This is a genomic window from Adlercreutzia sp. ZJ176, assembly GCF_011038975.1.
Classification (GTDB): domain Bacteria; phylum Actinomycetota; class Coriobacteriia; order Coriobacteriales; family Eggerthellaceae; genus CAAEEV01.
Window position 1 is genome coordinate 1 of sequence record NZ_JAAKEC010000001.1, and the last position, 115,083, is coordinate 115,083.

The window sequence follows — 115,083 nt, forward strand, 5'->3', positions numbered from 1 at the left end:
CACAGGCACAGCAGGGCCGTGCACCCGTATATTATGGCGACCGCCGCCCTCTGCCCGTAGCCCCTGCCGAGGAGCCGGTGGTGGATGTGGCCCTTGTCGGGCGTCCCGATGCTCACGCCCACGCGCGTGCGCCGCACGATCGCGGCGAGCGTGTCGAGTATGGGGACGCCGACCATGACCATGGGGACCAGAAGCGATGTGATGCTGGTGATATGCGTGGTTCCCATGAGCGCCGCCAGGCCGAGGCAGAAGCCTGCCGTCAGCGAGCCTGAGTCGCCCAGGAAGATCTTAGCCGGGTTGAAGTTCCAGCGCAGGAAGCCGAGCGCGGCGCCGACGAGGGCCGCCGCGAGGGCCGCCGCGTCCAGGCGCCCCGCCATGAGGGAGACCGCGAGAAGCGTGGCGCCGACCATGGCCGCTACGCCCGAGGCCAGGCCGTCGATGCCGTCGATGAGGTTGATGATGTTGGCGAACGAGACGAGGTACGCGACCGTCACCGGGTACGCGACCCAGCCGAGATCCAGGAGGCTGTCGTCGATGGGACTGATCAGATCGCCGATGAGAACTCCGCTTGCTACCGCAATGCAGGCCGCAACCGCTTGCCAAAAGAACTTGTTCATCGGCGTGAGATGGCAGACGTCGTCGATCGCGCCGGTCAGGAACATGACGAGGACGGAGAGGGCGACGCCGAGGTAGCTGACGCCGCTCTCGGGAGGGAAGACGTCGGCAGGCTCCCACCCGAGGGGCCCGGAGAGGGCCAGCGCGCCGGCGAAGGCGGCGATCAGCCCGAGCATGACCGCGATTCCGCCCATTCGCGGCGTCGGCCTGGTGTTGACCCTGCGGCCGCTCGGATAGTCAACCGCGCCGAGCCTCCACGCGACCTTGCCCGCGGCCGGCGTCGCGGCCAGCGTCACGACCAGGGCGACTGCGAACAGCGCGAGGTATGCGCAGCTAGCGGAGCCATCGACCGTCACGCGACCGTCCTCCCTGCGCGGGCAGCGAGGACGCGGGCGGCCCATACGCGGGCGCTCCAAGCCCCCGCATCCCGCCAGACGCGCCGAGCCTGCTGGGTCAATTGACCCAGCAGGGCGCAGGGGAGCGCACCCGAGCCGATCGCTCGGCGAGCGCGCACCCCAAAACCAGCAGGGACCCTCAGGCCGCCTGCTTGCTTTCCCGTTATTCCCTTATGGCTTTCGTCTGACAATGTTTAAGCCTGCTTTTGTCGTTATCGTTCGCCCGAACATCTGGATCTCCAGGTAGGCGAGGCGCTTTCGCTTGTTGATGCGCTTGATCCAGCCGGTGTGGTTCATCAGCGGGCCCTTCAGGATGGTGATCTCGTCGCCTTCCTGAACTCCCTCCGACATCCCCACCACGCGCCTTCCCTCTTGCGTGAAGGCGCTGATCCAGTCGATTTCCCTCGCGTCGAGGGGGATGAATCCTTCGTCGTTGCCGAGGAGCCGCGTGAACGCGGCCACCTTCCTGAGCGCTTGGTCGAGCTTGTCCACGTTCGCCGTCACCACGATCAGGTAGCCGGGGAACAGCGCCCTGGTGCGGCTCACCCACTCGCCGCGGAAGTTGATCATGGTCTCGTACTTCGGCACGAAGCACTCGCGCACCTCGCCCTCAGTTGCCACCTGCCCGATGAGCGTCCGGGCGGTCTCCTCGCAACCCGTGTACACCTGGACCACATACCACTTTTGGCCCTGACCCACCGGTACCTCCTGCCGCTTCCTTCGGCGCAGAGGCGCCGAAAAAGAGCAAAGCCTCCCCTTCCCCGGCGAAGCAGGGAAAAAGAGAGCCTCTTGAACGAGCAGCGGCATAGCTTCGCCCTTGCTCCAAGAAGCATCCTTTGCAACAACGATATTCCCCTGGCAAAACGTGCACGCGGCATCGATTTCGCCTATGTGCGCCCGTCAAGACCTTGCTCGCAAAACAGCTCGTCAACGGCACTCAACGAAACAGCAGCGCTTAGTTTACCATAACAAAACGCCCCTCTTCGTAAACATCACGTGAGGCGCGACCCCGCTCCCCGCCGCGCGCTCAAAGCAGCCACGAAGCAGCTATGAAGCATTGCTTTTTCGCAACGAAAGCGCCACGCCGAGCAAAAAGGCGCCCCTCGAGCGCCATTCGCCGGCGAAACCAGCCTATGAGTTTTGGTGGAAATGTGAAGGGAGGTGCACCTTGACGCCGGCTGACCAGCCAGTCAGCCAATCTGCACGCCCGCTGGCTTCGCGCCTGCTGCGCGCCCTGCCTTGCTAGAGGGCGGCGTGCTTTCCTCGGGTTCGGTAGGTGCTCCTCGCCTCGGCGAAGAGCTGGTAGTGCTCGACGTTGTGCGCGTCGCTGGCAATGTAGGTGTAGAGGTTCTCCTCGAACAGGCGCTTGGCGGGCTTCTTCTCGCGTCCGAGGCGCCCGCCCGCCACGAAGTCGGCCGACGCCTGCAGCTTGCAGCCCATCTTCACCAGGTCACGCGCGATCTCGATGTCGTCCTGGATGGCGCGGTAGCGCTCGGGGTGTGCGATGATCACCTGGTACCCGCGGCTCTGCAGCTCGAAGATGGTGCGCTCGTACTCCTGGAAGTGATGCTTCTGGCAGCGGCTCGAAAGCTCAAGCAGGAACTCCTTGCCCCCTTCGAAGCACAGGTAGTCGGCCCACTCCATGCCCAGTTCCATGAGCTTGGAGTGGTTGACTTCCCACCCCATCTGGATGGGAAAGCCGTTCGCATGCGCGCACAGCAGGTCATACGCATCCCACATGGCGTCGTAGTCGAAGTACGGGTCGCGCACGTGCGGCGTGCACACGATGGACGTGATGCCCGCCGCCTTCGCCGCCTCGAGCATGGCGAGGGACTCCTGCAGGTTGCGCGCGCCGTCATCGACCCCCGGCAATATGTGGCAGTGCATGTCGCGCATGCGCGCTACTTGTTCTTACGCGGGTTGTTCTTCCCCCCCGCGTGGTTGACGCGTCCGTACTGGGCCTCACGCTGCTCGCGCTGCTCGCGAGACTCACGATGCTCGCTCGCGCTCGGGACAGCATGTCCGCCGGACCGACGCGAAGCAGCAGGCAGCGGCGCCGACTCGACCTCCGCCTTCTTGTCGCTCTTCACGCGCTTGCCGTCTTCGGTGTAGTACGCATAATAATACTCGCTGCCCGTGCCCTCGACGAACGTCGCGCAGGCGCCGATGATGCGGGCGTCGGCCTTCTGCAGCTGCTCATAGGCGTGCAGGAGCTCGTCGCGCTTGGTGGAGTTCGGCTTCACCACCAAGATGGTGCCGTCGACCAGCGTGGAGAGGATGGCGGCGTCGACGAACGTCCCCACCGGCGGCGTGTCGAATATCACGTAGTCGTAGCTCTCCTCCAGCATGCCCACCAGCTTGTGGAAGCGCTTCGAGGAGATGATGTCGGCGGGGTTCGGGATGTTGGGCTCGACGTCGAGGAAGAACAGGTTCGGCGTCGACGTCGGCACGATGGCCTGGGAGAGGGACACCTGGTCGGTGAGGACCGCGTACGAACCCGCCCGCCCGCGGACGTTCATCATGCTCGACAGGGAGCGGCGGCGCATGTCGGCCTCGACCAGCAGGCACGTGTTGCCCGACGTGGCGATGGCCTTCGCCAGCTCGATCGACGTGGTGGACTTGCCCTCGTTGGGCACCGAACTCGTCAGGGCGATGGTGCGGATGGGCTCGTCAGGCGACATGAAGCGGATGTTCGCGAACAGCGTCTTCGCAGCGTTCTGCACCTCAAGCGCGTTAGAGGATGACTTCTTGCTTTTCGACATGGTGAACCTCCCCTTAGCCCTTGATCACCGGGATGCGTCCCACCACGGGAACGCCCAGCAGCTCTTCGATTTCCTCGGCGTTGCGGACGCGCGTGTTCAGCATGTCCAGCAGCACGATGATGGCCACCGCGAGGAACAAGCCCGCGAGGAACGCCACCGCCGTGTACATGACGCGCGGAGGGCCGGAGGGCGAGGTGGGCTCGGTCGCCTCGTCGATCACGCTCACGCTCTCGAGGTTCATGGCCTCCTGGGCTACGCTGTCAGTGGTCTTGGCAAGCTGGTTCGCCACCACGGCCACCGACTGGGGGGACTTGCCTGTCACCGAGATGGAGAGGACGCGCGAGGTGGTGGAGCTCGTCACGTCGATCTCGTATCCGGAGAGGCTGTCCATGTTGAGCTCGGAAGCCGCGTCTGCCATCACGCGGTCGCTCTTGATGAGCGTGGCCACGTCGTTGGTGAGCATCTGGCTGGCGGACAGGTCACTGTTGGTGATGGTGTTCCCGTTGTCAGACGCCTTCGTGAGAACGTACATCGACACGCTCGCCGTGTACGTGTTCGGCAGCACCAGCCAGCTTACCGCCGCTGTCGCCAAGGCGCACACGATGGGCAGCACGATGACAAGCTTGAGGTGCTTGCGCATCAGCTTCAATAGCTCAAGTAAGGTCATACCCGATTCCTTTTTGATGAAGTATCACTTGTATTCGCAGATGAGAATAGTGTTCTACACCCGCCGATCCACGCAGAATCGACTCTGCATTGTATCAAAGATAAGCGAGCTTCTCATGACTATGTCTCCCGCCCCGTAATAACAGCAGAAAAGAACGTCACGAATGACAGGAGGAGAGAGGAGGGAGATGTGGGAAAGAGGGAGGCGCTTGCGGCTCGCAGGCGCGAGCAGCCGGCGCTTCCGCCGGGCGCGGGAAACCACCCACCGACCCTCGGCCGATGGGCGTAAGCCGCCTGCGAGCGCTTTCGCCGGACGCGGCCTTACAGCGTGGCGCCGCAGTTCCAGCAGACCTCCGCGTCAGCCGGGCACGTGCTCGCGCACTTCGGGCACGTCACATGCGCCCGCGGCACGCTGTCGCCCGATTCGGGCGCGCCCTTGAACGTCACGCCCGGCCAGTCGCTGCGCGTGGTCGACTCGATCACGTCGAGACCCGATATGTGCAGCGCGCCGTCCTCATCAAACGCGCCGTTGTCTGCCTTGATCTTCGATGCGGTCATCATCGCCTCGCTTTCCTGCGCTTCCTCGCGCGTATCGTGCCGTGCCCTTGCAGTTCTTCACGCTTCGCGTGTTGCGCTCATTAAAGCATGCTCGCACTCCTGCTCCACGATACTCCCGCAAATCTGCAGACCCCCTGGCCGTGACATTGGTTTTCCCATCGGTTACCATAAGCAGGCCGTCTCGAAACCGCAGGTAAGGAACGCCCATGAACTTCCACGTCGCCAGCTTCAAAGCCGCCTACGGGACCTCCGCCCAGCTGCCCGCCTCGGCGCGGCCCGAGGTGTCGTTCGCGGGGCGCTCGAACGTGGGCAAGTCGTCGCTGCTCAACAAGCTGATGTACCGCAAGAGCCTGGCGAAGGTGTCGCAGACGCCCGGCAAGACGGTCACCATCAACTTCTACGACGTGAACGGCTACGACTTCGTGGACCTGCCCGGATACGGCTACGCGAAGGTGGCGAAGTCCGAGCTCCACCGCTGGTCGGAGCTGATCGAGGGCTACTTCAACCAGGACCGCGCCTTCGCGCTCGTGGCCTCGCTCATCGACATCCGCCATGACCCCAGCGCGCTCGACCGCAACATGGTGGATTTCCTGAAGGACGCCGAGCTGCCGTTCGCCGTGGTACTCACCAAGGCCGACAAGCTCTCCCGCCAACAGCAGATGAGGCAGCGCGCCGCCATCAAGAAGGCGCTCGACCTGCCGAAGGACACGCCGCTGGTGGTGACGTCGTCGGAGAAGGGCGACGGCATCGACGAGCTGCGCACGCTCATCACGCGCTCCATCGAGGACTGCGAAAAGACGTGCTTCTGAGACGCGAAGCACGTAGGCGCCTGACGGCAATCAGCGCTTGATAGCGCTTCCCTTAGCAAAGCACATGGTCAACCGCGCGTCTGCGCCCTTGTCAGGCGCTGAGCGCGCAGAGCAGGAAAGGAACAACCCGTGACTACCCCCGTAACCGACTCCGCGGCTGCCGCAGACACCGCAACCGCCCCCGCGGCCTCCACCACCGCCGCAACCGACTTCGACTTCGAGAGCCTCATCGTCAGCATCCCCGACTACCCCGAGCCGGGCGTCGTGTTCAAGGACATCACGCCGCTTCTGGCCGACGCGGAGGGGTTCGCTGCCGTCGTCGACGCGATCTCCGGCCACTTCGCCAACCGCGGCATCACCAAGGTGGTGTGCGCCGAGGCGCGCGGCTTCATGGTGGGCGCGCCCGTGGCCCGCGCGCTGGGAGCCGGGTTCGTGCCCGCGCGCAAGCCGGGCAAGCTGCCGCGCGAATCGATCTGCGAGTCGTTCGAGCTGGAGTACGGCACCGACGAGCTGCACATCCACACCGACGCGCTGACCGCCGATGACGTGGTGCTCATCGTGGACGACCTCGTGGCCACGGGCGGCACCGCCAACGCGCAGGTGCGCCTCATCGAGCGCTGCGGCGCCAAGCTCGCGGGCATGGGCTTTCTGATGGAGCTCGCGTTCCTCAACCCGCGCGCGACCATCGCCACCGCCACCGACGTCGAGGTGTTCTCCCTCGTCCAAGTGAAGTAGGCTGCGCAGCGCTCCTCTGCGCAGCGCTCCCTTCGCGACGCGCTCCTTTCGCGACGCGCTCCTTTCGCGACGCGCCCCACGCACCCCGCGCACCCCCTCCTCCCCTCTTCGTCGTGTTTTGCGAAACGCGTTTCGCAAAACAGCACCGAGCGAGAGCGAAAACGCAAGAAGCGCGGAAGCGCAAGAAGGCCCGCCACCGTTATGCAGGTGGCGGGCCTTCTTCAAACCCTCGGGCAAAAGCCCCGCGGCGGGGCTTTTGCTTCTTCCCCTTGCAGGCGAGTCGCTATCTAGCGGATGGAGACGTTGCTCGCGTAGGTGTTCTTGTCCTTCAGCACCACGTCGTGCGCGCCGCCCTCGACGATGGAGGTGGAGGACACCACGGTGAGCTTGGCTTTCTCCTGCAGCTCGGGGATGGTGAGCGCGCCGCAGTTGCACATGGTCGCGCGCACCTTGTACAGCGTGAGCGCCACGTTGTCCTTCAGCGAGCCGGCGTAGGGCACGTACGAGTCGACGCCCTCCTCGAAGGCGAGCGTCTTCTTGCCGCCCAGGTCGTAGCGGCCCCAGTTGCGGGCGCGCGCCGAGCCCTCGCCCCAGTACTCCTTCATGTAGGTGCCGTTGATCATAACCTTGTTCGACGGGCTCTCGTCGAAGCGGGCGAAGTAGCGGCCGAGCATCACGAAGTCGGAGCCCATGGCCAGCGCCAGCGAGATGTGGTGGTCGTACACGATGCCGCCGTCGGAGCAGATGGGCACGTAGACGCCCGTCTCCTTGAAGTACTCGTCGCGGGCCTTCGCCACCTCGATGACCGCCGTGGCCTGGCCGCGGCCGATGCCCTTCGTCTCGCGCGTGATGCAGATGGAGCCGCCGCCGATGCCGATCTTGATGAAGTCGGCGCCCGCCTCGGCGAGGAAGCGGAAGCCCTCGGCGTCGACCACGTTGCCCGCGCCGATCTTGAGGTCGTCGCCGTAGTGCTCGCGCACCCACTCGATGGTCATCTTCTGCCAGTCGGAGTAGCCCTCGGAGCTGTCGATGCACACCACGTCGACGCCGGCATCCACGAGCGCCGGGATGCGCTCGGCGTAGTCGCGCGAGTTGATGCCCGCGCCCACCATGTAGCGCTTGTGGGAGTCGAGCATCTCGTTGGGGTTGGACTTGTGGGAGTCGTAGTCCTTGCGGAACACGAGCGCCACCAGGTGGTCGTCGTCGTCCACGATGGGCAGGGAGTTCAGCTTGTGGTCCCAGATGATGTCGTTGGCGACCTTCAGCGTGGTGTCAACCGGCGCCACGATGAGCTTCTCGCGCGGGGTCATGAAGTCGACCACCTTCTCGTCGAGGCTCATGCGGGTCAGGCGGTAGTCGCGCTCGGTCACGATGCCGAGGAGCTTGCCGTGCGCCGTGCCGTCGTCGGTCACGGGCATGGTGGAGTGGCCGTAGAGGTCGCGCAGCTCGACCACCTCGGCGAGCGTCATGTCGGGCGAGAGGTTCGCGTCGGAGGTGACGAAGCCGGCCTTGTAGTCCTTCACGCGCTTGACCATGGCCGCCTCGTCCTCGATGGACTGGTTGCCGTAGATGAACGACAGGCCGCCCTCGGTTGCCAGCGCCACGGCCATATGGTCATCAGACACCGCCGCCATGATGGCCGACACCATGGGGATGTTGAGCGACATGGGGCATTCCTCTTCGCCCTTGCGGTACTTCACCAGGGGCGTTTTGAGGCTGACGGCAGTCGGCACGCAGCTGGAGGGCGTGTGCCCGGGGACCAGCAGATACTCGTTGAACGTGCGCGATGGCTCATCGTAGTAGTAGGCCATGTCTGTGTGCTCCTTCTCTCATTCAGACGCGTTGACTCTCTCCCCCTTCGCGCGCGATGCGGCACGTCCCGCAGCGCCGGTGCGCCAGCGCGTACGGCGCGTGCGCTGGCTTTGCGTGCGCGTGCGTTGGCTCGCTGGCTCGCAAGCGCGCTGGCCCGCTGGCGCGTTGGCACTGGCTCACCTGCGCCGACGCGCCGATGCGCGCGAATCAGAATGATTGCCCATTATAAAAGCCTGACCAGCGCAATTCCACCGAGAATAGCGAAGTTTTCGAGAGCATCCGCAAACGGCACACGGCACGCGCAGCACCCCACGCGCGGCCGGCTACTTGCGGTCGAAGAAGGGGCTCTTCGACGAGATGCTCACGACGATGCCGTACACCTGGCGCACGCCCTCGCCGAGCATCCCCAGGCGCTGCGCGGCGAGGCCCGCCGAGAACATGACGCGCGTGTCGACGCGATGGTCCGTCGCCGTCGCGCAGGCGGACCCCAGCGCGATGCCCACGTCCACGCTGTTGATGGCGCATGGCACGCCCTGCGAGCGCCCCGCACAGGTGGCGAAGCCGCAATGCCCGCAGTTGAGCCCGTGCGCCTTCTCGCGCGTGCCGACGAGCACCACGCACTCGCTCGCGCGCACGTTGTTCGCGTCGCGCAGGAAGAACTTGAAGCCCGTCTCCTCCGACACGCGCTCCATCTCCTGCGCGAGGCGCTCGGCGTCATCACCGTCAACCACGGCGCACTCCACGATGTCGACGCCCTTGCCCTTCGGGGCCGTGCGCGCCGCCACCATCATCTTCTGCGCGATGTCGACCGCCTGCGCGTGCCGCAGATCGCGTTCGTTCATGATCATAAGGTTCTCCTCGCCTCTTCTCGTCTCTTCTCGTCTTGTCTTGTCTCGTCTCGTCTTGTCTCGTCTCGTCTTGCAGCTCAATGCCGCGTTTGCTTCGCCGCGCGCCCGCGAAAGGGCGCCCCGGTGCTTTCACCGCTCCCCCCTCTCCTTCTCCCTCTCCTTCTCCCTCTCCTTCTCCCTCTCCTTCTCCCTCTCCTTCTCCCTCTCCTTCTCCCTCTCCTCCTGCTGCTTTCTTCCGGCGTGTTTTTCTTCCGGCGTGTTTTGCGAAACGCGTTTCGAAAAACCGCCCGATTGTTTCACGTGAAACAATCGGGGGCGGTCGCGCGCGAGCTCACACACGAAGGTTGCGCGAAGTGCGCGAATCAACGCACGGAACCGCGCGTGAGGGGAAGCGGGATCACGCGCACGAGAGTTCGTATTACGAGCTCAACAGGATCGCACGGAGGTTCACATTACGCGTTCAACAAGATCGCGCAGGGGTGGGGGTACGTTACGCGTTCAGTAGGAACGCCTCGTAGCCGCGGCGCGCCTCGTAGATATCGGCCTTGCTGGTGACCTCCCACGGCGCGTGCATCGAGAGCACCGGCACGCCCGAGTCGATGACGTCCATGCCGAAGCGCGCGGGGATGTACGCGATGGTGCCGCCGCCGCCCGCATCGACTTTGCCCAGCTCGGCGGTCTGGAAGCTCACCTGCGCGTCGTCCATCACGCGGCGGACGCGCGCCACGTACTCGGCGCTCGCGTCGTTCGAGCCGCTCTTGCCGCGCGCGCCCGTGTACTTGTTGAACACGAGGCCGCGGCCGAGGAACGCGGCGTTCTTCGCCTCGAACACGCTCGCGTAGGCCGGGTCGAAACCCGCGCTCACGTCGGACGAGAGCATGCGCGAGTTCGCCAGCGCGCGGCGCAGCGGCAGCGTGCCGCCCTCGCCGACGAGCTCCATGACCTCGGCGATGGCGTTCTCGAAGAGCGCCGACTCCATGCCGGTGGCGCCCACGCTGCCGATCTCCTCCTTGTCGACCAGGACGGTCACGGCCGTACGACGCGGGACGGGCGCGCCCTCGGCGGCCAGCGCCAGCTGCGCCACGAGCGACGTGTAGGCGCACACGCGGTCGTCCTGCCCGTAGCCGATGACCATGCTGCGGTCGAAGCCCAGCTCGCGCGCGCGGCCGGCGGGGACCACCTCGAGCTCGGCGGAGAGGAAGTCCTCCTCGGCGATGCCGTACTTTTCCTCGAGCAGCTTGAGCGCGAGCGCCCTCACCGGTTCCTTCACCTGGTCCTTGGGAGAAGAGCCCCCTCCCTGGTCGTTCGTAACGCCAGCGAGGGTTTCCGTGGCGCCCGAGATTGACGGGCTGGCGGGGGCGAAGCCTCCTTCGGTAGGCGAGCCTCCGTCAGCCCGGCAAGACTGGGTGCCACGGGAAGCCGCAGCGTTTGCAACGTCAGCAGCCGCAGCGCTCACATCGTTCGCAACGCCGTCGAGCGCAGCAGCTGTGTCGCTCGCGTCGTTCGCGTCGTTTGCGCCGTCAGGACGAGCGGAACAGCAAAGCGGCCTGTTCCCCACGAGCAGGTCGAGGTCCTCCCCCTCCACGATCTTGTTCCCGCTCTTCTCCATCTGCGCGCGGCCGAGGTGCGGCAGCAGGTCGGTCACGCAGAACACCGGGTCGCCCTCGTCCTCTCCGATCACCACGTCGACCACCGTGCCGTCGGTCTTCGCCACCACGCCGTGCAGCGCGAGCGGCAGCGCCACCCACTGGTAGTTCTTGATGCCGCCGTAGTAGTGCGTGTCGAGCAGGGCGAATCCGTCCTTCTCGTACAGCGGGTTCTGCTTGAGGTCGAGCCGCGGCGAGTCGATGTGCGCGCCCAGGATGTTCATGCCGTCCTGCAGGGGCTCGGCGCCCACGTGCACGAGCACGATCGCCTTGCCGTGCGCGTGCGTCCACACCTTGTCGCCCGGCTTGAGCGCAAGCCCGTTCTCCACGCACGCGTCGAGGCTGCGGTACCCCGCCTTCCCCGCCAGCTTCATCATCTCCTGAGCGCACTCGCGCTCGGTCTTGCACTTCGAGATGAAGTCGATGTAGTCGGCCGCCAGCGCGTCAACCTCGGCCAGCGCCGCCTCATCGTACTTCTTCCACGCCACCTCACGTTCCATGGTTCCACGTTCCTTCCCGAAGGCGCGCCCGCCTCGCGCGGGTGCGGCCCTCGCAGCTGGCTTTCGCAGCTGGTCAGTTACCCGTCATGTCTCGTCGCCCATTATACGGCGTACGGCGGCTTCGCGCGAGCAAGTCACCGTACGGATGTTTCACGTGAAACATTTTCACGCCGCGGCTGGTTGGCCGGACGGCCGCTCCCCCCCCCGCCGGGCGCGGCGCGCTTCGCCAGCTTCCGCCAGCCGCCGAGCGCTCGCCAGCCGCACCAAAACGCTTGCCACGCGCCTGACGAAAGTTTCCCTTGGCTTACGCTCGTTTCTTGTCGGAAATATCGCCGCGCACGCTGGCACCCTGAGCGCGGCGCTTCTATAATGTGCGAGATCCATCAATGGAGCATCCCCAGGAGACGAGGAAAAGGAGCTTTACATGAAGGTTCGCGCGAACATCCCCACCGCCGGCAACTCCACCAACTTCAACATCGTGGCTGACAGCACCACCACCGTGGGCACCACGCTCGAGAACCTGAAGGCCGCCGTGTGCGGCGAGACGGGCGCCTCCGCGAAGTACGCCGCCTGCGCCGTCGCCGCGCGCGAGCAGGGCTATGACCAGATCGCCCGCCTGTTCGAGGCCACTTCCGCCGCCGAGCAGGTGCACATCGGCCTCGAGGCCGCCGTCATCAAGGGCATGGAGCCCGACTACGAGCGCCCCGCCGCTCCGGCCGCCGAGGGCGCTGCCACCGACCTCAACCTGATCGCAGGCGCCATGGGCGAGATCTACGAGACCTCCGACATGTACCCGGCGTTCATCGCGAAGGCCGTCGAGGAGGGTGAGAAGAAGGCCGTGCAGGTGTTCACCCGCGCCAAGCTCGCCGAGTCCGTGCACGCCGAGCTGTACCTGCAGGCGTACAACGACATCGACGCCGCCGATGACGACGCGTACTACCTGTGCCCCGTGTGCGGCTACATCCACAAGGGCGACGACTTCGACAAGTGCCCCATCTGCCTCTGCCCGAAGGACAAGTTCAAGGCTTTCTAGCATTGCGTTCCGTCGTCGCTGACGCAACGACGGAACGGCCCGACGCTGCGAAGCGCAGAGGCACCCGCCCTTGTCGCTCCAAGCGAGGCTCGCGTACGAAATACGCTTCGCCTCGCTTTCGCGCCAGTTGCGAACACCTCCGCGCTTCTCGCTGACGTTGACTCATAGCGTGAGATAGGAGAAGGACCGCTGCGGTCCTTCTCTTTTTGTCTATCCCCAGGTAAAGATGGGCTTTCCGCCAAGGGACTCCACGCGGGCCTCGAGGATGCGCCCCTCGCTCACCTGCACCTTCGCTATGCTGCGGGAGAAGCCCCCGCGCGGGAGGGAGGCCGAGCCGGGGCAGATGAGCAGGCTGGCGGGACGCGCCTCGGGGCCCGTCTCGAGTTTCGGCACGTGCGTGTGGCCGTGCACGAGCACCTGCGGGATGGAGTCGCCCGGCGCCAGCGCGCTCGACCCCGCGTACGTGATGCGCACATCCTGCGGGTAGTGCGCCACCAAGAAGCGCACGCCGCCGACCACGGGGCGCGCGAAGCGCGTGACCGCGCTGCCGTACTCGGGGAAGTCGTTGTTGCCGAGGACGGCGGTCACCGGCGCGATGCACGCGAGCTCGCGCAGGATCGCCGGCCCGCAGATGTCGCCCGCGTGGATGATGTGGTCGCAGTCGGACAGCGCCGCGAAGGCGCGCGCGTCAAGCGTGCCGTGCGTGTCGGATATGATGCCCACCCATGTCATGGCGTCCATGATAGCATGCGCCGCACAGCGGAAAGGGCGCGTGGCGAAATGCAGGGAGCCAGGTGCCGCACCATAAAAAGAGCGCGCAGCGCCTTCGCGCAACGCCCCGCCCAACAGACGTCAACAGCTGGGTAACCGTGCGGCGTTTCTGCGCTCGCGGGGCGCGCGAGCTGGCATACTTCTCATTGCGGAACGGAAACGAAGCAAGAAACGCCTTGCTTTCCCATCCTTTCCTTCTTCTCTCTCCTTAGGCGCTGGCCTCATCCACCAGCGCCGCCCGAGAGCCGCCCTCCCCGGCGACCTCGGGCCGATGCCGCCGCCAACGGCATCACTCCTCCTTTAAGGGAAGGCGGCCCACCCCCTGGCCGCCTTCCCGCACGCTTGCAGAAAAACATCGGCATTTTGGCAGAAATCTTCAGATATTTGTCGATCAGTTACCCGCTGAGGGCAACATCCGCACTTGCGGTAGTGCTCTATCATACAAAATACCTGTTCGCAGTTGCGCTATTATTTTGCAATGCGCAGAGCGGCAACTTCAAATGGGCTTCATGCCACAGAAATCGACAAATATCTGAAGATTTCTGCCAAAAACACCTTGAAAATCTGCACGGCACGCCAGGGCTCGCCGGCGCAGCGATACGCCGACGCCCCGCTCCGCCTACAGCTCGATGCCGTCCTCGGCGAGCAGCTCCGCGATCTGCGCGCGGGCCTTCCCCATCTCCTCGTCAACGTCGACGCCCTCGGCGTCGAGCCCGTCGGCCACCACGTAGCGCACCTCGGGGATGCCGAACATCTCGGCGAGGGCGCAGATGTAGTCGTAGCCGAGGTTGCGCGTCAGGCGGCTGCCCGCCGTGGTGAGGTAGGTGATGCGGCGCGCCTGGCACAGGCCCTCGTAGCGCGCGTCGGGCGTGAAGTGGAACGTGACGTTGTCCACGCTCACGTGCTCGATGTAGGTCTTGAGCGCGGCGGGAAAGGCGAGGTCCCAGTACGGCGCGCCGATGACGATGTCATCGGCCTCGGCGAACTGATGGGCCAGGTCGAACACGTCATCGTCATACACGCCGCGGCGCTGCAGCTGCGAGCGGAACGCCACCTTCTGCGCCGACAGCGACGTCAGGTGCAGCTGCTCCAGGTTGACCTCGCGCACCGCCGCGCCCGCGCGCTTGACCGCACCCAGATACGCGCGGCACAGCTGCAGCGTGCGCGACTGCTCGCCGCGAATGCAGGCGTTCACAAACAGAACCATCTCGAGCTCCCCCTCATCCCTTCGCTTGCGCGTCGCCGCGCCGCCTCGCCCCAAGCCGCCTCGCAGGCAAATGGGGTGAGCGCCCATGGTACGCCCCTGCGCGGGGAAAGGGAGGATGCGCTGCCGCGCCTCGTGCCAGCGGGCGCTTCGGCTTCGCCAGCGGCGGCCTGGTCGGGTTCTAGGTAGGCCTCACGGCTTCTCCAGCGGTATCCCGTTCGAGCCCCGCTCGGCCCTCGCGACGGTGGCGGCGCCCTGCTCAGCCCTTGCGGCGCTGCCGGCGGCGCCCCGCCCGGGTCCTACTCGGCGCGCGCGAGCACCTCGAGCGCCGCCGCGTACCCGCCGGTGCCGTAGCTCAGGCACTTCGAGACGCGAGCGATGGTGGTGGCGGAGGCGCCCGTGGCCTCCTCGATGGCCGCGTACGACTTGCCCGCCGACAGCAAGCGCGCCACGGCCAGGCGCTGGGACGTCTCGCGGATCTCGCGGATGGTGAACAAGTCCTCGAGCAGCGCGAAGATGGTGTCCTCGTCGTCAAGCGCGGACAGCACGCGCAGCAGGTCGTCCACTTCCCTCGTTCTGATCTCGCTCATTCGCCTCTCGCCTTCTTCGCCTTCATCTGTTTATAGCAAATCCCATGCCGCATAAAGTCAGCGAGGGTTCTTGCGGTGCCTGGAATAGCCCCGCCTTGGGGCCAAGTTGGCTTCGCCAACGCCGCGCCCCAAACAGTAAACAGTCCTGTGGACTGTTTAGAGCTATCTATGCGCCCGAGAGGGCGTGTCCTGAGCAGCTCATCTGAACAGGACCCAGGTACCACAAGAAGCCGCAGCGTCGACCCTGCGTCTTTGCGTCAGCAAAGACGCAACAGCCCGTATTCGATGGACTCGACCAGCGCGTTCCATGACGCCTCGATCACGTTCTCCGACACGCCTACGGTTCCGTAGCTCCCGCGGCCGTCGGCTGTTGTGATGGTAACACGAGTGATGGCGCCCGTGCCTTGGCTTTCGTCGAGCAGGCGCACCTTGTAGTCCACGAGCTCCATGTTGCTCACCTCAGGGTAGCACTCGCTGATGGCCATGCGCAGCGCGTTGTCGAGCGCGCCGACCGGGCCGACGCCCTCGCCCGTGGCCACGATGCGCTTGTCCCCCACGTGGATCTTCACGGTGGCCTCCGAGGTGGCGTCCTTCGCGAGCGCGCCGGTGTCCTCGCGGTCGTCGATGATCACGCGGAGGCTCTCGAGCGCGAACGCCGGCTGGTACGTGCCCAGGTGCCGGCGCAGCAGGAGCGCGAGCGAGCCGTCGGCCACCTCGTAGGTGTAGCCGCGCGCCTCGCGCTCCTTGATGTCGTCGAGGATGGCCTGCACGTCGACGCCCGCGTCGATCAGGTCGATGCCGAGCATGACCGCCTTCTGCACGAGCGACGCCTTGCCCGCCAGCTCGCTCACGAGCATGCGCGCGCCGTTGCCCACGGCCTCGGGGCGCTCGTGCTCGTACGCCTCGGGGAAGCGCGCGATGGCGCTGGCGTGCAGGCCGCCCTTGTGGGCGAACGCCGACGTGCCCGTGTAGGGGTGGTGCGCGGGCACCGACACGTTGCACAGCTCGGCCACGTACTGCGCCAGGCTCGTGAGGTTGCGCAGGTTGCCCGCGCCCACGCAGGTGACGCCGCACTTGAGCTCGAGGTTCGCGATCACCGTGAGCAGGTCGGTGTTGCCCACGCGCTCGCCGATGCCGTTCACGGTGCCCTGCACCGTTGACGCGCCGGCGCGCACGGCCGCGAGCGTGTTGGCCACCGCGCAGCCCGAGTCGTTGTGGCAGTGGATGCCGAACGCCTGGCCGGGGAAGGCGGCGACCACCTCGGAGACGACGCGCTCGACGTCGAAGGGAAGCGCGCCGCCGTTCGTCTCGCACAGGTCGATCGAGTCGGCGCCGGCCTCGTGTGCCGCGCGCAGGCACGCCAACGCGTAGTCAGCGTTGGCCGCGTAGCCGTCGAAGAAGTGCTCGGCGTCGAACACCACGCGCCGGCCCGCCGCCTTCAGATGCGCCACCGAGTCGGCGATCATGCGCAGGTTCTCCTCGAGCGTGGTCTGCAGCGCGCGCGTGACCTGGGCATCCCACGTCTTGCCCACGATGGTGACCACCGGGGCGCCACACGCCAGCAGGTCGGCCAGCCCCTGGTCCTCGACGGCGGGCACGCCCTTCTTGCACGTGCTGCCGAACGCCGCGATCTTCGCGTGCGCAAGCGGCATGGTGCGCACGGCCTCGAAGAAAGCGATGTCCTTGGGGTTGGAGGCGGGGAAGCCGCCTTCGACGTAGTCGATGCCGAACGCGTCGAGCCGGCGCACGATGCGCAGCTTGTCCTCGAGCGACAGCGTGATGCCCTCGCACTGCTCGCCGTCGCGCAGCGTGGAATCGTAAGTGTAGACGCGCTTGTCCACGGTACCTCCCCTTCGCGTCGGGGGCGCGTTGCGCACGAGCCTGCTTGAGCCCGCGTGCGCGCGCAAGCCGCGTTGCACGCGCGGGCCGTGCTGCACGCGAGTGCGCGATGAGTTGCGCTCGCGAATGCACGCCACGTTGCGCACGAACCTGCGAGCCGCGCCCCGTTTTGGATCAGATCATCTTACCGCAAACGGGACGGAGCGGCGGGAGGATCGAAAAGAGGGCGGCGAAGAGAAGGGAGTGGGACGACGGGGCGCAGGGCGGAGCGGACAGGACGGGGTGGGCGGGGCACGGGCAGGTGGGCGGGGCGGGGTCGGAACGGGCGGGCGTCACACACTTGGGACCAGATCCTTCGGCTACGCGCTTCGCGCTTCGCTCAGGATGACACGGGATGAGACGGCACGCTTGCCAGGTTGGCCGAGGGCGCGACACCTGCCGCGCTAGCCGAGGGCATGAGGCTTCCGCGACGGCCGAGGGCATGACGCCCTCCGTGCTGGCTGGCGTCCTGCGCTTAGGACCGAATCCTCCAGCTACGCGCCCTGCGGGCGCTTCGCTCAGGATGACACAAGGCAGTCGCTGACACGAGGTGGTCGCGAGATGGCCCCGTCGGCCAGGGACGTGGCAAAAGGGCTTTCGCCGACGCGCCAGTTGTGCCACAATCATGCTCTAAAGCATCATGCCGCACGCCACGCCCGGTCAGCAGGAACAAGACGCCCCACCGACAGGGGCGCCGCTCCCGGCCGACGAGGACGCGACGCGCGGAACCCAAGCACGCAAGGAGCGTTCCCATGCTCAACTTCTTCCGCAAGAAAGACTCTCGCAACTCCGGAAACGGACCCGCGTCCGACGCTGCCTCCGGAGGCGCTGCCACCTCCGGAGGCGCCTCTGCATCCGACGCCTCTGGCGGCACCGCCACGCCCTACGATGCCCCCGCGCCCTACGCCGCCGGCAGCACCGCCACGTCTGGCGCCAGCGTGCCCGGCAACAACTCCCCCATTCCCTACGGCACCTCCGGCGGCTCCTCCACGCCCCACAACGCCGCCGCGCCTTACGCCAACTCCGGCAACACCTCCGCGCCCGCTGGCAGCGCCTTCGAGCCCGACGACACCGCCCCCGTGCCTGAAGCGCGGCGGACCCCTCAGGAAGTACTCGCCACGTTCAAGGAAGCCCCTTTGCCCGACGCCATCGACGGGCTGCTGTTCCGCGTGTCGATGGCCGCGCCGGGCGAAGTCGACGTCACCTCGTTCGAGCGCTACGCCGCGCGCCTGCTCACCGAGGCCGGCGCGGCCAACCTGCGCGCCATCGCCGTCGAGCACCCGCTTGAGCTGCGACACCTCTCGCTCACGGGACTCTACTGGATCAGCTTCGACGCCAGCTCCATGGAGCCTGAGCAGCGCGCCTGCGTGCTGCGGGTGGAGTCGGCCCTGAACCGCCTCATCCTCGTCAGGCAGACCATGCGGGCGGAGGCCCGCACGCCTTACCATCCCGAGGAGGTCTACGCGCAATGGGACTGGCAGAACATCCGCTCCATCACGCGCTACGCCGAGAGGCGCCTGGAGGGGGCCGAGAAGGAGAACGAGCTGCTCACCATAAGCGGCGCGACGGGCGTGCGCGGCGGCAACTGGGACGTGTGCACGCGCTTCGCCCACGCCTGTGAGACGCTCATACTGCCCTACCGTCTCGAGTACCGCTTCGACGTCGACGTGGCATCGGGCACGGTGGTGGCCGACGTCACGCTCCCCTGCCCTGACCAGATGCCGCGCTCGCAGTGGGTGGAGGACGCGTTCGCGTGGCAGGACCGCACGAGCCAGCAGCCCGCCGCCGCGGCCGCCTACGCGCTGCGCCTGGCGGCGCTCATCGCCGCGGCCGCCTTCGGCTCGAGCGTGGGCATCACGCGCGCGCTCGTCAACGGGCACGAGGGAAGCCTGGACAGCGAGACGGTCCTCTCGCTCGAGTTCGACCGCATGACCTTCGTGATGGGCGTCATGCCTTCCATCAAGGAGGGCGCCACGGCCGCAGCCGGCACCGAGTACGACCCTGCCACGCTGTTCGGCCTGCTCAAGCCCACAAGGTTCGCCGTATCGCCCGACGCGTCCGGGCACAACCTCCCCGTTGAGCCCCTTGCCGCGAACCTCCCCGAGCGCCACATCCCCCTCGCCGAGGACACGCGCGTGCTGCCGCCTGAGCTGGCCGAGCTGCTGCACGCCGACCGCGCGTGCGACCTCGACGTGATGAGCGAGCAGGACCTCGCCATGCGCGAGCGCTTCGAGGCCGCCATGGACGACCGCGACGACTCCCCGCTTCTGGCCACCGCGCAGCTCGAGGACATCGCGCAGAAGGGCGACGAACTCACTGAGGCGAACCTCGCCGCCCTGCGCGAGGCGAACCCCGAGGCCGCCGCAGCCGGCAAGGTGGCGCCGCTGTACTGCGAGGGCCTGTTCGCGCGCTACCTCGTGGGACTCGACGCCGAACCGGGCATGCGCTACGCCCGCGCCTCCGACATGGCGCACGCGGCCCGCGCGGCGCTCTCGCACCTCTACACCGGCATGGGCGACACGGACGGCGGCATCGCGCAGGCGAAGGCGTGCCTCGAGATGGCGCCGTCGGGCCCGTCGGCCTACCAGGACCTCATCACCGCCTACGTGGAGGCCGACCGCTACGACCTCGTGATCGACGTGGCAAAGCAGGCGCTGCGCTACGCCGTGATCGACGACGGCATATTCTACCTGTACTACCGGCTGGCCTACGCGTTCTGGCAGACGGGCCGGCGCGAGGAGGCCGCGGCGTGCTACAGCCGCGTGCCGCGCGCGTCGAGCATGGGCGAGCCCGCCGCGCGCGAGCTGTCCGACCTGCTGGGCGAGATGGGCGACCGTGACCCGGTGGACGGCTCCGAGGCGGCATCCGTCCTGCGCGCCGCGGGCGTCCCGCTCGCGCCGACCGACGAGGCCGTCGAGCTGATGGCGAAGGCCATGGTGGGCCTGTGCGACGCCGGCCTGCCGCTCGCCGCCTCCCCCATGGCGAGGGTCATCGGGCACATCAAGCGCAACGACATCATTAGCTCCGTGGCCTCGTCCCTGAAGGAAGGGGCATAGGGGCACGGGAAAGCAGCGCAGCCGGCGCGGCGAGAGGCTTCCCTTCGCCGCGCCGCTGCGGACACCGATCGGACACCGACAACGGCCCTTTTGCATCCACCTCCTCGGGAAAGGTGGATGAAACAAAGCCGTTGTCGGTGGTTTGCACAAGCGAAATCGCCGACAACGCAGCTTTTGCATCCACTTTTGCCCAAAAACAACCGATAACGGCGCCTTTTCATCCAGAATTCCCCTGAGGTGGATGGAAAAGGGCCGTTATCGGTGTCTACCCAAATCGGCAGCTCCTGCGAACGCCTACCTGGATCGGCGGCTCCCGCAGGCGTCTGCCTGATTCAGGCGACTCGAAGAAACCCGCCTGGTTTGAGCAACCTGCAAGCACCCGTCCGAACCGCCGGCTCCTACGCGTAGAACAGGATCTCGTTGTAGGTGGGCACGGGCCAGAACTCGCGCTCCACGATGATCTCCATGTTGTCCACGGCGGCGCGCAGGTCGTCCATCACGGGGATGATCTCGTGCGCGTTCATGTTCGCGCGCTCCTGCTGGTCGGCGACCTCGAGCGACGCGTAGTGCAGCTCGTGCAGCTTGTTGAGGTGCCTGCTGATCTCGGCCGAGCCCTCGACGAGCGCGCGCAGCTTCGCCTCCTGGCTCGACAGGTCGGCGTCGGGCATCGCCGCGCGCACCTCGGTGATGTGGCGCGCCACCTCGGCGGCGAACTTGTTGACGGCCGGCAGGTAGTCGCGGCGGGTCAGGCGCTTCATCGTGCGGATCTCGATGTTCATCACCTTGTTGTACTTCTCGAGCTTCACCTCGTAGCGGCTGCGCACCTCGGTCTCGGAGAGGATGCCGAACTCGCCGAACAGGTCGATCGACTTCTGGCTCACGAGGCACGGCAGCGCGTCGGCCGTGGTGCGGTTGTTCGCCAAGCCGCGGCGCTCTGCTTCGATCGGCCACTCCTCGGAGTAGCCGTCGCCGTTGAAGATGATGCGCTGGTGGTCGCGCAGCGTCTGCTTGATGTAGTCGATGGCGGCCGCCTCGAGCTCGTCGCCCGACTTGCCCTCCATGACGTCGGCAAACTCCTTGAGCGACTTCGCCATGGCGGCGTTCAGCACCATGTTGCAGTCGGAGAGGTTCTGCGTCGAGCCGGGCATGCGGAACTCGAACTTGTTGCCCGTGAAGGCGAAGGGGCTCGTGCGGTTGCGGTCGGTGTTGTCCTTGAGGAAGTTCGGCAGCACGTCGACGCCGAGGTCCATGGCCACGCGCTCGGCCGAGGTGTAGTCGTGCTCGTCGATGAGCGCGTCCACCACGGCGCCCAGCTCGTCGCCGAGGAACATGGACACGATGGCCGGCGGCGCCTCGTTCGCGCCGAGGCGGTGGTCGTTGCCCGCGCTCGCGGCCGACATGCGCAGAAGCTCCTGGTACTCGTCGACGGCCTGGATGACGCAGGTCAGAAAGACCAGGAAGCGCAGGTTCTCGATGGGGTTCTCACCCGGGTCGAGCAGGTTCTTCTTGCCTGCCGAGATGGACCAGTTGTTGTGCTTGCCGGACCCGTTGATGTTCTCGAACGGCTTCTCGTGCTGCAGGCACACCAGGCCGTAGTGGCTGGCCAGAAGGCGCATCTTCTCCATGGTGAGCAGGTTCTCGTCAATGGCGCGGTTCGTGTTGGCGAAGATGGGCGCCAGCTCGTGCTGCGCGGGGGCCACCTCGTTGTGCTTCGTCTTCGCCGGCACGCCGAGCTTCCACAGCTCGTCGTCAAGCTCCTTCATGAACTCGTTGACCGTGGGGCGGATGGCGCCGAAGTAGTGCTCCTCGAGCTCCTGGCCCTTGCACGGCGGGTAGCCGAAGAGCGTGCGGCCGGTGAGCACCAGATCGAGGCGGTTCTCGTAGTCCTTCTCGGAGATCAGGAAGTACTCCTGCTCGGCGCCGAGCGTGGTGGTCACGCGCGCCGGATGCTCGCCGAACAGCGCCAGCACGCGCTTGGCCTGCTCCTCGAGGGCCTTCATGGAGCGCAAAAGCGGCGTCTTCTTGTCGAGCGCCTCGCCGGTGTAGGAGCAGAACGCCGTGGGGATGCAGAGCACCTCGTCCTTGATGAACGCGTAGGACGTGGGGTCCCACGCCGTGTAGCCGCGGGCCTCGAAGGTGGCACGCAGGCCGCCCGAGGGGAACGAGGACGCGTCGGGCTCGCCCTGGATGAGCTCCTTGCCCGAGAAGCTCATGATGGCGCGGCCGTCTCCGCAGGGGTCGATGAAGCCGTCGTGCTTCTCGGACGTGATGCCCGTCAGCGGCTGGAACCAATGCGTGTAATGCGTGGCGCCCTTCTCGATGGCCCATTCTTTCATGGCGTGGGCGACGACGTTCGCGACCTCGATGTCAAGCGGCGCGCCGTCTCTGATCGTCCTCATGAGCTGCTTGTAGGTGGCCGATGGGAGGCGCTCCTGCATCGTGTGCTCGTTGAAGACCATTGAGCCGTAGATCTCTGATACCCTTGCCATAAAAGTGTCGCTCCTCACTTGCATTCAAGCGGATGTCTCATGCACGGCGCCGACCTCGAAAAACATCGACGACGCATGGAGATACGATACCATGCCCGCGCCGAAAAACCCTCGGTAACTTACCCTCATCAAACTACTGGCCGAATGTTTCGGGAAGTTTTCGGTCGGGAGAACCGTATGTAACGAAAAGCGGGGGCGGGGGCGGGGGCGGGGGCGGGGTGCGGAGCGAGAGGTGCGGGCGGGCGGGCGAGGTGCGGGCGGGCGAGGTGCGGGCGGGCGTGAGCAGGACACGGGCGGAAGACGAGAGCGCGAAAGTGGAGTGCAGGCAGGCTGGCAAGCGAGAGCAGGCTGGCACGCGAATAGAGATCGAAGGGTCACCTCTGGCGAAGCCGAAGCAGGCTCCCTATACTGTATTACATGTAATACCATCCTGCTGGAGGAGGCATTATGGAGTCAGTGCTCACCGTTCGCCTCGACGCGGAGACGAAGGAGCGCGGCGCGCGCGTCATAAGGCGCTACGGCCTCACCCCCTCGCAGTCGGTCAGGGAGCTCTTCGCGTACGCCGTCCGAAACGACGCCCTCCCCTTCGAGAGCGCGCAGAAGCCCTCGCGCGAGGAAGTCGCCCGGCGCATCGCCGCATTCGACGCATGCCACACGAAAGAGCCGCTTGCCCTTTCCGACGAGGAACTTCGCAACCTGCGGCTGAGGGAGCGCTATGGACTTGATGGTTGACGTCAACGTCGTCCTCGACCACATCGGGAGGCGCGAACCGTTCTACGAGCTCTCGCGCCGCGTATGCCTACTCGGCATAACGGGCGAGGCGAGGACGGACATCTCGGCCAACATGGCAACCGACATCTACTACCTGCTGCGCAAGGACTACGGCAGCACCGAGGCGCAGCGCATGATCGAGGAGGACCTGTCGTTCCTGCAGATCGTGGGAATCACGTCCGAAGACGTGAAGGAGGCTCTCGCGCAGAAGTGGAGCAACTTCGAAGACTGCCTCGTCGCGCGCTGCGCCAGCAAGGTCGGCGCCGACTACATCGTCACGCGCAACGTGAAGGACTTCGCCCGCTCCTCCATAAGGGCCCTCACGCCTGAGCAGCTCTTCGCCGAGCTTGAGGCCCGCGGAATCATATACGAGGAAGTCCCCTGGTAGCAAGCGCGCGTTGGCGCGCAGGAACGCATGTGCTCCTACGCAAAAGAAACGGCCCGCCCAGCATGCTGGACGGGCCTCTCGAAGGGGTCTCTTTGCTTTTCGGCGCAGATCCTAGCGGCTTGCGCGCTCCTTGCGACGAGCAACCGAGACGACGCCAAGGGCGGCAACGCCCGCGAGGGCAGCCGCGCTCGCAAAGCCGAAGACGCCGTCACCCGTCTGGGCCAAGGCAGCTTCCGCCTTGTCTTCAGCCGCAGCGTGCTTCGCGGCGATGACCTTCTGGTTCGCCTCCGCCTCGGCGGCAAGCGCCGCCTCGTACTTCGCCTTTGCGTCCTCGTAGGCGGCGACAGCGTCCTTGTAAGCGCTCTCGACCTCGCGATACTCCGCGGAGACCACGGCATGGTCCTTGGCGACCTGGTCAAAGGCGGCCTTAGCGGCATCGAGCTCAACCTGCTTGGCCTGGGCGTCCTTGAAGAGCGCATCGATGTCCGCGAAGCGCGGGTCGGCGACGCCGTTCTTGAGGGCATCCTTGGGATCGATGGCCCGGTAGTCGGCAGCAAGGGCTTCGGCCTGCGCCTTGTTCGCCTCAGCTGCCGCAACGGCCTTGCCAGCGGCGACGACGGCCTCCTGGGCTGCCTTCACGTCAGATTCCGCCTTGACGACCGCCTTTTCGGCGGCCTTCTTGTCAGCTGCGGCCTGATCCTTGGCGGCGAGCAGGGCGTTCAGCTGGCCAAGCCCCTCCTGGGCCTTGCCCGCGCTGGCAGCAGCCGCATCGCGAAGCTGCTGCTTTTCGGTCTGGTCAGATCGGGCGGCATCGAGCGACGCCTTCTCAGCCGCTTCCTTCTGAGCGGCCGCCGTGCTCTTCTCGTTAGCCGCGTTTGCCGCCGACTGAGCATCAGCCAGAACATCGGCAGCGGCAGCGTAGTCCGCCTCTGCCTTTTTGAGGTTGTTGCTCGCGGCCTCAAGGCCGGCAACAAGACCGTTCAGCTTGGATTCGGCATCATCGTAGGCCTGCTGTTTCTCGGACTGGTTTTGCTTGGCAGCATCGAGGGCCGACTCGGCAGCCTCGACCGCCTGGTTCTTCTTATTAAGCTCCTGGTTAAGCGTCGCGAGGTTCGCGTCGGCGCTGGTCACAGCTTCCTTTGCTTTGGCCAGGTTCCCATTCGCAGCGGCAGCTGCCTTGTCAGCAGTGTCCTTGGCAGCCTGACGGCTCATGACTTCCTTGTCACCCTTGTCAACGGCGGCCTGCGCAGCGGCGACACGCTCATTCGCCGCCGTGACCTTATTCGCCGCGCTGGCGGCCGCATCCTGAGCCCTCGTCAGCTGATCCGCAAGCTTACTCTGCTCGGCCTCCGCTGCGTCAAGCTCAGCTTGCGCCTTCGCCGCTGCCTTGTCGGGATCAACCTTTTCGAGGTACGCGTTGAGAAGCTTCTCGAATTCTCCAACTGTGTATATACCTGCAGTAGGTGTACCGTATGAGTAACCAAACGTTTGCCCATAAAAGCAATCCCAGCCACCGTACTGGTTTACTGCGAAACCAGTCGAGATATAGCTGGAATCAACTATATTGAGATAATGCCCAACCCCAGACTGAGCCGAACCCGAAGTTTCTTCATAGAGCTTCTTTTCTTCAGTGTACCATGAAGTAAAAGGATCATAGGGTTTATCAGGAGGATATCCCCATGACCATGCAATATTCTCTCCAACATTATAGGCACCAGAATGTTTCGGCCCATTTACGACCGACCAATTGGACTGAACCTCAGCAATAGCCATGAGATAAAGGCTCACATCTAGCTCTTTGAGGGTGTTGCCCTCCCCTCCCAGAGGATCAGTACCCTCTTTCACTCGAAGCTCATTGCATTTTTTGATCCACTCAACGGTTGCCTTGAGGTTCTCGATGCTCGTCGCATCCCCCTCTGCCCCGATGTGCGTCGCATCAGCAACTTCGCTTGGAGAAGCAGCGCCAAAAAAACTACTAAGCTTAGATGCATCAGCGCTCAAGGGTTTGCCCCTTAGGATGGCCTCCAGGTCATCGGCCAGCTGCTTGTTATCCCCGGCAACTTCCTTGAAGAAACCGAGCGAACCCGTGGCGCGAAGATCGGTCGCCTTCTGCTCGGCAGCAGCCTTCTGAGCCTTTGCATCCTCCACAGCCTGGTCAGCAGCGGCCTTGTCCCTTTCGGCCTCCACGACCTTCTGGTCAGCGGACTGCTTTTCGCTCTCAGCCTGCTTGAGGGCGGCCTTGGCGGCCTCAAGCTCGCTCGCATAGTCCGAAGCGGCAGCCTGAGCCGCCTTGAGGGCGGTATCGGCTGCAACAGCGTCCTGATTCGCGACGTTCGCCTTCTCCTGAGCGGCAGCTTCCGCAGCCTTCGCCTCATTGAGATCGCCTTTAGCCTGAGCAACGTTCTGAGAAGCAGTAGCCTGCTCAGCCTGGGCCTTAGCCAGATCCTGATTGGCCGTTGCCGTCGAGGCCTTCGCCTCGTTCAGTGCGCCTTCCGCAGCCGTCACGGCAGCTTGAGCCTCGGCCCGCTTCTCGTCAGACGCGCTGGCGAGCAGATCGTTGTAATTAGCCTGCGCCTCATCGCGCGTCGCCTTCGCCGCCGCTTCTTGCGCCTGAGCGGACGCGAGCGCACCCTGTGCCTTCGCAGCGGCTGCGTCGGCCTCGTCGCTCGCCTGCTTGGCCGCGTCGTAGGCCGCCTGGGCCTGGGAGGCGGCAGCGGAGGCCTTCTCGAGATCGCCCTCGGCTGCCGCGAGCGCCTTCTGAGTTTCGTCAACCGCCTTCTGGGCCTCGGCAACGGCCTCGGGCGTTGCCACCTCGGCCGCCTTCTGAGCCTCAGCCAGCTTCGCGGTAGCCGCTTCGGCGCTCTTCACGGCATTCTCGTAGGCCTGCTCCTTGGCGGCCTGGTCAGCAACAGCCGCCTCCTCTGCCGCCTCGGCCTCCTCGAGGGCCTTCACGGTGGCCTCCGCCTCGGCTACCGCCTTGTCGGTCTGCGCCTTCAGCTCACCGAGGGCAGCCGCCTCCGCGGCATCATAAGCCTGCTGCGCAGCATCGTAATCAGCCTGGGACTCATCATACCGCTGCTGGGACTCCTCGTAGCCAGGGGTCGCCTCGTCGAGCGCCGCCTTGGCGCCGTCGGCCTCTGTCTTCGCCTCGTCCATGGTGGTCTTCAGCTTGGCGATTTCCGATTGAACGCCCTCGTTGACTTCAGCTGCAATCCGATCGTTAATCTTGTCAACCTGATTGTCAGCAGCAGAAGCCTCGGCTGCAAACGCAAGCGGCGCAGGAGAAACTGCCAGAGATGCCGCCAGCGTTGTCGCCACTATTGACGTGATGAGGGGATTACCCCCCCCCTGAGCCTTTTTCGCATGCTTCGCGTTCTTGACCATATGAACTTCTCCTGTCATCTGAGCAGCAGTTAAGTTAGCTGGAGCTTCTTCTTTTGAGCGTCTGGCAGGCCCTGTGCGAGCAGCACAGGGCCTGCCAGACGCTTTATAATCCCTTGAATTCTGCATCTTCGCTTCAGCTTTTTCAACGATATGGAAACGAACGGGTATTTTGATGTAACCAATAATGGTTTGGCTCCTCCTTAGGCAAGAGACGTCGCCCTATCTGCCCGCTGTGCAAATGCACGCGATCATGCAACGAATGAACAGGTCTTTCAGACGCAAAGAGGCCCGCCCAGCATGCTGGACGGGCCTCTTCTTGGCAAAGCGTATGCCGCTGCGGAACTAGCGCTTGCTGAACTGCGGGCGCTTGCGAGCCTTCTTGAGGCCCGGCTTCTTGCGCTCGACCACGCGGGCGTCACGCGTCAGGAAACCAGCCTTCTTCAGCTCGGCGCGGTAGTCGCCGGCCTCGAGCAGCGCGCGGGAGATGCCGTGGCGCAGCGCGCCGGCCTGGCCCGAGATGCCGCCGCCGTTGATGCGGGCGATCACGTCGAAGTGGCCCTGGGTGTCAGTCACCTTGAAGGGGGTCTTCGCGTAGTTGAGCAGAGCCTCACGACCGAAGTACTCGTCGCCCGAGCGACCGTTGATCGTCACCTTGCCGGTGCCGGGAACGAGACGCACGCGAGCGACTGCGTTCTTACGACGGCCCGTGCCGTAGTACAGAGCTTCATTCGCCATGATTAACCCTCCATCTCAATCTTGCGGGGCTGCTGCGCGGCATGGGGATGCTCCGCACCAGCGTAAACCTTCAGCTTCTTGCCCATGGCACGACCCAGCGTGTTCTTCGGCAGCATGCCCTTGACGGCATGCTCGATCACGCGCTCGGGGTGCTTCGCCATGGCCTCCGCGAAGGTCTCGGACTTGAGCCCGCCGGGATAACCGCTGTGACGATAGTAGGTCTTCTGCGCAGCCTTGGTGCCCGTCAGGCGGATCTTGTCCGCGTTGACGATGATCACGAAGTCGCCCGTGTCAACATGGGGGGTGTACTGCGGCTTGTGCTTGCCCTTCAGGATGTGAGCGGCCTTGGCAGCCACGCGACCGAGAACCTGGTCCTCAGCGTCGATGACGACCCACTCGCGCTCAACCTCACCGGGCTTCGCATAATACGTCTTCACTTAAGTTCCTCCAATAAATGCTTGTCCTACGTGGCGTTTCACCGCCATTGCTTGCGCTGGCGCGCCTTGCAGGATGTGTTTGTTTTCAAAAGTGCAGGTTGCCTTGGCGCTGGTTTCCTACGCCAGCACGCGGGGTGTGGGCCTGGACTCCCTCTTTCCGCGCTCCGCAGCACGTTCTGCGTTTACGGGGCTTTTGAAAGCGAACTTTTGCATTGTATATACGCGCGCGCGAAAAAGTCAACGAGAATTGCGGAAAAGTCGCGAGAATACCCGATGGGAGCTGGGGTGGTGGGAGTTGGCGGGGCTGCGGGATGCGGAGGGTGGCGGGAGGGTGGGGCTGACGGAGGCCAGGTTGGCGAAGGTTGCGTGGCGCTGGGCTGGCGATGGGTTGACGAGATCTGACCCTGGGATCGATAAAGAGTTAGTCATGGCTAACGCTTATGCTGTTTCCAAATTCGGAATCGCTCAGTGGCTTTTTTCCCTATCATAGTGAGCCGTACGAAACTTTTGGGAGGATTACGCCTCGCGCGGCATGCGTGAGAGCGCGCGGCGCGGACGGGCGCGACGGGGGCGGACGCGCCCGCGAAGGACGCGCACGTTTCTGCGCGGCGCAGGCGGGCGGCACCGCGACCGCGCAAGCGGCGCAGGCGGGCGGTGCCGCGGCCGCGCAGGCGACACGGGCAGACGACGCCACAACCGCGCAGACGGCACCGCGGCACGCAGCGCACGAGGCGAGGAGGAGCTTTCGCAATGGAGATGATGGACCCGTTCTGGTTCGTGACGCTGGTCACGCTGCTGTCGGGCGCAGGCGGAACCGGCGTCGGGGGCGTGGTCGGCGCGCTGTGCAAGAGCGACTCAAACCGCACCATCAGCCTGCTTCTGGCGTTCGCGGGCGGCGTGATGACCGCCATGGTGTGCTTCGACCTGCTCGCCGAGTCAGTTGAGGCCGCGGACAAGGTGCTCGACTCGGGCGTGCTGCTGGTGATCGCCTCCGTGGTGGCGGGCGTGGGCGTGGTGTACGGGCTCAACTACGTGATCGACCGGCGGACGCACGACGAGGTGCCCCACGTGGCCGCCGCCGAGCACCCCAAGACGCACGACGACATCGACGAGCTCATCCACGCCGACCACTGGGCCGAACACAAGCGCAACAACGACTCGCGTGCGAGCCTCATGGTAGCGGGCGTGGTGATGGCCTGCGCCATCGCGCTGCACAACGTGCCCGAGGGCATGACCATCGGCGCGAGCTTCGCCATCTCGGACAGCCTGATGCTCGGCACGGGCATGATCATGGCCGTACTCATCGGCCTGCACAACATCCCCGAGGGCATGGCCGTGAGCGTGCCTCTGATCTCGGGCGGCATGGGCCGCGCGCGCGCCGTGGCACTCACGGCGGCATGCGGCCTGCCCACGCTCCTGGGCGCGTGGCTGGGCCTGTGGCTCGGCGACGTGGGGCCCTTCGGGCTGGCGGCCAGCCTCGGGTTCGCCTCGGGCGCCATGCTCTACGTGGTATTCGGCGAGATCATCCCCCAGTCGGTGCTGATGTACCGCAGCAAGGCCCCGGCGTTCGCCGTCATCGTGGGCCTCATGCTGGGCCTGCTCATCATCTTCGCCTAGCGCGCCTCAACGGCAGCGGCTCAACGGCAGCGCTCACGCGCAACGGGGCCTGACGCGGGGGGTGGGGCGCGCCTGCCTGCGTGCGCGCCCCACCCCGAAGCGCCGCGGCCGCCCTCCTGCGAAGGTGCCCTCCGGCGCCCCTCCCCCGCAGCCGCTAGACGGCGGCGAGCGCCTGGTCGAGGTCGGCGATCAGGTCCTCGGCGGCCTCGATGCCGCACGACAGGCGCACCAAATCGGGCGAGATGCCGGCCGCCGCCAGCTCCTCGTCGTTCATCTGGCGGTGCGTGGCGTTGGCCGGGTGCAGCACGCAGGTGCGCGCGTCGGCCACGTGCGTGGCGATCTGCGCGAGCTTGAGGTTCGCCATGAACGTCTCGGCCGCCGCGCGCCCACCGGCCACGCCGAAGCTCACCACGCCGCACGCGCCCTCAGGCAGGTACTTCCGCGCGCGCTCGTACTCGGCGTCGCCCTTAAGGCCGGGGTAGCGCACCCAGGCCACCTTCGGGTGCGCGGCCAGGTGCTGCGCCACCGCCAGGCCGTTTCTCGCATGCTGCGCCATGCGCAGGTGCAGGCTCTCGAGGCCCATGTTGATGAGGAACGCGTTCTGCGGCGCCTGGATGGAGCCCAAGTCGCGCATGAGCTGGGCCGTCGCCTTCGTGATGTAGGCGCCCTCAAGCCCGAAGCGCTCGACGTACACCACGCCGTGGTAGCTCTCGTCGGGCTGCGTGAGGCCGGGGAACTTGTCCGCGTGCGCCGTCCAGTCGAACTTCCCCGCGTCCACAATCACGCCGCCGACGGTGGCGCCATGGCCGTCCATATACTTGGTGGTGGAGTGCGTGACGATGTCGGCGCCCCACTCGATGGGGCGGCACAGCACCGGCGTGGGGAACGTGTTGTCCACGATCAGCGGCACGCCATGCGCGTGCGCGGCCGCGGCGAAGCGCTCGATGTCGAGCACCGTGAGCGCCGGGTTCGCGATGGTCTCGCCGAACACGCACTTCGTGTTGGGCCGAAACGCCGCCTCGAGCTCGGCGTCCGTGCAGTTGGGGTCCACGAACGTGCACTCCACGCCCATGCGGCGCATCGTGTGCGCGAGCAGGTTGTACGTGCCGCCGTAGATGGACGCCGACGACACCACGTGGTCACCCGCGCCCGCGATGTTGAACACCGCGAAGAAGTTCGCCGCCTGGCCCGACGAGGTGAGCATGGCCGCCGTGCCGCCCTCGAGCTCGGCGATCTTGGCCGCCACGTAGTCGTTCGTGGGGTTCGCCAGGCGCGTGTAGAAGTAGCCAGACTCCTCCAGGTCGAAGAGCTTGCCCATGTGCTCGCTCGTGTCGTACTTCCATGTGGTGTTCTGGTAGATGGGAATCTGGCGCGGCTCGGCGTTGCCCGGGCGGTAGCCGCCCTGCACGCAGGTGGTGCTGATCGACTGGGTCATGGCAGGTGCTCCTTCGGCTTGGGGTGATCCGTCGTGCGTCAAAACGTAGTGATTCGCCTATTATAGTTTTGCAACCGATAATCCGATGCGCGTTTTCTTCGATAGCCAGTTGCAAAATCTTCGTATTGCGCGAAGCCGAACACGTGGCGCCGCCCTGCGCGCAGTTCCTTTATAGTAAGCGGAACACACCATCTGAAAGGATCCCGCCATGCCCATCCGCATTCCCGACTCACTGCCCGCAACCGCCGCGCTTGAGAGCGAGAACATCTTCGTCATGACGGAGTACCGGGCCGTTCACCAGGACATCCGCCCGCTGAAGCTGCTGCTTTTGAACCTCATGCCCACCAAGATCACCACCGAGACGCAGATCCTGCGCAAGCTGTCGAACACGCCGCTGCAGATCGAGGTGGAGCTTCTGCAAACCGCCAGTCACGACGCGAAGAACGTGGCGGCCGAGCACCTCGAGACGTTCTACACCACCTTTGACGAGGTGCGCGACCGACACTTCGACGGCCTCATCATCACGGGTGCGCCGGTCGAGCTGCTTGACTTCGAGGACGTGGACTACTGGGAGGAGCTCTGCGCCATCATGGAGTGGTCGAAGACCAACGTGCACTCCACGCTGCACATCTGCTGGGGCGCGCAGGCCGGCATCTACTACCACTACGGCGTGCCCAAGCACGAGCTGCCGCAGAAGATGTTCGGCGTATTCGAGCACGACGTGGTCAAGCGCACCTCCCCGCTCATGCGCGGGTTCGACGACGCCTTCCGGGCGCCGCACTCCCGCTACACCGAAGTGCACGCGGTCGACATCGAGGCGCACCCCGAGCTGGAGCTGGTCGCCGTGTCGGACGAGGCCGGCGTCTACATCGCGAAGTCGACGGACTCGTCGAACTTCTTCGTGTTCGGGCACCCCGAGTACGACCGCGGCACGCTCAAGGCCGAGTACGACCGCGACGTGGCGCGCGGCCTCGACATCGCGCTGCCCGCACATTACTACCCGAACGACGACCCCACCGCCGAGCCGCGCTCCACCTGGCGCGCCCACGCCCAGCTGCTCTACACCAACTGGCTTAACTACTACGTGTACCAGACGACGCCCTACGACATCGACACGATCGGCGAGCCCGAAGAGAAGTAGCTGGTGCGGCCGCGAGATGCGCGGGGCTGCAGGGTGCGTTTGCGCACCTACGAAGTGCGAGAAACGGCTGGTGGTGTAGAATGTTTCACGTGAAACATTCGTTCTGCCGCAAAGGAGGGGAATCCGCGATGCCGAGCAGCGAGCCGCAGGTGCGCGTAGTGCACAAGCCAGTCGTTCCGCGCAAGGCTGGTGAGAAAGCGCGAAGCGCGAACGGCGCAGGCGAACAGGACGAAGCGGGCATCCACAGCAACGCAGCGCACGCTGCCGCACATGCCGCAAGCGCACCCGACCCCTTCCTGCGCGCGGAGAACGAGGACGACGACGGCTACGACCCCTACTCCGACCGCCCCGCCGAGCGCGAGCCCCTCTTCGAAGCAAACCCCTGGAACTAGCCGCCGCACGCAATTCCACCGCGCGCGGTCACCACAGTTTCCTGCATCGCGTCTCCCAACACGTCTCGTGCGGTTTCTCGCAACACGTTGCGAGAAACCGCACAAATGCCAGCACGTTTCAAAAAAGAGCGAGAGATTTCTCGAGTACTTTCTCAGCGTGTTTAACGAAACACGTTTCGCAAAACGTCACGAACGCCGGCACGCTTCTCGCGTCGTGTTTCTCCCAACGCGTTTGGCACAGACTCCTGCGTCGTGTTTCTCGCGTCACGTTTCGCAAAATACGCCTTGCGCGTTTCGCAAAACCGCACGAATGCCGGGGCGCTTCTCGCGTTGCGCCCCCCTCAACGCGCCCCACGAAATGCGCCCGGCGCGTTTCGCAAAACGTCACGAACACCGGGGCGTTTTTCGCACCATATTTCGCAAAACGCGCCCTAGGAATCCCCGAGGAGCATGTCGGCGGTCACTTCGACGAGGGACTCTGCGAACAGGTCGGATTCCCTCTTCAAATCATCCTTGGTTGCGGACAAGTCACAGTCGTGGACGCCGAGCGTGCGATAGCCGGCCGCGTTGAGCGTCCGTATGGCGTAGATCGCGTCCTCCACGCCCCAGGTCTGCTCCCGCGTGGTGCCGAGCGCCTCGCGCGCGCGGTCGTACACCGCGGGCTCGCGCTTCGAGGCCCCCACCTCGTCAACCGACACCACCGCCCGCAGGTACGGCGCGAACCCCGCCACGCGCAGCCCCGCATCGAGCAGCGGCTTGGGCGAGGAGGACGCCACCGCCATGGGCACGCCGCGCGCGTCAAGGGCGCGCACGAGCTCGAGCGCGCCCGGCTTCGCTACCGCGTGGCTCTCGTAGAAGTCGCGCATGATCTCGTCGATCATGCGCTCGACGTCGGCGCCCGACTCCCCCAGCCCGAACCTGCCGTGCAAATACGCGCCGCACTCGGGGATGGTCATGGTGGTGAGGATGTCGGTGTCCTCCTTCGTGAGCTCCACGCCCACGCGCCCAGCAAGACTTGACTCTAGCTCCCGCCATGCCGCCATCGAGTCAAGCAGCGTCCCATCACAATCAAAGACAACGCCCACGCGCTTCTCCTGCATCAATGCACTCCTTCTCCGCCTCTTCGGCACGTTCGGTCAACTACCCTGCGTTCTGCATCTATGAGCAAAGAAGGGGGTCTGCGACCCCCTTCGAAACTCCAGTCAAATCCGACCCGCCTCAGCGCGACCAGCGCGACCAGCAAGGCAGACCCCGGCGAAGCCCGCTACTCCTCGACGCGGATGAGCGACGGCTCGGCGTGCAAGACGTCGTCGAGGCCGCGGATCTCCTCGATGACCTCGCGAATCGCGCGCTCCTTGGCCGTGTGCGTCACGTAGACGATCTCGACGGTGCCGCCGTTCTTCTGGCCGCGCTGCACCACCGAGTGCACGCTCACGCCGTGGTTGGCAAACACGCCCGCCATGGCCGCCAGGACGCCCGGGCGGTCCGACACGGTGAAGCGGATGTAGTACTTCATCGAGAGCTCTTCGATCGGCAGGATGGGCAGCTCGTCGGTGCAGGTGCAGCCCACGATGGGGTTGATGCCCTGCTGCATGTGGCGCGCCACCTCGAGCACGTCGCCCATGACCGCGCTCGCCGCCGCGCCCGCGCCGGCGCCCTCGCCGAAGAACATCGTCTCGCCCACGAAGTCGCCCGTCACGTAGATGGCGTTGAACACGCCGTTCACCTTCGCCAGCTGGTGGTCGACCGGGATCATGGTGGGGTGGACGCGCACGTCGATGCCGCCCTCGGTGCGGTGCGCGATGGCCAGCAGCTTCACCACGTAGCCCATGTCGCGCGCCGTCTCCAGGTCGACGGGCGTGATGTTGGTGATGCCGCGCGTGTACACGTCGTCCATGGTCACGCGCGAGTTGAACGCGATGGACGCCAGGATGGCGATCTTGGCGGCGGCGTCGAACCCGTCGACGTCGGCCGACGGGTTCGCCTCGGCGAAGCCCTTCGCCTGCGCCTCGGCGAGCACGGCGTCGTAGTCCATGCCGTCCTCGTCCATGCGCGTGAGCATGTAGTTGGTGGTGCCGTTCACGATGCCCATGACCGAGCTGATCTCGTTGGCGATCAGCGAGTGCTTCAGCGGCCCGATGATGGGGATGCCGCCGCCCACGCTGGCCTCGAAGGCGATCTCGCGGTTCTTGGCCGCGGCCGTCTCCATGATCTCCTTGCCGCAGGTGGCCATGAGCGCCTTGTTGGCCGTGACCACGTTCTTGCCGGCAGCCAGCGCGTCGAGCACCACGGTGCGCGCGAACGTGGTGCCGCCGATCAGCTCGATGACCAGGTCGATGTCGGGGTCGTCGATGATGTCGCGGAAGTTGTCCGTGAACAGGTGCCCCACGCCGTGCGCCTCGGCCTCGGACGGGTCGAGCGAGCACACGCGCGCCAGCTCGATGTCGATGCCGTAGTGGCGCAGGAACGCGTCTTTGTGCTTCAAGATGATGTCGATGCAGCCACCGCCCACCGTGCCGGTGCCCACCAAGCCAATTCTAACCGCCATGTCGTGCTCTCTCCTTCGTTTTGCCGCGAAGCGCGAATCCCTCGAACCTACAGATCTCGCTGATAGAGATCATTATACGTTTCGCGGCGCGTCACCACGCGCGCGACGCCGTCTTTTACGAACACCACGGCCGGGCGCGGCTGCCCGTTGTAGTTCGAGGCCATGGTGGCGCAATACGCGCCCGTGCCGAACACGCACACGATGTCCCCCAGGTCAGGGTGCTGTAGCGGCATGTCGATCACCACCGCGTCGCCGCTCTCGCAGTGCTTGCCGCACAGCGTGACGATCTCGGTGCGCGGCTGTCCCGCCTTGTTCGCGATGGTCGGCTCGTAGTCGGCGTGGTAGAGCGCCGTGCGGATGTTGTCGGACATGCCGCCGTCGACCGCCACGTACTTGCGGATGCCCGGCAGCGTCTTGAGGATGCCCACGGTGTAGAGCGTCACGCCCGGCGTGGCTACCAGGCTGCGGCCCGGCTCCACCATCAGGCGCGGCAGCGGCAGACTGTGCTGCTCGCACAGCTCGCGCACGGCGGAGCAGGTCACCTCGGCGAAGTCCTCGATGGAGGACGGCTGGTCCTCGGCGGTGTAGGCGATGCCCAGGCCGCCGCCCAGGTCGAGCTCCTCGATGACGCAGCCGTACTCGTCGCGGATGCGCGCCATGAACTCCACCATGACGGCCGCCGCCTCACGGAACGAGTGCAGCGCGAAGATCTGCGAGCCGATGTGGCAGTGCAGGCCGACCAGGCGCACGTTCGGCGTCTCGAGCGCCGTGCCCACGCAGATGAACGCGAAGTCGTCGCGCATGTTGAAGCCGAACTTGGAGTCCTCGCAGCCCGTGCGGATGTACTCGTGCGTGTCGGCCTCCACGCCCGGCGTGATGCGCAGGTAGATGTCCTGCACCTTGCCCAGGCGCCCGGCGATCTCGCTCACGCGCGCCAGCTCGATGCGGCTGTCCACCACGATGCGGCCGACGCCGGCGGAGATGGCCTCCTCGAGCTCCTGGGGCGTCTTGTTGTTGCCGTGCACGAACACGCGCTCGGCCGGGAAGCCCACGCTCAGCGCGCACGCCAGCTCGCCGCCGCCCGACACGTCGAGGCACATGCCCTCGGCGTTCGCCAGGCGCACGACCTCCTTGTTCAGAAACGCCTTCGACGCGTAGATGATGTCGGAGTTCTCGTAGCGGGCGCGGAAGGCGTCGCGGTAGGCCTCCATGCGGCTTACGAGGTCGGCCTCATCGAACACGTAGAGCGCCGTGCCCTGCTCGCGCGCGAGCTTCACCATGTCCACGCCGCCGATGAACAGATGGTCGTCGCGCACCTCCGCGGTCATCGGCAGCACCGCGCCCAAGTCCATGGTGGTGCGGTTGTCGGGCTGTTTCGTCAGGTCAGAGGCGGGCAGAGACATAGCGGTTCCTTTCGTGAGCCGGACTTGGCGCCGCAGGGCGCGCAAAGCCGACAGCCTAGCATCGAGCGTGTGAAGTCCACAGTATACCGTGACGAACAAAAGCGCGTTTTTCCATCAGGTAAATTGTCGGGAAAATATCCGCCGCCATTGTCAAGAAGATGCAGGGCCTGTTCGCCCAGGATGCTATGTCCCGTGCTATCCTGAGCGATCAGCCTCTCCACGTGCCATCCTGAGCAGAGCGTTCGCAGAGCGCGGAGCTGCGTCTCCTGCTCTGAGGGAGTCGCCCTCAGTGTCACTGAGCGAGCAGGTCCTGCACGTGCCATCCTGAGAGAGTCGTCCTCAATGTCATCCTGAGCGAGCGAAGCGAGTCGAAGGATCTGGCCCCGAGCATGGCGCGCCCGCATGCAACACTCAGCCGCGGCCAGATCCTTCGACTCCGCGCCCTGCGGGCGCTTCGCTCAGGATGACACGGGAGAGGAGCCCTTCGCTCACTCAGCGACAGGACGGGGAGCACCTCGCTTGCCCGGGATGGCAGACGCAGCGGACGCTCAAAGTCCCAGGCCCGCTTCGCATAAAGTCTCCTATAATGGGGCAGAACTATTATCTTTAGCGAAGGGAGATTCCCATGGCCAAGCAGGAACCGTCAATCGACCAGTGGCTCGCCGAGGCGAAGGCCGACCCGAAGGCGGCGCAGTGCGGCATGTTCCTCACGCATAACGGCGTGGTGCGCGTGACGCCGAAGGCGCAAGTGCGTGAAGGCGTCGAGGGCCTCGGCGAGGTGGCGCAGGTCGAGTTCTCCTATGACGCCGCCGGCCTCGAGGCCGCCGTCAACGAGGCGCTCACCTGGGACGGCGTGTACTACGTGCGCGTTTGGCTGAACGAGGGCACCTGCAGCGTGGGCGACTCGCTCATGTACGTGCTCATCGGCGCCGACATCCGCCCGCGCTGCATCGACGCGCTGCAGAAGCTCGTCGGCAAGATCAAGAGCGAGCTCGTGGTGGAGAAGGAGATCTACGCCTAAAGCACGTTACGGGTGCGCAACGGGCGCGGGCACGAGGCGCGCGGCGGGCGCGGGCACGAGGCGCGGGACGGTGGGCAGCTACGACCACACCACCGCGGCACGAGGTGCGCGGCGAGCTCAGGGGCCCGGAGTGCGTGCGAGTGCGCGGCGGGCGCGGGTGCTGGCACGAGGTGCGCGACGGGCGCGGGGCGCAGCTTTCCTTGCGGCTGCCCCTTCGGTATTATGGAGCGCACAGCGCTCCGACGAGAGGGGGAAGACCCATGCTCACCGAGAACATGACCCAGGCCTACCTGGACCGCATCAGCTTCACCGGCCCCGCCCGCGCCGACCGCGCCACGCTCGACGCGCTCGCCCGCCGGCACCAGTGCAGCGTGCCCTTCGAAACGGTCATGCTGCACCGCCGCGGCGCCGTGCCTGACCTGGACGTCGACGTCCTCTTCGACAAGGTGGTCACCCGGCGCCTCGGCGGGTACTGCTTCGAGCTGAACAAGCTGTTCGAGGAGCTGCTGCGCGCGCTCGGGTTCGATGCGCGTCCCGTGTTCTGCCGCTCGGTGCGCGGGCGCGACGCGCGCATGCCCATCAACCACCGCGGCGTCCTCATACGCCTCGACGAAGGCGACTTCTTCGTTGACGTGGGCTTCGGCGGCCCCATGCCCGCCGGCGCGCTCCTGCTCGCAAACGGCGCGGAGCAGCACGTCGCCGGCGAGCTCTACACGCCCCGCCGCGTCGACCGCGCCTTCGACCGCACCTGGTGGCAGGTCGAGCGCGTCACGCACGCCGCGCGCGACCTGTATGACGACGAGGCGCCCGAGCGGTGCCAGGTGGAGCTCGAGCTGTGCACCGCCGCCGTCGAGGACATCGACTTCAACGCGCTCAACCTGTTCTGCGCGCAGCCGGGAACGCTCTTCCGCGACCACGAGGTGGCGAACCTGCGCACCGCGGACGGCTACCTCGGCCTCAAGGACGGCGTGCTCACCAGGCGCGCAGGCGGCCAGAAGAAAGTCACCGAGCTGCCCGACCGCGCCGCCGTCGACGAGGCGCTCGTCACCTTCTTCGGCATGAAGACCATCCGCAACTGGCCCGCCGAAGGATAGAGGCCCCAAGAGGGACGCCCTGTCACAAGAGGCCCGTGCGAACCGCCTCTTCCACCTCGCTCGCGATGGCGCGCGCCTTCCGCAGGCTCATCCCTGCGCGTTGCCCCACATCCACGAGATCATCGAGCTCGATACCCCGCCCCTTCCCGTTCACCATGGTGGCGTGCTCACCGTTCATGCCTTCGCTTTGCGTGAGATCGTAGGCAGGGGAAAGGCGCCACGCACGTGCGTCCTCGTCGAAGATGAACGAGAAGTTCTTGGCGTGGTCGTCCCTGTTCCCGGCGAGCACGTTGAAGCACATGAGGCGGTAGAGCTGCTCGACGCAGTCAAAGCTGTCCGTAAGGCGCAGGGCCAGGCGCATGAGCAGGTCATAGTCGAGATTGGGGATGCGATGCGAGGTCTCGAGCAAACCCCCGGCGGAAACCATGTGAACCTTGTGCGCATTCCCCTGCGCGTCACGGCGGCGGTCGAATCGGCGCGTGCCGAAGTAGCCGGCACATTCTCGGGAGGGAAAGAGCCTCACCTCGGGCATGATGATGCCGCAGCGTTGTGCGGCACAGGCCATGCGATACTCGTGCAGGCCGGCGTCAGCCGCGTCATGAGACGAGGGGAACTTGATAATCCATGCGCTTCCGTCAACGTCGGTCATGATCTTCGGCCGAGCCCCGCCTGAGGACCCGCCGAGCGCGAACAGCGCGTCCAGGTCCTCTGAGAAGTCGGTGCGCAGCATGCGCGCGCACTCTGCGGCGATGTTGTCAAGATCCTCGATGCCCGGTTGGCTGGCAAGCGACATGGCGGGCACATATTCGAGCGCGCCCAAGCCGCTTGCGCCGATGATCGACAAGCGCGCGAGAACTCCCACGTCAAAAGGGTCAGCGCCATGGCGCCTGAGGAGCCGGTCGACCAGGAGCCTTCCCCACCCGTCGGGCAGGCTGTCGTCAAACACGCCGAACACGCCGTTGAGGGGATGGGGCTTGGCAACGAACACGCGCTTCTCGAGCGGAAGGCTGAACGGGCTGATGCTGAAGCCGTCAGCGATCCACTCGCTGCTGTACTCGAACACAAGCAGGCCGTTAGGGTCTTGCGCAAGCGTGCCGACGACGCGATCATGGTAGATGACGTTGAGGAACGCTGGCTCCGCGAAGGAGCGGGGCGGCATGGGCATGGCTACCTCCTTGCGTTGATGACGTCTTGGATGGAAGCGTACTGCCTTTTCGCGAACAGCGCGTCGAAATCGTCTTCGCAGCTCAGCGCAATGGATATGCGAATGAGCGACTCGAGGGATATCTGGTGCGTCTGCTCGAATCGCTTATAGGACCCCAGGCTCATGCCCGCCTTCTGGCTCATCTGGACTTGGGTGAGCTTGAGCTCTTTGCGACGCGCGCGAACGCGCTGCGCAAGGGCGGCGGCTATCTCGGAAGGAGTCTGCTGGTCGAGGTCAATCACAGCTCATATTATAGCCATTTCGGCATTTTATTGCCACAATAGCGCATATATGCGCCCTAGCTCTAGGGATTCGTCGTTTTATTGCCAGGGCGCCCGGTGTGGGGCGCCCCTCTTCCCGAAAGCCCCGCCAAAAAAACGGGCGCCCGGCGCGGGGCGCCCGCTTCTCCTTTCGAAGGCCTCGCCCAAAGGCGAGCGGCCCGCGCAGGGGGCCTTTCCAGAAACCTCCCTACTTGAAGTAGGCCACGCCGCCTTCGAACAGCGGCTGGTAGAGGTTGCCGGGGACGTTCTTGTACAGGCCAGCGCCCGAGCGCTCGGTGTGGCCCATCTTGCCGAGGACGCGCCCGTCCGGGCTCGTGATGCCCTCGATGGCGAGCATCGAGCCGTTGGGGTTCACCGCCAGATCCAGGGACGGCACGCCGGCCTCGTCGACGTACTGCGTCGCCACCTGGCCCTTCGCCACCAGCTCGTCGAGCAGGGCGGGCGGCGCCACGAAGCGGCCCTCGCCGTGGCTGATCGCCACGGTGTGCACGTCGCCCACCGCGCACTGCGCAAGCCACGGCGACAGGCTCGACGCCACGCGCGTGCGCACGAGGCGGCTCTGGTGGCGGCCGATGTTGTTGAACGTGAGCGTGGCGCAGTCCGCGTCCATCGGGCGGATGTCGCCGTAGGGCACGAGGCCCAGCTTCACGAGCGCCTGGAAGCCGTTGCAGATGCCGAGCATGAGGCCGTCGCGCTTCTGCAGAAGCTCGCGCACCGCCTCGGTCACCGCGGGGGCGCGGAAGAACGCCGTGATGAACTTCGCCGAGCCGTCGGGCTCGTCGCCGCCCGAGAAGCCGCCCGGGATCATGACGATCTGGGAGTTCCTGATGAGGCGCACGAGCTCGCGCGTGCTCTCGGCCACCGCGTCGGGCGTGAGGTTGTTGATGACGAACGTGTCGACCACGGCGCCCGCGCGCTCGAAGGCGGCCGCGGAGTCGTACTCGCAGTTGTTGCCGGGGAACACCGGGATGACCACGCGCGGGCGCGCCACGGCGGGGCCGGCGAACACGTGCGGCGCGGCGGCCTCGAACGACACCGGCTTCACCGCGGGCAGCGCCGCGCGCTCGGCCTCGGAGGTGCGGTACGGGAACACCGCCTCGATGCCGCGCTCCCACGCCTCCTGCAGCTCGGCGAGGCTCGCCGTCTCCTCGCCCACCGCAAGCTCGTAGGCCGCGGTGGTGGCGCCCACCACGTCAACGGCCACGTCGGCGCCGACTTCCGGCACCGCGGCGCCGTCGGCGAGCTCCACTGCGAAGCTGCCGTAGCTCAGCCCGAAGAGCGCGTCGGCGGGCAGCGCCGCGGAGAGCTTCACGCCGATGCCGTTGCCCACGCACATCTTGAACAGCGCCTCGGCCATGCCGCCGTAGCCCGGCGTGGCGACGGCGAGCGCCGCGCCTGAGCCGATCAGCTCCTCGACGCAGTCGAGCGCCGCCAGCAGCGACTCAACGCGCGGCGTGACGCCGTCGTCCTCGTAGCGCGGCACCACCGCAAGCACGCGATGCCCCGCGCCCTTGAACTCGGGCGACGTCACGCGGCTGACCTTGCCGCACGCCGTGGCGAAGCTCACGAGCGTCGGCGGCACGTCGAGCTGCTCGAACGAGCCGGACATGGAGTCCTTGCCGCCGATGGCGCCCACGCCGAGGTCGACCTGCGCCATGAGCGCGCCGAGCACGGCCGCGGCGGGCTTGCCCCAGCGCGCGGGCTCGTCGCGCAGCTTCTCGAAGTACTCCTGGAACGTGAGGTACATGTCCGCACGCTCAAAGCCCGCGGCCACGAGCTTCGCCACGCTCTCAACCACCGCGACGTACGAGCCCGTGAACTGGTTCGCCTCGGTGAGGTACGGGTTGAATCCCCAGGCCAGGCCCGAGCACGTGGTGGTCTCGCCGAAGGTCGGCAGCTTCGCCACCATGGCCTGCGCGGGTGTGAGCTGGTTCTTGCCGCCGAACGGCATGAGCACCGTGGCCGCGCCGATGGTGGAGTCGAAGCGCTCGGAGAGGCCCTTGTTCGACGCCACGTTGATGTCGCTCAGAAGCGCGCGCATCCGCTCGCCGAGCGCGTCACCGGGCTTGCCCCAGGTGCGCGCGTAGGCGCGCGGCGCGCCCACGGTCACGGCCTGGTGCTTCGGCGCGCCGTTCGACGCCAGGAACGCGCGGCTCACGTCGATGATCGTGCTGCCGCGCCACACCGCGCGCACGCGCGCCTCCTCGGTCACGCGCGCCACCGGCGTGGCCTCGAGGTTCTCCTCGTGCGCCAGCGCGATGAACGCATCCACGTCCTCGGCGGCGAGCGCCACGGCCATGCGCTCCTGCGACTCGGAGATGGCCAGCTCGGTGCCGTCGAGGCCGTCGTACTTCTTGGGCACGCGGTCGAGCTCGATGAACAGGCCGTCGGCCAGCTCCCCGATGGCGACCGACACGCCGCCCGCACCGAAATCGTTGCAGCGCTTGATCATCTGGCACGCGTCCTTGCGACGGAACAGGCGCTGGATCTTGCGCTCGACCGGCGCGTTGCCCTTCTGCACCTCGGCGCCGCAGCTCTCGAGCGACTCCAGGTTGTGCGCCTTCGAGGACCCCGTGGCGCCGCCGATGCCGTCGCGGCCCGTGCGGCCACCCAAGAGCACCACCACGTCGCCCGGCGCCGGCGTCTCGCGCCGCACGTGGTCGGCCGGGGTGGCGCCCACCACGGCGCCGATCTCCATGCGCTTGGCCGCGTAGCCCGGGTGGTACAGCTCGTGCACCTGCCCCGTGGCCAGGCCGATCTGGTTGCCGTAGGACGAGTAGCCCGCAGCCGCCGTGGTCACCAGCTTGCGCTGCGGCAGCTTGCCGGGGATGGTCTCGCTCACGGGAACGAGCGGGTTTGCCGCACCAGTCACGCGCATGGCCTGGTACACGTAAGAGCGCCCGCTCAAGGGGTCGCGGATGGCGCCGCCCACGCACGTGGCCGCGCCGCCGAACGGCTCGATCTCGGTGGGGTGGTTGTGCGTCTCGTTCTTGAACAGGTACAGCCAGTCCTGCTCCTCGCCGTCGACGTCCACCTTCACCTTCACGGTGCAGGCGTTGATCTCCTCGGACTCGTCGAGGCCCGTGAGGATGCCCTGCTTCTTCAGCCACTTCGCGCCGATGGTGCCCATGTCCATGAGGCAGACGGGCTTCTCGTCGCGCCCGAGCTCGTGGCGCATCTCCAGGTAGCGGTCGAACGCGCGCTGCACGTTGGCGTCGGCGATCTCGAAGTCGGTGAGCACCGTGCCGAACGTGGTGTGGCGGCAGTGGTCCGACCAGTAGGTGTCGATCATCTTGATCTCGGTGATGGTGGGGTTGCGCTTCTCCTCCTCGGCGAAGTAGCGCTGGCAGAAGGCGATGTCGGCGAGGTCCATGGCCAGCCCGCGCTCGGCGATGAAGGCGGCCAGGCCCTCCTCGTCGAGCTCGCAGAAGCCCTCGACCACCTCGACGTCGGCCGGCTCGGGGTAGTCCATGGCCAGCGTCTCGCGCGCCTCGAGCGACGCCTCGCGCGCCTCGATGGGGTTGATCACGTAGTGCTTGATGGCCTCGACGTCGGCTTCGCCGAGTTCTCCCTCGAGGTAGTACAGCTTGGCGGAGCGCACCTCGGGGCGCTCGCCCTGGCTGATGAGCTGGATGCACTCGCTCGCCGAGTCGGCGCGCTGGTCGAACTGTCCGGGCAGGTACTCTACCGCGAACACGGCGGCGCCGCGCGCGTCGGGCATCTCGAGCGTGGCCATGTCGGACTGCGGCTCGCTGAACACCGTGGGCACGCACTGCTCGAACAGCTCGGATGAGATGCCCTCCACGTCGTAGCGATTCACGCAGCGCAGGCCGCAAAGCGCCGACACGCCCAGGATGTCGCGCAGCTCGGCGAGCAGCTGGTGGGCCTCCACGTCGAAGCCGGGCCTCTTCTCAACATAGACGCGTTGGACCATGGTTCAAGCCTTTCTCTTACTTGCCTTCGGTGCTCTCGGCGCCTTCGGCGCCCTTGTCGGCCGCGCCGTTCGCGTCGGCAGCCTTCGCGCGGGCCTTCTCCTCGTTGATCTTCTCGCGGTTCGACAGGCGGAAGCCGCTGCCGAACAGGCTCTTCCGGGGCTTCTTCACCGGCGCCTCCTTGACGGGGGCCTCGGACGCCTCCTCGGCGGGCTTGCGGCTGACCGGCTTGGCGTGGCGGTTCTGGTTCTTGCCCGAGCCCTTCTTGTGCACCTGCTGCGCGCGCTCGGCGCGGGCGGCGGCGCGCTCGGCCTTCTTCTGCTTCTCCTCCTCGATGATCATGCGCTCCTGGTAGGCGCGGCGCTCCTTGCGGATGGGGGACATGTCAATGTAGAAGGCGATGATGATCAGGGCATACGCTGCGAAGAGCACGCCTAGGGCCACCGCGTCGGGCATGAACTCGCGCCCGAGGAACGAGATCGCCGTGCAGGCGATGGCGCCGATCAGGGTCACCCACCACCAGAGGCGCAGCGTCTTGTAGCGCTTGGTGTCGGGCTTGTAGTACTTGCGGTCAAGCGCGCGCTGCTCAGCCTGCGCCTTCTTGCGCTCGGCCTTGCGCTCGGCCTTCTTCTGCTGCGGGGTCTTGTCGGTGGTCTTGACGATCACCGAGGCCGCCGCCTGGGTCTTGGGCTTGGCGCTCGCGGCGCTCTTGCGCGTCTTGCCCGGGCGCTCGTCGGAGGTGTAGCGCTCGTTCATCGGGTTGCGTTGGGTCATGGGGCGGTTCCTTCCCTAGCGCGCGAACGTGCGGCCGGTGATCGTCTCGTATGCCTGGATGTACTTCTCGGAGGTCTTCTCGATGATCTCCTGCGGGAGGCGCGGCGGCTTGGTGCCGGAGCCCTTGCCCCAGTTCGCGGTGAGCCAGTCGCGCACGAACTGCTTGTCGAAGGAGGGCTGGTCCTTGCCTTCGGCGTAGACGTCGCCCGGCCAGAAGCGCGAGGAGTCGGGCGTGAGGACCTCGTCGGCCAGGATGACCTTGCCGTCGATGGTGCCGAACTCGAACTTGGTGTCGGCGATGATGACGCCGCGCTCGGCCGCATGGTCGCGCGCGGTGGAGTACACCTTGATGGCCAGGTCGCGCAGCGTGGCCGCGGCGTCCTCGCCGATGATCTCGGCACAGCGCTCGAAGCTGATGTTCTCGTCGTGGTCGCCGATCTCGGCCTTGGTGGACGGCGTGAAGATGGGCTCGGGCAGCTTCGAGGAGTTCACGAGGCCCTCCGGCAGCTCGATGCCGCAGACGGTGCCCTGCTTGCCGTACTCCTTGAGGCCGCTGCCGGCCAGGTAGCCGCGCACGATGCACTCGACGGGGAACATGTCGGCCTTCTTCACCAGCATGAAGCGGCCGCGCAGGTAGTCGGCGTAGGGCTTGAACTGCTCGGGCAGGTCAGCCACGTCGGCCGAGATCAGGTGGTTCTCCACCACGCCCTCGAGGAGCTCGAACCAGAAGCACGACAGCTGCGTGAGAACCTGTCCCTTGTAGGGGATCTCGTCCTCCAGGATGTAGTCGAACGCCGAGATGCGGTCCGTGGCGACGAGCAGCAGCTTGTCGCCGAGGTCGTACAGATCGCGAACCTTGCCCTGCGCATCGGGCTTGATGTCGATTCCCGCCATGAGAAAAACCCTTTCCTCCACCATGTTTCATGTTGCCGCGCATCACGCGCAGGAGGCGCTCATTGCTGCCGCCCGCCCGCTGCTGAGCGACGCGACGGCATGCGCCGCCGCGCGCGTCACGCGCGTGTTTTCGCATCATTCTATTATGGCGCAAGTGGGAGGGCCTGTCGCGCAAACCGAGTGCAATTTCCAAGGTTTTAGGATGGGCGCGAGTGCGACGGGCGGCGAAGCGAGCGGCGGCCTTCGCAGCGGCGCGAGTGCGACAGACGGCGAAGCGAGCGGCGGCCCCCGCCGTCGCGAGGGCGGCCGCGGATGCGCGAGGCCCCGAGGCCGACGAGCCGGCGGGCGGACTACCGCGCGCCGCGGCCCTTCTGCTTCTTGCCGACCCGGTTGCCAGCTCTGCCGGCGCCGCGCTGGGCGCTGCGCGCCTGCGCCGTCGCCTGCTTCTTCGCGCGCTCAGCGTCGTAGAGCGGGATGTGGATGGTGAAGCAGGCGCCCTTGCCCTTCTCGCCTTCCACCTGCACCCAGCCGCCGTGGCGGTCGACGATCTCCTTCACCACGGCCAGGCCCACGCCCAAGCCGCCGCTCTCGCGGGTGCGGCCCGCGTCGGCGCGCCAGAAGCGCGAGAACACCATCTTCGCCTCCTCGCGCGTCAGGCCGATGCCGGTGTCCTCCACGGAGATGGACGCCATAATGTCGCCGCGGCGCACGCGCACGTGGATGTGCCCGCCCTCGGGGGTGTAGCGCACGGCGTTCGAGATGAGGTTCGCCGTGGCCTGGCGGATCATGTCGGGGTCGCCCACCACGCGCACGCCCCGCTGCGCCTGGTAGTCGATGGTGAGGCCGGAGTCGGCCACGAACATCTCGTGCGTGGACACGATGCCCTCGATGAGCTCGCCCACGTCCACGACCTCCTCCTTCATGGGCTGCGAGCGGTTCTCGAGGCGCGACAGCTTGAGCAGCGCGTCAACCAGGCGCGACAGGCGCTGGACCTCGGAGTTCACCGTGACGAGGCGCTCCTCGTCGGCCTCGTACACGCCGTCGACCATGGCCTCGACCGTGGCCTGGATGGCCATGAGCGGCGTGCGCAGCTCGTGCGCCACGTCGGTGGTGAGGCGGCGCTCCAGCTCGCGGTCCTTCTCGACCGACTCGGCCATGGCGTCGAACGTCTCGCCCAGACGCGCGATCTCGTCCTCGCCGTGCAGGTTCGTGCGCGCCGCGAGGTCGCCTTCCTTGATGGCGCGCGCGGTCTTGGTCATGCGGTTGATGGGCGCCACCAGGTTGCGCGCGAACAGAAAGCCGATGCACGACGCCAGGATGATGGCCACCACCGTGGCGAGCAGCAGCGCCTGGTACGAGTTGTTGCGGAACTCCTGGTCAGGCTGGCGCATGAGCGTGTCGGAGCCGTACACCCAGATGCGCACCGAGCCCACGGCCACGTTGTCGACCACGATGGGCGCCATGGCGACCTGCGAGGGGTCGGTCGGCTCGAAGGACTTCTGCGCGCCGGGCGCGTCGCTTCTCACCGACGCTGACGAGTCGAACGGCACGCCGCCCTCCGCGTCGATCACCTTCACGCCCACGCCCGAGGTGAGCTCGGCCGTCTGCAGGGCGGGCTTGGTAGTGTCGGGGTTCCACAGGTCTCCCGTGCGCTCGTAGACCGACGCGATGCGCTCGGCCGTGGTGGTGGCCATGGTGCGCATGTTGTCGGTGGTGTAGGTCTGGAAATGCTGCTCCCACACGAACGACACCACGCCGATGGCCACGAGCGCGGTCATGGCCGCGATGAACGCGAACGCCAAGGTCACGCGCGTGGTGTACGAGAAGCTCGACCAGCGGAACCGCTTCTTGGCCTCGACGCGGGCGATGGAGCCCGTGGTGGCGGGCGCCGCCGCGCCGTCAGATGACTTCGGCTCGGCGTCCGAGACCATCACGCGCTCGGTCATGCTACTGGCCGTTCTTCGTGGGGTCCTCGAAGCGGTAGCCCACGCCGTGCACCGTGTGCAGCCACTTGGGGTTGCGCGGGTTGTCGCCGATCTTGGCGCGCAGGTTCTTCACGTGCGAGTCGATGGTGCGCTCGTAGCCCTCGAAGTCGTAGCCGAGCACCTTCTCCACCAGCTCCATGCGCGAGTACACGCGGCCGGGGTAGCGCGACAGCGTGGTGAGCAGCTTGAACTCGCTGGCCGTGAGGTCGATCTCCTCGCCGGAGACGAGCACCTTGTGCCCCGAGACGTCGATGGTGAGCTCGCCGAACTCGAGCACCTCGCGCTGGGGCTCGGAGTCGGCGTGCACGCGGCGCAGCAGCGCGCGGGCGCGGGCCACCAGCTCGCGCGGGCTGAACGGCTTCACCAGGTAGTCGTCGGCGCCGAGCTCGAGGCCGATGATGCGGTCCTCCACCTCGCCCTTCGCGGTGAGCATGATGATGGGCACGTCGGAGGTGTCGCGGATGACGCGGCACACGCGCTCGCCGGGGACGCGCGGCAGCATGAGGTCGAGGATGATGAGGTCGAAGTGGTGCTTCTGGAACTCCTCGAGCGCCTCCTGGCCGTCGCCGACGGCAGTCACCCAGTAGTTCTCACGCTCAAGGTAGGCCGTGACGGCGTCGCGAATGGCCTTCTCGTCCTCAACCAGGAGGATGCGTCGGGTTTCGTTGCTCATGGATGACTCCTTAAGCTCGGTTTGCTCGTTCTCGCCAGACCTGGGCTTAAGGCCCCGGCAGCAAAGCAGGCAGCAGGTCAGTGTTTGCGTTTATTGTAGCGTTTGCCCCCGACGAGACGCACACCCGTATGTCAAATGACACAATAGCCCCATGCCACAGAGACGAGATCGACAGAACACGGCGCGCGCGAAAGGCGGCGCGGCCCCATCGCGCGGCGCGGGGCGGCGCGGAAACGGGAGTGCAAGCGCGAGCGGGCGGCGCGGCGGCGCAAGCACAGGCAAACGGCGCGGCAGCGGACCCGCGAGCGGGCAGCGCGGCAGCGTAGGCGTTCGCGGTGCGGGCGCCCCCGGCGACAAGGCCGCGAGCCCTCGACGCGCCGGCGCGCACTCCGCGCGCTCGGTCACGCCACGCGTGTCCGCCTCCGCAGGCGTCGAGGTCAAGCTGCCCGTCGCAGGCGAGGTCCTGCTCACGCGCCGCCACTTCCTCTACGGCGTCGCGGGCGTCGCCGCGCTGGCTCTGCTCGGAGGCGGCGGCTACGCGGCCAGCCAGCTGGCCGCCAGCGACAACTCGGACGTGACCACGCTCAAGGTTCCCACGTCCTCCGTGTTCACCACCGAGGACTGCACGCAGATCGAGGACGCCTCGACCGCCCTTGCGCTCGTGAGTTCCCAGGAGCTCCCCTACGGCAGCCTGATCTGGTCGAACAGCGACTCGACCGCCGTCTGCCTGCTCCCCACCGAGACGGCCCGGCCCCTTGCGCAGGTGGGCCTGATCGCGCTGGGCTCAGGCACGTGCACCACGGTCATCGAGCACGCCGTGGGCGAGTCCGAGGGCTTCGAGATATACGACGTGCGCGCCTGCGACAAGGGCCTCATCTGGACCGAGGCCGACATCCTCGAGGGCACGTGGCGCGTCTACCACGCGCGCCTCGAGGGCGCCTCCGTGGGCACGCCCGCGCTCGCCGAGGAGGGCGCGTCCGACTGGGAGATGCCCACGCTGGCCGCGGCGGGCGGCTACGCGTTCTGGCAGACGCTGCCCAACCTCGACGGCCCCGCGAAGCAGGAGGACTCCACGCTCAAGCGCGCCGCGTTCGGCTCGTCCGACGCCGAGGTGGTCTACGCCTCGCACGGCCGCATGGCGTGCGCGCCGTGCTCCGTCCGCGACGGCGTGATCGCGGTGCCGCGCGCCGACACGAGCGGCACCTACTACCAACTCACGCGCATCGAGGCGGAGTCGGGCCAGGTCACCGATGCGCTGGTGCTCCCCTCGTCCATGAGGCCTTTCGAGGTGGGATACGGCCCGACCGGCTTCAGCTTCGCCTTCGACGGCATCTACAGCTACGGCGACGGCATCGCGAACCTCGGGACGTACCTGCCCACCGACGAGGTGACCACGGGAATCCTGTCCGAGGACGCGCTCGCGCAGATGGAGGGCTCATCGGCGGGCTCCGCGTCCGCCTCATCCGAGCTCTCACTCGCCGAGCGCAACGTCCGGACAGCCGCCTCCGTCGCCCGCTTCGCCGCCGTCCCCTACGGCGACGCAACGTGGTTCCGCTTCCCGCGCACGCCGCTCGCGGCGCCCGCCTGGTGCGGCTCGTGGCTCATGGTGAAGTCGACGAGCGCCGTGTGCGGCGTCGACCTCGCGGCGCGCCAGTACTTCTCGATCGAGGTGGAGAACGGCGCCGACGACTACGGCGACTTCCTCGCCTCAACGGGCGCCGGCGACTACGTGGTGACCTACTCCAACATCGACCACACCCCGCTCTCCGGCGAGCGCACCAGAAAGTGCCTCGTCAGGGTCTGGAAGCCCGCGTAGCCCGCTATCCGCACCCGGTAATTCGATTCGGTTGCGGCTCGTTTTATCACTCGCATATCCGCAGTTCGGAAGCTTGAAAAAGCGCCTTCGTTCGAGTTGCGGCCCTCGCTGGCATGAATCTGGTACGAATCGTGCCAGAGTTTGTGCCGGGGCCCCTACATTCTCTTTGACCTCACCTCCTTGAGGATGCCCTTCTTGAACTGTGACCAGCTGCCGAAGAACTTCTCGTCGGTGGCTGTCGCCGTCTTGTCCTGGTACTTGAGCGCCGTGAGCTCCATAGTACAGATGTAGTCCGCCGCCTGCGAGAGCCGGTAGTCGGCGGGCGACGCGAGGCGGTAGGTGACCGCGCTCTTGGTGAGCGCGTAGTCGATGGCCTTGTGCAGGGCGCTCGCAATTGACTGCTGGCCGTCGTCGTAATAGATCTTCACGCCATCGAAGCTTTGGAAGTAGGCCAGGTTGTCGAAGAGAAAGTCGACGATCCCGCGGCGCATCGCCGACGCAACGTTGTCGAGGGTGTCGTACTCCTTGGTCTTGAGCACAATCCACCCGTAGCGGATGGGAAGGTGCCGGAAGAAGACGCGGAAGGTCGAGAGCAGCCTCTTGCGCTCTGCGATGCCCATACCCTCGTAGTCGTCGTGGCCGTTGAGCAGCGGGGTCGCGTGGAACGGGATGTCGGGCAGGCCCTTCTGCACAAGCGATGCATGGTACCTCGCTATATCGTCGTCAAGCGCGTCCGACTGGTCGTGCACGACGAGCGCGAGAATGTAGTAGGCGTCGCGCAGGTTGTCGCTTCCCGACTCGTCCAGAAACAGGCTTAGGTCGCTCATCGTCTTATGCTCCATAAAACAAAAGCCGGGGAAAACGTCCCCGGCACTTGGAAACCCTCCCTATTCGGGAAAGTCACCTATTTTATACCACGGATGCTGGTCGCAGTCGAGGGTGCAATCCCCATCAAAGTGACGCCGTCTCCACGCCGTCGTCATCGAGAAGGTGCTTGGCGCGGCGGGGCTTTGATGCCACTATGCTTGCAGACGCAAAAACCTCCGAGGTTTTGCAAGGGCCGGTCCTACTGGGACTGGCCCTCGTTGTTTTGCGGGGCGATTTACCCGCACTCGTCGACGATGTCCATGAGGCGCTGCTGCGAGTTGATGCCGAGCTTCCGGTAGATGTGGTAGATGTGCGACTTCACCGTGGCGGGGCTCACGGTGAGCGCCCCCGCGATGTGCTCGGCGTTGCGCCCGCGTGCCAAGAGGACGAGCACCTCCCCCTCGCGCGGCGTGAGCGCGTAGCGCTCGGCCACGTGCGCGCAGCGCTGCTCGAGGCTGAGCGCCTGAGGCTCGGGGTCCTCCCCCTCCTCCTGCGCGACCGCCTCGACCACGCCCTTGCCCGCCACGTCGAGGAGGTCGTCCAGGCGCGCGCGCATCTCCGACTCGTCGCCGCCGTACACCGAGAACGACACCACGACCACGACGGCGAACAGGGCCATGGCGAGGCACAGCGCCATGCCCTCGAGCCCCAGCGTGAAGACCAGCACGAACGCGAAGGCCGACCCCAGGAAGAACCCGAGCCACGAGGGAGCCTGGCGCATGGCGTAGCGCCTCACGGGATGCAGGCGGAACTCGTAGTTGTCGATGCTCGTGGAGTACCAGGCGAACACCGAGGTGTGCGCCAGGGCCATGTTGGCGACGCAGCCGCACGCGACGCGCGCCGCGCCGTCGCAGAACGGCAGCAGAAGGACGCTCGCCACGAGGAAGGGCAGCGTGATGCGCTGGACGACGCCCACGTCGACGTCCACGCGCGCGCCGAGGAAGTTCCAGACGAACACGAGCAGGATGCCGCCGATGCCGCTCGCCCCGCCGATGAGGGCGGCCTCGTAGCCCATCGAGCACAGCTCGACCGTCATGAATCCGTACACCGCGCCATGGCAGGCGACCGAGACCGCCGCGGTGGCCGAGAGCGCCGGGGCGGCGCGAAGCTCGTTAACGCGCGGCACGGTCTCGCGGGGGACGCGCCGCGAGAGGAAGGCCACCGCGCCCATCGACCCCCCGATGAGCAGCGCTATCTGCAGCAGGCTCGCCCACACCAGGCTCGTCGCGTTCACCAGCACGAACAGAAGCGTCCCGAGCGCCGCACCGCACGCGATGACGTGCGCCGTGCGCTTGGTGGGCACGATGCTGAAGAACACGCACCAGCACGACATGGCGCTCGCCTGGGCGAAGCCGAACAGGGCCCACACCGCGACCGACACCGCGAAGGGAAGGGGCGCAACGTAGGTGCTCGCGAGCGACTCCGCCACCGCCACGAGGGCGAGAAGCGCGCTCAGCGGAAGGAGGCGGCCGCGATGCTCGTACACCCAGTCGGCCTTCAGGCCGTAGGCCACGTAGGTCACGACGAGCGCCAGGACCGAGGCGATGCGCAGCTTCATCCCCTCCTCGATCGAGCACCACGAGAGCAGCGGGACCGACGGCGCGAACACCGCCGTGAGCTCCCATCCGATGAGGCACGAGAAGCCGGCCACGGCCACGAGGTACAACGGCTGCAGATCGACGGCCGCCTGCGGCTGATTTTCTGATTTCCCCTGATCAAGCGCGTACACAGAGACCCCCTCAACATTTGAGTATGACACTGAAACGCCCAAAGAACCGAATTCAACATCAGCAGCTGTCGATTCGAAAAGGGAACAGGCCGATACTTTCGCCTAGGCGACCGCTTACGGCGAAGGATGCGCCTCGGTTCCCCTGCCATGCGACTTTCCGCACAGCGCATACCGTCTCATAAGCGCGCCCCGCAGTCAAACCTTTGAGAGAAAGGAACGTCCATGTGCTTCAGACCGCCTACCGTGGACCAGGGGCCGGCAAAGTGCCCCCAGTGCGGAGCGATCGTCAACCCGACGCTTGACGAGTGCCCCAGCTGCGGCGCCAAAGCCGCCCCCAAGACGCCGGGCGCGCCGCCTGCGCCGGGAGCCCCCGGCGTTCCGGGCGTCCCGCCTGCGCCGGGCGTGCCGGGCGTGCCGGGCGTGCCAAGCGCCCCGGGCGTCCCGGGCGCGCCTTCGGTCCCGAAGGTGCCCACTCCCCCCGCGCCCTAGGGCCGAGGGAAAGACGCGGGCCCCTGGGCGCGGCCGCCTCTCGAGCGCGCGGCAAGGGGCCCGTTCCGTTTCAGACGAGTGAGGAGAGAAGATGGGAAGCAGCGTAACCGGCACTTCTATCATCAAGGGCCTCGGCTTCAACAGCTTCGGCATCGGAGCCAACGCCTGCACGGTTGACATCGACGAGGAAAACGACAAGATCCTGCGCATCCGCCCGTTCCACTTCGACGAGCACTACACGCCGGAGGAGCTGAACTACTGGAAGATCGAGGCGCGCGGGCACACCTTCGAGCCCGGCCTCAAGACCTACATATCGCCGCTGTCGCTCAGCTACAAGAAGCGCGTGTACTCCAAGAACCGCATCCCCTGCCCGCTCAAGCGCGTGGACTGGGACCCGGACGGCGAGCGCAACCCGCAAAACCGCGGCAAGAGCGCGTACGAGCGCATCAGCTGGGATGAGGCCACGAGCATCATCGCCCGCGAGATCAAGCGCATGCACGACACCTACGGGCCCGAGGCCATCCTCTGCGAGGTCGACGGCCACGGGGAGACGAAGGTGGTGCACGCGGCCCACGGCTCCATCACGCGCCTGCTCGACGAGTGCGGGGGCTACACCCTCCAGTCGCGCAACTCCGACAGTTGGGAGGGCTGGTACTGGGGCGCCAAGCACATCTGGGGCATGGACCCGCTCGGCCAGACCTCGTTCCAGAACAACATCATCAAGGACATCTCCGAGAACGGCGACGCTGTGCTGTTTTGGGGCTGCGACGTGGAGACGACGCCTCTGGGCTGGGGCGGCTACATGGCGAGCCGCATCTGCGCGTGGTTCACGGAGATCGGCGTCAAGCAGATCCACATCGCGCCCGACGTGAACTACACGAACGCCGTGCACGCCGACAAGTGGATCCCGGTGCTGCCCAACACCGATGCGGCCCTGCAGCTGGCAATCGCCTACACCTGGATCAAGGAGGGCACCTACGACCAGGCCTACCTCGACACCCACGCCGTGGGCTTCGACAACTTCAAGTACTACGTGATGGGCGGCGAGGACGGCGTGCCGAAGACCCCGAAGTGGGCCGAGGCCATCTGCGGCGTGCCCTCCTACACCATCAAGGCGCTCGCGCGCTACTGGGCGCGCCACGCCGTGTCCATCGCCCACTGCAACGGCGGCAGCTTCATCCGCAGCTGCTTCAGCCACGAGCCGGCGCGCCTCGAGGTGGCGCTTTTGGGCATGCAGGGGCTGGGCAAGCCGGGCGCCAACCAGTTCAAGATGCTCGAGTGGACGCTGTTCGGCATCCCCACGGTGACGCCGCTGCCGCCCTCGACGTGCATCCCCAACATCGGCGCGGCCTACCTCGGCTTCATCACGGGCACCAAGCCGAGCTTCATCCCCAAGACCATGATCCCGCAGGCCATCCTGAACCCGCCCGTGCAGTGGTACGGCCACATCGCGGCCGGCCTCCCGCGTGAGGACCAGTTCACCGGCCCGTTCACCTTCCCCGTCGAGGGCAAGTCGCGCATCCACATGGTGTGGTCTGACACGCCCTGCTGGGAGACGTGCTGGAACGGCGGCTTCAAGATGCAGGACGCGCTGCGCCACGACTCCATCGAGTTCGTGGTCATCCAGCATCCCTGGATGGAGAACGACTGCAACTTCGCCGACATCATCATCCCGTCGAACACCAAGTTCGAGACCGAGGACATCGGAACCGACAACGACTCCGGCCAGTGGACCGTGGTGTTCTACGAGAAGCAGGCCATCAAGGCGCGCATGGACTCGAAGTCCGACGTGGAGGGCGTGGCCGAGATCGCCCGGGCCCTCGAGAAGTTCGGCGGCGTCTACGAGAACCTCCACGAGCGCTTCATGGGCGGCAAGTCCTTCGACGAGTGGATCAAGGCGGGCTTCGAGACGTGCGGCATCCCCGAGGGCGCGATGACCTACGAGGAGTTCAAGGAGAAGCAGTACTACCCGTTCCCCACCCTGGAGAACTGGGAGGACATGCCCGCCGGCCTCATCGGGTTCCACGACGACCCCGAGGGCAACCCGCTGCGCACGCCCTCAGGCAAGCTCGAGTACTACTCCACCACGCTGGCGCAGATGTTCCCGGACGACAAGGAGCGCGGCCCCATCCCCCGCTGGGTGCACGTGAGCGACGAGCACGAGGAGCGCACGAACACCGAGCGCGGGCGCACGTACCCGTTTTTGCTGGTGAGCAACCACCCGCACTTCCGCGTGCACGCCCAGCACGACGACGTGACCTGGCTGCGCGAGATCGAGACGTGCAAGGTGGTGGGCCCCGACGGCTACCGCTACGAGCCCATCTGGGTGAACCCGATCGACGCGGGCAAGCTGGGGCTTGAGACCGGCGACATCGCCAAGCTCTACAACGAGCGCGGCGGCGTGCTCGGCGGCGTCATCGTGAGCGAGCGCATCATGCCGGGCGCCCTGTACCAGGACCACGGATCGCGCGTCGACAGCATCGTCATGGGCGAGGGCGGCCTCGACCGCGGCGGCGCGAACAACCTGATCGCGCCGAGCGCGACCACCTCCAAGAACGCCGCCGGCGAAGTGACCTCGGGCTTTTTGGTGAACATCGAGAAGGTCGACGTGTTCGCGCTGGCCGAGCAGTACCCCGAGGCGTTCTCGCGCGACTACGACCCCGATTGCGGGCTGGTGGCCACGGCTCGCATGGTGGAAGGAGCATAGATCATGGGTAAGGTTTTCGTATTCGACTTCGCGAAGTGCACCGGCTGCCGCAACTGCCAGCTAGCCTGCAAGGACGAGCACGTCGACAACGACTGGGCCCCGTACGCCGCGCCCCAGCCCGACACCGGCCAGTTCTGGGGTCGCATCGAGGAGAAGGTGCGCGGCCAGGTGCCGAAGGTGCGCGTGAGCTACGCGTGGCGCGCCTGCCAGCACTGCGGGAACGCGCCCTGCATGGCGGCTGCCACGGCGGCGGGGGCGCCGGACGCCGTGTACCGCCGCGACGACGGCCTCGTGATCGTCGACCCCGTTGCCGCACGCGGGTGCGAGGTCCTCGCCGAGGCGTGCCCCTACGGCGTGATCTTCTACAACGAGGAGCTCGGCCTCCCGCAGAAGTGCACGGGCTGCGCGCACCTGGTGGACGAGGGGCTGCCGCCGCACTGCGTGGACGTGTGCCCGCACGAGGCGCTGCGCTTCGGCGACGAGGAGGACTTCGCCGCCGAGATCGCACAGGCCGAGTTCTGGATGGCCGAGCGCGCCGAGGCGGACGAGCCGCGCGTGTACTACCTCAACAAGCCGCGCCGCTTCTTGGGCGGGGTGGTGGTCGACCTCGAGGCCGACGAGGTCATCGTCGGCGCGAAGGTGACGCTCGAGGACGTGCGCACGGGCGCGGTGCAGGCCGCGCTCACCGACGAGTTCGGCGACTTCTGGTTCGAGCAGATCCCGGCTTCCGAGTACCGCGTCTACTTCGAGGCGGACGGCTACCTGACCCGCATGCTCGAGGCGACAACAGAGAACGAGGACCGCAACATGGGTCCCGTCGCGCTGTACGCCACCGCGTAGCGCCCTTGCGCCTGCGGGCGCGCCGCCCGCGCGCCCGCACAGCACGACGCAAGAAGAAGGCCCCGACCACGTGGTCGGGGCCTTCCCTTCTCAACCTTCTCCTCGCAAGCGGCCGGGCTCCTCGCCTGACGCCAGGGCGCGCGAAGGCACGTCAGCGCCCGCGGCTGCCCCCGCAGCCCCCGCAGCCCGCGGCAGCCTCAGCCGAAGCGGTACGACACGCCCATGCTTCCCCGCGGGTAAGCCCACCTCTCCACGATGGTGCCCCCGCACAGGATGCGGCACGTGCCGCACTCGAGGCAGCCCGCGTAGTCGAACGTCGGGGCGCCGTCCTCGTCGCGCTGGTAGAGCGCGGCGGGGCAGCACGTCACGAGCTTGTCGAACTCGGCCGCGTCAGCGTCCCGGACTACCACGATGTGCGGGACCTCCTCGTCGACGGCGTACTTGTTCACCGACAGCTTCTCGTCAACGGTTGTCATGCTCATAAGGCCTTCACCCCCCTGCGCACGTCTTTGAGGATGTTCCGCAGGCCCACGCGCCGCACGGCGGGCCTCACCTTGTCGCGCAGGCGCCCCACGGGGCTCCCGTCAACCGCGAACATGCCCCGCATGACCTCCGCGGCCATCGCGGGGTACTCCCCGTACAGACGCGGCGTCTGCTCCAAAAACGCCGGCAGGCCCGCGTGGTCCCTCAAATCCTGCAGCACGAAGCAGTCCTCGAGGGCCTCCCGGTAGCCGGCGAGCCCCTGCTCGGACGTGTCACCCGCGTCGATGGCCGCCACGGCGGCCTGCGCGGCGGCCGCGCCCGACGCCATCGCGTAGTCCATCCCCCGCACCTGGTACCCCAGGTTGACGCACAGCATCGCCGCGTCCCCCGCGAGCAGGCAGCCGTCGCACGCCAGCTTGGGCACCATGGCGAGGCCCCCCTCGGGGACCATGTGGGCCGAGTACTCCACGAGCTTGCCGCCCGCAAGCACCGGCGCCACCGCCGGGTGCTCCTTGAACGCGTCGAGCATCTTGTATACCGGCGTGGAGGAGCCGCACAGATCCGACAGCGTGGCCACCACGCCGATCGAGACGGACGTGCGGTTGGTGTAGAGGAAGCCGCCCCCTGCGTGCCCCTGCGTCGCGGCGCCCACGAACAGCCAGGCGCAGCCCTCCCCCTCGGGCACCTGGAACCGGTCGCTTATCACGCCCTCGGGAAGCTCGATGACCTCCTTGGCGCTCACGGCCATCTGGTGCGGCAGCGGGCGCTTCGCCAGGCCCGCGCGCTCCGAGAGGAGCGAGTTCGCCCCGTCGGCGAGGATGGTCACCTCTGCGGTGATCTCGTCATCCCCCGCCCTCACGCCGCACACGCGCCCGCCGTCCATCACCAGGTCCTCGACGGTGATGCCGAACACGCACTCGGCGCCCGCCTGCTCGGCCTGGTCGGCCAGCCACGCGTCGAACGGCGCGCGCAGCACCGCGTACGACGCGTTCTCAGGCAGGCCCAGGCTCGGCGAGGCGAACTCGAGCGTCGTGTTGTCGGCGTCGGTCAGAAACGACACGCGCTCGCGCGTGATCTTGCGCTCGAGCGGCGCCTCATCGGCGAAGTCGGGAAGCACCTTCGCCAGCGCGTGCGCGTAGATGCGCCCGCCCGTCATGTTCTTGGAGCCGGGCTCGCCCGCGCGGTCGATGAGCAGGACGCTCTTGCCCGCGCGCGCCAGCTTGACGGCAGCCACCGACCCGGCGCACCCGGCGCCTACTACGATGGCATCGAAGTCAGCCACGTCTACTCCTTGTCTTCGGTATCTTCGGTCTTGCTCTTCTCCGCGCTCTCGGAGAGGGCCCTCCTCAGCGCGTCCTTCACCACCTTGCCCGAGGCGTTGCGCACGATCTTTTTCAGGAAGAGCACGTGGCGGGGCTTCTTGTAGCCGCCGAGGCAGTGCTCGCAGCGCGCGGCTATCTCGTCGGCAGTCACCGCGGGCGCGCCCTCGGCGGCCACCACGAAGGCGGCGAGCGCCTCGCCCCAGACGGGGTCGGGGACCCCTATGACGGCCACGTCGGCGATGCGCTCGCCCAAGCCCCTGATGCAGCGTTCCACCTCGAGCGGGTACACGTTCTCTCCCCCGGTTATCACCAGGTTGTTCTTCCGGTCGACCAACGTGAGGCATCCCGCCGTGTCGAAGAACCCGATGTCGCCCGTGAAGTACCAGCCCTCCCTCATCACCCGCACGGTCGACGGCGCGTCGCGGTAGTAGCCGTTCATGAGCGTGGGCGTCTTCACCGCCACCTCGCCGAGCACGCCCGGCTGGCACTCGCGCCCCTGTTTGTCGATGACGGTGACCTCCATGCCCGGCAGGGCGCGCCCCACCGTGGAGCGCAGCGCCGCGCTGTCGTGGTCGCACGGCTCGAGCAGCGTGACGGCCGAGGCCGTCTCCGTCATGCCGTAGCCCTGGATGAGGCCGCAGCCCAAGACGCGCCGGCACCGCACGAGCAGCTCCTCGTCGATGGGCTCGCCCCCGTAGAGGACGTAGCGGAGCGAGTCCATCCGCTCGCCCGTCTTCTCGAGGCGGGCGACGAGCAGGCGCAGGACGTAGGGGACCACGCCCATGCGCGTCACGCCGTGCTCGTTCACCAACCGCACGATGTCCTCGGGGCGGCTCGAGTCGTCGATGACCACCTCCGCCCCCGCGAAAAACGCCGCGAACGTCGAGACCGAGGTGATGTGGAACAGGGGCAGGACGCTCAGAACCACGTCGTCGCCGGTGAACCACATGGCCCGGACGTCGATCTCCGCGCGGGCGACGAGCGCCTGGTGGGAGAGCATGACACCGTGGGGGTCCCCCGAAGTCCCGCTCGTGTAGATCATGAGCACCGGGTCCGACGCCGCCCTCTCGACGTGCCGGTCGAAGGGCTCCGCGGCCGCGACGAGCTCCTCGTAGGCGGACAGCCCGAACGCGTCCCCGCTGTCGAGCAGGATGACGGCGAGGGGGCGGCCCACCCCGCCGATGGCCGGCGCGAGCCTCTCCCACACCGCCGACGAGCACACGAGCACGGTGGAGCTTGACTTCCCCAGCAGGCGGACGAGCGCCGCGGGCGACAGGCGTATGTTGTACTGCTCGCACACCGCGCCGATCTGCGCGCAGGCGAAGGTGAGCTCCACGCACGCCAGCGCGTTCGCCGTCACGAGCGACACGTGGTGCCCACGGCGCACGTGCAGCGCGCGCAGGACTCCCGCGAGGCGATCGACCCTTCCCTTCACCTGCGCATACGTGAGCGCCCTGCCCTTGCAGCGCAACGCGACCTTGCGCGGGCTGCGCTGCGCGGCATCGGCCAGTATGTCAGACAGATACGTCAAAGCCCACCAACGTAGTCGGTCTTGCGCAGCACGCGCGCCTCGTAGAGCCCTGCGATCTCGTCGGCATCGTAGCCCACCTCCGCGAGGATGTCGTCGTTGTCCATGCCCTGCGAGGGGCAGCCGCGCCAGATCTGCGCGGGGTTGTTCTTGAAGCGCGGAACTGACGTTACGCCCTTCACGTGCCTGCCGTCAACCGTGTCCCACTCAACCCAGGTGCCGCGCGCGAGGTAATGCGGGTGGTTCTCCATCATCTCATAGCTCATGACCACCGAGCAGGGGATGTTGATGCCCGCCATGGCCTCGGCGAACTCGGCCGCGGTGCGCTCGGCGCAGTACGCCTCGATGGCGGCGTCGAACACGGGGGCGCCCGGCGTGTCGATGCCCACCGACGGGATGCCCTCGGGGAACAGCTCGCTGCCGTACTCGAGGCCGAAGAACTCGAGCGCGCGCCTTATGGTGGACTGCCCCGCCGTGAACAGGTACACGCCCTCGCCGTCCTTGCACGCGTAGTAGCCGGAGCCGGCGGAGATGCTGTCGCGCGGGGCGCCGGCGCCGCGCTCCTCCTGGACGCGCTTCTCGAACCACTTGCCGAACAGACCCGCCTGGCAGCGCACCGCAGCCTCGTACTGGGCTAAGTCGAAGCTCTCCCCCTTGCCCGTGCGCTGCGCGCCGACGTACGCGGCGAGCGCCGACCCGTAGGCGAACAGCCCGGCGTAGTAGTCGGTCACGAACTTCTGGATCATGTAGGGCGGGCCGTCCTTGTAGCCGTTCAGGTACATGAGGCCGGAGAAGGCGTTCACCGTGAAGTCGTATCCGGGCAGGCTCACGTACGCGGGGTCGCCCGTGAGGCCGTAGCCCGACAGGTGCCCGATGACCAGCCGGGGGTTGTGCTCCCACAGAAGCTCGTCCGAGTAGCCCCACTTCTCCCACTGGCCGCCGCGCGACGCCTCGATGAAGATGTCAGCCGTCTCGATGACGCGCAGAAACGCCTCGCGGCCTGCGGGGGACACCACGTCGAGCATGAGGTTGCGCATGTTGCGGTGCTCGTTCTGCACGCCCCACCCGTCCTGCGTCCAGCGGTACGGGTCGATGCCCTTGGGCGGCTCGAGCCAGATGACGTCGGCGCCGTTCTCCGCGAACAGCTCGCCCGCGAACGGGCCCGCCGTGGAGACCGCCGCGACCACCACCTTCAGGCCCGCGAGGTTGCCGAAGACCGGCATGTCGTCATATCGTGCCATGGCATCCGCCTTTCTACGCGACGTACGTGTCGAAGAACTCGATGGCGCTGTTCGCGGCGAGCTCGGTGCCCACGCCCGAGCCGCCCGCCTCGGCGCCGACGACGAACAGGCCCGCAAGCGGCGTCTTGGTGTTCGGCCGGTCGACGCCCGCCTGCCCCGCCTGCTGGGCGATGCCGATGCCCGCGCCGTCCTCGCCCATGATGCGCGCCGCGTCGGAGGGGAACACCTTCTCGACGAAGAGGGCGTGCTCGCGGAGCCCGGGGAAGCTCTGCTCGGCGAGGTCGATCAGCGCCTCCAGGATGGCGGGGCAGTGCTCCTCCTTGATGCCCGCCGGCACGGCCGTCGTCATCATGACGAGCTGCTTGCCCTCGGGCGCCACCGACGGGTCGAAGCTCGAGGGGACCACGATGAACGAGTTCAGCTCCTCGGGGACCTCGCCTGCCATAAGGCGGTCGTTGTACTCGCGCACGGGGGTGGACGAGAATCCCGAGAGCATCTTGATCTCGGGGCTTATGACGGTGTCGAGCGCGAAGCGCGCGATGATCGACACGAACGATATCTCCAGGCTGCGCACGTCCGCGACATAGCTCTCGTCGAAGTGCTCAGGGCCCACCAGGCCGTCCACCGTCTCCTTGAGGCCCGCGTTCGAGACGATCATGTCGGCGCGATGTTCCTCGCCGCCGACCACCACGCCGACGGCGCGCCCGTCCTCCACGACGATTCTCTCCACGGGCGCGCCGAAGCGGACCTCGGCGCCGTACTGCTCGAGGCCCCGCAGGTACGCGCCCAGGATGGCCACGCAGCCGCCCGAGGGGTAGCCCGAGGCGTGCGCCTCGGCCTCCCACTTGAGGCAGCGCGCGAACTCGCCCGCCGACAGGAGGTACTCGGGGATGCAGCAGTAGATGAAGCCGATCTGGCTCACGCACGCGTGGACGAAGGGGTCGGTGGTGTAGGCGTTCAGAAACTCCTCGAGCGTCTGGCCGTCATAGGCGCTCGTGTCCTCGTCGCTCATGCCCTTCACGTCGGTGACCATCTTGATGACGGCCTCGAAGTCCGCGTCAGGCACGCGCCCCTTGAGGTCCTGGGGGAACTTGAACTTCTCGCCGCCCGTCGACTGGATGGGGCGAACCTTGGTGAACTCGATGCCGTGGTCCACCTCGCAGCGGTCGAGCACCCCGATGAGCGGGCCCTTCGGCCCGCGCGAGATCAGGTGGACGCCGAAGTCGACCGTGAAGCCGTCGCGCTGCGACGACCCGATGCGCCCGCCCGGCTGCAGGCGCTTCTCGAACAGCGCGACGCGCTTCCCGCTGTGGGCGAGCAGCAGCGCCGACGCCAGCCCTCCCACTCCCGCGCCGATGACGATCGCGTCATAGTGCTTCATGTGATGCTCCGTTCTGCCGCCCTGGGGCGACGTCGCTCGGGAACCTCCGCCTTGCGCGCCGCTACCGCTTCGCGGGGAGCGCGTAGTAGTTGAACTTCATGAGGGCGACCTGCTCGTCGTCGGCGTCGAGCACGGGGACGTCGAGGAAGTAGTCGCCGCGCCCGCGCTCGCGCGCCAGCGCGATCTTGTCCTGCGCCTCCTGCTCGGTGAGCGCGAGGTCGACGTGGAGGTCCTTCACGCCGGGCTTCACGTACGCGCACTCGACGCTCTTCAGGATGGGCACGAACTCGTCGGTGCCGTACGTGGCCATGAACAGCGTGCCGCCCGCGATCTCGGCCAGGACGAACTCGCTTCCCGCGTACGCGATGCCCACGTGGTTGCGGTGCAGCTGCCCCAAGGGGAGCACGATGCGCACGTGCCGCTCCTCCACGACCTCGGCCCTCAGCTCGGCCCTGTTCACGAACGGCGTCGGGCCCATCGACACGTTGTCAGCCAGCTCCTGGAAAAAACCTGCGTCCATGATCTTCCCTTCCGCGCTTCGCATGCACCTGCGAAGGCTACCTCTCGAGCTCCGCGACAAGGCGCGGCACCACGTCGTACAGATCGCCCACGATGCCGAAGTCGGCCTGCTTGAACACGGGCGCGCCCTTGTCCTTGTTTATGGCCACGACGACCTTCGCGCCCGTCGCGCCCACCATGTGCTGCACCTGCCCTGACACGCCCACGGCGATGAACAGGTTCGGGGTGAGCATCGCCCCCGACACGCCGATGTAGCGCTCGCGGGCCATCCACTTCGAGCCCTCGGCGACGGGGCGCGTGCAGCCCACCTCGGCGTCCACGGCGCGCGCGAGCCCGTACGCGAGCGCGAGGTCCTCCTCAGCCGCGAAGCCGCGCCCCACGCTCACGATGTTGCGCGCGGCGCTCAGGTTCACCGCGTCGACCTCGCGCGCACGGCGCTCGACGAGCGTGATCCCCGACGAGCCCGGCTGCACCGCGAAGGTCTCGACCGCGCACGGCGCGTCGGCGCCCGCGGCGCCCGACGCGTCGGCGCGCTCGGCGGCCTTGCTCGCCAGCAGGGCGGCGCACGGCACCGCCACGACGAAGGCGCCCACGGCGCGCTCGACCGTCACCGCGCCGCCGCCGTAGACCATGCGCTCGGCGCGCAGCGCCCCCTCCTCGTCAACGTCGAGGCTCGTCGCGTCGCTTATCACGCAGGCCCTCATGCGCGCCGCCACGCACGCGCCCACAAGACGCATGCGCTTGGTCGGCGCCACGATGAGCGCGTCCGGCGTGCGCTCGGCCGCGAGCTGCGCGAGCACCGGGGCGCCGTCCTCTATGAGGACGCCTCCCTCCAGGTGGATGACCGCACCCGCGCCGCTCGTGCTCACCGCGTCCAGGCCCTGCTCATCCCCCATCCACACCGCGCTCACGCGCGCTCCCAGATCGCGCGCAACCGCGACCAGGGCCGCGTAGTCAGAGGCGTCCTCAGCCGCAACCCAGACGTTCTCGCATCGCGTCATATCGCATCACCCCTACTTCGCAGCCTTGATGTCGGCGGCGAGGCTGCGCACGGCCTCGTCGACATCGCCTTCGTATATGACCTGCTTGCGCGCGACGCTCTGCGGGGCGAGCATCGAAGCCACCTCGACGCACGGCGCGCACGCCGCCCCCAGCTCGTCGACGGTCCACGTGGTGGACGGCTTCTTCCCGGCAGCCAGGATGTCCTTCAGCTGCGGGATGCGCGGGAGGTTGGCGTCGGAGGTGACCGAGATGACGGCGGGCGCGGCGAGCTCAAGGACCTCCACCTCGCCCTCGAGGCTGCGCTCGACCACCACGGCGCCCCCGTCGACGCGCACGGCGCTCACCGCGTTGACGACCGTCACGTCAAGCAGCGCGCCCACGAGCGCGCCGGTCTGCTGCCCGTACGCGTCGGCGGAACCCTCGCCGAAGAACGCGAGGTCGAACCCTATCCTCTGCAGCGCCGCCGCGAGCACCGCGGCCGTCTGGAGCGCGTCGGCGCGCGCCATGCCCTCGTCGACCACGCAGAACTGCTCCGTCGCGCCGCGCGACAGGGCCGCCTTCCTCAGCTTGCTGTCGGACAGGCGCGCGTCGCCGGCGCTCAGGAGCACCGCGCGTCCCTGCGTGTCGGAGGCGACGCGCACGGCCTCCTCGATGGCGTTGAGGTCGTATTCGCCCAGCACGTAGCTCGCCTTGTCGAAGCGCAGCGTGCGGTCGTCGTTGGCCACGATGTCCTGCGCGTCCGCCACCACCTTGTAGCATGCGACTGTGTTCATGTCAGCCTCCCGCCTAGCGCGCTTCCTTGACGAGCGCGCGGCCCGCGGTGTGCACCATGATCTCGTCGGTGCCCGCCATGATGCGGTAGACGCGCTGGTCGCGCCACAGGCGGGCGATGCGGCAGTCGTTGGTGTAGCCGATGCCGCCCATGATCTGGAGGGCCTCGTCGATCACCTCGAACGCGGCCCTGCTCGTGTAGCGCTTGACCAGCGAGGAGTCGACCATGATGGACTCGCCGTGGTCCTTCTTCCACGCGGCCTTGTACAGCATGTTCTGCATGTTCTCGATCTTGATCCTCATGTCGACGATCTTCTCCTGCACCAGCTGGAACGAGCCGATGGTCTTGCCGAACTGCATGCGCTGGGCCGCGTACCGCGCCGCCTCGTCGTAGGCGCAGCGCGCCATGCCCACGTTGGCGGCGCACAGGGTGAGGCGCTCCACCTCGAAGTTCTTCATGAGCTGGTAGAAGCCCTTGCACTCCTCGCCCACCAGGTCAGTCTCCTCGCACTCGACGTCGTCGAGGTACACCTCGTAGGTGCCGCACATGTGGTTGCCGATCTTGTCGAGCTTCTCGATGGTCACGCCGGGCGCGTCCATGGGGAACAGGTACATGCTGAAGTCCTTGTAGGGGTTCTCGTTGACGCCGCTGCGGCACACGCAGAGCATGAAGGGAGCGCGGTCGGCGCTCGTGTTGAAGGTCTTGTGCCCGTTGATGTACACCTTGCCGTCGCGCTTCGTGGCCGTGGTGGACATGGCGGCGCTGTCGGAGCCCGCCTGGGGCTCGGTGAACCCCAGCGTGAAGGGCTTGCGGCCCTCGAGCGCGTGGGCGAGGACCTTCTCGCGCTGCTCGGCGTTGCCGAACGTCAGGATGTCGTCAACCTCGGTGGAGTAGTTGATCCAGCACAGCGACGGGTAGCCCTGGGCGTGCGCCTCCTCGGCGACCATGACCTGCGTGAGGATGTCGACCGGCGTGCCGCCGAACTCCTCGGGGATGCCGAGCGTGGAGAAGCCCGCCTCGACGAGGGCCTCGACGGCCTTGTCGGGGAACTGGTGCGTCTCGTCGCACTCCTTGAAGTAGTCTTCGAAGTTGCCGCGCTCGAACACCGTGCGCAGGCTCTCGAGCAAGAGCTCTTGCTCTTCCGTCTTCCTGAAGTCCATGAAAAGCCCTTTCCGTGAAGACCGCCGCAGCTCGACGCGTTCAGCCCCTCGGCCCTCAGCGAGCGGTCGTGCGTAACGCCCGGAGCCGTATCTCGGGCATGACCTGTTTGCTATTATAGAAACGGGGCCTGGCATAGGGAAAATGCGTATGTTGCAGCTGGGAGCCCGTCAGATGTTCGCTGCGTATACGCAGATTGCAGCGGCAGTATTCACCTTATGAATAGTTTTGGCAGGAGCAAACGGCTAGAGTAGGAAAGCGGAGAGAGGAGCGCTCGTGGACATCGAGATCTACCGAGAGTTTATGGCGTTGGCGGCTCACAAGAGCTTCGTCTCGGCGGCGCGCGACCTGAACATGTCCCAGCCCTCGCTCAGCCGCCACATGACCTCCCTCTCGAACAACCTCGGCTGCAAGCTCTTCTACGAGACGCGCCCCTTGAGCCTCACCGCCGCGGGCGAGGTGGTGCTCCGCTACGCCAGCAAGATCGTCGGCGACGAGGAGAACATGATCGCCGACCTGCGCTCGCTGCCGTCGTCGGGCGGCAGCCGCATCCGCATCATCGACATGCTGCACACCAACGTGCTCTACGTGGGCCTGAACGAGGTGATCGCGCAGACGAAGGAGGCCTACCCCGACCTGCGCGTCGACTACCCCAACATGGACGCGAGCGGGTTTGACGCGCAGCAGATGGTCCAGCAGGACAAGGTGGACGTCGCCTTCGAGACCATCCTCTCCGACGACCCGCTCGCCACGCCCTGCGTGCCGGACGACCTGCGCGCCATCTGGATCCCCGAGTTCCACGGCGAGCTCGTGATGGGCATCTCGCAGAGCTCCCCCCTCGCGACGCGCCCGAGCCTCAAGCTCGAGGACCTCGCGTCGTCGCGCTTCATCCTGCAGGCCAACCGCTACAGCGAGCGCTTCCGCAAGGACTTCGTGGCGATGTGCGCCGAGGTAGGCTTCTACCCTAACATCTCCCTGGTCCCGGTGGAGAACCCGCTCATGTTCTACGGCACCGAGCCGGCCGACGGCATCCACCTGCTCTCGCGCGTCAACAAGAAGTACAAGCCGCTCATCGCCAACTTGCTCAAGCAGTACGTGGTCATCAGGCCGCTGTGCGACAAGAAGCGCTACGTGGACTCGTTCGCCCTCGTCAAGCGCGACACCGACAAGCCCGCGCTCGCCCATCTGGCCGACCTCCTCGAGCAGCACGCCGAGGCGCTGCACGACGAGGTGCTCGCAAGCGACTGACCGAGCCCGCCCGCCCCTCATCACACCCCCCGACTATTCGGATTCTGCATAGCAGGTACACGCTTTTCCGCAGATTCCCCCTTGACATACGTATTTGTCGCATACTCGCCCAGGCCCGTAGAATGGCGCCGTGAAGAGGGCAATTCGCAGGGGGATCAGTCGAGGTTGCCATCTTGGAAAAGGCTTTCGAAGAAGGGGGAAGTATGGAAAGCACTAACGTATCGCTCGTCAAGAGACTCATCGGCATAGGCATCGCCCTGGCCTGCGTCTCAATCGCCTGCCTCATGCCTGGGACCGAGGCCCTCGGGCATGAGGGCATCGTCACGCTCGGTCTTCTGCTGGCCCTCGTGGCCCTTTGGGTGACCTCCGCCATTCCGCTGGGTGCCACCGCTCTGCTCATCGCCGTGCTCATGTTCGTGCTCGGCGCCGTCGACCACTTGGGGAAGGCCGTGTCGGGCTTCGCGAGCCCCGCGCTCTTCTTCATCATCGCCGTGTTCGCGCTGCCCGTCATCATGCTGAAGACCAAGTGGGGCATCCGCCTCATCAACACGCTCCTGAAGTGGACCGGCTCGAACTCCCGCAAGCTGGTCTTGGGCTTCATGATCGCCACCACGCTGGTGTCCACCGTCATGTCCGACGTCCCCACCACCGTGCTGTTCCTGGGCTTCGCGCTCACCATCCTGAAGGCGGCGAACGCCAAGCCCGGCAAGTCGAACCTCGGCAAGTGCCTCATGATCGGCATCCCGATCGCAGCCGTCACGGGCGGCGTCGCCACGCCGGCCGGCAGCTCCTTCAACGTCGTGGCCATGAACATCCTCCAGCAGGTGACGGGGACCTCCATCACGTTCCTCGACTGGCTGATCGTGGGCCTGCCCATCGCCATCATCATGACGCCCATCACCTGGTTCTTCATCACCCAGCTCATCAAGCCTGAGCCCATCGACGACTCCTGCCTCCAGGACATCCGCGACGAGGCCGCCGAGGCCAAGACCGTGTCTCCCTACGAGATCAAGGCGCTCACCATCATCCTCATGCTGGTCGTCCTCTGGATCGTGGGCAACTGGGTGCCCGTGTTCAACGCCACCGTCGTCGCCGTCCTCGGCCTGGTCGTCATGTTTCTCCCGGGCATGAACCTGCTGACGTGGAAAGAGTTCCAGAGCGCCGTGCCGTGGGGCATCGTGCTCATGTGCGGCACCATCATGTCCATCGGCGACGTGGTGACCGCCACCGGCGGCGCCAAGTTCCTGGCTGACGCCTTCATGGCAAGCGGCGTGCTGAGCCTCGGCTTCCTCGCCGTCATGGCCATCCTGCTGGCCTTCGCCTACATCCTGCACACCGTCTGCCCCGTGGGCGTCGCCATCCTCGGCATCTTCCTGCCCATCTTCATCCAGATCTGCGCAGGCTTCGGCGTCTCGGCCGCCGTGCCCACCATCTCGCTCGCCATCGTGGTCGCCGGCAACTACCTCATGCCCGTCAACCCGACCGTCATGCTGACCTACGGCGAGGGCTACTACTCCTTCGGCGACATGTTCAAGACCGGCCTCGTCCCGGCCATCGCGCTGATCGCCGTCATGACGCTGTGGGTGCCCTTCATCGTGGGGATCCTCGGCGTCTAGCAAGGCACGCAGAAAGCACCTTCGGGCTGGAGGGGGCCGGCCCGAAGGGAGTGAGAGAGGGCCGCGGCGGAAGGCGATTCCGCCGCGGCCCTCTTCTTTTTTGGAGCGCTAACGTAGCAGCGGCTCAGCTGGCGCACGCAAGGGCGGCTGGCAGCAGCCGTCGCCGACCTCACGCGAAGGGCAGCGCGTCGGCGCCGTCCCGCGACAGGAAGTCGGCCTTCGAGAACCTGCGCGTGGCGCCCTTCACGAAGTCGGCGAACGCCACCACGAGCTCCGTCTCCTTCGACTTCTTCCACACCGGCCCCGCGACCAGCTCAAGCCCGTCGTCCTCGATGCGCGCGAACGCGAGGTTGTTCCCGCCGTACACGCTCAGGTGATCGGGCGTGATCGCCACGTGGTTCGAGGCGACGAGCGTCGCCATGAGCGCCGCGGCGTCGGATATCGCGTCGTTCACGCGCACGTCGACGCCCGCCTTCCGCAGCTTCACGCTCAGCTGGGCGAGCGTGGTGTGGGCGCTGCTGAAGCGCGGCATCACCACCACCTCGCCCCGCAGGTCGTCTATGGTCACGCTCGCGCGCTGCGCGAGCCGGTGCGTCTTCGGCGCGGCGAGCTTGTAGCTGTCGGCGTAGAGGCGCCGGCACGCGTACTTCCCGCCCAGCACCCCCTCCGAGAACAGCGTGAAGGCGACGTCGATGTTGTTGTCGGCGAGCTCGCGTGTCAGCTGGCCGATCTCGAGCGTGCGGAAGCTGAAGCTCACGTCGGGGCGCACGTCGCGAAACATCCTGCACGCCACGGGGAGGAACGACCCGTACGAGCCCAGGAGGAAGCCGACGCGCATGACCGAGGAGGCGCTGTCGCAGTAAAGCCCGATGCGGCTTATGGCCGTCTCGTAGTCGGCGATGATCTTGCCGGCGTCCTCGCAGAACAGCGCGCCCACCTCCGTCAGGCGCACCGAGTGGCTGTCGCGCACGAACAGGCGCACGCCGAGCTCCTTCTCCAAGTTGGAGATGTGGCTGCTCAGAACCGACTGCGCCATGTACAGGCTGCGCGCCGTCTCGGTGAAGCTCAGGTTGGATGCGAGCAGGAGGAACTCGTAGAGCGTGTCGATGCGCATGGCGGCCTCCTCGAAAGGGTGTCTCCCGTCATTATAGCCTCCGCACGAGGCGAAAAAGAAGGGCGCCCGCGCGGCCGAAAGCCCCGCGAGCGCCCTTCTGCGGCACGTGGCGTTCCCGCTAGGAGAACATCACGACCTTCTGCTTCTTCATGAGCTCCGTGAACTCCTCCTGCGCGCCGATGTACAGGCACCCCGCCTGGCAGTGCTGCACGCAGGTGGGCAGCTTGCCGGCGCCCTGGCGATCGGCGCAGCGGTCGCAGCGGTCCGTGGGGATCGGCAGAAACTCGTACTGCCAGCGCGTCTCGAACAGCTGGTCAGGGCCGATCTGGGTGAGCTTGATGCCGAACTTGTCGGGGCCAAGCCCGTGCTCCTGCTGGCAGGCGATCTCGCAAGAATGGCAGCCCGAGCAGAACTCGTAGTCGACGACGATCACTTGTCTCATGGTACCCTCCCCTTCTATTCCTCTACCTTGCTGATGGCGCACAGCTGGGACTTGTACGAGGCGCCGAGGCCCACCTTGCCCGGGCGCATGGGAACCAGCTGGTTGATGTTGGACTCCATGACGCCGAAGAGCGTCCCGTCCTCGGGGTCGCGCTCGGGGAACCACCACGCGTGGTCGGCCGAGACCGTGTCCTTGCGGATGCGCACCGTGAGCTTCGCCTTCTGCTTGCACGAGCCGAAGTTGTTCTCGACCTTCACCCAGTCGCCCTCGGCGATGCCGTGCTGTGCGGCCGTCTCGGGGTGGATGAGGATGGTGGGGTCGGGGTGGATGCTGCGCATGGAGGCCGACTGGCGGTGCTCCGAGTGGAAGAAGCCCCAGATGCGCGCGCCCGTGGTGAGCACGAGCGGGTACTTCTCGGCCAAATCAGGGCGCGAGACGGGGCTCTCAGGCGGCTCCTCGTACGTCGCGAGCGGTGAGAGGCCGAAGTGCAGCATCTCGGGACAGTAGAAGTTGTAGCGCCCCGTCGACGTGGCGAAGCCCACCTCGCCCTTGCGGCGCAGCAGGCCCTTCTCGTACTTGCGGTACTCGAACTCGGGGTAGGCCCAGGTGCGGTCGCGCAGCGACTCGTAGGTGAAGCCCGTGTTGCGCAGCAGGTAGTCGTAGAACCCCTGCTCGTCGTCCCACTGCTTATACTCGTCGGTGGTGAAGCGGCTCCCCACCTCGTAGATGATGCGCTGGTCGGACCGGCACTCGCCGAGAGGCTCCACCGCCTGCGCGATCGCGCCGAGGGCGTAGGGCTGGTGGCCCGTGATGCCCAGGCGCTCCGCGAAGCACGCGGCCGGCAGCAGCACGTCGGCGCACGCGAGCGCCGTCGGCGTGAGGAACAAGTCGACCACCACGTTGAAGTCGGTGCCCTGGAGCGCGGGCAGGATGCGCTGGGGCTGCGCGCCCATGCAGGCGATGGCGTTGTTCTGCATCATGAACATCGCCTTGATGGGATAGGGCTCGCCGGTCTCGAGGGCCTCGAGCAGCATGTCGGGGCTGATGGCGTCCATGGCCTTCAGCGCCGGGTACTTGCCGTTCATCGTCTTGTCCGCGGCGGCGACGGGGGCCGAGCATTCGCGCCACACCTTCTCGTTGGGCATCCACGTCACGCTCATGTCGAACGTCGGGCGCGCGGCCACCATGGTGCCGGGCTTCTCGAAGTTGCCCGTGAGCGCCATGAGGTCGAAGCACGCCATGCCCGTGATGAAGCCCTCGGAGGTGTGGTCCATGGCCACGCCCCACTGCAGGCACGCCGACTTCGCGCTGCCGATGCAGCGGGCCGCCTTGACCACAAGCTCCTCGGGCACGCCGCAGGTCTCAGCCGCGAACGCGGCCGTGTAGGGCCTCACGTGCTCCTTGAACTCGTTGAAGCCGTAGCACCACAGATCGACGAACTCCTTGTCCTCGAGGCCCTCCTCGATGATGACGTTGCACAGCGCGAGCGCGAGCGCCGCGTCGGTGCCGGGGCGGAGCTGCAGGAACACCTCGGCCTTGCCCGCCACCCAGGTGAGCACGGGGTCCATCACGATGAGCTTGCTACCGCGCTTCATGCTCTCGACCACCCAGTGGCCCAGCGTGCCGTCCGAGTTGGCCACCACCGGGTTGTTGCCCCAGATGAGGATGTACTCGGGCGCCTCCCAGCGCGAGTCGTCGTAGCGGTCGGGGAAGAACTGCGAGTAGTCGCACACGAACAGCCCGCCCGCCTTGAGGGCCGTGCTGAAGATGCGCGGGGCGTAGCACGCCTGGCCCGACAAAAAGCCGGTGCCGTAGTTCGGCGTGCCGAAGTACTGGGCCATGAGCGGGCCGTAGCCGTTGATGTCGCGACCCGTGCCCTGCGTCACCCAGATGGACTCGGGGCCGTACGTCTGCGCGACCTTCTTCATCTCCCGCTCGATGATGTCGTAGGCCTCCTCCCAGCTGATGCGCTCGAAGGTGTTCTTGCCGCGGTCCTCGCGGGCACGCTTCAGAGGATAGCGCAGGCGGTCCTCATGGTAGAGCATCTCCTTGAACGCCAGGCAGCGCGGGCACAGGCGCCCCTGGTTGTACGGGTTCTCCGGGTCGCCCTCGATCTTCTCGAGCACGCCGTCTCTCACGTACATGAGGATGCCGCAGTTGTCGTGGCATCCCGGGCCGGAGCGCGCGTTGGAGCGGATGACGGTGCAGCCGTCCTCCTCCCACGTCCACTTCCTGCCCGCCGGGTCATCCTGAGTCTTGGGATGGGAAGCGCCGGCCCCTGCGGCCTGCTGCGCCTCAAGCTGCACGCGATCTTGCCTCTCGTCCATTGAAACCCCTCTCGCTCTTAGGGCGAACACTGTGACCCGATTATAGAATCCGCAGATCAGAGCGTGCGTTTTGATTATCAGATCGGCTATCGCGCAATCCGATAGCCGATCCGGGGGAGGGGTCGGGCTGGAGGAGACAGGGGCCGAAAGAAGAGGAAGCAAGGGCCGCAAGAAGGGCGCGGCCCCGGGCAGCGCCAAGCTGCCTCGGGGCCGCGCCCAGGCCGTGCCGGTTTCGGGGTCGGGCTAGAACTCCAGGCCCTCGAGGCGCTCGAACACCTCGTCCTTGCGCGTGAGGAAGTCCCACGGGTCGAAGATCTCGTCGAGCTTCTGCGGCGTGAGCGCGGCCGCAGCCTCCTCGTCGGCCTCGAGGCGCTCGCGGTACGTGGGCCCGTCGACCGCGTTCTGGATGTCCTCCCACACCTTCATGGCGTTGCGCTGCACGATGACGTAGGCGTCCTCGCGGCTGATCCCCGTGTCCACCAGTGCGAGCAGCACCTTCGAGCTGAAGATGAGGCCGCGCGTGCGCCACAGGTTCTGCTCCATCTTGGCCGGGTAGGTCTGCAGGCCGTCGAGCATCCACTGCATCTTGCCGAACATGTAGTCGAGCGCCGTGAAGCTGTCGGCCAGGGCCACGCGCTCGGCGCCCGAGTGCGAGATGTCGCGCTCGAACCACAGCGCCACGTTGTCGAGCGCCACCTGCGCGTTCGACTTCACCACGCGCGACAGGCCGCACACGCGCTCGGCCGTGATGGGGTTGCGCTTGTGGGGCATGGCGGACGAGCCCTTCTGGCCCTTCGTGAACGGCTCCTCGGCCTCGATCACGTCGGACTGCTGGAGCAGGCGCACCTGCATGGCGATGGACTCCAGCGTGGAGGCGCACACGGCGAGCGCTGTCATGACCTGCGCGTGGCGGTCGCGCGCGAGCACCTGGGTGGACAGCGGGTCGGGAGCGAGGCCCATCTTCTCGCACACGTAGCGCTCCACGAACGGGTCGATGCTCGAGTACGTGCCCACCGCGCCCGAGATCGCGCCCGTGGCGGCCACCTCGCGCGCCTGCTCCATGCGCACCTGCGCGCGGTGCAGCGCCCACGCCCAGCTGCCGAACTTCATGCCGAAGGTCATGGGCTCGGCGTGGATGCCGTGCGTGCGGCCCACGCAGAGCGTCTCCTTGAACTCGAACGCGCGGCGCTTGCACGTCTCGCCCAGCTGCCTGATGTCGGCCAAGATGATGTCGATGGCTTGCGTGATCTGGTACGACAGCGCCGTGTCGCCCAGATCCGACGAGGTCATGCCGTAGTGCACCCAGCGGCTCGGCGGCTCGGCGCCCGCGGGCACCTCGGCGTCGATGTACTTCGCCATGCACGTGGTGAAGGCGATGACGTCGTGGTTCGTGACCTTCTCGATCTCGTCGATCTCGGCCACCGTGAAGTCGGCGTGCGCGCGGATCCACGCGGCCTCCTCCTTCGTGATGCCCGAAACCCCCAGCTCGGCCTGCGCCTCGCAGGCCAGGACCTCGATCTCCTTCCAGATGGCGAACTTGTTCTCAAGCTCCCAGATGCGGCCCATCTCCGGGCGCGTGTAACGATTGATCATGCCGAGCCTTCCTCTCGATTCCTGCAGGTTAGAGCATAGCAGATCGCAGCGCGCTCGCGCTGCCGAGAACGCAGGTGGCATCGCGCGCGGCCCGGCCTCCGCAGGGCAGGCCGCAGCGCGCTCGCGCTGCTTGCGGGTGAGGGCGGCGTGCGCGGCTTGCGGGCGACGCGGAGGGCTAAAGCCCCCTGAACACGTCGCGCACCTCGTCGATGACGTCGTTGTTGGCGACCACGATCACCTTGTCGCCCGGGTAGGCCGTGATGTTGTCGCTGGCCACCACCACGTCGTCCTTGGTGGTCACGGCCACGATGAGCGCGTTGTCGGGCAGCGGGATGTCGTCGATCTCGATGCCGTCGTCGTTGGAGTGGTGCCGCATGCGCGGGACCACCAGCTCGGCGAGCCCCACGTCGCCGTGCGTCAGCGACGACACGATCGACACCGAGCCTAGAAGCGCCTCCTCCTCGATGAGGTTCGCGATCAGCGTGGTCGACGACACGCACTCGATGCCCACCTCGCGGAAGATGCGCAGGTTCTTCGGGCTGTTCACGCGCGCGATCACGCGCGGCACGTGGAACACGCGCTGGGCGATCTCGCACGCCACCAGGTTGTTGTCGTCCTGGCCGGTGGTGGCCACGAACACGTCGGCGCGGCGGATGCCAGCGTCCTCCTGGAAGCGCGAGTCGCACCCGTCGCCGTGGATGACCAGGTAGTCGCCCTCGAGCATGACTGACAGCTCGTCGGCCGCCTGCAGGCTCTCCTCGATGACAGCCACCTCGTTGCCGCTTGCCAGCAGAACCGAGGCCAGGTACGACCCCACCTTGCCGCCGCCGGCGATGACGATGAACATCGGCTCCCCCTAACCTTGGATGTAGCGGCTGAAGGCGGGGATCAGGTCGTGGCGCACGCAGGCGAGCACGGTGTCTCCGTTGTAGAGCACCGAGTCGCTCGTGGGGATGGACGAGGCCGAGCCGTCGCCGCGCTCGAAGGCCACGATGCGCACCTCGTGGTCGCGCTCGAGCTCGGACACGCGGATGGTCTTCTTGTTCTCGCGGCTCGACAGGTCGAGCGAGAACTGCAGGACCTCGCACTCGCCGAACGAGTCCACGTGCGCGCCGTGGCCCGCCACCACCTTCGAGAACACGTCCTCGGCCACGAGCGACGTGCCGCACACGTAGTCGATGCCGAGCTGCATGTAGGCGCGCTCGTGGTCGGGGTTGTACAGGCGCGCGATCACGTGGGGGACGCCGAACAGGCGGTTGGCCACCTCGGCGCACATGAGGTTCGCGTTGTCATACTGCGTGACGGCCGCGAGCACGTCGCACTCCTCCACGCCCGCGCGCATGAGCACGTCCTCGTCGAAGCCGACGCCCTGCACGGTGGAGCCGTTGAAGTTGCGGCCGAGGTTCGCGAAGGCGTCGGCGTTGCGGTCGATGCAGCACACGTTGCTGCCGTTGTCGGAAAGCATGTTTGCCAGCTGGGAGCCCACGCGGCCGCAGCCAACCACGATGACGTTGCTCATGGGTTAGATCTTAGCCATCTCGTTGACGGTCTTGGCGTACCAGTCCATGTACGTGGGCGGGCAGTACTTCTTGGCGTTCGCCACGCTGATGCTGTAGCCGTAGCCGCTCGCCAGCCCCGCGACGTGCGCGTTGATGGCCTCCTCCCAGCTCGACCAGCTCTCGGCCATCCAGCCCCACGCGTTGTAGGCGCGGAAGCAGTGGCGGCCCTTGGTGCTCTCGGTGTTCGAGATGGCCGGCGACCAGCGCGGGTCGACGCCGTTCTCCCAGGCGGCCTCGGCGAACACGCTGCCGTAGCCCGCCAGCGGCGAGCCGGCCAGGTATGCGTCGATGCGGACGGTCCACTCGGCCACGAAGGCGGCCTTGCCGCAGGTGAAGTCGACGTCGGGCAGGACGGGCGCCTCGATGGCAGCGGCGGCGGCCTTCGCGGCGGCGGCGATGGCGATGTGGCGCCGCTCCTCGGCGCGGGCGGCCTCCTCGGCGGCGATGCGCGCGGCCTCCTCCTCGGCGGCGATCTCCTGGAAGCCCTTCGACACGTCGCGCTTGGCCGCGCTCTTCAAGACGAGGTCCTCGGACACGTCGCCGTATGCGGCGGAACCCGAAGTGAACGTGGTAGAAGAAACGCCGCCCGGCGCAGATGCGGGAGCGGCGGAGGCAGTGGCAGCGTTTGCGGAGGTGGAAGGCGTGATGGAAGCGGCGGCGGAGAGCCCGAACTCGGCGACCTCGGTGCGGGAGGAGCTCCCCGCCGAGGCGATGCCGAAGGTCACGCAGCTGACGGCGATCACCGAGGCGCAGGCGACGGCCGCGATGCGCGCAGCGAGCCCCCTGTTCGTTGCGGTATGTCGTCTTGTCGCCAAACCCAGCCTTTCCAACGCGCACTCAGACGAGCCGCCTTGGCGGTGACAGCATGTTGAGTTGTAGGTGGATTTGCTGCCGAACGGCTCGATATGCGATTTTTGCTTCGGCTATTTTACCGTAGCAAGCGCCCCGAAGGCAAAAAACCGCCGCCCGCCCTCCATGTTTTGTTCGATTGGCAAACGTCAGATCAGACAAAACCGCAGGTGAGAGCTACTGCGCTCACATTGCGTTCGCTTTTTCCTCCACAACTGCCTCTCCACAAACGCGCTCGACGCGCACCCACGATATGCGCGAGCGGCGCATCTTCTCGATCTTGAACGAGTAGCCCTCCACGTCGATCACGTCGCCAGCCTGGGGAACGGAGTCGAGCACGCCCATGAGCCAGCCCGCGAGCGTCTCGTAGTCGCACGACTTGGCCACCGGCCAGCCCAGCTCGAGCGCCCGCTCCACGGGAAGGCGCCCGTCAGCGCGCCATGCCTGCGGGCCGATCTTCGCCACCAGCTTGTGGCCGCGGTCGCGGTCCGTCTCGTCGTTGATCTCGCCGACGATCTCCTCCACGATGTCCTCGATGGTGATGAGGCCGGCCGTCCCGCCGTACTCGTCCACCACGATGGCTATCTGCTGGCCGGCGTCCTGCATCTCGCCGAGCAGCGGGATGACGTCCTTCGTCTCGGGGACGAACAGGGGGTCGTACATGAACCGGGTGACCGGCTCGTCGATGCGCCCGTCCATCAAGGGCCCGATCAGGTCCTTGAAGTGCACGATGCCCTCGATGCCGTCGATGTCGTCGTGGTACACCGGCAGGCGCGAGAACCCCGTGCCACGCATGCGCTCGAGCGCGGTGCGCCCCGTCTCGACGTCCTCCACCAGGATCATGTCGACGCGCGGCTTCATGATCTCGCGCACGGACGTGTCGCTCAAATCCAGGATGTCGTGGATCATGCGCTTCTCGGCGGCCTCGAGCTCCTCGGCGTCGGCCACCATGTCCTTGATCTCCTCTTCCGACGCCGACTCGCGGCGCACCATGCCGAAGATGCCGAAGATCCCCGACCGCTCCTTCTTCTCTCTGCCTTCTCTGTCAGATGCCTTGTCCATGTTCGTTTCTTCTTCTTGCCTTACCTTGCTTGACTCGCTTGCCCTTCGCTCTCGCATGCGCACCTCATCCGCGCTCGTGCCCACGCCTCATCCACGCCTCGCTCGCGCCCGCACCGGCACCTCATCCGCACGCCCCCTTCGCGCTGGCTCTCACTCCAACACTCACGTCTCACTCTTCCTCCTTCGCGCCAGGCCGCCCTCCTCGCTAGATGACGAACAGGATCACGGAGAGGAACTGCAGGACGCTTCCCGCCAGCACGAACACGTGGAACACCGAGTGCATGTAGGGAACCTTCTTCAAGAGGTAGAATGCCGCGCCCACGGTGTAGCTGACGCCGCCCGCGGCGAGGAGCCAGAAGCCCGGCGCGGGCAGAAGCTCGAACAGCTGCGGGAGGAACGCCACCACGCACCAGCCCATGAGCACGTAGATGACCGCCGAGACCCAGCGCGGGCGGAACGTCCAGAACGCCTCGCACGCGACGCCGGTGAGCGCCGCGGCCCACACGAACGCCGCCAGCCAGATGCCGCCGGCCTCGCCGAGCGTGATGAGGCAGTACGGGGTGTAAGAGCCCGCGATGAGCAGGTAGATGCAGCTGTGGTCGAGCACCTTGAACACACGCTTGGCGCCGTCGTGGGCGATGGCGTGGTACAGCGTCGACATGAGGTACTCAACCAGAAGCGAGATGCCGTAGACGAGCGCCGCGAACAGGTGGATGCCTGCGCCCGAGCCCACCGCCTTCACGATGAGCAGCACGAGCGCCGCGATGGCGAGCGCCGCGCCGATGCCGTGCGTGATGGAGTTCGCGACCTCCTCGCCGAGCGTGTACTCGCGCACGGCGCGCTTCTTGCCGCGCCGGGAGACCGCCGACATGCCGGATGCGCCGGCGGCGGAAGGGGCTCCGGAGGCGACGCACCCGTCGGAGGCGGCGCCTTCGCCCGCGGGGCGGACGATCAGGGGCGCGTCTCCCGAGAGGCCGAACGAGCGGCCCCTGCGGCCCTTCTCCGAGGGTCCGCCTGCCTGTGCGTCATGTGATGAGCGGCTTTTGTCCATAGGCTCACTGTAGCACATTTCCGCGTGGCTTCACCCAGCCAAGCCACGTGTAAGCGTCTTGTTCACGCACGTCGATGAGGCGCATGGTGGTGCCGCCGACGCCCGCGGCGGTGCGCACGCTCAAGGTGGCGGTGCGCGCCCGGCGCTGGAAGGGGTTCGAGCGCGTATAGCCGTACTGGATCTTCTGGCGCGGGAAGCTCATCGTCTCGCGCGAGAAGCCGCCGATGCTCATCTGCATGAAGCGCTCGTTGTAGGCGAAGCTCGACTCGCGGAACCACAGCACGCTGCCCACCGCGTCGAGCACGAGCAGGATGACGGCGAGCACGTAGAACGCGATGGCGCCCGCGTTGAGGTAGCCGAGCACCACCTGGCCGCCCACGAGGTCCATCTCGAAGGCGCTCGCCACGCCCGCCGGGCCCGCGACGACGTTCAGGAGCAGCTGGAGCACCGCCACGCACACCGCCAGCCAGAAGCCCGAGCCCAGCAGCACGCAGCGGCGGATGAGCGCGCGGCGCAGCGCCACGGGAGCCACCGGAACCGCCTCCGTGGGCAGGTCGGCGTACTCGGGGATGATGCCCGCGAGGATCTCGGGCACGCGGGAGACCTTCACGAAGGGGTGGATGACCAGGCCGCGCTCGTTGAGCGCGCTCTTCTGGGAGGAGTCCTCGCCCTCGGCGGCCGCGTCGATCTTGCCGAGCGAGACCTCGCAGTAGCCCAGGAGGCGGCGGATGAAGGTCTGCTTGACCACCACCGACTGCACGCGGTCGATGTCGACGCCTTGGAACACGTGCTGCAAAAGGCCGCGCTCCACCTCGATGCGGCTGTCGCGCCGACGCGCGCGGAAGCCACCGTAGCTGATGCACGAGCCCACGCCCGACAGCAGCCACAGCACGAAGATGCCCACGAGGAAGGCGGCCACGCCCGCGGCCACCGCGCCGCCGATCACGTCGGCGGCGGCTTGGGCAGCGAGGCCCTCGACGAGCGAGCTGCTCGTGCGCGGGAAGAGGCTGAAGAGCACGTCGACGAGCTGGCCCGCGATGCCGAGCACGCCGATGATGATGAGGACGAACGCCGTGTTGTTGGACAAGCCCGTGAGCAAAAGCTCCTTGTTGGTGAGGCCGTACTCGTAGGTGACGCGCCCAGTGTCGAGCTCCGCGCCCGCGAACAGGCCGCCGACGTCCTGCCAGACGGCTGCGCCCGCGTCGAGCACGTTGCCGGAGGCGGGGGCCGCGTGGGCTGGCGCCGGGGCGGGAGTGGGTGCGGGGACGGGGGCTGCGCCGGGGACGGGTGCCGCAGGGGCCGCCGCGGCTGCGGGGGCGACGCCCACGGCCGCGGCGGGGGCGCCCTGCGCGCCCATGAGCACCGCGCGCTTGCGGGAGAACAGCTCGACGCGCAGCCACTCGGCCTGCTGCTTGGTGAGGTAGGGCACCTGAACGGCCTTGTTCGACGCCCCGCCCGCCGTGTCGATGGACACCGTGCACACGCCGAAGAGCCGCTGCAGCAGGCTCGCGCGCTGGTCGACCGACTGGACGCGCTGGTAGGGCACGTGCACGCGCTTCTTGTTGATGACGCCGCTGTGCAGGTTGAACTCGTCAGCCGAGAGCATGAAGTAGAGGTGCTTGTAGGAGACGAGCTGGTAGACCGCGAGCACGCCGACGAGCACGACCACGCCCGCGCCCGTCGCGGCGAGGGCGATCACCCCGGCGAAGGCGTCCTCGGCCAAAGCGCCCTCGCCCGCTCCCGCGACGAGACTGATGATGCTCGAGAGGGAGGCGACCACCATGACGAACAAGATGGTGAGCGCCGCGCGGATGGAGCCGAGCCAGATGTAGCTGTGATGCACGTGGTGCTTCTGCGGCTCGCCGGGCGCAGGCGAAGCGGCCGCAGGCGCCCCCGGCTGGGGCGCACCCGGCTGGGGCGCGACGTGCGCGGGCGAAGCGGCCGCAGGTGCTCCGGCTGCCGCGTGCGCAGGCGCTTCGGGGGCTGCGGGCGCAGGCGCGACGTGCGCGCCCGGGGCGGGTTGCTGCGCCCCCGGCTGGGGCGCGACGCCGCAAGGCTGCTGATGAGGGTTGCGCGACTCCATGCTACACGTCCTCACGTGCGATGCGGGCGAGCTCGGCGGCGCGGTCGCGCAAGAGCTCGGCCTCCTCGTTGCCGAGGCCGGGGATCTCGTGCTCGCCCGCCGCCGTGGCCACCGTCACGCTCGACAGCCCGAACGCGCGCAGGATGGGCCCCTGGCGCGTGTCGGTGTTCTGCACGCGGATGAACGGGATGATGAAGCGCTTGCGCCAGATGATGCCGCGCGCGATGTCGAGGTAGTCGTCGGAGAGCTCGTAGCGCCAGCGCGCGTAACGAATGGGCGGCAGCACCACCAGGAACAGCACGGCGAGCGCCACGAACCCCGCGGCCACCACGGCGAGCACGACGGGCGCCCATCCGGCGTCGGGGTCAACGGCCGCGGCGATGGCGAACGGCACGAAGCACACGAGGAAGCACACGACGATCCACAGCCCGTCGCTGATTCGCCACACCATCTTGATCTTGGGGTTCAGCTGATGAGCTGGCATCTCCCGCATGTTGTCTCCTTCTTCCTCGCTCTTCGCGCATAGTCATGTCTGGGAACCCGCCGCGCATACGCGCCAGCGGGGAAGCGACGAGGACCCCTTCGGGTTCCGTCGGCTCCCATTGTGACATATTCCCTCCCGCCCCGCCGCCTCATCTGGCATTCCCAAGGGAAGTTGAGGAAAAGAACCCGCGCGGAAGCCCCGCGAAGGCCCTGCGCGCGCCGAAGCGGCCTCGGGCAACGGGCGCCGCGGCCTCCTCCCCTTACGGTTTTGCAAGGTTCGCGAGAGCTGATCTTCGCGGAGATTCCTCGCGCGCTACAATGGCAGAGGCGCAAAGGCGCCATGTCGCGCGAGCGCTTGCCGCGCAGGGCAGCAGGCGAACCCCGCCGCCCCGCGCCGCCCGCACCCGCCACCCGTCGCGCGACGCAGCTTGACCAGGAGGATCTCATGCCCAGCCGGATATACATCATCGAGGACGACGCGGCGCTGCGCCGCGAGCTGGCCCACCTGCTGGAGCTCTCGGGGTTCGAGGCGCGCTTCTGCGAGCAGTTCACGCACGTCGCAGCCGACGCGCTCGCAGCCGACCCCGACTGCGTGGTGCTCGACCTGAAGCTCCCCGGCACCGACGGGCACACCGTCTGCCGCGACATCCGCGCGCGCTCGAGCGTGCCCATCATCATGCTCACCTCCTCGAACAGCGAGTTCGACGAGGTCATGGGCATGAACCTCGGCGCCGACGACTACGTGTGCAAGCCCTACAGCCCCGCGGTGCTCATCGCGCGCATCCAGTCGCTTCTGCGCCGCAGCTCGGCGAACACGGCCGGCCTCAAGATCGAGCACAAGGGCGTCACGCTCGACGTGGGCGCGGGCGCGGTGGCGTTCGAGGGCAAGCAGGCCGAGCTCACGCGCAACGAGCTGAAGATCCTGCACATCCTCATGCGCAACCCCGGGCTCGTGATCTCGCGCACCGAGATCATGTGCGACCTCTGGGAGTCCGACGCGTTCATCGACGACAACACGCTCACCGTGAACGTGAACCGCCTGCGCAAGACGCTCAGCCACCTCGGCGTCCCCGACACCTTCCTCGTCACCCGCCGCGGCCAAGGCTACATGGTGTAAGGGCAGGGCGGACTCAGCCCATCAGGTGCTTGCCGCGATTGAGCGCCAGCACCTTCCGGCTGATGGAGTCATAGCGCTCGAACGCCCCGTCCTCCAAGTCGCAGATGTCAGTTCGGAAGGTGTCCACGATCCCCGGCGTCATGCGCTCGAGCTTCCCAATGCCGCCTTCGGTGATGACGAGCAGGTTAACGCGACGATCAGCCGAGCTGCGAACCCGCGCGACGCGGCCGTGCTGCTCGAGCTTCTCCGCCGCCACGGCAACCTCGTTCGAGCGCAGAAGCAGCGTGTTGCAGACATCTGACGGCCGCATGCCGCTGGGGCTCGTGCTCAGCAGGTACAGGATGCGGTACTCGTTGAGGGAGATGTTCGCGCGGCGCATGTGCCGGCTCAGCGCGTTCATCATGACCAAGCTGGCGTCCACGTACGCATTCTCCACGGAGAGCTCGCCACCTTTCTGATAAGCCAGGCGATGCGCGATGGCGGTATTGGCCGAGTCCCTGAACGTGAGCTCGAGCTCATCGGCCGTGTACACCGACCAGAACTCGTGCGCCAAGGCGTGGATCGACGGATCCGCCAGCTCGACCAGATGCCGTCCTTTCTCGCCGAGCTCCACGTGCACCACGCGTCGGTCGCTCTTGCTGTAGCGCCGCTTCACGGCCTTGCGCGACTCCAGGTCGTTGATGCTGAGCGTCACGGTGGACATGGCGAGGTCCAGGTCCTGGGCCAACGAGCTGACGGTGCGGCTGCCTTCGGACATGATGAGACGCAGCAGGATGCGGTACTGGGTCATGGAGATCCCCGCGCGCTCGCGAACGATCGCGCCCGCTGCACGGCTGAGCAGGACGACGGTGGTGATCCAGTCAGTATGGCCCTCATTGGCGAGCATGGCTGCCTCGTCTCAACTAGTTTGGATAATGCCTTATTTTACGAAAATCTACTTGATCAATCTAGGTTCTCTCTTCTCCATATCCCCTTTTCACGGCCTTATCCTTATATCCAACGAAAGACCGTCAGCGCACACAGGAGGAGCGCGCCGGCTTTTCTGGCGGCTGGCACGCAGCCAAGCGGGGCATGGCGGTCTCAAACGAGAGGAGGCAAGCTATGTCAGAGGAGAAGTGGGTTTGCACAGCCTGCCCTGGCTGGGGCGACCACGAGTTTTGCGCCATCAAGACCATCACCAAAGATGGCGAGATCGTCCGCACCGAGCACATCGACTACCAGGGTGCCGAGGCCGGCGAGGGCCACATCTGCCAGAAGGGCATCATGTCCTGGCGCCAAGTGTACGCCGAAGATCGCCTGCTCTACCCCCTCAAGCGCGTCGGCGAGCGCGGCGAGGGAAAGTGGAAGCGCATCAGCTGGGACGAGGCACTCGATGAAATCGCCGAGAAGCTGCTCGACATCCGCGAGAAGTACGGCGCCGAATCCGTCACGTTCTGGAACATCACCACGTCGCTGCCCCCGTCGCAAGGACTGGACAGCTTGCTTGGCGAGCGTCTGAACTGCCTGTGGGGCGGCACTGACCCCTTGAACGCGTACGGCCTCGACAACGGCCCGTACTACTCCAGCTACTTCGATCTGGGCGAGTTCTACAAGTACATGATGATCGACCCCGTCAAGTTCGACGGCTCCCAATACATCATCGTATGGGGCGGCAACCCCGTCGAGAACCAGCAGCGCGTGGCCAAGCACATCGTCGAAGCCAAGTCGCGCGGGGCCAAGATCGTTGACGTGGGCTTGCTGTTCGACGGCACCGCCGGCTACGCCGACTGGTTCATCCCGGTCAAGCCCGGCTCCGACACGGCGCTGGCCCTGTGCATGGCGAACCAGATCGTGCAGCGCAGGGAGTACGACGAGTCCTACCTGGTCAAGTACACCGTCGCGCCTCTGATGGTCGACGTGGAGAGCGGGCTGTACGCCCAACCCGAGGACGGCAAGTTCTACTGGTTCGACGAGGAGGCCGGCCAGATGAAGGTCGCCGAGCGCGGCCAGGAGGAGTACCCCGGCAAGCCGGCGCTCGAAGGCACCTACCAGATCGACGGAAAAGACGTCAGGCCCGCGTTCCAGATGCTCAAAGACCACCTGAGCACCTACACGCCGGAGTACCAGGAGTCCATCACCGGCGTTCCCGCGCGCGACGCCATCAAGCTGGGTGAGGAGTACTCCTCCCACCGTCCCGCCTTCATAGTGGGAGCCCTGGGGCTCCGCTACCAGAACCAGGGCGACGCGTATCGCGCCTTCTACCTGCTCGGCATGCTCACGGGCAACCTCGGCAAGCCGTGCGGCGGCGTGACCTCCGAGATCCAGCCTTGCGGCTTCCCGCTGATCTTCAACAACCTGCCCATCGTCTACCCTGAGGGCCGCGAGAACGACAAGGCCCATTACGTGAAGCAGGCTGACTACTTCGAAGACGTGAAGAAGGGCAAGTACAAGGCGTTCCTGAACGTGTCAGGCAACCCGGTTCACAACTGCCCCAACCGCTCCCGTTGGATCGAGGACACCTTCCCGCAGATGGAGCTCATCGTCGACATCGACATCTGGATGACCGACACCGGCGAGTACGCCGACTACGTGCTGCCCGCGTGCATGCCCTTCGAGCGCACCGAGCTGATCGCCGCCGCCCAGTACAACCACATCGTGCTGCAAGAGCCGGCGGTCGAGCCGAAGGGAGAGGCGAAGGATCCCAGCTACATCTACCGCGAGCTCGGCACGCGCCTGGGCTTCGGCAAGTACTTCGAGGGCATGGAGGCGGAAGACTGGATCGCCATCCGCCTGGACAGCCAGTCTCCGTTCATCGCCAACATCGAGCCCAAGGTGACCGTCGAGCGCCTGAAGGAGGAGAAGATCATCCGGGCTGCCGTGCCGCCCGTTCCGTGGGACCCGTTCCTGGGAATGAAGTTCCCCACGCCCACCGGCCACATGGAGTTCTACTCGAGCCGCCTGGCGACCATCGGCGTCCCCATGGCCTTCTACCACGAGCCCTACGAGGTTCCCACGCTCAAGACCGAGCGCGAAGGCACGTCCAAGTTCCCCTACCAGTTCTTCAGCGGCCGCCAGCGCTTCTTCATGCAGTCCATGTTCACCGATGACCCGGTGATGGCAGAGCTCTCCGGAGGGAAGCCGACCGGGCGCATCAACCCCGTCGACGCAAAGCGCGAGGGCATCAAGGACGGCGACAAGTGCGAGGTGTTCAATGACCGCGGCCACTGCATCGTGGAGATGCGCATAGACAACGCCATGCCCCCAGGGACCATCCAGGTGTGGTTCGGCTGGCGCAAGCGAGCCTTCGAAGACGGCGGCATGTACTCCGAGCTGCTGGTTCCCCTGGGAGAGAGGGGCACCATCGACAAGGCAGCCGAGTTCTGGTGGGACTGCACCGTCGCCGACTGCGCCGTCGGCCCGCTGCTGGGCGGCGCCTACAGCGGCATGGCCGGCGCTTGGGACACGATCTGGGACTGCGCTTGCGACATTCGCAAAATCGAGGACAGCGAGAACGAGGAGGAGGCAGAGTAGCCATGGCAGAGATCAAAGAGAGCACCATATTCGTCGACCTGCTTCGCTGCACCGGTTGCTGGACCTGCGCCCTATCCTGCATGACCGGCAACGATCTGGAAGACGGGCGGTATTTCGTCACCGTTCGCACCAACGGCTCGGGCGAGGGCATCGACCGCCCCTCCGGCACGTGGCCTGACCTGCGCATGAGCTGGATGCCCGTCTACTCCAAGCACTGCGTCAAGTGCGCTGACCGCACCGCCGAGGGCCGCGCCCCCTACTGCGTGGGCATGTGCCCGAACAAGGCGCTGAGCTGGGGCGAGGAGGTTGAGGGCAAGATCGAGGCCTGCCGCGAGCGCGGAAGCCGCATCTTCCAGCTTCCCCGATGGGAGAACTCCCGCGAGGACGTGATCTACGCCTCAGCCGATCGCGAGATCATCTGAGAACCTGCTTTGCGATAGTCCTGAGAAGAAGCGGCGTCCTCTCCTGGGGACGCCGCTTCTTCGCGCGGAAGCTGACAGGGCGCGCCTTCGACGCGTGGCCGCCGTCCCTCGCCCCGCGAGGCGCCGCCTCTCCCTTGCAAAACTGCAAGGGAGGCGCGCGTCCGAGAGCGCCATTTCGTCGCGAGGCGGGCAAGCTCTCTCCCCTGTCAGCCGCCACCTACGGTATACTCTTCGCTCTGAGAAGCAAGCGTCCGCATGGGCGGGCGTGCATTCGAGCCGAAGGAGGGCTTCTTTGCAAGGCAAAGACAGCGAAGCGGGGTCGGCGGCCGTAGGGTACGGCCTCGCGATACTGCAGGCCGCCCTCTACTCCACGCTCGGCATCTTCGGGAAGCTCATCTACGCGACCGGCCTCGATGCGCAGCAGTCGCTCATCCTCCGCTTCTTCTCCGCAACGGTGCTGCTGGGTATCTTCATGCTCGTCTGGAGGCGGCAGGCGTTCGTGAGCCGACAGCCCTCGGTGTACCTCCAGGCCGTGTTCTTCTACATCAGCTCGATCTTCTACTTCTTCGCCGTCGAGCGCCTGACCGCCGGCATGACCACGGTGATCTTCTACACCTACCCGGCCGTGGTCGCCGTGGCCGGCCTGTTCGTCTTCAAGGAGCGGGTCAGCGCCTCCACCGTCATCGCGTTCGTGCTGGCCATCAGCGGCCTCGCGATGGTATCGGGGGTCGCGGCGGGCGAGGTCACGCTGGATGCGCTCGGAATCCTGTTCGGCATCGTCTCCTGCGTGGCGTTCGCCGCCTACACCATCCTCATCCAGAAGACCGGCCGCTCCGAGGGCCCCTTGACCGTCACCTTCACGCTGTCGTGGACGAGCCTGCTGGCTTCCTGCGTCGTCTTCGCCCCTTCCATCCCGGGGCTGCTCAGCCTCGACGCGTACCAGCTCATGCTGGGCGCCTTGATGGCGCTGTTCGCCACCATCCTCCCCATCTTCATCTACATCGAGGCGGTCAAGCGCATAGGCGGGACGAAGTCGTCCCTCATCGGCATCAGCGAGACGCCGTTCTCGCTGATCATCGCGTTCCTCGTGCTCGGGGAGACGCTGACCTTGGGGCAGGGCATCGGCTCGTGCCTCATCGTCGCCAGCATCGCGGTCATCACCATGGCTCCGCTGCTGGCGAAGGACAAGGAGTCCCGCTGACCTGCTGGCCTGCTGGCCTGCTGACCTGCTGACCTGCTGACCTGCTGACCTGCTGGCCCGCTGACCCGCTGGCCCGCTGGCCACACGCCGCCGAGCGCCGCTTCATTTGGGCCGTCCGCCTGCCTTGAGTTTTTGAGGTTCGAAGCCCTCGAATCCCTCGAGGCTCTCGGAACACCGACAACGCGCTCTTTTCATCCACGGTTCGGGAAAGCTGGATGGAAAACGCGCGTTATCGGTGCTTCGAGCCCCAAAAACCACCGACAACGCGCCTTTTGCATCCACTTCTCTCGGGAAATCGCCGACAACGGCCTCGTTTCATCCAGAATCGCCTGAGGGGTGGATGGAAAAGCGCCGTTGTCGGTAATGCCGCCTGTGGGGTGGATGGAAAAGCGCCGTTGTCGGTGACGCTGTCGGCGATCGACAGGTGGAGCAAGGAGCGGGCGGAGCAAGGGACAAGCCGGCAAAAACCGTTTCGCCCGCAACGACCGAAACGGCATGAAGCTCGCCGGCCAGCTGCCTCTCTTCGCAGGCCGCCGACCAGCCGACCAGCTGCGCCTCATCGCAGCCCGCCGGCCAGCTGCGTCTCTTCGCAGGCCGCTTCGGTTGGCTGGGCCCAGCGCGGCGCCCGAGAGCGTCATTTCGCTGCCCGCGCGCCCCGCCATCCCGCGAGGCGCCCCTCTCCCTTACAAAACTGCAAGCAAGGCGTCACCGCGCCCCCTCCTCCGGCAGATGCGCTATCCTTGGAGGCATCGAGAGAGGACCCGCCCATGCCCGACGCCGCTGATATCCCCCGCTTCACCTTCGCCGCCTACGCGCGCGACCGGTGGGCGGCGCTGCTCGTGGGGGCGTTCTGCCTGGCGGGGATGGTCTGCATGCTGTCGGTCCTCGGCATCGGAGCGCACGCCTGCCTGCTGGTGACGGGCTTCGTGGCAACCTGCCTGGTCGCCCTGTTCGTCAGCGACTTCGCGCGGCGCGCGCGGTACTACCGCGACGCGGCTGAGTTCGTCGCGCAGATCGGGCAGGTCGGGCAGTTCACCTCGCTCGTGGGGGAGCCCGAGTTCCTCGAGGGCCGCATCCTCTACCACGTCACCGACCAGCTCGCCAACGTGGCGAACGGCGAGAACGCCGCCGAGCGCGAGCAGGCGCAGGCGCACCGCGAGTACATCGAGCTGTGGATCCACGAGATCAAGACGCCCATCGCCGCCGCGAAGCTCATGCTCGCGAGCATGCACGGCCAGCAGGCCACGAAGCTCAAGGGCGAGCTCGAGCGCATCGAGACTCAGGTCGACCAGGCGCTCTACTCCGCGCGCTCGACCTCCGTCTCCAACGACTACGCCATCCGCGAGCTCAACCTGGCCTCCGCGGTGCGCGCGGCATGCCGCAAGAACACCCACTTCCTCATCGAGCGCGGCGTGGAGCTGCGCGTGCAGGTTCCCGAGGAGACGTCCGTGCTCGCCGACGAGCCGTGGCTCACGTTCATGCTCGGGCAGGTGATAACCAACGCGGCGAAGTACGGCGCGCACGCCATCACGTTCTCGGCGCGCGAGGAGGAGCCCGGCACGCCGCGCGAGCGCACGGTACTCGAGGTGCGTGACGACGGCTGCGGCATCCCCGCCGCCGACGTGCCGCGCGTGTTCGACCGCGGGTTCACCGGCAGCGTGGGGCGCGCCCAGGGCTCGGCCACCGGCATGGGGCTCTACCTCGTGGCCGTCATGTGCGCGCGCATGGGCCTCGGCGTGGGGCTGGCCAGCGAGGAGGGCGTCGGCACGCGCGTGCTCTTCGCCTTCCCCCACGACCGCCGCCGCGCCTTGAGCACGAACCCCCCCCCCGTGGCGTTTTGACGGGTGAGGGGCGAGGCGCCTGCTGACGCGCGCCTTAACCGCTGGGGATGCCTGCGCACCTCAGCGACCGCGAGCGGGGCAAGGCAGCGCCAGCTAGGGCAGGTTTCGCTTGTCGAGGGCGTTGGCGGGATCGACGTTGCGGATGAGGCTTGGGGCGTCGAAGAGGGCCGCGCAGACGAGGTCCTCGCGATCGAGGACGTGGCATGCGCGCCCGAGGGCGTTCTCGAAGAAGGCCGCCAGGAACGACTCGTCGGGGAAGATGCCGGCGGCGGCGTTGCGGTACATGGCGCGCACAAGGGCATCGCGGAAGTAGCGGGCGTTGCTCTCGAAGGGCTCGTTCGACACGTCGAACCCCAGGTGGTTGAGGTAGAGCTCCGCGAACACCGCCACCGTGCGCGTATTGCCCTCGTAGAAGGGATGGACCTGCCAGAGGAATGCGAGGAAGTGGCAGAAGCCGGCAAGCTCGTCGCCCTCCAAGGTGGTGTAGAGCCTCCCCTGCTCCGCGGCGAACGCGCTCTTGAGAGCCATGTCGTAGGCCAAGGGGTCAGCGTACAGAACGCTGTCGCCGTTCAGGATCTCCTCCTGCTTCACCATGCGCTCGGCCTTGAGCTCGCCGGGGTGGTACACCGCGGGGTCGAGGTCCTGGAACAGGTAGCGGTGAACTTCCGCCAGCATGTCCGGCGCAAGGCAGAAAGGCGCCGCCGCCAGAAGCTCGGCGATGCGCTGGGCCACCAGGTCGGCTTCGCGGGTGTCGGCACGAGCGGCATCGTTGTGGTAGGCGCGCACGAGCCGCCCCGTCTCCTCGAGGGTGCGCTCGCCGCTCACATAGCCGGCAGCCGCTTCGCGCACATAGGGGGAGACCTCCAGGCCGTCAACGCGCTGCAAGCCGATGGCCACGGCCCAATAATGGCGTCGCGCCGCCTCCGACTCGTGCGCACGAGCAGGCTCATATGCGAAGCTGTCTAGACCCTCAGCCGTCATGGCCGCCCATCTTCTCTCTCGGGAACCCAACGGACTCACCTTACCACGAAACGCCTCCCGCCGTGGCAATCGCCCGCAGCGCGGCGAGGCGTTCGCCAAGCCCCTGCCCCTTCCTCGCTCCACCTCGCCCGGAGCCCCATCCCCTTCCTCGCCCCACCTCGCCCGGAGCCCCATCTCCTTCCCCACGCCTCCGCGCCCGGCGCCGCCCATCCCCTTCCTCACCTAGCCTGGCGCCCCCATCCCCTTTCCCACGCCTCCGCACCTGGCGCCGCCATCCCCTTCTGTCTCTCCCCTGTCATCCTGAGCGAGCGAAGCGAGTCGAAGGATCTGGCCCCGGGCATGGTGCGCCCGCATGCGCAATGTGCTCGCGGCCAGATCCTTCGACTCCGCGCCCTGCGGGCGCTCCGCTCAGGATGACATAAGGTGGGCACCTTCCCCGCGACGCTCCCATCCCCTTCCCCGTTCCGCCTCAGCTGACACTCCCTCCCCCATCCCGCTCCACCTCGCCTGGCGCTCCTATCCCATCCCTCACCCGCGTGCGCCTAACAAAGCTGTAAGCTAACCGTAAGCGGGTTCGATGGATGCCTTGCGGGCGCGTCCGTAAGATGAGAGCATCCGCAAGCAAAGGAGGCATCTCATAATGAGCGAGACATTCGCAACGCCGTCGGCCGCAACGCTCGGGTCGGCGGCCTTTTCCCGCGACAACTACGGCACGGGCGCGCACGCAGGCAGGGGTTCGGGCCGCGGCGTCGGCGCGCCCATCCTGAGCGTGCGCCAGATCGAGAAGGTGTTCGGCTCGCGCGACTCGGTCACCCACGCGCTCGCCGGCGTGAGCTTCGACGTGGAGGCCGGCGAGTTCGTCGGCATCATGGGCCCGTCAGGATCGGGCAAGACCACGCTTCTGAACTGCGTCTCCACCATCGACAAGCCCACCGGCGGCCACATCCTCGTGGACGGGCGCGACATCACCGGCCTCTCCAAGCGCGCGCTGGCGAAGTTCCGCCGCGACGATTTGGGCTTCATCTTCCAGGACTCCAACCTGCTCGACACGCTCACGGGCTACGAGAACATCGCGCTCGCGCTCACCATCAAGCACGACGCCCCCTCCTCCATCCCCGCGCGCGTGGAGTCGATCGCGCGCTCGCTCAGCGTGGAGGGCGTGCTCAAGCGGTACCCCCACCAGATGTCGGGCGGGCAGCGCCAGCGCGTGGCGGCGGCGCGCGCCATCGTGAGCGACCCCAAGCTCGTGCTCGCCGACGAGCCCACCGGCGCCCTCGACTCGCGCAACGCCCAGATCATGCTCGAGACGCTCGACCTCATGAACCGCGACATGGGCGCCACCATCATGATGGTCACCCACGACGCGTTCGCCGCGTCGTTCACCAACCGCGTGCTATTCATCAAGGACGGCACCTTGTTCAACGAGATCCGCCGCGGCGACATGGCGCGCGAGCAGTTCTTCAACCGCATCATGGAGGTCATCGCGTTTTTGGGAGGTGACGCGAGCCATGCTGCTTAAGCTCGCCGCGCGCAACATCCGCCGCTCGGTGAGGGATTACGCCATCTACTTCGTGACCCTCGTGTTCGGCGTGGCGGTGTTCTACGCGTTCAACTCCATCGGAAGCCAGAAGATCCTGTTCAGCATCGAAGGCGCTGACGCGAACATCTTCGAGGTGACCCAGGAGCTGCTCAGCACGTTCTCGGTGGTCATCGCGTTCGTGCTCGGGTTCCTCATCGTGTACGCGAACCGCTTCCTCATCAAGCGGCGCAAGCACGAGTTCGGCATCTACCTCACGCTGGGCATGAGCCCGGGCAAGGTGTCGCGCATCGTGCTGTACGAGACGGTGATCGTGGGCCTCGTCTCGCTCGCCGTGGGCCTGGTCTGCGGCGTCCTGCTGTCCCAGGCGCTCTCGTTCGCCACGGCGGCGTTGTTCACCATCCCGATGACCCATTACCAGTTCGTGTTCTCGAGCTCGGCGCTTCTCATGACGCTTCTGTGCTTCGTGGCCATCTACGTGGTGGTGGCGCTGTTCAACCTGCTCACGGTGCGCCGCTACAAGCTGATCGACCTGCTGAGCGCCAACATGCGCAGCGAGCGGATGCCCGTGCGCAACCCCTGGGTGTGCCTCGCCGCGTTCGTGACGGCGGTGGGCGTCCTGGCCGTGGCCTACCGCCTGCTCATCGAGAACGGCATGATCGACCTGGGAGAGCCGAGCTTCGTGTGGGCGACCGTGCTCATGCTGGTGGGGACGCTCGTGTTCTTCTGGTCGCTCGCAGGGTTCGCGATCGCCGTGATCACGCGGGCGCGCGGCACGTACCTGCGCGGGCTCGTGCCGTTCACCGTGCGCCAGATCGCGAGCAAGGTGAACACGGCGTTCGTGTCGCTGTGGGTGATCTGCGTGCTGCTGTTCCTGTCGATCACCACGTTCTCCACGGGCATGGGCCTCATCGAGGTGTTCTGCGGCGACATGGAGAAGGCGGCGCCCTACGACGCCACCATCCGCGCCGACGTGTACTACGAGGAGGAGATCGACCTCGCGCGCCCCACGTCCGAGAGCCTCACCGCGCGCGCCGAGGGCATGGCCGCGGAGCACCCCAAGGCGTACGCCGACGGCGAAGCCTACGGCTGGGACATCGAGGCGAAGCTGCGCGACGCGATTCCCACCTGGGGTGACTTCGTGAAGGAAAGCGCGCAGATCGACTACTGGGACGTGCCCGGATCAACGTACGCGCCGCTCGTGGAGGCCGCGGCAGACGTGGAGCTCTCCTCCGTCGTGAACGTGTCGTCCATCGCGGAGTCGAACATCCAGGTGGTGAGCGTCTCCCAGCTGAACGCGCTGCGCGCGATGACGGGCGCGGGCCCGCTCGCGCTGGCTGACGACGAGTGCGCGCTGGTCAACAACATGGACGTGGCTGACGAGCTGGCGCGCGCGTTCGTCGAGGAGGGGAAGGTCGCGAGCATCCTCGGGCATGACCTGCGAATCCAGGACAAGATCCTCGACGTGCAGTTCTTCGACAGCTCCATGGAGAGCACCGCGCTCATGTTCGTCGTGCCCGACCAGGTGGTATCCGAGCTGCGCGCCGGCGGCGCCATCCCGCTGACGAGCTATCTGAACCTCACGTACGCCGACGGCCTGAGCCCCGTCGAGGGCGACGAGGCGCTCTCCGCGGGGCTGGCGCAGGCGTTCCCGAAGGGCTCGCGCCCAGACCTCGGGAACGACTACACGTACGCCGACGACGCCTACGCCTACACGCCCGGGCTGTGGCCGGTGACGACCACGTACACCCAAGCCGAGATGAGCTCGCAGGCGGACGGGCTGCGCATGATGATCACGTACCTGGCGCTCTACGTCGGATTCATCTTCCTCGTGGCCACCGCCGCCATCCTGGCCATCCAGCAGCTCTCGGAGGCGGCCGACTCGCAGCAGCGCTACCGCCTGCTCGCGAAGCTCGGCTGCGACGAGCGCGCGCTCAACCGCTCGCTGTTCGCGCAGGTGCTCGTGTACTTCCTGGCGCCGCTGGCCCTGGCGGTGGGCCACTCCGCGTGCGCCATCGGCGTGTTGTCGGGCACGCTGTTCGAGGCGCTCGGCGCGCCCGTGCAAGGCCCCATCATGATGGCCGCCGGGTTCACGCTCGTCATCTACGGCGGCTACCTGCTCATCACCTACTTCGCCAGCAGGAGCATCGTGAAGCAAGCCATCCGCGGGTAGTGGGAACACGAGCAGCTTGCGCTTGCGGGCATGAGAGCATGCGGGCAGGAGAAAGGGAGGGGCCATCCGCTTCGTGCTGATGACCCCTCCCCGTTTTGTCCCGAGCGGGCGGCTGCCTGCGCCGTCTCCCCGTGTCATCCTGAGCGGAGCGCCCGGAGGGCGCGGAGCCGAAGGATCTGGTCGTGAGCAAGGGACACGAACATCAGACGCGGGGGAGGAGGAAGAGGCCGAAGAGGCAGAGCGGCGTCTTGCCCGTACCCCCCGCGTCATCCTGAGCGGAGCGCCCGGAGGGCGCGGAGCCGAAGGATCTGGTCGTGAGCAGGTTGTGCATGCGGGCGCGACGTGCTCGGGGCCAGATCCTTCGACTCGCTACGCTCGCTCAGGATGACATAAGGGGGGCATCCTCGCTCAGGATGACATAGGGGAAGTTCGCGCAGGGCGACACAGGGGGAGCCCCCTCTGGATGACATAGGAGGGAGGCTTGCTCAGGATGACACAAGGGGGGCATCCTCGCTCAGGATGACGTAAAAAGGAAAGCAGACCCTAAGTCACAGGTCGTTCGTAGCGTCAGCGAGAAGGGCCCTGGTGCCCGCAATTGCCCCGCCTTTGCACCAAGCGCACTTCGGTGCGCGCCGTGTGCAAAACAGTAAACAGGCCTGTGGCCTGTTTAGGACATACTATGCGCCCGAGAGGGCGCGCCCTGAGCGGCTAGGCCGATCAGGGCAAGGGCGAGTGCCAGGGCCCTTCGCAGCGTCGAGTCGTTCCGTCCGTTCCGTCAGGACGGACGGAACCTCAAGCCTAGTAGAGGCCGAAGAAGTAGTCCAGCTCGTCTTCCCAGTCGTCCTGGTCCATGACCCACTTCCCGCCTCGGTACTCCACGTCGACGGAGAAGTAGCCGTCCTTCTCCATGCCGGCCTCGTTCACGGCCTGCATGAACAGCTCGCCGATGCGGGCGTAGCCCTGCTCCTGCGTCATGCTTCCCGCCTCGCCGGACGCCTTGAAGTCGTTGAGCAGCTCATTGAAGCGGTCGAGCACGTCGAACACGTCGCGGCACGTGACGTCAAAGGCCACGAAGCCCTCGGAGCTGCGGTCGACCACGTACATGCTCACTTCGTAGTCGAAGCCCTGCGTCATGAGGCGCGCGTACTCCATGGGGTCGATGCCGCATTGCTCCATGGTGAGGCCCGTTCCCTCGGTGAAGTCCTCCTGGGCGAGCGCCGCGATGGAGGCGAGCATCTTCTCGTCGCCGCCCTTGATCTTGTCGAGCTCGGCGCTCACCATGTCGATGGCAGCCTTCTCGTCCTCGCTGTAGCCCGGAGCCGCCTCGTTGCCCGAGGACGCCTCGCTCGAGGACACGAGCCCTGGGCCGGAGCTGATCTCGTCCGACGCGATCTGGGACACGGCCATGCCGAAGAAGACGACGTAGCTGATGAGCACGACCAGCGAGAACGCAATGCCCACCACGCCGCAGATGCGTCCCGCCTTCGCCGTGCCCGCCGTGCCGCCGGACTTGAGGTAGCGGCCGGCCAGCACGATGGCGACGATGCCCAGCACGATGCCCAGCACCACCGAGCTGGAGAGCACGATGGCCAAGATGCCGCACACGAGCGCGCCCGTGGCCTTGCCCGCGGAGACGGGGGCTGCGCCGCCCGGATAGGGCTGGCCGTAGGGCTGCGGGCCCGCCGGCGGCTGCCCGTAGGGAGGCACCGCGCCCGCAGGCTGCTGGTAAGGCTGGTAGGGCTGGCCGGCTGCCGGCTGGGGCGCGCCGTAGGGGTTCGCGCCCGCGGCGCCCGGGGCTCCTGCAGCGCCTGGGGCAGGCGCGCCATAAGGGTTCGCGGCGCCCTGCGCGGCCGCGGGGCCGGCTGCGCCGCCGTACGTCTGCTGGTAGGGGTTGCCCACGGGCTGCACCTGCACCTGCGCGGCGCCCCCAGCTGCGGGGCCCGCGGCCGCGTACGCGCCTGCCGCCGGCTCGGCCGCAGCAGGCTGCACCGAGGCGTAGGGGTTCGCCGGCTGCGCCACCTGCGGCGCGTCGGCGGCCGAGACCGCAGGCTCCTCCACGTCGCCGTACGGGTTCACCACCTGGATGGGCGATGCCTCGTTGTCGCGGGCGTCCGTGCCGAACAGCGAGTCGTCGCCGCTGTTCCCTTGGTCGTTGTCGTTGAAGATGCCATCCCGGTCGGCCATGAGCGACCTCCTTCTCAGGTATGAAAAAAATGAGCCCGGGCGTTCAGGCCCAGGCTCATTGTACCTAACTTCGGGGAGCTTGCGGCGCGCAACGCCGCCGCATTCCCCCGCGCATCGCGCTCGTGCGCCTCATGCGGCGCGCAGCCCAGATGCGAAGCTCAGACGAGCGCACCAAGCGCCGCCCCGCGCTGCGCCTTGCACGCCGCCTCACGCAAACCTCACACGCCGCCTCGCGCCGCGCGCTCTCACGCCCCTAGTGCGCCATGTCCTTCTCGGTCAGGCGGCCGCGGAACGTGCGGTAGATCACCACGTGGTAGACCAGCACGAGCGGCAGGCCGATGCACAGGATGATCGTCATGTACGTCAGCGACAGCTCGGAGGCGCCCGCGCTCATGAGCGTGATGGCTTCGCCGACGCTGCCGGCGCTGGCCACCACGAGGTTCGGGAACATCGAGCACGCGAGCAGGCCCACGAGGCACAGCGCCGCAGCTGACTGCGCCAGAAACGCGATCAGGTCGTTCTTCTTCCCCATCACGAGGGCCGCCACGAGCGCCACCACCACGAGCGCCGCGAACAGCACGCGCAGGATGCCCAGCTCGGGAGCCATCTCGGGAGCCACGCCGCCCGCCAGCGCGAACGCGCTCACCACGGCGAACACCGCGAGCGCCGCGACCTGCAGCGGCATGCGCAGCTTGGCCGCGCGCAAGCGCAGCTCAGAGCCCTCGGGCGCCTTCAGCGCCAGCCAGCTCGCGCCCGCAGCCATGAACATGACCAGCCCGAGCACGCCCGTGAGCAGGGTGAACGGCGTCACCAGGCCCAGCAGCGGAATGCCCGCGTAGTCGCCGTTGGCGTCCATCGGGATGCCCGCGAAGATGTTGCCCACGGCCACGCCCAGAAGCAGCGCCGGGAGGAGCGAGCCCAGGAAGAAGCACACGTCCCACACCTTGCGCCACGCGCGGTCGCCCGCCCAGAACTCGAACGACACCGCGCGCACGATCAGGCCGAACAGCACCAGCATGACCGCCAGGTAGAAGCCCGAGAACGTGGTGGCGTACGCTGCCGGGAATGCCGCGAACAAGGCGCCGCCCGCCGTGAGCAGCCACACCTCGTTGCCGTCCCACACCGGCCCGATGGAGCGCCGCGCGATGGCGCGCTCCTTGTCGTTCTTGGCGACGAAGGGGTACAGCACGCCCACGCCCAGGTCAAAGCCGTCAAGGATGAAGTATCCCGCGATGAGGACGAAGATCAGGAAGAACCACAGTATGCTGAGAACGGTCATTATCGATCGCCCCCTTCCTCAGAAGCCTTCGCAGAGGCGGCTTCGCCACCCGCAGCAGGAGCCTTCGCGGCAGCTGCGCTCACGAACGAGCCCGCAGCGCTTGCGGCGACGGCCTCGACGTCGGTCTCGTCCTCGGTGGGACCGGCCGCGATGAACTTGGAGATCACGCGCGCCCAGCCGACGAACAGCAGCAAGTACACGACCAGGAACAGCACGACCGTGATGAGCAGCTCGACCGGCGTGACCGAGGCCGACGTGCCGTTCGCGGTGAGCAGGGACACGCCGTCAGGGCCGGTGGTCGAGGGGTACACCACGTAGGGCTGGCGACCGAGCTCGGCGGTCATCCAGCCGCACTGGATGGCGAGGAACGGGAACACCGGGCAGATCAGCAGGAGATACTGCAACCAGCGCATGCTCTTCACCTTCGCGCCCTTGCGCGAGAACACGAGCGCGAGCACCGCGCACAGCGCGATGGCGCCGAACATGGCCACCATGAGGTGGTAGGTCTGGAAGACGAAGTTCACCGGCATGGTCTCAGGGTCGATGTCGGCGTACTTCTCGGTCTGCGCCAGGTCGTTCAGGCCGGGGAACTCAGTGTCCCACGTGCCGGTGGCCAAAAAGCTCGTGCCGCCGGGGATGGCGAAGGGCGCGAGCACCTTCTCGCCGCTCTCGTCAACCCAGCCGAACGCGTACAGCGGCGGGGCCTCGGACTCGTACATGCCCTCCATCATGGCGAGCTTGGTAGGCTGCTCCTCCGCCACGATGACGGCCGAGGAGTGCGCGGTGCCCAGCATGACGCAGGTCGCCACAAGGCCCACGACGGCACCCACGCGCATCATCTTCATGGCAGCGCCCTCGTGGCGCTTCTTGAGGAGGTACCACGCGGCCACGGCCATCGAGATGAACGCGCCCATGATGAGCAGGCCCACCACGGTGTGCCCGTAGCGCGACAGCGTGGAGGGGTTGAACGCGGCGGCGAAGAAGTCCGTGATCACGGCCTGGCTGCCGTCAGCGGAGAGCTCGGCGCCCGCGGGCGTCTGCATCCACGAGTTGGCGATCAGGATCCAGAGCGCGCTCAAACACGAGCCGAACCAGACGAGCCACGACGACGCGAGGTAGAACTTCGGGCTCACCTTCTTGCGTCCGAACAGAAGCACGCCCAGGAACACCGACTCCAGGAAGAACGCGAACAGGGCCTCGGCGGCCAGCGGGGCGCCGAAGATGTCGCCCACGAAGCGCGCGTAGTTGGCCCAGTTGGTGCCGAACGAGAACTCCATGGTGATGCCCGTGGCCACGCCGATGGCGAACGTCGCCGTGAAGATCTTCACCCACATGCGCGCGAGCGCATCGTCCTCTGCGGACTTCGTGCGGTACGCCTTCGTGGCGAAGATGGCCATGATGAGGCCGATGCCAATGGTGATTGGCACGAAGATGAAGTGATAACTTGCCGTCAGGGCGAACTGCAACCGCGCCAGCAAGACCGGATCAGCCAAGAAATCCATAGACCCCCTCCTTACCTTTCCTCAATTGCTCCTAATTGCTACTAGCCGAGTAACATTGTAACCGCTCCGCGCATCGTTAAGAAGCACGATCAACGTTTTTCTGAGCGAATGTTGCCGAGGCGTTGAGGGGGCCGCGCGGGTGCCATGCCCGACAGGCCGCACGAAGGCTGCCGCGAGCGAGAAGCACGCGAAAGACACCAGAGACGCGAAGCAGACGAGCCGCGCGAAGGCTGCCGCGAGCACACGCCGGGCGAAAGCAACCTCCAACCCGAAGAACTTGGCTCACGCGGAAGCCGATCGGCAGGAAAGCAGCTCGGATACTTTGATAGAATATGGATTTGGCTCTAAGTGCATACACCAATGTTTGAGACGCTGGGGGAAGCGCAATGACCGACAGTCTTCAGATCTACGTAAACGCCGAGACCAAGCTCGCGGTCGTCGAGGCGCTGGCAGCCCTCCTCGAGGACACGGACATCGAAAAGGTCACCGTCGACAGCCTGTGCGAGCGCGCCAACATATCACGCAGCACGTTCTATCGCAACTTCGACAACAAAGAGGCCGTCACCCAGTGGCACCTGCAGTTCGTCCACTCCCAAAGCACCGATGAGATCGGCAGGTCCCTGTCCTTCTACAACGGCTATCTTCTCGCGGAGATGATGCTCTCGCGGTACGAGAGCCTCTATGAGAGCGTCGCCCAGCACCAGCTTTACAACTCCCTCTCGCGCTTCGCTACCGAGACACGCGAGAAGGCGCTGCGAACCACCCTTCAGAACTACCATCACCAGAGGGTCACGCCCCAGCTTGAGTTCGAAATCGAGGCGCTCGTGGCCATGGAGATAGCGATGCTCCCGCAATGGCGCATTGCCGGAGTGAGCCTCGAGGACAAGTGCCATTGGCTGACCGACCTGGTTCCACGAACGCTGTTTCGCCTGATAAACGAGCCCGTCAGACCTTCAATGCCCTCATGGGGTGCGCCAGGCCGAATGCCGCGGACGCGAAAGCCGCTGCCATCAGAATGATGAAAGCGGCGTTTTCGCCCCACGAGGGCACCAGCGCCATCGACGCGGCGAAGACATAAGGGCCCACGAACGGACCGAGGCTCATGACCGAAGACATCAGGCCGCTCGCAAAGGGGATGCGCTCCTGGGGAGTTATGTTTCCGACTGCGTTCTGCGCCGCCGTGAAAAACGTGGATCCGCCGAGCCCGAGCATGAACACGCCCAGCGCATACGCAACGGAGGATGACGCAAGCAGGCAGGGGACCAGTCCCGCCCCTACCAAGACAGCCGATGCCCCGAAGAGGCGCGTGCCGAACATCCTCAGAGCCGGAAGGAAGACAAGACCGCTCACTATCGAGCCTATGCCGCAGCAGTTGATGACCAGAGCCGCCTCACCCGGCCCGGCAAGCCCCCGCACGTCGAGGACGGTTGACGTGATGACCTGGACCGTGGTCACGCAAGTCCACGCCACGAGGGTAAACGCCGCGTATCCCCAAACGGCCCCTGGCATCCTCTTCGCCGTAGCCCCCCTTGGCCCGCAAAGCAGACGCTGGCTGCGGGCGCGCGCCTTCGCCTCCGGCATCCAGGCGACCGAAACGCAGAGCGGGCCAAGCCCGATCAGATAGGCCAAGAAGGGATAGTTCCACTGAATCTCGGTCAGAAAGCCGGCGGCGGTCGTATACACGAGGGCGAACACGAATTGGATCGTCGTTCCGTACCCGAGAAGGCGGCTGCGCTCCTCGCCTTCGAAAAAGGCCACGATCGTCGCGCTGCCCACCGGCATCACAATGCCCAGGCCGATGCCGACGATGATGCGCGACACGATGACGTAGGTGTAGTCCGTGATGCTCGGCAGCAGGAAGGGAAGCGCGCCTCCCAGCGACATCGTCACCGTGCCGACGACCGCCGCGCGCTTGAAGCCCACCTTGGCGAGAACGGCCCCGCTCAAGATGCTCATCGGCACCGAGACGATGCCCGTGATGCTGTTCGCGAACATGATGGTCGTGATCGGCGTTCCCGCGAAATGACGCGCGAACGCGGCGATGGAGGGCGTCAAGATCGTGAACTCGCCCATGACACAATACAGCGCGAGGATCCCTATCACGCCCTTGAGGGGCACGGTTGTTGCTTTTGTCTCATCACGCATGAGCATCTCCTGGAGGTTCTGCGAAAGCGCCATCGCCCGTCGAGCTGCGGCGGCCGCGCAGCGAAGGCAAGGTGGCGAGCTTCGCAAGTGACATCGCGCAAAGCCAAGCAGCCGCAGCCGAAGGCCACGGAGGCGGGTCGTCAGCACGCCCGCCCCCACGGCCTTCGCTTGTTGCCCGAAAGGGCGCCGTCAGCCTACTCGGTCGGAGCCCACATTACCTGCTTGGGCTTCTTTGCCAGCTCGGCTGCCATTTCTTCGATGGTTCCGAAGCGCATGCACGCTGCCAGGCAATTGTGCACGCATGCAGGCTCCCGGTTGTTCTCGAGCCTTCTCGCGCACAGGTCGCACAGGTCAGTCGGGACGGCGATCTTGTTCCAGTTGAAGCTGGATCCCTGATCGTTGGCGTCATCTTTCTGCCACGGGCCGTCGTCCAACACGCGGATACCCCATTTCCCCACGGGGAAGTCATGCTCTTCCTTGCAGGCCACCTCGCAGGATTGGCAGCCCGTGCAGTACTCGTAGTCGATAAGAAGCGCGTATTTCGGCATCGTTACACCAGCTTTCCGAATTTTGACCAAACGTCGTTCATGTCCACATCGTGGTTCTCTTGAAGCGGCCTGATGGCGCAATGGGTGCACTTATAGGGTGCGCAGAGGCCCATCGGATTGTTGTGGCCAACGGGGACGAGGTTGTCCACGCCGGAAAGGCCGGCTCCGAAGAGGTTCGGCGCGCTGCCGTCTTGCTCCGGGAACCACCACCCGTGCTGCGCCATCACCGTGCCCGAGCGCACCGTGGGCGTCACCTTCGCCTTGAACTTGGCGGACCCGTACTCGTTGTAGATCTCCACCCACTGCCCGTCGCTCACGCCGCAGCGCTCGGCATCTGCCGGGCTGACCTCGATGAGGGGGTTGGGGTTGAGCTCGCGCAGACGCGGGACCTGGCGCTCTTCGCTGTGGAAGAACGCGAAGGTTCGCGCACCCGTCGTGAGCACGAACGGGTACTTCTCCGCGATCTCCGGGTGAGCCGTGGGGCTCAGCGCGGGCTCCTCGTAGTGCGGCAGAGGATCGAGGCCCGCCATCTGGTACTGGCTCGACCACAGCTCGACGCGTCCCGTCGGCGTGAGGAAGCCCTTCTGCCCATCGGGGCGGAGCTTGCCGAGCTCGTACTTCCAGTAGAAGACCTTGCGCTTGTACTTGACGAGCTCGCGCACCTCGGCGAAGGTGTGGCGGCCTTCGAGGCGGTTCTTCTCCAAGTAGTCGATCGGGCCCTCGTAGACGCTCTTCGCGCCCTCGCCGATCTTCTCGGCGAACAGCGCCGTGATCTCCAGGTCGCTTTTCGCCTCCCCGAGCGGCTCGATGGCCTTGTTGCCGACTCCGGTGACTATCGAGGCGGCGCCGTAGTGCGTCCTGTTCACGCTGTCGTGCTCAGCCACCGTCGACAGCGGCAGGAACACGTCGCAGAGCGCCTGGATGGTCGGCGTGATGAAGCAGTCCGTGCCGAAGCAGAACTCCATGGACCGCTCCATGGCCGCCTGCCAGCGCTTCGTCTCCGCAGATGCGCTCGCGACGAACATGTTGGTCGACTGGATCCAGCCCATGCGGATGGGATAGGGCTCGTCGGTCTCAAGCGCATGGAGCATCGAGTCAGCATGCGAGATGGTCACCTGCGTGCAGAAGAACGGGTAGTCAGCCATCCCGACGCACTTGTTGCGAAGCTCCTCGGACATCGAGTACCACCCCGCCGTAACGAAGGAGCGCTGCTCGTTGTTGTCGGCAGCCTGCTGGTCCTTGGTGCCGGCGACCAGGTCTTCCGGCTCGCTCATGTCGGCGACGATGTTGCCGCCCGGAACGTCCAGGTTGCCCGTGAGCGCCATGCAGGCCATGATGCACTGGCATGCCTGCATGCCGTTCGGGTTCTGGTCCAAGGCAAGCCCGATCGCAATGGAGGCTGGCTTTGAGGTGGCGTAGAGGCGAACGGCCTTGTAGATGTCCTCGACGTCGACCTCGCAGATCTGCGCGGCCCGCTCCGGCGTCATGGTCTTGACGCGCTCGGAGAACTCATCGAACCCGTAGCACCAGTTCTCGACGAAGTCGTGGTCGTAGAGGTCCTCGCTTATGATGATGTTCGCCCACGCCATCGCCATGGCGGCGTCGGTGCCGGGGCGAACGCGCAGCTGAACCTCCGAGCGCGTGGCGAGCCAGTTCACGCGGGGGTCGACGGAGATGATCTTCGCGCCGCGCTTCATGAGGTCGATGACGGCGTGGCCGAACATGCCGTCGCCGTTCGAGGCGAGCGGCATCTTTCCCCAGATGACGATGGTCTTCGGCGGGGTATAGCTCGGATCGTCGTACCCGCCCTCGAGTCCTCCCGCGTAGTCAATCTCGGGATAGAGCGCGCCGATGGTCATGTTGGCCGCCATCATGCGAGGCTGGTAGCATGCGAAGCCCGACAGGCCGCAAGCGAGGTTGGGCGTGCTGAACACGCTCAGGATGTAGTCTTGCTGCAGCATGCCGTCGCGGCCCGTGCCCACGAAGACGGCGAAAGTCTCCTTGCCGTACTTCTCGGTGAGCCGACGCCATTCGGACACGACCAGATCAGTAGCCTCGTCCCAGCTGCAGCGCTCCCACGCATCGGCGTCCCCGCGCTTGTCGCGCGCACGCTTCATCGGATACGTCACGCGACTCGGGTTGTAGATGTAATCCTTGAGGGCAAGGCACCTCGGGCACAAGCGACCTTTCGTGATGGGGTCGTTCTCGTCTCCCTCAACGTGGTCGATGCGACCCTCCTTGTCGACGTAGAGCTTCACGCCGCAGCCAACGGGATGGCAGCCCGGAGGCGACCAGACCGACGACCTCACCACCGTGAAGTCACCTTCTTCGTACTTCCAAGGCTTGCCCAGGTCGTTTTCGAACTTCATGTTGGAATCCTTTCCTTTCCAGTCGATGGATTGTTCGCAAAGAGCCGAAGATCCTAGTTCTGCGCTTTCTTGAGACGCGCCCTTATCACGAAGAGCAGGGCGAGGGAGCTCGCGAACAGCACGATGCCGGCAGCGGCGAGCACGCCGGTGGCAGCGCTCCACGCCGCCGCGACGATGGCGCCGACGGATCCGAAGAGAATCCCTCCCACGCACTGGCCCAGGGACATGAGCGTCGAAGCGACTGGCGCGAGCTGGGGGCGCGGCGCGATCTCGGCGACCATGGTGAAGAAGATGGCCGGGACGACGCCGTTCGCCAAACCGAAGACCACCATCCAGGGAACGATGAGGTCAGGGGTGATGATGTAGGCGAAGGCGAAGGCGACGCCCTCAACGGCAGATGCCACGCAGAGGATGGTCAGGCGCTTCATGCTGCCGACGACGGCGTTCAGCACGAAGCCCATGACGATGCCGCCGGCGATAACCGCGATGTTCAAGATGTTGAGCTGAGCGTTTGCCGCCCCCTGGTCCATGCCCATAGTCTGGACCATGTACAGCGTCTCGAAGTTCATGACGCAAGCGGTGCCCAGGGAGAACGCCGCGAACGCGAGGAAGGCGAGCCAGCAGGAAAGGCTCTTGAAGCCCTCGGAAACCTTCGGGCTCTCCTCGTCGGCCGACTGATCGGCGTCAAGGTAGGACACCTGAGGGTTCTTCGCGGCGATCAGCCACGCGACGATCACGACGACGAGCAGGGCGACGACGAACCAGAAGACGTTGTGGTAGCTCTCAGGCGTCCCCACATCGAAGAGGAACCCGGACGTGCCCATGATGAACAGCCCGCCGAAGGGAACCCACACGGAGAATATGCCCATCGGCAGCCCGCGCTTCGAAGGCGGGAACCATTCCGAGAACAGGACCGGGACGACCGTTCCGATGCACGAGTAACCGACGCCCTCGATGAGGCGGCCCACGAGCAGCATGTCATAGCTCGTCGCCAAGGCGCTGATGACGGCTCCCACCGTCGCGCAAGCCAAGACCATGAGCGTGGTCTTCTTCGTCCCAAGCTTCAGGATGATGGTCGCCGCGAAGAACGCGAGGACGAACCCCACATAGCCGTTGACCGACATCAGGATGCTCATGTCGCTCGTGTCGATGCCGAGAGCAGGCAGGACAAGCGAGGAGGTCGCGCCAAGCTTCTGGTTGTTCACCGAGATCAGAACAGATGCGATGATCGCCACGATGGCAACGGCCCATGCCCTCCCCTCTTGTCTCACTCGATCTTTGGATGCGCTTTCTGTCATTGATTCCCCTTTCATCCGACAATACACAATCGCGCCGCCTCGTCCCCACATGCGCCCTCAAGGCGTCGGTTCGAGTTGGCGTTGAGCATTATAGGGACGAAAAGGGCATCTGAACTGGCTCTTTGCATTCCTTGATTGAGATGTGAGGATGAGGGTCGTTTCGAAAATGCGACGCTTCGGCGCTTTTGTTCCAAACCGCCTGCCTGCTGCTCCCTGCACGCAGGCGCGAACGCGATGCGGGCGAGGACGCGAAGCGAGCGGGGGCGAGAAGCGAACAGGGCTGCCGCGGGGGTGGCGTGAGCGGGGTCGGGAGATGGGGAGGCGCGAGCGGGAGCGGGGCGAGGTGCGGGCAAGAGGCTGACGCAAGCACGAAGCGAGGTGCGAGCAGGGCGCGAAGGCTGCCGCGGGGCACGGCGTGATACACTGTCGAGCATGAGCCTTTACGATGACATCCTCGCCTTCGAGCCGTTCAACGAACAGGAGGCGGCCGACAAGCCGGTGATCCTGCGCGCGCTGCGCGAGGACCCGGCGTGCTTCGAGCGCGCGGCGCAGGCGCACATGGCGTGCTCCATCTGGGTGGTCGACCCCACGTTCACACAGACGCTGCTCGTGTACCACAACATCTACGACTCGTGGAGCTGGATCGGCGGACACGCCGACGGCGAGCGCGACCTGGCGCGCGTGGCGCTGCGCGAGCTGGAGGAGGAGACGGGCGTGGCGGGCGCGCGGCTTCTGCCGTGCGGGCCGGGCGGCATCTACTCAGTCGAGGTGCTCACGGTGGACGGGCACGTCAAGCGCGGCGCGTACGTGAGCTCGCATCTGCACCTCAACGTCACCTACCTGGCCATGGCCGACCCCGCCGAACCGCTGCGCGTCAAGCCTGACGAGAACAGCGGCGTGCGCTGGGTGTCGATGGAAGACGCCATCACGCTCTCGACCGAGCCGTGGATACGCGACCGCATCTACCGCAAGCTCATCGACAAGCTGCCCGCCGCCCGCGCCGCCAGCGGCCTGCTCTAGCGCGCACGCCCTACCCAGGCAGGGCGGCCCGCCCTCACACGGCCGCCGCACCCGAGCAGGGCGACTCGTCCTCACGCGCCCGACTTCCCCGAGCAGGGCGCCCCGCCTTCGGGCGCCTCAGTAGTAGCGGTAGTACGCGGCGCAGCTTCCCTCGCTCGACACCATGCAGGGGCCCACGGGGTTCTCGGGCGAGCACACCGTGCGGAACAGCGAACAGTCGCTCGGGGGCATGATGCCGCGCAGCACGTCGCCGCAGCGGCAGCCCCTGTGCTCGACGGTGGGCTCCACCGCGGGCGCGAAGCGGCGCATGGCGTCGAAGTCGGCGAACTCCTCGCGGATGCGGTAGCCCGACCCGGGGATCTCCCCCAGCCCGCGCCACGTGGAGGCGCAGGTCTCGAACACCTCGTCGATGGCGGCGAGCGCCACGGGGTTGCCTTCGGGCATGACGCCGCGCGCGTACGCGATCTCGATCTCAGCGCGGCCCTCGTGCAGCTGGCGCATGATCATGGCGATGCCCTGCAGCACGTCGACCGGCTCGAAGCCCGTGATGACACCAGGGACGCCGTACTTCTCCGCGAGGAAGCGGTAGGGCTCGGCGCCGATGATGGTGCTTACGTGCCCCGGCAGGATGAGCGCGTCCACCTTGAGCGCCGGGTCGTTGATGATGACTTCGAGCGCGCCGGGCATGTTCTTGTGCGCGGCGTACACGCTGAAGTTCGCCAAGCCCGCCGCCTTCGCGCGCTTGATGGCCATGGCCACGAGCGGCGTGGTGGTCTCGAAGCCAACGCCCACGAACACGACCTGGCGGTCGGGGTTGTCCTGCGCGAGGCGCAGCGCGTCGAGCGGCGAGTACACGATCTCCACCGCACGCCCGGCAGCCTGCTCCTGAAGTAGACTCGAGGTGGAGCCCGGCACGCGCGTCATGTCGCCGAACGTGGCGATGGTCACTTCCGGCACCCGCGCGAGCGCGATCACCTTGTCGATGTCGTGGTTCGACGTCACGCACACCGGGCAGCCCGGGCCGCTGGCCAGGCGCGTGCCCTCGGGCATGAGGCCGCGGATGCCGTTGCGCGCGATGGCCACCGTGTGCGTGCCGCACACCTCCATGAGCGTGGCGCCCGCCGGCGCCAGCGCGCGGATGGAGCCGATCAGGCCCCGCGCCAGCTCGGGGTCCTTGAACGCCTTGAGCTCTGCTCGCAAGTCACCCATGCCCTTATGCCCCCGCGACGGCGATCTGCTCTTCGGAAACCCCCAGGTCCTCGCCTACGAGGTCGGGAAACTGCCTGATGAGGTCGATGGTCTCCAGCGCGAACTGCTCGTCGACCACCTCGATGGCGAAGCCCGCGTGCACGAGCACGTAGTCGCCCTCGCCCGCCTGCGGCGTGAGGTCAACCGAGATGGAGCGCGTCACGCCCAGGATGTCGACCGTCGCCAGCCTGCCGTCCTCGATCTGGGTAATCCTCGCCGGAATCGCCAAGCACATGTCTGCCTTCTTTCACCCTCCGACGTCGCGCGGAGGAACGTCACATCGCCTTCGTTTTCGCCCATGCTACCACAGCCTGGCCGAGCGAGACGCTTCCGTCGTTAGGCGGCAGGTCGCGGCTGATGGCGACCGTGAAGCCCGCGCCCTCGAGCGCGGCGAGCGCGTGCTCGACGACGTAGCGGTTCATGAACACGCCGCCCGCGAGCACCACGGTCCCGATGCCGTACAGCGCGCGCACGAGCTCGGCTGCCTGCACGACGGCGCCCACCACGGCGTCGTGGAAGCGCCGCGCGATGACCGGCACGGGTACGCCCGCCGCCGCGTCGTCGAGCAGCGCGCGGAAGGTGGGCTCGGCGTCGAGCAGGACCACCGAGGTGTCCTGCGCCGTGCTCGCCTCGGTGGCCGTGTTCTTCACGACCGCCACCGCATAGCGCTCGGCGGCGTCCGCTTCGTCGGCGGCGCCCTCTTCCGCGAGGTTGCCGACGGCCGCTTCCAGCAGGCACGCGCCCTCGCCCTCGTAGGCGGGCTCAGCGCAGACGCCGAGCAGCGCGCTGGCCGCGTCGAACAGACGCCCGACCGAGGAGGTCAGAGGCGTGTTGATGCCCTGCTCGATCATGGCGTCGCAGATGCCCGCCTGCACGCCGAGCGCCTCGAGCGCCGACGCGGCGCCGGGGTGGTCCAGCAGGTCGAAGGCCCACAGCACGCCGTAGGCCATGCGCAGCGGGTGCCTGATGGCCGCGGCGCCGCCCGGCATGGGCACGTAGACGAAGTTGGCGAAGCGCTCGAACGCCTGCAGGTTCGCGAGCATCACCTCGCCGCCCCAGATGGCGCCGTCGACGCCAAAGCCCGTGCCGTCGAACGCGATGCCGCACACCGCGTCATGCAAGCTGTGCTCGGCCATGACCGCGGCCACGTGCGCGTGGTGATGCTGCACCTCCGTCACGGGAAGTGCCTGGCCATGCGCCCACTTCGACGTGAGGTACTCGGGGTGCAGGTCGCAGGCGACCACGGCGGGCTCAAGCTCGAACAGCTTCTCGTAGCGCCGGCGCGCCGCCAGCCACGCGTCGTAGGTCTCGGCGTTCTCCATGTCGCCGACGTGCTGCGAGACGAACGCCTCGGCGCCCTGCGCGCCTTGCGCATCCTCCCCACCCGCGCGCAGGAGCGTGAAGGTGTTCTTCTGCTCCGGCCCGGTGGCGAAAATGACGGGCGAGGCCGCCCCGCCGGCGCCAGCGCGGCACGATGGGGCGCCGTGGGAGGCCCCAGCGCCTGCGTCAGCCCCACCTGCGTCAGCTGCCCCGCCGGCTTGCCCCTCCAGGGCGAGCGGAACGGGCAGCGGCGCGTAGCCGCGGGCGCGGCGGATGAACTGCACGGCATGCCCCGCGCTGCCCGCGCGGATCACGCGCACCACCGAGTCGTCGAAGCGCGTGAGGATGTCGCGGTTGTTCCCCAGAAACGCGTCGGCCACGTCCGCCAGATTCGCGTAGGCCTCCTCGTCGCTCACCACGATGGGCTCGTCGTGCAGGTTCCCCGAGGTCATCACCAGCATGGGAGGGAGGGCGCCACCTGCGGGCGCGGCAGCGAAATCGGCAGCACCAGCGGCAGCAGCGCCGGCGTCAGCAGCGCCAAGGCCAGCCCCGGCAGCACCCGCACCGTCCGCCTCCGCCGCGGCGAAGTCGTGCATGAGGAGGTGCTGCACGGGGGCATAGGGCAGCATCACGCCGAGCTCGCCCAAGCCGTCGGCGAGGCGCGGCGCGAGGCGTGCGCCCGCGCGCTTGCGCAGAAGCACGATGGGCCGCTGCGCGCCGGTGAGCACCGCCTCCTCCACCTCGTTGACCTCGCACACCGCGCGCACGTCGCGCACGCTGGCCATCATGACCGCGAACGCCTTGCCCTCGCGCCGCTTGCGCGCACGCAGGCGCGCCACCGCCTCGGGGTTGCTCGCGTCGCATGCCAGGTGGAAGCCGCCGAGGCCCTTCACCGCCAGGATCTTCCCCGCGCGCAGAAGCTCAGCCGCCCGCGCGAAGATGGCGTCGCTCTCCTCGCGCGTGCTGCCGCACGTCACCTCGCCTGCGCTGCCCTCGCGCCACGTCACCTGAGGCCCGCAGTCGAAGCAGGCGTCGGGCTGGGCGTGGAAGCGGCGGTCGAGCGGGTCGGCGTACTCGGCGGCGCAGCGGCCGCACATCTCGAAGTCGCGCATCGACGTCTTCGCGCGGTCGTACGGAAGCCCCTCGATGATGGTGAAGCGCGGGCCGCAGTTCGTGCAGTTGATGAACGGGTAGCGGAAGCGCCGGTCGTTGGGGTTGAAGAGCTCGCGCAGGCAGTCGTCGCAGGTGGCGAGCTCGGGCGACACGAGCGTGGTCTGATCCGCCGCCGCGGCGTCCGAGAAGCGGATCTCGAAGCGGTCGAAGTCCTCGAGCGGCACCTCCTCGAGGTCGATCTGCGTGACCTGCGCGGCAGCGGGCGCGCCCTCCGACAGCTCGAGCACGAACTCGTCAAGCAGCTTGCCCTCGCCTTCGGCGTGGATGTGGACGCCGTCAGTCGCATTCAGAACCCAGCCGTTGATCAGGTACCTCTTCGCCATGCGATACACGAAGGGGCGGAATCCCACCCCTTGGACGATGCCCTGGACGTGTATGTTGAGCGCCTCGACCATGCGCGCGCTACTCGGCCTCCGCAGGCGCGGGGGTCACCACGGCGGTCACGCCCTCGACCTCATGCGCCTCGGCGCCCGCCGCAACCGCCGCAGCAGCCGCTGCCGCAGCCGCGGCCTCGGCAGCCCCCGCCTCCTCGGCCTCACGGTCCTCTGCGGCCGCGGCCTCCTCGGCCAGCGCGCGGTCGGCCATGATCTCGGTGATCGTCTCGTGCACCACCTGCGCGAGCATGCGCAGCGTCACGCCCGAGTTGTCGGGCAGGTGCAGATGCACGCAGCGGCGCCCGCGGTTCGCCAGCGTGATCAGGTCTCCCGACGCCTGCGCCTTCGCAAGCGCGCCGAGCGACTCGGCCTCGCGCGGCAGCGGGATGTCCTTGAGCTCGTCAGCCGACAGGATCAGAAACACGCCGCAGTTCGGACCGCCCTTCTGCAGCTGGCCGGTAGAGTGCAGGTAGCGCGGGCCCACCTCCAGGCACGACACCACGCCGAACGCCTCGGCCACGCCGTGGCGGATGGACTCGAGCGCCTCGCGGCGCCCCTCGCCCGTGAACGGCAGAAACGCGTTCAGCGCGAAGAAGTCGCCCGGCTGGACCGACGAGAGCAGCGCGTAGAGGCTCGAGCGCATGTCATCGCAGCCCTCGAACATCGGCGCCTGGCGCACCTCGACGGTGCCCATGTGGATCTCGTCGGTGAAGTTCTCCTCGTAGTCGGGCGCAGGCTGGCCCTCGCGCAGGATGTCGAGCACCACGGCCTTCGCCGACGCCACGTCAGGCTGGTCGAACGGGCACACCTTCATGAGGTAGCCGCACATGGCGATGGCGTACTCCCACATGACGAAGTGCTCCGCGAGCTCCTCCACCGAGTCGATGCGGTAGTTCTGGCGCGGGATGGACGAGTCCACGTAGGCGAGGCTCATCTCGAAGTTGCGGCGCTCGTCCCACAGGTCGGTCTTGGTCTGGTACATGATGACGCTGCGGTCGCCCGGGTCCTCGGTCAGAAGCAGCGAGTCGATCTCGATGTTGGGCAGGATGCCCTGGCCCTCCTTGCCCACCGACTCGGCGACCAGCTGCTCGATCCACAGGCCGAGCACGCGCCCGCGCTTCGGCGTGAGGAACGAGAACTTGTTGCGCCCCGCATGGTAGTTGTCGTACAGAAACGCCGCCAGGTTGATGGCCGGGTTGTCGATGGCGTCCTCGCTGCAGCGCTGCTCGGCCTCCACGGCGTGCTCGATGAACGCGTCGAGGTTGATGCCCGCGAGCGCTGCCGGCAGAAGCCCGAACACGGAGAGCGCCGAGAAGCGCCCGCCCACGGTGGGCTCGCCGGAGAACACCGCGCGCCAGCCCTCAGCCTTCGCCTGCTTCTCCAGGTCAGAGCCCGGGTCCGTGATGGCGACCAAGTTCTTCGCCACCGCCTCCGCGCCGATCTCCTTGGCGAAGCTCTCGCGCAGCGCGCAGGCGAGCAGGCGCGGCTCGATGGTGCCGCCGCTCTTCGACGAGATCACGACCAGCGTGGTGGCGGGGTTGCACGCCGAGAGCAGCTCGCGCATGCGCACCGGCGAGTCGGAGTCGAGCGTGCGGAACTTGACGCGGTTGGAGTCCTGCTTGTTGTACTTGGTGATGGTCATGGGCGCCTGCGTGGAGCCGCCCTGCCCGATGAGCACCACCGTGTCGTACCCGTCGGCGACCACCTCGTCGGCAAACAACTGGATCTCGTCGATGGAGCACTGCGGATGGCTCGCCAGGTCGGCCCAGCCCATGAAGTTCTCGGCGCACTTCTGCGCCTGCTCAGAAAAGTCGTACAGCGTGGCGTCCTTCGCGAAGATGCGACTCGCCACGCACTCTTTCACCAGCGTCTTCGCTGACGGATAGAGCTTCTCCATTTCTCCGGAAATCATAGGTTCCTTCTTCTCGAGGCGCCCCTCTCCCCCGCTTCCCGGCAAGAGGCGCAAAAAGTCCAACTATGGAATTGCGAACATTCTAGCAAAGTACCTGCACGCAGCCTATTTCCCGCTCCGCGTGTGGCGTTTCTGTGAAACGAGAGGCGGCCAGCTGGCCGCCTCTCATCACGTGATGTCGTTTTTTCGGTTGTTCGCTACCGTCCTCGCGGCCCCTTGCGGTTCGCGCGCCGTCTCCGCGGCTTCGCGGCTTTACAGCCCTACAGCCCGAGGGCCTTCTTGAGGGCGCTCACGCGGCGGCGGGACACGGGGATCTTCTCCTCCACGCCGTTCAGAGTGAGCAGCAGCGTGCCACCGGAGACCGACTCGATCTCCTCGACCAAGGACAGGTTCACCAGATACCCGCGGTGCACGCGGAAGAACCCGTGGCCGTCCAGGCGCTTCTCCAGCTGCGCCAGGCTCACCGTGGAGAAGTAGCGGTCGGTGTCGGTCTGCAGGTACGCGTAGTCGTCGCGCGCCATGACGAAGCGGATCTTGTCGATGCCGATGAGGATCTTCTTGCCGCCCTTCTCAACCGGGATGCGCTCGGACTTCTGCGCCTGCATGTGCAGCGACACCTGCTCGCGCACGCGCGTGATGGCCTGCGCCAGGCGCTCGGTCTCGACGGGCTTCACCAGGTAGTCGATGGCGTTCACCTTGAACGCGTCGAGCGCGTGCTCGCTGTACGCCGTCACGAACACGACCGCCGGGGGGAACTTGAGGTGACGCAGCGCCTCGGCCAGCTGCAGGCCGGTTGCCTCGGGCATGTTCACGTCGAGGAACATGACATCACAGGGGTATTCTTTCAGCTTCTCGATGGCCTCGCGAACGCTGGCCGCCTCGGCGACCACTTCGACCTGGCCGACTTCATCTAAGAGGAAGCGGAGCTCTGAGCGCGCAGGCGCCTCGTCGTCAACGATGATTGCCTTGAGCACGTTTGCCTCCAAACACGGTACGGGAATGTAAAACTTCTCCCGTATTATAGAGCAGAACGGCGCCTTTCGCCGAAAAAGCATGGCGATATGTGTAGTTATTTTGATGATCGGCAAACGAGCGCAGACGCCGCTCGCGGAGAGAATGCGCCCGCTCGCTTCCGAATGCCCGCCGTTCGCCGCGCCCGCTTGCGGGACGCGGACGCGGCGGGGCTGCGCGGGCGGGCGCCGCTGGGGCGTCGCGCGGGCGGGCGCCGCTGGGGCGTCCTGGCTTGCGACCAGATCCTTCGACTTCGCGCCCTGCGGGCGCTCCGCTCAGGATGACACGGGCGAACCGGGGGTGGGAGGCTGGCGCGCCCGCCGTGCGCTTGCGCCCGCCGCACTCGCCTCCCAGCGCGCCTGCGCCCGCCGCACGTTTCCGTTCGCCGCGCCCGCTCGCGCTGCGCTACCCGAGGTCGAGCTGCTGCAGGTCGAACAGCGCCAGCGCGTAGATCTTGAACGCGGTCTGGAGCTGCGCGATGCTCACGGTCTCGTCGGGGCCGTGTATGCCGCCGGCCCACGCGGGCATCTCGAGCCACGGCATCTCGGGGCCGAAGCTCGCGCCGCGCGTGAACTCGCGCGCGTACGTGCCGCCACCGATGGTGAACGCCTCGCGCGACTCGCCGGTCACGTCGTTGTACGCGGCGAGCAGCGCCTGGATCTCGGGCGTGTCGGGCTCCACGAGGAACGGCTCCATGAGCAGGGTCCGCTCGAACTCAGCGCCGATGGGGTCGGTGAGCGCCGTCAGCGCCGCCGTGATCCCCTCGGGCGTGATCGACGTGGGGAAGCGGGAGTCCATCGTCTGCACGAGGCGCCCGTCGGAAAGCGCGATGGTGCCGCCGATCACCGTGAGCGGGCCGAAGTAGTCGTCGGACGTTGCGATGCCCACGCCCGAGCCGTCGGTGGCGCTAAGGAGTCGCTGGTCGAAGGCGAGGAAGGCGCGCTCAGCCTCGTTGCACAGCGCGTTTTCGAGCAGGTAGTCCACGATGAGCGCGATCGCGTTCACGCCGGTCTCGGGCATGGCCGCGTGCGCGCTCTTGCCCGCGGCCTCGATGCGCGTGAGGCCCGGGCCCGCCGGCGTCACGGTCAGCCGCTCGGCGGGAGGCAGGCTCGCCGCGTCCGCCCGCACCACCGCGTGCGCCTGCCCCGGCACCGCGTTGGT

92 protein-coding genes (1 of these 92 only partly in view) are annotated in these 115,083 nt (G+C 66.8%); 26 read left to right on the plus strand and 66 right to left on the minus strand.

The features are described from left to right. The 6 genes from G7Y50_RS00005 to G7Y50_RS00030 form a co-directional block, all read right to left on the minus strand. Window positions 1–971: glycosyltransferase family 4 protein (locus tag G7Y50_RS00005; RefSeq protein ID WP_165056897.1), on the minus strand; the 971-nt coding region annotated here is incomplete at its 3' end. A 210-nt stretch (window positions 972–1,181) separates the two neighbouring features. Further along, a complete protein-coding gene (gene loaP, locus G7Y50_RS00010) occupies window positions 1,182–1,709 on the minus strand; it encodes an antiterminator LoaP (protein WP_241156392.1) in 528 nt (175 codons plus the stop codon). Between the two features lie 543 nt (window positions 1,710–2,252). Continuing rightward, window positions 2,253–2,906: a tyrosine-protein phosphatase gene (locus G7Y50_RS00015; protein WP_165046959.1), complete on the minus strand. Its 654-nt coding sequence runs from the start codon at window positions 2,904–2,906 to the stop codon at window positions 2,253–2,255. Window positions 2,907–2,911: 5 nt separating this feature from the next. Further along, on the minus strand, window positions 2,912–3,772 hold the full coding sequence (locus tag G7Y50_RS00020) for a CpsD/CapB family tyrosine-protein kinase (RefSeq protein ID WP_165046963.1): 861 nt from the start codon (window positions 3,770–3,772) through the stop codon (window positions 2,912–2,914). A gap of 13 nt (window positions 3,773–3,785) precedes the next feature. Beyond that, window positions 3,786–4,439: a YveK family protein gene (locus G7Y50_RS00025; RefSeq protein ID WP_165046965.1), complete on the minus strand. Its 654-nt coding sequence runs from the start codon at window positions 4,437–4,439 to the stop codon at window positions 3,786–3,788. Window positions 4,440–4,759: 320 nt separating this feature from the next. Beyond that, window positions 4,760–4,999: a hypothetical protein gene (locus tag G7Y50_RS00030; RefSeq protein WP_165046969.1), complete on the minus strand. Its 240-nt coding sequence runs from the start codon at window positions 4,997–4,999 to the stop codon at window positions 4,760–4,762. Window positions 5,000–5,202: 203 nt separating this feature from the next. On the opposite strand from G7Y50_RS00030, the gene yihA reads away from it, so the two are divergent. After that, the gene (yihA, locus tag G7Y50_RS00035; protein WP_165046973.1) at window positions 5,203–5,805 is read left to right on the plus strand and encodes a ribosome biogenesis GTP-binding protein YihA/YsxC; all 603 of its coding nucleotides are present in this window, start codon (window positions 5,203–5,205) and stop codon (window positions 5,803–5,805) included. 129 nt (window positions 5,806–5,934) lie between these two features. After that, on the plus strand, window positions 5,935–6,540 hold the full coding sequence (locus G7Y50_RS00040; protein ID WP_165046977.1) for an adenine phosphoribosyltransferase: 606 nt from the start codon (window positions 5,935–5,937) through the stop codon (window positions 6,538–6,540). 287 nt (window positions 6,541–6,827) lie between these two features. Here the strand turns inward: G7Y50_RS00040 and G7Y50_RS00045 are convergent, their stop codons facing one another. The 4 genes from G7Y50_RS00045 to G7Y50_RS00060 all read right to left on the minus strand — a co-directional run bounded on the left by G7Y50_RS00045 (window position 6,828) and on the right by G7Y50_RS00060 (window position 11,346). Further along, the gene (locus G7Y50_RS00045; protein ID WP_165046990.1) at window positions 6,828–8,351 is read right to left on the minus strand and encodes an IMP dehydrogenase; all 1,524 of its coding nucleotides are present in this window, start codon (window positions 8,349–8,351) and stop codon (window positions 6,828–6,830) included. A gap of 324 nt (window positions 8,352–8,675) precedes the next feature. Beyond that, window positions 8,676–9,200: a ferredoxin domain-containing protein gene (locus G7Y50_RS00050; RefSeq protein ID WP_165046992.1), complete on the minus strand. Its 525-nt coding sequence runs from the start codon at window positions 9,198–9,200 to the stop codon at window positions 8,676–8,678. A gap of 129 nt (window positions 9,201–9,329) precedes the next feature. Next, window positions 9,330–9,500 (minus strand): hypothetical protein, encoded by a 171-nt coding sequence (locus tag G7Y50_RS00055; RefSeq protein WP_165046950.1) that lies wholly within the window; start codon window positions 9,498–9,500, stop codon window positions 9,330–9,332. Between the two features lie 190 nt (window positions 9,501–9,690). Beyond that, window positions 9,691–11,346, minus strand: a complete 1,656-nt coding sequence (locus tag G7Y50_RS00060) for an aminopeptidase 1 (protein WP_165046993.1) — start codon at window positions 11,344–11,346, stop codon at window positions 9,691–9,693. 424 nt (window positions 11,347–11,770) lie between these two features. Between G7Y50_RS00060 and ngr the strand changes: the two genes are divergently transcribed. Beyond that, complete coding sequence (ngr, locus tag G7Y50_RS00065) at window positions 11,771–12,379, plus strand: nigerythrin (protein ID WP_165046994.1); 609 nt, start codon at window positions 11,771–11,773, stop codon at window positions 12,377–12,379. Window positions 12,380–12,589: 210 nt separating this feature from the next. Here ngr and G7Y50_RS00070 read toward each other — a convergent pair whose 3' ends face one another. The 4 genes from G7Y50_RS00070 to cimA all read right to left on the minus strand — a co-directional run bounded on the left by G7Y50_RS00070 (window position 12,590) and on the right by cimA (window position 16,785). Continuing rightward, entirely contained in the window at window positions 12,590–13,120 is a 531-nt protein-coding gene (locus tag G7Y50_RS00070) for a metallophosphoesterase family protein (protein ID WP_241156393.1), read from the minus strand. A gap of 649 nt (window positions 13,121–13,769) precedes the next feature. Beyond that, on the minus strand, window positions 13,770–14,357 hold the full coding sequence (locus G7Y50_RS00075) for an NAD(P)H-dependent oxidoreductase (RefSeq protein ID WP_165046995.1): 588 nt from the start codon (window positions 14,355–14,357) through the stop codon (window positions 13,770–13,772). A 296-nt stretch (window positions 14,358–14,653) separates the two neighbouring features. After that, window positions 14,654–14,944, minus strand: a complete 291-nt coding sequence (locus G7Y50_RS00080; RefSeq protein WP_165046996.1) for a YerC/YecD family TrpR-related protein — start codon at window positions 14,942–14,944, stop codon at window positions 14,654–14,656. A 257-nt stretch (window positions 14,945–15,201) separates the two neighbouring features. Beyond that, window positions 15,202–16,785, minus strand: a complete 1,584-nt coding sequence (gene cimA / locus G7Y50_RS00085) for a citramalate synthase (protein ID WP_165046997.1) — start codon at window positions 16,783–16,785, stop codon at window positions 15,202–15,204. 789 nt (window positions 16,786–17,574) lie between these two features. Between cimA and G7Y50_RS00090 the strand changes: the two genes are divergently transcribed. Then, complete coding sequence (locus tag G7Y50_RS00090) at window positions 17,575–19,878, plus strand: tetratricopeptide repeat protein (RefSeq protein ID WP_165047000.1); 2,304 nt, start codon at window positions 17,575–17,577, stop codon at window positions 19,876–19,878. Between the two features lie 398 nt (window positions 19,879–20,276). On the opposite strand, the gene G7Y50_RS00095 is transcribed toward G7Y50_RS00090, so the two are convergent. After that, window positions 20,277–22,367 carry a glutamine synthetase III gene (locus tag G7Y50_RS00095; RefSeq protein WP_165047002.1) on the minus strand — a complete coding sequence of 697 codons (2,091 nt, stop codon included), beginning with the start codon at window positions 22,365–22,367 and terminating at the stop codon, window positions 20,277–20,279. A 447-nt stretch (window positions 22,368–22,814) separates the two neighbouring features. Here G7Y50_RS00095 and G7Y50_RS00100 point away from each other — a divergent pair, with 447 nt between their 5' ends. Then, window positions 22,815–23,099, plus strand: coding sequence for a type II toxin-antitoxin system RelB/DinJ family antitoxin (locus G7Y50_RS00100; protein WP_165047004.1), 285 nt, complete (start codon window positions 22,815–22,817; stop codon window positions 23,097–23,099). Next, window positions 23,083–23,526 carry a PIN domain-containing protein gene (locus G7Y50_RS00105; protein ID WP_165047006.1) on the plus strand — a complete coding sequence of 148 codons (444 nt, stop codon included), beginning with the start codon at window positions 23,083–23,085 and terminating at the stop codon, window positions 23,524–23,526. The genes G7Y50_RS00100 and G7Y50_RS00105 overlap by 17 nt, the downstream gene beginning before the upstream one ends. A gap of 111 nt (window positions 23,527–23,637) precedes the next feature. Here the strand turns inward: G7Y50_RS00105 and G7Y50_RS00110 are convergent, their stop codons facing one another. The 3 genes from G7Y50_RS00110 to rplM form a co-directional block, all read right to left on the minus strand. Then, entirely contained in the window at window positions 23,638–26,910 is a 3,273-nt protein-coding gene (locus G7Y50_RS00110) for a CAP domain-containing protein (RefSeq protein WP_165047008.1), read from the minus strand. Window positions 26,911–27,252: 342 nt separating this feature from the next. Then, on the minus strand, window positions 27,253–27,645 hold the full coding sequence (gene rpsI, locus G7Y50_RS00115) for a 30S ribosomal protein S9 (protein WP_165047010.1): 393 nt from the start codon (window positions 27,643–27,645) through the stop codon (window positions 27,253–27,255). Between the two features lie 2 nt (window positions 27,646–27,647). Beyond that, on the minus strand, window positions 27,648–28,082 hold the full coding sequence (rplM, locus tag G7Y50_RS00120; protein WP_165047013.1) for a 50S ribosomal protein L13: 435 nt from the start codon (window positions 28,080–28,082) through the stop codon (window positions 27,648–27,650). A 750-nt stretch (window positions 28,083–28,832) separates the two neighbouring features. Between rplM and G7Y50_RS00125 the strand changes: the two genes are divergently transcribed. Further along, on the plus strand, window positions 28,833–29,699 hold the full coding sequence (locus G7Y50_RS00125) for a ZIP family metal transporter (protein WP_241156394.1): 867 nt from the start codon (window positions 28,833–28,835) through the stop codon (window positions 29,697–29,699). A 154-nt stretch (window positions 29,700–29,853) separates the two neighbouring features. Here the strand turns inward: G7Y50_RS00125 and G7Y50_RS00130 are convergent, their stop codons facing one another. Next, window positions 29,854–31,134 (minus strand): O-acetylhomoserine aminocarboxypropyltransferase/cysteine synthase family protein, encoded by a 1,281-nt coding sequence (locus G7Y50_RS00130; protein WP_165047016.1) that lies wholly within the window; start codon window positions 31,132–31,134, stop codon window positions 29,854–29,856. 208 nt (window positions 31,135–31,342) lie between these two features. Between G7Y50_RS00130 and metA the strand changes: the two genes are divergently transcribed. Together metA and G7Y50_RS00140 are read left to right on the plus strand one after the other, a co-directional pair. Next, window positions 31,343–32,275, plus strand: coding sequence for a homoserine O-succinyltransferase (gene metA / locus G7Y50_RS00135; RefSeq protein ID WP_165047019.1), 933 nt, complete (start codon window positions 31,343–31,345; stop codon window positions 32,273–32,275). 128 nt (window positions 32,276–32,403) lie between these two features. Beyond that, the gene (locus tag G7Y50_RS00140; RefSeq protein WP_165046952.1) at window positions 32,404–32,667 is read left to right on the plus strand and encodes a hypothetical protein; all 264 of its coding nucleotides are present in this window, start codon (window positions 32,404–32,406) and stop codon (window positions 32,665–32,667) included. Between the two features lie 431 nt (window positions 32,668–33,098). Here G7Y50_RS00140 and G7Y50_RS00145 read toward each other — a convergent pair whose 3' ends face one another. From G7Y50_RS00145 to lysA, 3 genes are all read right to left on the minus strand, one after another. Beyond that, complete coding sequence (locus G7Y50_RS00145) at window positions 33,099–33,767, minus strand: HAD family phosphatase (protein WP_165047021.1); 669 nt, start codon at window positions 33,765–33,767, stop codon at window positions 33,099–33,101. A 164-nt stretch (window positions 33,768–33,931) separates the two neighbouring features. Continuing rightward, complete coding sequence (locus tag G7Y50_RS00150; RefSeq protein ID WP_165047024.1) at window positions 33,932–35,215, minus strand: homoserine dehydrogenase; 1,284 nt, start codon at window positions 35,213–35,215, stop codon at window positions 33,932–33,934. Window positions 35,216–35,262: 47 nt separating this feature from the next. Then, window positions 35,263–36,618 carry a diaminopimelate decarboxylase gene (gene lysA, locus G7Y50_RS00155; RefSeq protein ID WP_165047027.1) on the minus strand — a complete coding sequence of 452 codons (1,356 nt, stop codon included), beginning with the start codon at window positions 36,616–36,618 and terminating at the stop codon, window positions 35,263–35,265. A gap of 625 nt (window positions 36,619–37,243) precedes the next feature. Here lysA and G7Y50_RS00160 point away from each other — a divergent pair. After that, the gene (locus tag G7Y50_RS00160; protein ID WP_165047029.1) at window positions 37,244–37,639 is read left to right on the plus strand and encodes a molybdenum cofactor biosynthesis protein MoaE; all 396 of its coding nucleotides are present in this window, start codon (window positions 37,244–37,246) and stop codon (window positions 37,637–37,639) included. A gap of 260 nt (window positions 37,640–37,899) precedes the next feature. Continuing rightward, window positions 37,900–38,733: an arylamine N-acetyltransferase gene (locus G7Y50_RS00165; protein WP_165047032.1), complete on the plus strand. Its 834-nt coding sequence runs from the start codon at window positions 37,900–37,902 to the stop codon at window positions 38,731–38,733. 22 nt (window positions 38,734–38,755) lie between these two features. Here the strand turns inward: G7Y50_RS00165 and G7Y50_RS00170 are convergent, their stop codons facing one another. The 7 genes from G7Y50_RS00170 to G7Y50_RS00200 all read right to left on the minus strand — a co-directional run bounded on the left by G7Y50_RS00170 (window position 38,756) and on the right by G7Y50_RS00200 (window position 48,476). Then, window positions 38,756–39,898 (minus strand): type II toxin-antitoxin system HipA family toxin, encoded by a 1,143-nt coding sequence (locus G7Y50_RS00170; RefSeq protein ID WP_206214713.1) that lies wholly within the window; start codon window positions 39,896–39,898, stop codon window positions 38,756–38,758. A 2-nt stretch (window positions 39,899–39,900) separates the two neighbouring features. Continuing rightward, entirely contained in the window at window positions 39,901–40,179 is a 279-nt protein-coding gene (locus G7Y50_RS00175) for a helix-turn-helix domain-containing protein (protein WP_165047034.1), read from the minus strand. Between the two features lie 226 nt (window positions 40,180–40,405). Then, window positions 40,406–44,152, minus strand: a complete 3,747-nt coding sequence (locus tag G7Y50_RS00180) for a phosphoribosylformylglycinamidine synthase (RefSeq protein ID WP_165047037.1) — start codon at window positions 44,150–44,152, stop codon at window positions 40,406–40,408. 16 nt (window positions 44,153–44,168) lie between these two features. Beyond that, window positions 44,169–44,924 (minus strand): hypothetical protein, encoded by a 756-nt coding sequence (locus G7Y50_RS00185; protein ID WP_206214714.1) that lies wholly within the window; start codon window positions 44,922–44,924, stop codon window positions 44,169–44,171. Between the two features lie 15 nt (window positions 44,925–44,939). After that, complete coding sequence (locus G7Y50_RS00190) at window positions 44,940–45,818, minus strand: phosphoribosylaminoimidazolesuccinocarboxamide synthase (RefSeq protein ID WP_165047040.1); 879 nt, start codon at window positions 45,816–45,818, stop codon at window positions 44,940–44,942. A gap of 350 nt (window positions 45,819–46,168) precedes the next feature. Then, window positions 46,169–47,764: a cell wall metabolism sensor histidine kinase WalK gene (locus tag G7Y50_RS00195; protein WP_165047042.1), complete on the minus strand. Its 1,596-nt coding sequence runs from the start codon at window positions 47,762–47,764 to the stop codon at window positions 46,169–46,171. 1 nt (window position 47,765) lies between these two features. Next, window positions 47,766–48,476 carry a response regulator transcription factor gene (locus G7Y50_RS00200; protein ID WP_165047045.1) on the minus strand — a complete coding sequence of 237 codons (711 nt, stop codon included), beginning with the start codon at window positions 48,474–48,476 and terminating at the stop codon, window positions 47,766–47,768. A gap of 151 nt (window positions 48,477–48,627) precedes the next feature. On the opposite strand from G7Y50_RS00200, the gene G7Y50_RS00205 reads away from it, so the two are divergent. Beyond that, on the plus strand, window positions 48,628–50,292 hold the full coding sequence (locus G7Y50_RS00205; RefSeq protein ID WP_165047048.1) for a Tat pathway signal protein: 1,665 nt from the start codon (window positions 48,628–48,630) through the stop codon (window positions 50,290–50,292). A 155-nt stretch (window positions 50,293–50,447) separates the two neighbouring features. Here G7Y50_RS00205 and G7Y50_RS00210 read toward each other — a convergent pair whose 3' ends face one another. Further along, a complete protein-coding gene (locus tag G7Y50_RS00210) occupies window positions 50,448–51,119 on the minus strand; it encodes a DUF3800 domain-containing protein (protein WP_165047665.1) in 672 nt (223 codons plus the stop codon). Between the two features lie 275 nt (window positions 51,120–51,394). Next, window positions 51,395–52,888 (minus strand): helix-turn-helix transcriptional regulator, encoded by a 1,494-nt coding sequence (locus G7Y50_RS00215; protein ID WP_165047050.1) that lies wholly within the window; start codon window positions 52,886–52,888, stop codon window positions 51,395–51,397. 222 nt (window positions 52,889–53,110) lie between these two features. On the opposite strand from G7Y50_RS00215, the gene G7Y50_RS00220 reads away from it, so the two are divergent. The 3 genes from G7Y50_RS00220 to G7Y50_RS00230 all read left to right on the plus strand — a co-directional run bounded on the left by G7Y50_RS00220 (window position 53,111) and on the right by G7Y50_RS00230 (window position 56,924). Further along, window positions 53,111–53,377 carry a hypothetical protein gene (locus G7Y50_RS00220; protein ID WP_165046954.1) on the plus strand — a complete coding sequence of 89 codons (267 nt, stop codon included), beginning with the start codon at window positions 53,111–53,113 and terminating at the stop codon, window positions 53,375–53,377. Between the two features lie 91 nt (window positions 53,378–53,468). Continuing rightward, window positions 53,469–56,084 carry a molybdopterin-dependent oxidoreductase gene (locus G7Y50_RS00225; protein WP_165047053.1) on the plus strand — a complete coding sequence of 872 codons (2,616 nt, stop codon included), beginning with the start codon at window positions 53,469–53,471 and terminating at the stop codon, window positions 56,082–56,084. 3 nt (window positions 56,085–56,087) lie between these two features. Beyond that, on the plus strand, window positions 56,088–56,924 hold the full coding sequence (locus G7Y50_RS00230) for a 4Fe-4S dicluster domain-containing protein (protein WP_165047055.1): 837 nt from the start codon (window positions 56,088–56,090) through the stop codon (window positions 56,922–56,924). Between the two features lie 197 nt (window positions 56,925–57,121). Here the strand turns inward: G7Y50_RS00230 and G7Y50_RS00235 are convergent, their stop codons facing one another. The 9 genes from G7Y50_RS00235 to G7Y50_RS00275 all read right to left on the minus strand — a co-directional run bounded on the left by G7Y50_RS00235 (window position 57,122) and on the right by G7Y50_RS00275 (window position 66,332). Beyond that, complete coding sequence (locus tag G7Y50_RS00235) at window positions 57,122–57,400, minus strand: ferredoxin family protein (RefSeq protein ID WP_241156396.1); 279 nt, start codon at window positions 57,398–57,400, stop codon at window positions 57,122–57,124. Between the two features lie 2 nt (window positions 57,401–57,402). Further along, complete coding sequence (locus tag G7Y50_RS00240) at window positions 57,403–58,689, minus strand: FAD-dependent oxidoreductase (RefSeq protein WP_165047060.1); 1,287 nt, start codon at window positions 58,687–58,689, stop codon at window positions 57,403–57,405. 2 nt (window positions 58,690–58,691) lie between these two features. Further along, complete coding sequence (locus G7Y50_RS00245; protein ID WP_165047063.1) at window positions 58,692–60,260, minus strand: class I adenylate-forming enzyme family protein; 1,569 nt, start codon at window positions 60,258–60,260, stop codon at window positions 58,692–58,694. Beyond that, window positions 60,257–61,498 (minus strand): CoA transferase, encoded by a 1,242-nt coding sequence (locus G7Y50_RS00250; RefSeq protein WP_165047066.1) that lies wholly within the window; start codon window positions 61,496–61,498, stop codon window positions 60,257–60,259. Before G7Y50_RS00250 ends, G7Y50_RS00245 begins: the two co-directional genes overlap by 4 nt. 13 nt (window positions 61,499–61,511) lie before the next feature. Further along, window positions 61,512–62,879 (minus strand): NAD(P)/FAD-dependent oxidoreductase, encoded by a 1,368-nt coding sequence (locus tag G7Y50_RS00255; RefSeq protein WP_165047069.1) that lies wholly within the window; start codon window positions 62,877–62,879, stop codon window positions 61,512–61,514. Between the two features lie 61 nt (window positions 62,880–62,940). Then, window positions 62,941–63,399 (minus strand): DUF4442 domain-containing protein, encoded by a 459-nt coding sequence (locus G7Y50_RS00260; protein ID WP_165047071.1) that lies wholly within the window; start codon window positions 63,397–63,399, stop codon window positions 62,941–62,943. A gap of 37 nt (window positions 63,400–63,436) precedes the next feature. Next, the gene (locus tag G7Y50_RS00265) at window positions 63,437–64,399 is read right to left on the minus strand and encodes an FAD-binding protein (protein WP_165047074.1); all 963 of its coding nucleotides are present in this window, start codon (window positions 64,397–64,399) and stop codon (window positions 63,437–63,439) included. A 12-nt stretch (window positions 64,400–64,411) separates the two neighbouring features. Continuing rightward, on the minus strand, window positions 64,412–65,173 hold the full coding sequence (locus G7Y50_RS00270; RefSeq protein WP_165047076.1) for an electron transfer flavoprotein: 762 nt from the start codon (window positions 65,171–65,173) through the stop codon (window positions 64,412–64,414). Window positions 65,174–65,186: 13 nt separating this feature from the next. Further along, on the minus strand, window positions 65,187–66,332 hold the full coding sequence (locus G7Y50_RS00275) for an acyl-CoA dehydrogenase (RefSeq protein ID WP_165047078.1): 1,146 nt from the start codon (window positions 66,330–66,332) through the stop codon (window positions 65,187–65,189). 274 nt (window positions 66,333–66,606) lie between these two features. Between G7Y50_RS00275 and G7Y50_RS00280 the strand changes: the two genes are divergently transcribed. Together G7Y50_RS00280 and G7Y50_RS00285 are read left to right on the plus strand one after the other, a co-directional pair. After that, window positions 66,607–67,578: a LysR family transcriptional regulator gene (locus G7Y50_RS00280; RefSeq protein WP_165047081.1), complete on the plus strand. Its 972-nt coding sequence runs from the start codon at window positions 66,607–66,609 to the stop codon at window positions 67,576–67,578. A 203-nt stretch (window positions 67,579–67,781) separates the two neighbouring features. Next, window positions 67,782–69,194 carry an SLC13 family permease gene (locus tag G7Y50_RS00285; RefSeq protein ID WP_165047083.1) on the plus strand — a complete coding sequence of 471 codons (1,413 nt, stop codon included), beginning with the start codon at window positions 67,782–67,784 and terminating at the stop codon, window positions 69,192–69,194. Between the two features lie 169 nt (window positions 69,195–69,363). Here the strand turns inward: G7Y50_RS00285 and G7Y50_RS00290 are convergent, their stop codons facing one another. From G7Y50_RS00290 to G7Y50_RS00340, 11 genes are all read right to left on the minus strand, one after another. Beyond that, window positions 69,364–70,308, minus strand: a complete 945-nt coding sequence (locus G7Y50_RS00290; RefSeq protein WP_165047085.1) for a LysR family transcriptional regulator — start codon at window positions 70,306–70,308, stop codon at window positions 69,364–69,366. Between the two features lie 118 nt (window positions 70,309–70,426). Beyond that, window positions 70,427–70,750 (minus strand): 4Fe-4S dicluster domain-containing protein, encoded by a 324-nt coding sequence (locus G7Y50_RS00295; RefSeq protein WP_165047087.1) that lies wholly within the window; start codon window positions 70,748–70,750, stop codon window positions 70,427–70,429. Between the two features lie 14 nt (window positions 70,751–70,764). Beyond that, on the minus strand, window positions 70,765–73,077 hold the full coding sequence (locus G7Y50_RS00300) for a molybdopterin-dependent oxidoreductase (protein ID WP_165047090.1): 2,313 nt from the start codon (window positions 73,075–73,077) through the stop codon (window positions 70,765–70,767). Between the two features lie 243 nt (window positions 73,078–73,320). Further along, on the minus strand, window positions 73,321–74,670 hold the full coding sequence (gene purB / locus G7Y50_RS00305; RefSeq protein ID WP_165047093.1) for an adenylosuccinate lyase: 1,350 nt from the start codon (window positions 74,668–74,670) through the stop codon (window positions 73,321–73,323). A 175-nt stretch (window positions 74,671–74,845) separates the two neighbouring features. Further along, window positions 74,846–75,517 (minus strand): TrkA family potassium uptake protein, encoded by a 672-nt coding sequence (locus tag G7Y50_RS00310; RefSeq protein WP_165047095.1) that lies wholly within the window; start codon window positions 75,515–75,517, stop codon window positions 74,846–74,848. Between the two features lie 9 nt (window positions 75,518–75,526). Then, a complete protein-coding gene (locus G7Y50_RS00315; protein WP_165047098.1) occupies window positions 75,527–76,189 on the minus strand; it encodes a TrkA family potassium uptake protein in 663 nt (220 codons plus the stop codon). A 3-nt stretch (window positions 76,190–76,192) separates the two neighbouring features. Continuing rightward, window positions 76,193–77,044 carry a CMP-2-keto-3-deoxyoctulosonic acid synthetase gene (locus G7Y50_RS00320; protein ID WP_165047100.1) on the minus strand — a complete coding sequence of 284 codons (852 nt, stop codon included), beginning with the start codon at window positions 77,042–77,044 and terminating at the stop codon, window positions 76,193–76,195. Between the two features lie 220 nt (window positions 77,045–77,264). Beyond that, on the minus strand, window positions 77,265–78,140 hold the full coding sequence (locus G7Y50_RS00325) for a hemolysin family protein (protein ID WP_241156397.1): 876 nt from the start codon (window positions 78,138–78,140) through the stop codon (window positions 77,265–77,267). 205 nt (window positions 78,141–78,345) lie between these two features. After that, window positions 78,346–79,191: a hemolysin III family protein gene (locus tag G7Y50_RS00330; protein ID WP_370457942.1), complete on the minus strand. Its 846-nt coding sequence runs from the start codon at window positions 79,189–79,191 to the stop codon at window positions 78,346–78,348. Window positions 79,192–79,195: 4 nt separating this feature from the next. Further along, window positions 79,196–81,274 (minus strand): PH domain-containing protein, encoded by a 2,079-nt coding sequence (locus tag G7Y50_RS00335; RefSeq protein WP_165047116.1) that lies wholly within the window; start codon window positions 81,272–81,274, stop codon window positions 79,196–79,198. A 1-nt stretch (window position 81,275) separates the two neighbouring features. Beyond that, entirely contained in the window at window positions 81,276–81,767 is a 492-nt protein-coding gene (locus G7Y50_RS00340; RefSeq protein WP_165047119.1) for a PH domain-containing protein, read from the minus strand. A gap of 435 nt (window positions 81,768–82,202) precedes the next feature. Here G7Y50_RS00340 and G7Y50_RS00345 point away from each other — a divergent pair, with 435 nt between their 5' ends. Further along, the gene (locus G7Y50_RS00345; protein ID WP_165047121.1) at window positions 82,203–82,874 is read left to right on the plus strand and encodes a response regulator transcription factor; all 672 of its coding nucleotides are present in this window, start codon (window positions 82,203–82,205) and stop codon (window positions 82,872–82,874) included. Between the two features lie 13 nt (window positions 82,875–82,887). Here the strand turns inward: G7Y50_RS00345 and G7Y50_RS00350 are convergent, their stop codons facing one another. Then, window positions 82,888–83,760 carry a MarR family winged helix-turn-helix transcriptional regulator gene (locus G7Y50_RS00350; RefSeq protein ID WP_165047124.1) on the minus strand — a complete coding sequence of 291 codons (873 nt, stop codon included), beginning with the start codon at window positions 83,758–83,760 and terminating at the stop codon, window positions 82,888–82,890. Between the two features lie 215 nt (window positions 83,761–83,975). On the opposite strand from G7Y50_RS00350, the gene G7Y50_RS00355 reads away from it, so the two are divergent. The 4 genes from G7Y50_RS00355 to G7Y50_RS00370 all read left to right on the plus strand — a co-directional run bounded on the left by G7Y50_RS00355 (window position 83,976) and on the right by G7Y50_RS00370 (window position 89,848). Continuing rightward, window positions 83,976–86,384: a molybdopterin-dependent oxidoreductase gene (locus tag G7Y50_RS00355; protein ID WP_165047126.1), complete on the plus strand. Its 2,409-nt coding sequence runs from the start codon at window positions 83,976–83,978 to the stop codon at window positions 86,382–86,384. 2 nt (window positions 86,385–86,386) lie between these two features. Then, complete coding sequence (locus G7Y50_RS00360; RefSeq protein WP_165047129.1) at window positions 86,387–86,806, plus strand: hypothetical protein; 420 nt, start codon at window positions 86,387–86,389, stop codon at window positions 86,804–86,806. Between the two features lie 292 nt (window positions 86,807–87,098). Further along, complete coding sequence (locus G7Y50_RS00365) at window positions 87,099–88,007, plus strand: DMT family transporter (protein ID WP_165047131.1); 909 nt, start codon at window positions 87,099–87,101, stop codon at window positions 88,005–88,007. 767 nt (window positions 88,008–88,774) lie between these two features. Next, window positions 88,775–89,848: a HAMP domain-containing sensor histidine kinase gene (locus tag G7Y50_RS00370; RefSeq protein ID WP_165047134.1), complete on the plus strand. Its 1,074-nt coding sequence runs from the start codon at window positions 88,775–88,777 to the stop codon at window positions 89,846–89,848. 93 nt (window positions 89,849–89,941) lie between these two features. Here the strand turns inward: G7Y50_RS00370 and G7Y50_RS00375 are convergent, their stop codons facing one another. Next, complete coding sequence (locus G7Y50_RS00375; protein ID WP_165047136.1) at window positions 89,942–90,829, minus strand: Fic family protein; 888 nt, start codon at window positions 90,827–90,829, stop codon at window positions 89,942–89,944. Between the two features lie 640 nt (window positions 90,830–91,469). On the opposite strand from G7Y50_RS00375, the gene G7Y50_RS00380 reads away from it, so the two are divergent. Then, window positions 91,470–92,348, plus strand: a complete 879-nt coding sequence (locus tag G7Y50_RS00380; RefSeq protein WP_165047139.1) for an ABC transporter ATP-binding protein — start codon at window positions 91,470–91,472, stop codon at window positions 92,346–92,348. Further along, window positions 92,338–94,539: an ABC transporter permease gene (locus G7Y50_RS00385; RefSeq protein ID WP_165047141.1), complete on the plus strand. Its 2,202-nt coding sequence runs from the start codon at window positions 92,338–92,340 to the stop codon at window positions 94,537–94,539. Before G7Y50_RS00380 ends, G7Y50_RS00385 begins: the two co-directional genes overlap by 11 nt. Before the next feature lie 798 nt (window positions 94,540–95,337). On the opposite strand, the gene G7Y50_RS00390 is transcribed toward G7Y50_RS00385, so the two are convergent. The 3 genes from G7Y50_RS00390 to G7Y50_RS00400 all read right to left on the minus strand — a co-directional run bounded on the left by G7Y50_RS00390 (window position 95,338) and on the right by G7Y50_RS00400 (window position 99,504). Further along, on the minus strand, window positions 95,338–96,723 hold the full coding sequence (locus G7Y50_RS00390; protein WP_165047144.1) for a hypothetical protein: 1,386 nt from the start codon (window positions 96,721–96,723) through the stop codon (window positions 95,338–95,340). Window positions 96,724–96,976: 253 nt separating this feature from the next. After that, on the minus strand, window positions 96,977–98,002 hold the full coding sequence (cydB, locus tag G7Y50_RS00395; RefSeq protein ID WP_165047146.1) for a cytochrome d ubiquinol oxidase subunit II: 1,026 nt from the start codon (window positions 98,000–98,002) through the stop codon (window positions 96,977–96,979). After that, window positions 98,002–99,504, minus strand: a complete 1,503-nt coding sequence (locus G7Y50_RS00400; protein ID WP_165047149.1) for a cytochrome ubiquinol oxidase subunit I — start codon at window positions 99,502–99,504, stop codon at window positions 98,002–98,004. The genes cydB and G7Y50_RS00400 overlap by 1 nt, the downstream gene beginning before the upstream one ends. 386 nt (window positions 99,505–99,890) lie before the next feature. Between G7Y50_RS00400 and G7Y50_RS00405 the strand changes: the two genes are divergently transcribed. After that, window positions 99,891–100,523: a TetR/AcrR family transcriptional regulator gene (locus tag G7Y50_RS00405; RefSeq protein WP_165047151.1), complete on the plus strand. Its 633-nt coding sequence runs from the start codon at window positions 99,891–99,893 to the stop codon at window positions 100,521–100,523. Here the strand turns inward: G7Y50_RS00405 and G7Y50_RS00410 are convergent. From G7Y50_RS00410 to G7Y50_RS00425, 4 genes are all read right to left on the minus strand, one after another. Further along, window positions 100,450–101,649, minus strand: a complete 1,200-nt coding sequence (locus G7Y50_RS00410) for an MFS transporter (RefSeq protein WP_165047154.1) — start codon at window positions 101,647–101,649, stop codon at window positions 100,450–100,452. The two genes, G7Y50_RS00405 and G7Y50_RS00410, sit on opposite strands and share 74 nt — an antisense overlap. 194 nt (window positions 101,650–101,843) lie before the next feature. Continuing rightward, complete coding sequence (locus G7Y50_RS00415; protein WP_165047156.1) at window positions 101,844–102,197, minus strand: oxidoreductase; 354 nt, start codon at window positions 102,195–102,197, stop codon at window positions 101,844–101,846. A 2-nt stretch (window positions 102,198–102,199) separates the two neighbouring features. Beyond that, complete coding sequence (locus G7Y50_RS00420; protein ID WP_165047158.1) at window positions 102,200–104,566, minus strand: molybdopterin dinucleotide binding domain-containing protein; 2,367 nt, start codon at window positions 104,564–104,566, stop codon at window positions 102,200–102,202. Between the two features lie 53 nt (window positions 104,567–104,619). Then, on the minus strand, window positions 104,620–105,864 hold the full coding sequence (locus G7Y50_RS00425; RefSeq protein WP_165047160.1) for a CynX/NimT family MFS transporter: 1,245 nt from the start codon (window positions 105,862–105,864) through the stop codon (window positions 104,620–104,622). Window positions 105,865–106,296: 432 nt separating this feature from the next. On the opposite strand from G7Y50_RS00425, the gene G7Y50_RS00430 reads away from it, so the two are divergent. Beyond that, complete coding sequence (locus tag G7Y50_RS00430) at window positions 106,297–106,884, plus strand: NUDIX hydrolase (RefSeq protein ID WP_165047163.1); 588 nt, start codon at window positions 106,297–106,299, stop codon at window positions 106,882–106,884. A 117-nt stretch (window positions 106,885–107,001) separates the two neighbouring features. Here G7Y50_RS00430 and hypD read toward each other — a convergent pair whose 3' ends face one another. From hypD to G7Y50_RS00460, 6 genes are all read right to left on the minus strand, one after another. Continuing rightward, a complete protein-coding gene (gene hypD, locus G7Y50_RS00435; RefSeq protein ID WP_165047166.1) occupies window positions 107,002–108,093 on the minus strand; it encodes a hydrogenase formation protein HypD in 1,092 nt (363 codons plus the stop codon). 4 nt (window positions 108,094–108,097) lie between these two features. Continuing rightward, a complete protein-coding gene (locus G7Y50_RS00440; RefSeq protein ID WP_165047168.1) occupies window positions 108,098–108,367 on the minus strand; it encodes a HypC/HybG/HupF family hydrogenase formation chaperone in 270 nt (89 codons plus the stop codon). 40 nt (window positions 108,368–108,407) lie between these two features. After that, on the minus strand, window positions 108,408–111,020 hold the full coding sequence (locus tag G7Y50_RS00445; RefSeq protein ID WP_165047170.1) for a carbamoyltransferase HypF: 2,613 nt from the start codon (window positions 111,018–111,020) through the stop codon (window positions 108,408–108,410). A gap of 7 nt (window positions 111,021–111,027) precedes the next feature. Continuing rightward, the gene (locus tag G7Y50_RS00450; protein ID WP_165047172.1) at window positions 111,028–112,911 is read right to left on the minus strand and encodes a glucose-6-phosphate isomerase; all 1,884 of its coding nucleotides are present in this window, start codon (window positions 112,909–112,911) and stop codon (window positions 111,028–111,030) included. A gap of 260 nt (window positions 112,912–113,171) precedes the next feature. After that, a complete protein-coding gene (locus G7Y50_RS00455; protein ID WP_165047174.1) occupies window positions 113,172–113,885 on the minus strand; it encodes a LytTR family DNA-binding domain-containing protein in 714 nt (237 codons plus the stop codon). A gap of 442 nt (window positions 113,886–114,327) precedes the next feature. Next, window positions 114,328–115,083: the 3' portion of a Sapep family Mn(2+)-dependent dipeptidase gene (locus tag G7Y50_RS00460; protein WP_165047176.1), read on the minus strand. 651 nt of this gene lie beyond the right edge of the window; only the last 756 of its 1,407 coding nucleotides appear in the window; its start codon lies off the right edge, out of view — the gene reads right to left on this strand; the stop codon is at window positions 114,328–114,330.

Excerpts from the sequence above, each read along its gene's own strand:
- G7Y50_RS00015 (WP_165046959.1), bottom strand. The coding sequence starts at position 2,906 with ATGCGCGACATGCACTGCCACATATTGCCGGGGGTCGATGACGGCGCG.
- G7Y50_RS00020 (WP_165046963.1), bottom strand. The coding sequence starts at position 3,772 with ATGTCGAAAAGCAAGAAGTCATCCTCTAACGCGCTTGAGGTGCAGAAC.
- G7Y50_RS00025 (WP_165046965.1), bottom strand. The coding sequence starts at position 4,439 with ATGACCTTACTTGAGCTATTGAAGCTGATGCGCAAGCACCTCAAGCTT.
- G7Y50_RS00030 (WP_165046969.1), bottom strand. The coding sequence starts at position 4,999 with ATGATGACCGCATCGAAGATCAAGGCAGACAACGGCGCGTTTGATGAG.
- yihA (WP_165046973.1), top strand. The coding sequence starts at position 5,203 with ATGAACTTCCACGTCGCCAGCTTCAAAGCCGCCTACGGGACCTCCGCC.
- G7Y50_RS00045 (WP_165046990.1), bottom strand. The coding sequence starts at position 8,351 with ATGGCCTACTACTACGATGAGCCATCGCGCACGTTCAACGAGTATCTG.
- G7Y50_RS00050 (WP_165046992.1), bottom strand. The coding sequence starts at position 9,200 with ATGATCATGAACGAACGCGATCTGCGGCACGCGCAGGCGGTCGACATC.
- G7Y50_RS00060 (WP_165046993.1), bottom strand. The coding sequence starts at position 11,346 with ATGGAACGTGAGGTGGCGTGGAAGAAGTACGATGAGGCGGCGCTGGCC.
- ngr (WP_165046994.1), top strand. The coding sequence starts at position 11,771 with ATGAAGGTTCGCGCGAACATCCCCACCGCCGGCAACTCCACCAACTTC.
- G7Y50_RS00070 (WP_241156393.1), bottom strand. The coding sequence starts at position 13,120 with ATGGACGCCATGACATGGGTGGGCATCATATCCGACACGCACGGCACG.
- G7Y50_RS00075 (WP_165046995.1), bottom strand. The coding sequence starts at position 14,357 with ATGGTTCTGTTTGTGAACGCCTGCATTCGCGGCGAGCAGTCGCGCACG.
- G7Y50_RS00080 (WP_165046996.1), bottom strand. The coding sequence starts at position 14,944 with ATGAGCGAGATCAGAACGAGGGAAGTGGACGACCTGCTGCGCGTGCTG.
- G7Y50_RS00090 (WP_165047000.1), top strand. The coding sequence starts at position 17,575 with ATGCTCAACTTCTTCCGCAAGAAAGACTCTCGCAACTCCGGAAACGGA.
- G7Y50_RS00095 (WP_165047002.1), bottom strand. The coding sequence starts at position 22,367 with ATGGCAAGGGTATCAGAGATCTACGGCTCAATGGTCTTCAACGAGCAC.
- G7Y50_RS00100 (WP_165047004.1), top strand. The coding sequence starts at position 22,815 with ATGGAGTCAGTGCTCACCGTTCGCCTCGACGCGGAGACGAAGGAGCGC.
- G7Y50_RS00105 (WP_165047006.1), top strand. The coding sequence starts at position 23,083 with ATGGACTTGATGGTTGACGTCAACGTCGTCCTCGACCACATCGGGAGG.
- G7Y50_RS00110 (WP_165047008.1), bottom strand. The coding sequence starts at position 26,910 with ATGGTCAAGAACGCGAAGCATGCGAAAAAGGCTCAGGGGGGGGGTAAT.
- rpsI (WP_165047010.1), bottom strand. The coding sequence starts at position 27,645 with ATGGCGAATGAAGCTCTGTACTACGGCACGGGCCGTCGTAAGAACGCA.
- G7Y50_RS00125 (WP_241156394.1), top strand. The coding sequence starts at position 28,833 with ATGGAGATGATGGACCCGTTCTGGTTCGTGACGCTGGTCACGCTGCTG.
- G7Y50_RS00130 (WP_165047016.1), bottom strand. The coding sequence starts at position 31,134 with ATGACCCAGTCGATCAGCACCACCTGCGTGCAGGGCGGCTACCGCCCG.
- metA (WP_165047019.1), top strand. The coding sequence starts at position 31,343 with ATGCCCATCCGCATTCCCGACTCACTGCCCGCAACCGCCGCGCTTGAG.
- G7Y50_RS00140 (WP_165046952.1), top strand. The coding sequence starts at position 32,404 with ATGCCGAGCAGCGAGCCGCAGGTGCGCGTAGTGCACAAGCCAGTCGTT.
- G7Y50_RS00145 (WP_165047021.1), bottom strand. The coding sequence starts at position 33,767 with ATGCAGGAGAAGCGCGTGGGCGTTGTCTTTGATTGTGATGGGACGCTG.
- G7Y50_RS00150 (WP_165047024.1), bottom strand. The coding sequence starts at position 35,215 with ATGGCGGTTAGAATTGGCTTGGTGGGCACCGGCACGGTGGGCGGTGGC.
- lysA (WP_165047027.1), bottom strand. The coding sequence starts at position 36,618 with ATGTCTCTGCCCGCCTCTGACCTGACGAAACAGCCCGACAACCGCACC.
- G7Y50_RS00160 (WP_165047029.1), top strand. The coding sequence starts at position 37,244 with ATGGCCAAGCAGGAACCGTCAATCGACCAGTGGCTCGCCGAGGCGAAG.
- G7Y50_RS00165 (WP_165047032.1), top strand. The coding sequence starts at position 37,900 with ATGCTCACCGAGAACATGACCCAGGCCTACCTGGACCGCATCAGCTTC.
- G7Y50_RS00170 (WP_206214713.1), bottom strand. The coding sequence starts at position 39,898 with ATGCCCATGCCGCCCCGCTCCTTCGCGGAGCCAGCGTTCCTCAACGTC.
- G7Y50_RS00180 (WP_165047037.1), bottom strand. The coding sequence starts at position 44,152 with ATGGTCCAACGCGTCTATGTTGAGAAGAGGCCCGGCTTCGACGTGGAG.
- G7Y50_RS00185 (WP_206214714.1), bottom strand. The coding sequence starts at position 44,924 with ATGACCCAACGCAACCCGATGAACGAGCGCTACACCTCCGACGAGCGC.
- G7Y50_RS00190 (WP_165047040.1), bottom strand. The coding sequence starts at position 45,818 with ATGGCGGGAATCGACATCAAGCCCGATGCGCAGGGCAAGGTTCGCGAT.
- G7Y50_RS00195 (WP_165047042.1), bottom strand. The coding sequence starts at position 47,764 with ATGACCGAGCGCGTGATGGTCTCGGACGCCGAGCCGAAGTCATCTGAC.
- G7Y50_RS00200 (WP_165047045.1), bottom strand. The coding sequence starts at position 48,476 with ATGAGCAACGAAACCCGACGCATCCTCCTGGTTGAGGACGAGAAGGCC.
- G7Y50_RS00205 (WP_165047048.1), top strand. The coding sequence starts at position 48,628 with ATGCCACAGAGACGAGATCGACAGAACACGGCGCGCGCGAAAGGCGGC.
- G7Y50_RS00210 (WP_165047665.1), bottom strand. The coding sequence starts at position 51,119 with ATGAGCGACCTAAGCCTGTTTCTGGACGAGTCGGGAAGCGACAACCTG.
- G7Y50_RS00220 (WP_165046954.1), top strand. The coding sequence starts at position 53,111 with ATGTGCTTCAGACCGCCTACCGTGGACCAGGGGCCGGCAAAGTGCCCC.
- G7Y50_RS00225 (WP_165047053.1), top strand. The coding sequence starts at position 53,469 with ATGGGAAGCAGCGTAACCGGCACTTCTATCATCAAGGGCCTCGGCTTC.
- G7Y50_RS00230 (WP_165047055.1), top strand. The coding sequence starts at position 56,088 with ATGGGTAAGGTTTTCGTATTCGACTTCGCGAAGTGCACCGGCTGCCGC.
- G7Y50_RS00235 (WP_241156396.1), bottom strand. The coding sequence starts at position 57,400 with ATGACAACCGTTGACGAGAAGCTGTCGGTGAACAAGTACGCCGTCGAC.
- G7Y50_RS00250 (WP_165047066.1), bottom strand. The coding sequence starts at position 61,498 with ATGGCACGATATGACGACATGCCGGTCTTCGGCAACCTCGCGGGCCTG.
- G7Y50_RS00255 (WP_165047069.1), bottom strand. The coding sequence starts at position 62,879 with ATGAAGCACTATGACGCGATCGTCATCGGCGCGGGAGTGGGAGGGCTG.
- G7Y50_RS00260 (WP_165047071.1), bottom strand. The coding sequence starts at position 63,399 with ATGGACGCAGGTTTTTTCCAGGAGCTGGCTGACAACGTGTCGATGGGC.
- G7Y50_RS00265 (WP_165047074.1), bottom strand. The coding sequence starts at position 64,399 with ATGACGCGATGCGAGAACGTCTGGGTTGCGGCTGAGGACGCCTCTGAC.
- G7Y50_RS00270 (WP_165047076.1), bottom strand. The coding sequence starts at position 65,173 with ATGAACACAGTCGCATGCTACAAGGTGGTGGCGGACGCGCAGGACATC.
- G7Y50_RS00275 (WP_165047078.1), bottom strand. The coding sequence starts at position 66,332 with ATGGACTTCAGGAAGACGGAAGAGCAAGAGCTCTTGCTCGAGAGCCTG.
- G7Y50_RS00285 (WP_165047083.1), top strand. The coding sequence starts at position 67,782 with ATGGAAAGCACTAACGTATCGCTCGTCAAGAGACTCATCGGCATAGGC.
- G7Y50_RS00290 (WP_165047085.1), bottom strand. The coding sequence starts at position 70,308 with ATGCGCATCGACACGCTCTACGAGTTCCTCCTGCTCGCATCCAACCTG.
- G7Y50_RS00295 (WP_165047087.1), bottom strand. The coding sequence starts at position 70,750 with ATGAGACAAGTGATCGTCGTCGACTACGAGTTCTGCTCGGGCTGCCAT.
- G7Y50_RS00300 (WP_165047090.1), bottom strand. The coding sequence starts at position 73,077 with ATGGACGAGAGGCAAGATCGCGTGCAGCTTGAGGCGCAGCAGGCCGCA.
- purB (WP_165047093.1), bottom strand. The coding sequence starts at position 74,670 with ATGATCAATCGTTACACGCGCCCGGAGATGGGCCGCATCTGGGAGCTT.
- G7Y50_RS00310 (WP_165047095.1), bottom strand. The coding sequence starts at position 75,517 with ATGTTCATCGTCATCGCCGGCGGCGGCAAGGTGGGGTCGTACCTGGCC.
- G7Y50_RS00315 (WP_165047098.1), bottom strand. The coding sequence starts at position 76,189 with ATGAGCAACGTCATCGTGGTTGGCTGCGGCCGCGTGGGCTCCCAGCTG.
- G7Y50_RS00325 (WP_241156397.1), bottom strand. The coding sequence starts at position 78,140 with ATGGACAAGGCATCTGACAGAGAAGGCAGAGAGAAGAAGGAGCGGTCG.
- G7Y50_RS00330 (WP_370457942.1), bottom strand. The coding sequence starts at position 79,191 with ATGGACAAAAGCCGCTCATCACATGACGCACAGGCAGGCGGACCCTCG.
- G7Y50_RS00335 (WP_165047116.1), bottom strand. The coding sequence starts at position 81,274 with ATGGAGTCGCGCAACCCTCATCAGCAGCCTTGCGGCGTCGCGCCCCAG.
- G7Y50_RS00340 (WP_165047119.1), bottom strand. The coding sequence starts at position 81,767 with ATGCGGGAGATGCCAGCTCATCAGCTGAACCCCAAGATCAAGATGGTG.
- G7Y50_RS00345 (WP_165047121.1), top strand. The coding sequence starts at position 82,203 with ATGCCCAGCCGGATATACATCATCGAGGACGACGCGGCGCTGCGCCGC.
- G7Y50_RS00350 (WP_165047124.1), bottom strand. The coding sequence starts at position 83,760 with ATGCTCGCCAATGAGGGCCATACTGACTGGATCACCACCGTCGTCCTG.
- G7Y50_RS00355 (WP_165047126.1), top strand. The coding sequence starts at position 83,976 with ATGTCAGAGGAGAAGTGGGTTTGCACAGCCTGCCCTGGCTGGGGCGAC.
- G7Y50_RS00360 (WP_165047129.1), top strand. The coding sequence starts at position 86,387 with ATGGCAGAGATCAAAGAGAGCACCATATTCGTCGACCTGCTTCGCTGC.
- G7Y50_RS00370 (WP_165047134.1), top strand. The coding sequence starts at position 88,775 with ATGCCCGACGCCGCTGATATCCCCCGCTTCACCTTCGCCGCCTACGCG.
- G7Y50_RS00375 (WP_165047136.1), bottom strand. The coding sequence starts at position 90,829 with ATGACGGCTGAGGGTCTAGACAGCTTCGCATATGAGCCTGCTCGTGCG.
- G7Y50_RS00380 (WP_165047139.1), top strand. The coding sequence starts at position 91,470 with ATGAGCGAGACATTCGCAACGCCGTCGGCCGCAACGCTCGGGTCGGCG.
- G7Y50_RS00385 (WP_165047141.1), top strand. The coding sequence starts at position 92,338 with ATGCTGCTTAAGCTCGCCGCGCGCAACATCCGCCGCTCGGTGAGGGAT.
- G7Y50_RS00390 (WP_165047144.1), bottom strand. The coding sequence starts at position 96,723 with ATGGCCGACCGGGATGGCATCTTCAACGACAACGACCAAGGGAACAGC.
- cydB (WP_165047146.1), bottom strand. The coding sequence starts at position 98,002 with ATGACCGTTCTCAGCATACTGTGGTTCTTCCTGATCTTCGTCCTCATC.
- G7Y50_RS00400 (WP_165047149.1), bottom strand. The coding sequence starts at position 99,504 with ATGGATTTCTTGGCTGATCCGGTCTTGCTGGCGCGGTTGCAGTTCGCC.
- G7Y50_RS00405 (WP_165047151.1), top strand. The coding sequence starts at position 99,891 with ATGACCGACAGTCTTCAGATCTACGTAAACGCCGAGACCAAGCTCGCG.
- G7Y50_RS00410 (WP_165047154.1), bottom strand. The coding sequence starts at position 101,649 with ATGCGTGATGAGACAAAAGCAACAACCGTGCCCCTCAAGGGCGTGATA.
- G7Y50_RS00415 (WP_165047156.1), bottom strand. The coding sequence starts at position 102,197 with ATGCCGAAATACGCGCTTCTTATCGACTACGAGTACTGCACGGGCTGC.
- G7Y50_RS00420 (WP_165047158.1), bottom strand. The coding sequence starts at position 104,566 with ATGAAGTTCGAAAACGACCTGGGCAAGCCTTGGAAGTACGAAGAAGGT.
- G7Y50_RS00425 (WP_165047160.1), bottom strand. The coding sequence starts at position 105,864 with ATGACAGAAAGCGCATCCAAAGATCGAGTGAGACAAGAGGGGAGGGCA.
- G7Y50_RS00430 (WP_165047163.1), top strand. The coding sequence starts at position 106,297 with ATGAGCCTTTACGATGACATCCTCGCCTTCGAGCCGTTCAACGAACAG.
- hypD (WP_165047166.1), bottom strand. The coding sequence starts at position 108,093 with ATGGGTGACTTGCGAGCAGAGCTCAAGGCGTTCAAGGACCCCGAGCTG.
- G7Y50_RS00440 (WP_165047168.1), bottom strand. The coding sequence starts at position 108,367 with ATGTGCTTGGCGATTCCGGCGAGGATTACCCAGATCGAGGACGGCAGG.
- G7Y50_RS00445 (WP_165047170.1), bottom strand. The coding sequence starts at position 111,020 with ATGGTCGAGGCGCTCAACATACACGTCCAGGGCATCGTCCAAGGGGTG.
- G7Y50_RS00450 (WP_165047172.1), bottom strand. The coding sequence starts at position 112,911 with ATGATTTCCGGAGAAATGGAGAAGCTCTATCCGTCAGCGAAGACGCTG.